The 115343-nt window shown below is 45.8% G+C and carries 105 protein-coding genes (2 of these 105 only partly in view); 64 read left to right on the forward strand and 41 right to left on the reverse strand.

The window, feature by feature from the left end; genetic code table 11:
• The 4 genes in view from maiA to hppD are tightly spaced (at most 54 nt apart) and all read right to left on the reverse strand, a layout consistent with a single transcriptional unit that may run on beyond the window.
• Positions 1–626, reverse strand: partial view of a maleylacetoacetate isomerase gene (maiA, locus tag OH460_RS01520; RefSeq protein WP_269994417.1) — the 5' portion only. It extends 64 nt beyond the left edge of the window; only the first 626 of its 690 coding nucleotides appear in the window; the start codon lies at positions 624–626; its stop codon lies off the left edge, out of view.
• Between the two features lie 54 nt (positions 627–680).
• Positions 681–1718, reverse strand: coding sequence for a fumarylacetoacetate hydrolase family protein (locus tag OH460_RS01525; protein WP_269994419.1), 1038 nt, complete (start codon positions 1716–1718; stop codon positions 681–683).
• Positions 1719–1730: 12 nt separating this feature from the next.
• Positions 1731–2861 carry a homogentisate 1,2-dioxygenase gene (locus tag OH460_RS01530; RefSeq protein WP_269994421.1) on the reverse strand — a complete coding sequence of 377 codons (1131 nt, stop codon included), beginning with the start codon at positions 2859–2861 and terminating at the stop codon, positions 1731–1733.
• A complete protein-coding gene (gene hppD / locus OH460_RS01535) occupies positions 2854–3927 on the reverse strand; it encodes a 4-hydroxyphenylpyruvate dioxygenase (RefSeq protein WP_269994423.1) in 1074 nt (357 codons plus the stop codon). Before hppD ends, OH460_RS01530 begins: the two co-directional genes overlap by 8 nt.
• A 103-nt stretch (positions 3928–4030) precedes the next feature.
• On the opposite strand from hppD, the gene OH460_RS01540 reads away from it, so the two are divergent.
• On the forward strand, positions 4031–4219 hold the full coding sequence (locus tag OH460_RS01540) for a hypothetical protein (protein ID WP_269994425.1): 189 nt from the start codon (positions 4031–4033) through the stop codon (positions 4217–4219).
• Positions 4220–4318: 99 nt separating this feature from the next.
• On the opposite strand, the gene OH460_RS01545 is transcribed toward OH460_RS01540, so the two are convergent.
• From OH460_RS01545 to OH460_RS01570, 6 genes are read right to left on the reverse strand one after another with little or no spacing between them, the layout of a single operon-like run.
• Positions 4319–4978 (reverse strand): HAD family hydrolase, encoded by a 660-nt coding sequence (locus OH460_RS01545; protein ID WP_269994427.1) that lies wholly within the window; start codon positions 4976–4978, stop codon positions 4319–4321.
• 1 nt (position 4979) lies between these two features.
• Positions 4980–5999 (reverse strand): ABC transporter ATP-binding protein, encoded by a 1020-nt coding sequence (locus OH460_RS01550; RefSeq protein WP_269994429.1) that lies wholly within the window; start codon positions 5997–5999, stop codon positions 4980–4982.
• Positions 5999–6784 carry an ABC transporter permease gene (locus OH460_RS01555; RefSeq protein ID WP_269994431.1) on the reverse strand — a complete coding sequence of 262 codons (786 nt, stop codon included), beginning with the start codon at positions 6782–6784 and terminating at the stop codon, positions 5999–6001. Before OH460_RS01555 ends, OH460_RS01550 begins: the two co-directional genes overlap by 1 nt.
• On the reverse strand, positions 6784–7677 hold the full coding sequence (locus tag OH460_RS01560) for an ABC transporter permease (RefSeq protein ID WP_061033993.1): 894 nt from the start codon (positions 7675–7677) through the stop codon (positions 6784–6786). Before OH460_RS01560 ends, OH460_RS01555 begins: the two co-directional genes overlap by 1 nt.
• Entirely contained in the window at positions 7674–8537 is an 864-nt protein-coding gene (locus OH460_RS01565; protein ID WP_061033992.1) for an alkaline phosphatase family protein, read from the reverse strand. Before OH460_RS01565 ends, OH460_RS01560 begins: the two co-directional genes overlap by 4 nt.
• A gap of 33 nt (positions 8538–8570) precedes the next feature.
• Positions 8571–9674, reverse strand: coding sequence for an ABC transporter substrate-binding protein (locus tag OH460_RS01570; RefSeq protein ID WP_269994436.1), 1104 nt, complete (start codon positions 9672–9674; stop codon positions 8571–8573).
• Positions 9675–9885: 211 nt separating this feature from the next.
• On the opposite strand from OH460_RS01570, the gene OH460_RS01575 reads away from it, so the two are divergent.
• The gene (locus tag OH460_RS01575; protein ID WP_269994438.1) at positions 9886–10614 is read left to right on the forward strand and encodes a UTRA domain-containing protein; all 729 of its coding nucleotides are present in this window, start codon (positions 9886–9888) and stop codon (positions 10612–10614) included.
• 98 nt (positions 10615–10712) lie between these two features.
• Here the strand turns inward: OH460_RS01575 and OH460_RS01580 are convergent, their stop codons facing one another.
• Complete coding sequence (locus tag OH460_RS01580; RefSeq protein WP_269994440.1) at positions 10713–13097, reverse strand: response regulator; 2385 nt, start codon at positions 13095–13097, stop codon at positions 10713–10715.
• A gap of 88 nt (positions 13098–13185) precedes the next feature.
• Between OH460_RS01580 and OH460_RS01585 the strand changes: the two genes are divergently transcribed.
• Positions 13186–13944, forward strand: coding sequence for a substrate-binding periplasmic protein (locus OH460_RS01585; protein ID WP_171730291.1), 759 nt, complete (start codon positions 13186–13188; stop codon positions 13942–13944).
• A 125-nt stretch (positions 13945–14069) separates the two neighbouring features.
• Here OH460_RS01585 and OH460_RS01590 read toward each other — a convergent pair whose 3' ends face one another.
• The gene (locus OH460_RS01590) at positions 14070–14630 is read right to left on the reverse strand and encodes an NADAR family protein (protein WP_269994444.1); all 561 of its coding nucleotides are present in this window, start codon (positions 14628–14630) and stop codon (positions 14070–14072) included.
• A 189-nt stretch (positions 14631–14819) separates the two neighbouring features.
• Positions 14820–15014, reverse strand: coding sequence for a PA3496 family putative envelope integrity protein (locus OH460_RS01595; RefSeq protein ID WP_004736928.1), 195 nt, complete (start codon positions 15012–15014; stop codon positions 14820–14822).
• Positions 15015–15376: 362 nt separating this feature from the next.
• On the opposite strand from OH460_RS01595, the gene OH460_RS01600 reads away from it, so the two are divergent.
• The 3 genes from OH460_RS01600 to OH460_RS01610 are packed head-to-tail and all read left to right on the forward strand — an operon-like array spanning position 15377 to position 17621.
• Positions 15377–16201: an ABC transporter ATP-binding protein gene (locus OH460_RS01600; RefSeq protein ID WP_004736926.1), complete on the forward strand. Its 825-nt coding sequence runs from the start codon at positions 15377–15379 to the stop codon at positions 16199–16201.
• Between the two features lie 8 nt (positions 16202–16209).
• Entirely contained in the window at positions 16210–17142 is a 933-nt protein-coding gene (locus OH460_RS01605) for an ATP-binding cassette domain-containing protein (protein WP_061033985.1), read from the forward strand.
• Complete coding sequence (locus OH460_RS01610) at positions 17139–17621, forward strand: transcriptional regulator (protein ID WP_269994451.1); 483 nt, start codon at positions 17139–17141, stop codon at positions 17619–17621. Before OH460_RS01605 ends, OH460_RS01610 begins: the two co-directional genes overlap by 4 nt.
• 379 nt (positions 17622–18000) lie before the next feature.
• Here OH460_RS01610 and OH460_RS01615 read toward each other — a convergent pair whose 3' ends face one another.
• Entirely contained in the window at positions 18001–19980 is a 1980-nt protein-coding gene (locus OH460_RS01615) for a replication initiator protein RctB domain-containing protein (protein WP_198778376.1), read from the reverse strand.
• A gap of 1281 nt (positions 19981–21261) precedes the next feature.
• Between OH460_RS01615 and OH460_RS01620 the strand changes: the two genes are divergently transcribed.
• The 4 genes from OH460_RS01620 to OH460_RS01635 all read left to right on the forward strand — a co-directional run bounded on the left by OH460_RS01620 (position 21262) and on the right by OH460_RS01635 (position 27769).
• Entirely contained in the window at positions 21262–22479 is a 1218-nt protein-coding gene (locus OH460_RS01620) for a ParA family protein (protein WP_008217969.1), read from the forward strand.
• Between the two features lie 5 nt (positions 22480–22484).
• Positions 22485–23459: a ParB/RepB/Spo0J family partition protein gene (locus tag OH460_RS01625; RefSeq protein ID WP_102425412.1), complete on the forward strand. Its 975-nt coding sequence runs from the start codon at positions 22485–22487 to the stop codon at positions 23457–23459.
• A gap of 92 nt (positions 23460–23551) precedes the next feature.
• Positions 23552–25687 (forward strand): GNAT family N-acetyltransferase, encoded by a 2136-nt coding sequence (locus OH460_RS01630; RefSeq protein ID WP_269994457.1) that lies wholly within the window; start codon positions 23552–23554, stop codon positions 25685–25687.
• A 411-nt stretch (positions 25688–26098) separates the two neighbouring features.
• Complete coding sequence (locus OH460_RS01635; protein ID WP_269994459.1) at positions 26099–27769, forward strand: DUF342 domain-containing protein; 1671 nt, start codon at positions 26099–26101, stop codon at positions 27767–27769.
• Positions 27770–27821: 52 nt separating this feature from the next.
• Here OH460_RS01635 and OH460_RS01640 read toward each other — a convergent pair whose 3' ends face one another.
• The 7 genes from OH460_RS01640 to OH460_RS01670 form a co-directional block, all read right to left on the reverse strand.
• Positions 27822–29570, reverse strand: a complete 1749-nt coding sequence (locus tag OH460_RS01640; RefSeq protein ID WP_269994461.1) for an SgrR family transcriptional regulator — start codon at positions 29568–29570, stop codon at positions 27822–27824.
• A gap of 158 nt (positions 29571–29728) precedes the next feature.
• The gene (locus OH460_RS01645; RefSeq protein WP_137407953.1) at positions 29729–31843 is read right to left on the reverse strand and encodes a type I secretion system permease/ATPase; all 2115 of its coding nucleotides are present in this window, start codon (positions 31841–31843) and stop codon (positions 29729–29731) included.
• Between the two features lie 18 nt (positions 31844–31861).
• The gene (locus OH460_RS01650) at positions 31862–33772 is read right to left on the reverse strand and encodes a bifunctional diguanylate cyclase/phosphodiesterase (RefSeq protein ID WP_269994466.1); all 1911 of its coding nucleotides are present in this window, start codon (positions 33770–33772) and stop codon (positions 31862–31864) included.
• A gap of 5 nt (positions 33773–33777) precedes the next feature.
• Entirely contained in the window at positions 33778–34446 is a 669-nt protein-coding gene (locus tag OH460_RS01655; protein ID WP_269994467.1) for a transglutaminase-like cysteine peptidase, read from the reverse strand.
• 59 nt (positions 34447–34505) lie between these two features.
• Positions 34506–35897, reverse strand: a complete 1392-nt coding sequence (locus OH460_RS01660; protein WP_008217986.1) for an HlyD family type I secretion periplasmic adaptor subunit — start codon at positions 35895–35897, stop codon at positions 34506–34508.
• A 112-nt stretch (positions 35898–36009) separates the two neighbouring features.
• Positions 36010–37323, reverse strand: a complete 1314-nt coding sequence (locus tag OH460_RS01665; protein WP_269994684.1) for a sigma-54-dependent transcriptional regulator — start codon at positions 37321–37323, stop codon at positions 36010–36012.
• A gap of 53 nt (positions 37324–37376) precedes the next feature.
• Positions 37377–39257 carry a sensor histidine kinase gene (locus OH460_RS01670; RefSeq protein ID WP_269994471.1) on the reverse strand — a complete coding sequence of 627 codons (1881 nt, stop codon included), beginning with the start codon at positions 39255–39257 and terminating at the stop codon, positions 37377–37379.
• 167 nt (positions 39258–39424) lie between these two features.
• Between OH460_RS01670 and pdxH the strand changes: the two genes are divergently transcribed.
• A complete protein-coding gene (gene pdxH / locus OH460_RS01675) occupies positions 39425–40060 on the forward strand; it encodes a pyridoxamine 5'-phosphate oxidase (RefSeq protein ID WP_269994473.1) in 636 nt (211 codons plus the stop codon).
• Between the two features lie 127 nt (positions 40061–40187).
• On the opposite strand, the gene OH460_RS01680 is transcribed toward pdxH, so the two are convergent.
• The 3 genes from OH460_RS01680 to OH460_RS01690 form a co-directional block, all read right to left on the reverse strand.
• The gene (locus OH460_RS01680) at positions 40188–40970 is read right to left on the reverse strand and encodes a helix-turn-helix transcriptional regulator (RefSeq protein ID WP_081090313.1); all 783 of its coding nucleotides are present in this window, start codon (positions 40968–40970) and stop codon (positions 40188–40190) included.
• A gap of 376 nt (positions 40971–41346) precedes the next feature.
• Positions 41347–43179: a formylglycine-generating enzyme family protein gene (locus OH460_RS01685; protein ID WP_269994477.1), complete on the reverse strand. Its 1833-nt coding sequence runs from the start codon at positions 43177–43179 to the stop codon at positions 41347–41349.
• A 204-nt stretch (positions 43180–43383) separates the two neighbouring features.
• The gene (locus tag OH460_RS01690; RefSeq protein ID WP_269994479.1) at positions 43384–44487 is read right to left on the reverse strand and encodes a PEGA domain-containing protein; all 1104 of its coding nucleotides are present in this window, start codon (positions 44485–44487) and stop codon (positions 43384–43386) included.
• A 483-nt stretch (positions 44488–44970) separates the two neighbouring features.
• Between OH460_RS01690 and OH460_RS01695 the strand changes: the two genes are divergently transcribed.
• From OH460_RS01695 to putP, 4 genes are all read left to right on the forward strand, one after another.
• Positions 44971–45795 (forward strand): helix-turn-helix domain-containing protein, encoded by an 825-nt coding sequence (locus tag OH460_RS01695; RefSeq protein ID WP_017071242.1) that lies wholly within the window; start codon positions 44971–44973, stop codon positions 45793–45795.
• 181 nt (positions 45796–45976) lie between these two features.
• Positions 45977–49114, forward strand: coding sequence for a bifunctional proline dehydrogenase/L-glutamate gamma-semialdehyde dehydrogenase PutA (gene putA, locus OH460_RS01700; RefSeq protein WP_269994482.1), 3138 nt, complete (start codon positions 45977–45979; stop codon positions 49112–49114).
• Positions 49115–49125: 11 nt separating this feature from the next.
• A complete protein-coding gene (locus OH460_RS01705) occupies positions 49126–49830 on the forward strand; it encodes a hypothetical protein (protein ID WP_004736898.1) in 705 nt (234 codons plus the stop codon).
• Between the two features lie 183 nt (positions 49831–50013).
• Positions 50014–51504 carry a sodium/proline symporter PutP gene (putP, locus tag OH460_RS01710; RefSeq protein ID WP_061032388.1) on the forward strand — a complete coding sequence of 497 codons (1491 nt, stop codon included), beginning with the start codon at positions 50014–50016 and terminating at the stop codon, positions 51502–51504.
• Between the two features lie 71 nt (positions 51505–51575).
• On the opposite strand, the gene OH460_RS01715 is transcribed toward putP, so the two are convergent.
• A complete protein-coding gene (locus tag OH460_RS01715; protein WP_269994483.1) occupies positions 51576–52097 on the reverse strand; it encodes a MerR family transcriptional regulator in 522 nt (173 codons plus the stop codon).
• Between the two features lie 474 nt (positions 52098–52571).
• On the opposite strand from OH460_RS01715, the gene OH460_RS01720 reads away from it, so the two are divergent.
• Positions 52572–52742 carry a hypothetical protein gene (locus OH460_RS01720; RefSeq protein ID WP_408683768.1) on the forward strand — a complete coding sequence of 57 codons (171 nt, stop codon included), beginning with the start codon at positions 52572–52574 and terminating at the stop codon, positions 52740–52742.
• A 61-nt stretch (positions 52743–52803) separates the two neighbouring features.
• Here the strand turns inward: OH460_RS01720 and OH460_RS01725 are convergent, their stop codons facing one another.
• Positions 52804–52974: a hypothetical protein gene (locus tag OH460_RS01725; protein WP_004736895.1), complete on the reverse strand. Its 171-nt coding sequence runs from the start codon at positions 52972–52974 to the stop codon at positions 52804–52806.
• Positions 52975–53252: 278 nt separating this feature from the next.
• Between OH460_RS01725 and OH460_RS01730 the strand changes: the two genes are divergently transcribed.
• Positions 53253–53741 (forward strand): Lrp/AsnC family transcriptional regulator, encoded by a 489-nt coding sequence (locus tag OH460_RS01730; RefSeq protein ID WP_061031933.1) that lies wholly within the window; start codon positions 53253–53255, stop codon positions 53739–53741.
• Positions 53742–53849: 108 nt separating this feature from the next.
• On the opposite strand, the gene OH460_RS01735 is transcribed toward OH460_RS01730, so the two are convergent.
• Positions 53850–54557: a DUF445 family protein gene (locus tag OH460_RS01735; protein ID WP_008218014.1), complete on the reverse strand. Its 708-nt coding sequence runs from the start codon at positions 54555–54557 to the stop codon at positions 53850–53852.
• A 288-nt stretch (positions 54558–54845) separates the two neighbouring features.
• Complete coding sequence (locus OH460_RS01740) at positions 54846–56696, reverse strand: ABC transporter ATP-binding protein (RefSeq protein ID WP_268663323.1); 1851 nt, start codon at positions 56694–56696, stop codon at positions 54846–54848.
• A gap of 588 nt (positions 56697–57284) precedes the next feature.
• Between OH460_RS01740 and OH460_RS01745 the strand changes: the two genes are divergently transcribed.
• The 4 genes from OH460_RS01745 (at position 57285) to OH460_RS01760 (ending at position 60495) form a co-directional block, all read left to right on the forward strand.
• Positions 57285–58259 carry an arginine deiminase-related protein gene (locus tag OH460_RS01745; protein WP_116871129.1) on the forward strand — a complete coding sequence of 325 codons (975 nt, stop codon included), beginning with the start codon at positions 57285–57287 and terminating at the stop codon, positions 58257–58259.
• A 146-nt stretch (positions 58260–58405) separates the two neighbouring features.
• Positions 58406–59239: a LysR family transcriptional regulator gene (locus tag OH460_RS01750; protein ID WP_269994494.1), complete on the forward strand. Its 834-nt coding sequence runs from the start codon at positions 58406–58408 to the stop codon at positions 59237–59239.
• Between the two features lie 166 nt (positions 59240–59405).
• Positions 59406–59573, forward strand: coding sequence for a hypothetical protein (locus OH460_RS01755; protein ID WP_269994495.1), 168 nt, complete (start codon positions 59406–59408; stop codon positions 59571–59573).
• 97 nt (positions 59574–59670) lie between these two features.
• Positions 59671–60495, forward strand: coding sequence for a hypothetical protein (locus tag OH460_RS01760; protein WP_269994496.1), 825 nt, complete (start codon positions 59671–59673; stop codon positions 60493–60495).
• Positions 60496–60631: 136 nt separating this feature from the next.
• On the opposite strand, the gene OH460_RS01765 is transcribed toward OH460_RS01760, so the two are convergent.
• The 7 genes from OH460_RS01765 to OH460_RS01795 all read right to left on the reverse strand — a co-directional run bounded on the left by OH460_RS01765 (position 60632) and on the right by OH460_RS01795 (position 65569).
• Positions 60632–61264: an esterase/lipase family protein gene (locus tag OH460_RS01765; protein WP_269994498.1), complete on the reverse strand. Its 633-nt coding sequence runs from the start codon at positions 61262–61264 to the stop codon at positions 60632–60634.
• Between the two features lie 211 nt (positions 61265–61475).
• Positions 61476–62615, reverse strand: a complete 1140-nt coding sequence (gene flhB, locus OH460_RS01770) for a flagellar biosynthesis protein FlhB (RefSeq protein WP_269994500.1) — start codon at positions 62613–62615, stop codon at positions 61476–61478.
• Positions 62608–63390, reverse strand: coding sequence for a flagellar biosynthetic protein FliR (gene fliR, locus OH460_RS01775; RefSeq protein WP_269994502.1), 783 nt, complete (start codon positions 63388–63390; stop codon positions 62608–62610). Before fliR ends, flhB begins: the two co-directional genes overlap by 8 nt.
• 2 nt (positions 63391–63392) lie before the next feature.
• The gene (gene fliQ, locus OH460_RS01780; protein WP_008218029.1) at positions 63393–63662 is read right to left on the reverse strand and encodes a flagellar biosynthesis protein FliQ; all 270 of its coding nucleotides are present in this window, start codon (positions 63660–63662) and stop codon (positions 63393–63395) included.
• Positions 63659–64399, reverse strand: a complete 741-nt coding sequence (fliP, locus tag OH460_RS01785; RefSeq protein WP_269994505.1) for a flagellar type III secretion system pore protein FliP — start codon at positions 64397–64399, stop codon at positions 63659–63661. The genes fliQ and fliP overlap by 4 nt, the downstream gene beginning before the upstream one ends.
• Positions 64400–64425: 26 nt before the next feature.
• On the reverse strand, positions 64426–64809 hold the full coding sequence (locus OH460_RS01790; protein WP_008218033.1) for a FliM/FliN family flagellar motor switch protein: 384 nt from the start codon (positions 64807–64809) through the stop codon (positions 64426–64428).
• Entirely contained in the window at positions 64802–65569 is a 768-nt protein-coding gene (locus tag OH460_RS01795; RefSeq protein ID WP_269994509.1) for a FliM/FliN family flagellar motor C-terminal domain-containing protein, read from the reverse strand. The genes OH460_RS01790 and OH460_RS01795 overlap by 8 nt, the downstream gene beginning before the upstream one ends.
• Positions 65570–65740: 171 nt before the next feature.
• Between OH460_RS01795 and OH460_RS01800 the strand changes: the two genes are divergently transcribed.
• From OH460_RS01800 to OH460_RS01895, 20 genes are all read left to right on the forward strand, one after another.
• Positions 65741–66088, forward strand: a complete 348-nt coding sequence (locus OH460_RS01800; RefSeq protein ID WP_008223413.1) for a flagellar basal body protein — start codon at positions 65741–65743, stop codon at positions 66086–66088.
• A gap of 20 nt (positions 66089–66108) precedes the next feature.
• Positions 66109–66537 (forward strand): flagellar basal body rod protein FlgC, encoded by a 429-nt coding sequence (flgC, locus tag OH460_RS01805; protein ID WP_008223411.1) that lies wholly within the window; start codon positions 66109–66111, stop codon positions 66535–66537.
• Positions 66538–66573: 36 nt separating this feature from the next.
• A complete protein-coding gene (locus OH460_RS01810; protein WP_269994513.1) occupies positions 66574–67242 on the forward strand; it encodes a flagellar hook capping FlgD N-terminal domain-containing protein in 669 nt (222 codons plus the stop codon).
• A 159-nt stretch (positions 67243–67401) separates the two neighbouring features.
• The gene (flgE, locus tag OH460_RS01815) at positions 67402–68628 is read left to right on the forward strand and encodes a flagellar hook protein FlgE (protein WP_269994515.1); all 1227 of its coding nucleotides are present in this window, start codon (positions 67402–67404) and stop codon (positions 68626–68628) included.
• A gap of 4 nt (positions 68629–68632) precedes the next feature.
• Entirely contained in the window at positions 68633–69367 is a 735-nt protein-coding gene (locus OH460_RS01820; protein WP_269994517.1) for a flagellar basal body rod protein FlgF, read from the forward strand.
• An 11-nt stretch (positions 69368–69378) separates the two neighbouring features.
• A complete protein-coding gene (gene flgG / locus OH460_RS01825; RefSeq protein WP_269994519.1) occupies positions 69379–70164 on the forward strand; it encodes a flagellar basal-body rod protein FlgG in 786 nt (261 codons plus the stop codon).
• Positions 70165–70298: 134 nt separating this feature from the next.
• Entirely contained in the window at positions 70299–70934 is a 636-nt protein-coding gene (gene flgH, locus OH460_RS01830; RefSeq protein WP_050413989.1) for a flagellar basal body L-ring protein FlgH, read from the forward strand.
• Complete coding sequence (locus tag OH460_RS01835; RefSeq protein WP_171730271.1) at positions 70934–72061, forward strand: flagellar basal body P-ring protein FlgI; 1128 nt, start codon at positions 70934–70936, stop codon at positions 72059–72061. The genes flgH and OH460_RS01835 overlap by 1 nt, the downstream gene beginning before the upstream one ends.
• Entirely contained in the window at positions 72061–72579 is a 519-nt protein-coding gene (locus tag OH460_RS01840; protein ID WP_269994523.1) for a rod-binding protein, read from the forward strand. The genes OH460_RS01835 and OH460_RS01840 overlap by 1 nt, the downstream gene beginning before the upstream one ends.
• Positions 72579–73958 (forward strand): flagellar hook-associated protein FlgK, encoded by a 1380-nt coding sequence (flgK, locus tag OH460_RS01845; RefSeq protein WP_269994527.1) that lies wholly within the window; start codon positions 72579–72581, stop codon positions 73956–73958. Before OH460_RS01840 ends, flgK begins: the two co-directional genes overlap by 1 nt.
• Before the next feature lie 10 nt (positions 73959–73968).
• Positions 73969–74853, forward strand: a complete 885-nt coding sequence (gene flgL, locus OH460_RS01850) for a flagellar hook-associated protein FlgL (RefSeq protein ID WP_269994529.1) — start codon at positions 73969–73971, stop codon at positions 74851–74853.
• A 98-nt stretch (positions 74854–74951) separates the two neighbouring features.
• Positions 74952–75749: an OmpA family protein gene (locus tag OH460_RS01855; RefSeq protein ID WP_269994531.1), complete on the forward strand. Its 798-nt coding sequence runs from the start codon at positions 74952–74954 to the stop codon at positions 75747–75749.
• Between the two features lie 29 nt (positions 75750–75778).
• Entirely contained in the window at positions 75779–76153 is a 375-nt protein-coding gene (locus OH460_RS01860; RefSeq protein WP_086968991.1) for a flagellar hook-basal body complex protein FliE, read from the forward strand.
• Between the two features lie 14 nt (positions 76154–76167).
• Entirely contained in the window at positions 76168–77841 is a 1674-nt protein-coding gene (gene fliF, locus OH460_RS01865) for a flagellar basal-body MS-ring/collar protein FliF (protein WP_269994534.1), read from the forward strand.
• 32 nt (positions 77842–77873) lie between these two features.
• Positions 77874–78878 (forward strand): FliG C-terminal domain-containing protein, encoded by a 1005-nt coding sequence (locus OH460_RS01870; RefSeq protein ID WP_102423986.1) that lies wholly within the window; start codon positions 77874–77876, stop codon positions 78876–78878.
• Positions 78879–78891: 13 nt separating this feature from the next.
• On the forward strand, positions 78892–79899 hold the full coding sequence (locus tag OH460_RS01875) for a hypothetical protein (RefSeq protein ID WP_061031953.1): 1008 nt from the start codon (positions 78892–78894) through the stop codon (positions 79897–79899).
• A 61-nt stretch (positions 79900–79960) separates the two neighbouring features.
• On the forward strand, positions 79961–80248 hold the full coding sequence (locus OH460_RS01880) for a flagellar biosynthesis anti-sigma factor FlgM (protein ID WP_008223385.1): 288 nt from the start codon (positions 79961–79963) through the stop codon (positions 80246–80248).
• Positions 80238–80657: a hypothetical protein gene (locus tag OH460_RS01885; RefSeq protein WP_269994540.1), complete on the forward strand. Its 420-nt coding sequence runs from the start codon at positions 80238–80240 to the stop codon at positions 80655–80657. Before OH460_RS01880 ends, OH460_RS01885 begins: the two co-directional genes overlap by 11 nt.
• Before the next feature lie 13 nt (positions 80658–80670).
• Complete coding sequence (flgA, locus tag OH460_RS01890; RefSeq protein WP_269994541.1) at positions 80671–81378, forward strand: flagellar basal body P-ring formation chaperone FlgA; 708 nt, start codon at positions 80671–80673, stop codon at positions 81376–81378.
• Positions 81379–81558: 180 nt separating this feature from the next.
• Positions 81559–82074 carry a glycine zipper 2TM domain-containing protein gene (locus tag OH460_RS01895; protein WP_171368036.1) on the forward strand — a complete coding sequence of 172 codons (516 nt, stop codon included), beginning with the start codon at positions 81559–81561 and terminating at the stop codon, positions 82072–82074.
• Between the two features lie 150 nt (positions 82075–82224).
• Here the strand turns inward: OH460_RS01895 and OH460_RS01900 are convergent, their stop codons facing one another.
• Complete coding sequence (locus tag OH460_RS01900) at positions 82225–84312, reverse strand: flagellar biosynthesis protein FlhA (protein ID WP_269994544.1); 2088 nt, start codon at positions 84310–84312, stop codon at positions 82225–82227.
• A 165-nt stretch (positions 84313–84477) separates the two neighbouring features.
• Between OH460_RS01900 and OH460_RS01905 the strand changes: the two genes are divergently transcribed.
• From OH460_RS01905 to OH460_RS01955, 11 genes are all read left to right on the forward strand, one after another.
• The gene (locus tag OH460_RS01905) at positions 84478–85590 is read left to right on the forward strand and encodes a flagellin N-terminal helical domain-containing protein (RefSeq protein WP_269994546.1); all 1113 of its coding nucleotides are present in this window, start codon (positions 84478–84480) and stop codon (positions 85588–85590) included.
• 93 nt (positions 85591–85683) lie between these two features.
• Positions 85684–87006, forward strand: a complete 1323-nt coding sequence (gene fliD / locus OH460_RS01910; RefSeq protein WP_269994549.1) for a flagellar filament capping protein FliD — start codon at positions 85684–85686, stop codon at positions 87004–87006.
• A 10-nt stretch (positions 87007–87016) separates the two neighbouring features.
• Positions 87017–87421: a flagellar export chaperone FliS gene (gene fliS, locus OH460_RS01915; protein ID WP_269994551.1), complete on the forward strand. Its 405-nt coding sequence runs from the start codon at positions 87017–87019 to the stop codon at positions 87419–87421.
• Positions 87405–87704 carry a hypothetical protein gene (locus OH460_RS01920; protein WP_269994553.1) on the forward strand — a complete coding sequence of 100 codons (300 nt, stop codon included), beginning with the start codon at positions 87405–87407 and terminating at the stop codon, positions 87702–87704. The genes fliS and OH460_RS01920 overlap by 17 nt, the downstream gene beginning before the upstream one ends.
• Positions 87705–87706: 2 nt before the next feature.
• Positions 87707–89005 (forward strand): flagellar hook-length control protein FliK, encoded by a 1299-nt coding sequence (locus OH460_RS01925; protein WP_269994555.1) that lies wholly within the window; start codon positions 87707–87709, stop codon positions 89003–89005.
• A 2-nt stretch (positions 89006–89007) separates the two neighbouring features.
• Positions 89008–89442, forward strand: coding sequence for a flagellar biosynthesis sigma factor (locus OH460_RS01930; protein WP_239916036.1), 435 nt, complete (start codon positions 89008–89010; stop codon positions 89440–89442).
• Positions 89443–89451: 9 nt separating this feature from the next.
• Complete coding sequence (locus OH460_RS01935) at positions 89452–90159, forward strand: sigma-70 family RNA polymerase sigma factor (protein WP_239916035.1); 708 nt, start codon at positions 89452–89454, stop codon at positions 90157–90159.
• The gene (gene motA, locus OH460_RS01940; protein ID WP_008216137.1) at positions 90147–91019 is read left to right on the forward strand and encodes a flagellar motor stator protein MotA; all 873 of its coding nucleotides are present in this window, start codon (positions 90147–90149) and stop codon (positions 91017–91019) included. Before OH460_RS01935 ends, motA begins: the two co-directional genes overlap by 13 nt.
• Before the next feature lie 10 nt (positions 91020–91029).
• Positions 91030–92004: an OmpA family protein gene (locus OH460_RS01945; RefSeq protein WP_269994562.1), complete on the forward strand. Its 975-nt coding sequence runs from the start codon at positions 91030–91032 to the stop codon at positions 92002–92004.
• Positions 91997–92287, forward strand: a complete 291-nt coding sequence (locus OH460_RS01950; protein WP_008216133.1) for a hypothetical protein — start codon at positions 91997–91999, stop codon at positions 92285–92287. Before OH460_RS01945 ends, OH460_RS01950 begins: the two co-directional genes overlap by 8 nt.
• Positions 92288–92418: 131 nt before the next feature.
• Positions 92419–93138 (forward strand): lytic transglycosylase domain-containing protein, encoded by a 720-nt coding sequence (locus OH460_RS01955; protein ID WP_269994565.1) that lies wholly within the window; start codon positions 92419–92421, stop codon positions 93136–93138.
• Between the two features lie 53 nt (positions 93139–93191).
• On the opposite strand, the gene OH460_RS01960 is transcribed toward OH460_RS01955, so the two are convergent.
• Entirely contained in the window at positions 93192–94820 is a 1629-nt protein-coding gene (locus tag OH460_RS01960) for a phosphoethanolamine transferase (RefSeq protein WP_269994567.1), read from the reverse strand.
• Between the two features lie 233 nt (positions 94821–95053).
• Positions 95054–95626 (reverse strand): porin family protein, encoded by a 573-nt coding sequence (locus OH460_RS01965; protein ID WP_019824554.1) that lies wholly within the window; start codon positions 95624–95626, stop codon positions 95054–95056.
• 188 nt (positions 95627–95814) lie between these two features.
• Between OH460_RS01965 and OH460_RS01970 the strand changes: the two genes are divergently transcribed.
• Entirely contained in the window at positions 95815–96354 is a 540-nt protein-coding gene (locus OH460_RS01970; RefSeq protein WP_269994571.1) for a hydrolase, read from the forward strand.
• Positions 96355–96407: 53 nt separating this feature from the next.
• A complete protein-coding gene (locus tag OH460_RS01975) occupies positions 96408–96950 on the forward strand; it encodes an AAA family ATPase (RefSeq protein WP_269994573.1) in 543 nt (180 codons plus the stop codon).
• A gap of 122 nt (positions 96951–97072) precedes the next feature.
• Here the strand turns inward: OH460_RS01975 and OH460_RS01980 are convergent, their stop codons facing one another.
• Both OH460_RS01980 and OH460_RS01985 read right to left on the reverse strand, forming a co-directional pair.
• Entirely contained in the window at positions 97073–97936 is an 864-nt protein-coding gene (locus OH460_RS01980) for a MurR/RpiR family transcriptional regulator (protein WP_061031971.1), read from the reverse strand.
• Between the two features lie 89 nt (positions 97937–98025).
• On the reverse strand, positions 98026–99300 hold the full coding sequence (locus OH460_RS01985; RefSeq protein ID WP_269994576.1) for an amino acid deaminase: 1275 nt from the start codon (positions 99298–99300) through the stop codon (positions 98026–98028).
• Between the two features lie 176 nt (positions 99301–99476).
• Here OH460_RS01985 and OH460_RS01990 point away from each other — a divergent pair, with 176 nt between their 5' ends.
• The 6 genes from OH460_RS01990 to OH460_RS02015 all read left to right on the forward strand — a co-directional run bounded on the left by OH460_RS01990 (position 99477) and on the right by OH460_RS02015 (position 107389).
• Complete coding sequence (locus tag OH460_RS01990; protein ID WP_269994578.1) at positions 99477–100910, forward strand: N-acyl-D-amino-acid deacylase family protein; 1434 nt, start codon at positions 99477–99479, stop codon at positions 100908–100910.
• Between the two features lie 84 nt (positions 100911–100994).
• Positions 100995–101387 (forward strand): RidA family protein, encoded by a 393-nt coding sequence (locus OH460_RS01995; protein ID WP_061016111.1) that lies wholly within the window; start codon positions 100995–100997, stop codon positions 101385–101387.
• Positions 101388–101593: 206 nt separating this feature from the next.
• Positions 101594–103108 (forward strand): sodium:solute symporter family protein, encoded by a 1515-nt coding sequence (locus OH460_RS02000; RefSeq protein ID WP_061031974.1) that lies wholly within the window; start codon positions 101594–101596, stop codon positions 103106–103108.
• A gap of 89 nt (positions 103109–103197) precedes the next feature.
• A complete protein-coding gene (locus tag OH460_RS02005; RefSeq protein WP_269994585.1) occupies positions 103198–104145 on the forward strand; it encodes a sugar kinase in 948 nt (315 codons plus the stop codon).
• A 20-nt stretch (positions 104146–104165) separates the two neighbouring features.
• Positions 104166–104795, forward strand: a complete 630-nt coding sequence (locus OH460_RS02010; RefSeq protein WP_269994587.1) for a bifunctional 4-hydroxy-2-oxoglutarate aldolase/2-dehydro-3-deoxy-phosphogluconate aldolase — start codon at positions 104166–104168, stop codon at positions 104793–104795.
• 143 nt (positions 104796–104938) lie between these two features.
• A complete protein-coding gene (locus OH460_RS02015; protein WP_269994589.1) occupies positions 104939–107389 on the forward strand; it encodes a family 20 glycosylhydrolase in 2451 nt (816 codons plus the stop codon).
• 126 nt (positions 107390–107515) lie between these two features.
• On the opposite strand, the gene OH460_RS02020 is transcribed toward OH460_RS02015, so the two are convergent.
• Positions 107516–109579 (reverse strand): ATP-binding protein, encoded by a 2064-nt coding sequence (locus OH460_RS02020; RefSeq protein WP_269994592.1) that lies wholly within the window; start codon positions 109577–109579, stop codon positions 107516–107518.
• Positions 109580–109785: 206 nt separating this feature from the next.
• Here OH460_RS02020 and OH460_RS02025 point away from each other — a divergent pair, with 206 nt between their 5' ends.
• The 4 genes from OH460_RS02025 to lhgO form a co-directional block, all read left to right on the forward strand.
• Complete coding sequence (locus OH460_RS02025; RefSeq protein WP_269994594.1) at positions 109786–111126, forward strand: sigma-54-dependent transcriptional regulator; 1341 nt, start codon at positions 109786–109788, stop codon at positions 111124–111126.
• Positions 111127–111447: 321 nt separating this feature from the next.
• A complete protein-coding gene (locus OH460_RS02030) occupies positions 111448–112461 on the forward strand; it encodes a TAXI family TRAP transporter solute-binding subunit (RefSeq protein WP_269994595.1) in 1014 nt (337 codons plus the stop codon).
• Positions 112462–112609: 148 nt separating this feature from the next.
• A complete protein-coding gene (locus OH460_RS02035) occupies positions 112610–114787 on the forward strand; it encodes a TRAP transporter permease (protein ID WP_269994597.1) in 2178 nt (725 codons plus the stop codon).
• A 26-nt stretch (positions 114788–114813) separates the two neighbouring features.
• Positions 114814–115343, forward strand: the 5' end (the start) of a protein-coding gene (gene lhgO / locus OH460_RS02040; protein ID WP_269994599.1) for an L-2-hydroxyglutarate oxidase. The gene runs 685 nt beyond the window's last position; only the first 530 of its 1215 coding nucleotides appear in the window; the start codon lies at positions 114814–114816; its stop codon lies off the right edge, out of view.

The raw sequence follows: 115343 nt of genomic DNA on the forward strand, positions 1-115343 counted from the left end.
TTACACGCTGCTACAATAGAGTTAATTAGTGGATAAGGCGACATATCAACGCCAAAACGCAGTGCATTGTAGACTTGCGGTACTAAGCAAATATCGACGATACAAGGCGAATCTGTGAGGCTATATACCGAGTCGCCATGCGCTTTTCTGCGCTTCGCCAGTTTCTCTTCTAATGCACGGAACCCTTGGCTCATCCAATAGTGAAGCCATTCCATTTTCGCTTCTTGTTCGCACGACAATTCTCGCTCCAAATACTGCAACACGCGCAGGTTATTGAGAGGGTGAATTTCCATCGCAATATCCTGAGCCATCGCCAACGCTTGATAGCGCAGTGGTGATTGCTCAGGGATCAACAAGGTATCTGGGTAGCTCTCACACAAATAGCTTTCGTCTAAGTATTGCAATATCGTCAGCGACTGATTGAGCTTAACTTCACCATCCACCAGCACTGGCACTAATTCACTGGCATTGAGCTCGCGATATTGTGGATCATGCTGCTCGCCGCCGTTACGCACCAAATGCACCGATTTCGACTCATAGCTAAGCTGCTTTAGGTTCAACCCAATACGCACTCGATAGGCTGCCGAAGAGCGCCAATAACCATAGAGTGTGATTTTCTTGTTCATAAAGAGCCCTCGTTCATAACGTGCCTCTCTGTGGTTTTACTCTTGTCATTGTAATTAGCGTGGTCGATATTGACTGACTTTTTGGTCAATCGCGCCAAAGATCGAGTCACCCGCTGCATCGAACATCTCTAGACGAATCGAGTCACCAAACGACATAAATTGAGTCGACGGCTTACCATCACGAATCGTCTCTATCATGCGTACTTCAGCAATGCAGGAGTAGCCCACTCCACCTTCCGAAATTGAGGTGCCGTGGTCAGTGCCTTGCTTGTTCGATACCGTGCCCGAACCTATGATCGCCCCTGCCGACAGTGGTCGAGTTTTCGCAGCATGCACAACCAACTCGGCAAAATTGAAAGTCATATCCACACCGGCATTTGGACAACCAAAAGGTGTGTCGTTGTAGGTTGAAGTCAGTGGCAGGTGCACTTTGCTCCCTTTCCACTGTTCACCCAGCTCATCGGGCGTAACAGCAACCGGAGAGAACGCCGAAGAAGGCTTAGACTGGAAGAAACCAAAGCCCTTAGCGAGCTCAGCCGGAATCAAACCACGCAGCGACACATCATTCACCAACATTAGCAGACGAATCGAATCATGCGCTTGCTTGGCGCTTGCTCCCATTGGCACATCTCCGGTAACAACCGCAACTTCACCCTCGAAATCGATACCCCATTCGTCACTGGAAAATTCAATGTTGTCACGTGGCCCAATAAAGGCATCTGAGCCGCCTTGATACATAAGCGGGTCAACCCAGAAGCTTTCTGGCATTTCAGCACCACGAGCCTTACGCACCAGCTCAACGTGGTTTACATACGCGCTGCCATCTGCCCATTGATAAGCGCGTGGCAGAGGCGATTCACAATATTGAGGCGCAAACACTTCACTGCCCGTCACATGGCCAGTGTTGAGCGAGGTGTATAACTCCTCTAGCAGAGGTGCAACGCTTTCCCAGTTATCCAGAGCGACTTGCATGGTTGGCGCCAGATGCATCGCGTGGAAAATCTCCGTCGCTGGCACACACTGTTTGAGGTCTCTACTCACGACCATCAATAGACCGTCGCGAGTACCATTTTTCTTGGTTGCTAATTTCATCCTTGTTGCCCCTTACTTCTCTTGCCAACTGTAGACATATTCTTTGTTCTCAACGCTATCGAGTTCGTCAGAGAACTGCAGTGCATGGCGGGTATCAATCATCACAGCCACTTCGTCGGTGAACTTTTTCTTATACGCTTGCCCAGCCTTAAAGGCTTTCGGGTGAGGTCCATGAGTGAAGCCCGCAGGGTGGAAAGTCACCATTCCCGCTTCAATATTATCGCGACTGAAGAAGTCTCCAGCGTGATAGAAAAGCACTTCGTCGTAATCATCATTGTTGTGGTAAAACGGCACTTTCAGCGCACCGGGGTCGCTCTCAATCGGGCGCGGCACAAAGGTACACACCACAAAGCCTTCGCCAACAAAGGTCGTGTGTGCAGACGGTGGCAAGTGGTAGCGATGTGACATCAGCGGTCTGATATCGCGCCAGTTCACTTTCACCACAGCCAAGTCACCATGCCAGCCAATCGCGTCTAAAGGATTGAACGGATAAGTGATCACGCTGACTTTGTCGTGGCGTTTTACCTGAACTTGAGTTTGATCTTCTGAATACTGAGCGCGGAATTGATCGTTGATCGATGGTATTTCAAGAACCGCTGGATCAAACACCGCGTGATTGCCGACCATGCCCTTCTCTGGCAAGGAATAAGCCGCGTCGGTGTTCTCAATCATCAAGATGAACATCGGCTCACTTGGCTCCAAGCGCCAATTGGTTGAGCGCGGGATCATCACGTAATCCCCTTCACTCACCTCTAAGTGACCATAGTCGCAATAGAGATCAGCCCTGCCTTGGTGAATGAACAGTAGCTCATCGCCATCGGAGTTACGTACCAAGAAATCCATCTTCTCATCCATACGCCATACACGGATTTTGCAGTCCGCGTTGTGCAAAAGATGAGGCACAGCCCAAGGGGTTATCTGGCTGGCTTTGTCCACCAGCGTAAAATCAAAAGCGCGAGGGCGTAAGTCGCCCTCCCACTCAGACCAACCTGTTGGCGCATGTTGGTGATGGAAGTGAGCGGCAGGGCCGAAGAAACCACTTCGGCCCGCCTCTCGCTCATAGATTGCCTCTTCGGGGAAGTCGGCATGCGCTTGTTTAGAACACACCCCCTCCCGATGAGGAAACGAGATCCATTTATGCATCGTCTAATACTCCTCGACGAATCTGGTCCTCTTCAATCGATTCAAACAGCGCCTTGAAGTTGCCTTCGCCAAAGCCTTCATTGCCTTTACGCTGAATGATTTCAAAGAACACAGGCCCAATAACCGTCTGTGTGAAAATTTGCAGCAAGATGCCGTCTTTAGTTGGTGCGCCATCAATCAGAACACGCAGTTCGCGTAGCAGATCGGTGTCTTCACCATGGCCTTTAACGCGCTCATCGACTTTCTCATAGTAAGTATCTGGAGTTGGCATAAAGTCCATGCCGCGATCACGCAGGGTTTTCACTGTTTTGTAGATGTCATCCGTAGCAAGCGCGATGTGTTGAATGCCTTCACCGTTGTATTCGCGGATGAACTCTTCAATTTGTGATTTATCATCTGAAGACTCATTGATAGGAATGCGGATTTTGCCGCATGGGGAGGTCATTGCGCGGCTCACAAGGCCTGTCAGCTTACCTTCGATATCAAAGTAACGAATCTCGCGAAAGTTACCGATACGCTCATAAAAACCAGACCACAGATCCATATTGCCTTGTTTCACGTTGTGCGTAAGGTGGTCGATCTCGTAGAGGCCTACATCAGCTTTTGCCATGCGCTCTTCCGCATCGTCATAGAATCGGAAATCAACATCATAGATGCTCTGCTTGCCGTAACGGTCTACGAAATAAAGCAAACTTTCACCAATACCGTAAATAGCTGGAATGCTCAGCTCCATTGGCCCGATTTCTGTCTTGTACTCTTCACCACCACCGCTAGACGCCCGCGTCATTGCCGTGGTTGCATCGTTAACACGAAACGCCATGCCACACACCGATGGGCCGTGAACTTTAGCGAACGCTTCAGCTTGGCTGTGTGGCTGTTCATTGACGATAAAGTTGATGTCACCTTGTCGATAAAGCCAAGCCTCTTTTGAACGGTGCTTAGCAATCTCGGCAAAACCAAGTGACACAAACAGCGCTTTAAGTTGCTCAATTCCCTTGTGGTCGACAGCTGTGTATTCAACAAACTCGAATCCATCCGTACCAAGCGGGTTGTATGACTCCACCATGAACTTTCTCCTTGTACCTATCGGTCTTGTGTTACGTTTTTTATGAAATGGTTGTGTGTTTTTTGTCCTTAATTAAATTTGGCTCACAAGCCGACAGATTGGAATGGATGGAGAGAAATGGGCAATCACGCTAAAAACCTGTCAAATTGTAAAATATTTGTTACACACAATCTCTAATAACAAGAAAGTTAGCGCTATCAAGGGATTGAAAGATGGTGGTTTGATTTACAACCAAGCAAGAGATGTTGTTAAGTTGTTACATCTGAGATTTTCAATGGAAAGTACAGACTAGATAATTCCATCAAATCTCATTCACTGGCAAACAAAAAGCCGCTGTAGTCAGCGGCTTGATAAGTTCTAAAACGAAGCTAATTCGAATATAGGATTCACGTTAATCCCAGTTTAAAATCGACCAATTCGGTTGATCGGCTAATGCTTTCAAACGCGGGCATGGATTCACTAGGTACGCAAAATCAGCGTGTTCACACAAAGGTAAGTCGTTGATTGAATCTGTATAAAAGTGAATGTCTGAATAGTTAGTTTCTTGATTGTCTAACCACTCTTTCAAACGGGTAACTTTACCTTCACGATAGCTTGGCACGCCTAATATTTGAGAAGTAAAACGGCCTTGGTTTTCGACCAAATCGATACCGAGTGCATTCTCAATACCAATCTTACGACCCACTGCTTCTACTAAAAAAGTGACGCTCGCCGAGATGATCAACATGTCGATATCATCACGCTCCAGCTGCTCTATCAATGGTTTCGACTGTTTGAACTGCTTAGGTAAAATATGCTGCTCAACACACTCTTCAACCAAGGCGGTAACTTGCTCAGTTGGTATGTCAACCAGTGGCTCCATAGCAAACGCAAGGTAGTCTTCCATGTTCAGCTTACCTTCCGAATACAAGCCCATTAAGCGCTGGTCTTCTTCAATAAAGTTCGATGCTGTAGCAATGCCCTTTTCAACCAAGAATTTATTCCAAAGCATCGCTGCATCAGCGTTGATCAGCGTTTCGTCCATATCGAATACATACAAAGGTTTGAACATCTTAGGCTCTCACAGGTTGAATTTCGTTCAGGTTAAACAGGAGTTCAAGTTGGCTGCCGTTTACCAATAGTCGTTCAGAAGAACGGTTAAGTAGGTCGACCGTTAGCTCGCACTCATCGACATCCACTTGGTAGCGAATCACGTTGCCCAACAGCTGGTGGTTACGAATGGTGCCGGTTTTTGGCGCAGAGATATGTTCGCCATATTGTCGGCCTTGCTCTTTAACGTAGATAGATTCAGGTCGAATCGCCACTTTCCACTCGGTTTCAATATTAAACAGCTGCTTAGCCTTGTTCGCTTGTACCAAGTTGTAGTGTCCCATGAACCCTGCCACAAACTCATTGGCTGGTTGAGTGTAGATCTCTTCAGGTGTTCCCGCTTGCACGATCTCGCCTTTATTCATCAAGAAGATACGGTCAGACATGATCATCGCTTCTTCTTGATCGTGAGTCACGAAGATCGTGGTCAGGTTCATCTCTTTTTGAATGTCTCGGATCTGTTGGCGCAGATGTTTACGAATCTTCGCATCCAGAGCTGAAAGTGGCTCATCGAGCAATAGAATACGCGGCTTGACCACCAAGGCTCTTGCCAAAGCCACACGCTGACGCTGACCGCCCGATAACTGATGCGGGTAGAACTTCTCTTTGCCCGTTAAATCCACCAGCCCAATCACTTTCGCGACTTCGCGCTTTATCTCGTCAGCGGCAAGCTTTTTCATCTTAAGGCCAAACGCAATGTTGCCCTCAACCGTCATATTCGGGAACAACGCATAAGATTGAAACACCATACCGATGCCACGCTCTTGCGGCACTTGGTGAGTGATCTCTTCACCATTCACCCAGATTTCGCCACCATCGACTGGATTTAGGCCTGCTAAGCTACGTAGCAACGTTGATTTACCGCAGCCACTCGGGCCAAGTAGCGTGATGAATTCACCTTTCTCGATGGAGAATTCAATGTCTTCAAATACTGTGTTGTCACCAAAACGCTTGGTGAGGTTTTTCGCATTTACATAGCTCATTATTTGGTTCCCTGGCTGAAACGACTTGCCAACCAAGTCAGTAAGAAAATAAATAGGAAGTACGTCATCACAAGGGCTGACGTGAAGTGACCACTGGTTTGACGCATGTTGTATAGGTAGATTTGCAGTGTCTCGTAACGTGTACCCACCAAGATGTTGGCAAACACAAACTCGCCCAACAGGAACGAGAACGACAAGAACAGCGACGCCATTAAGCCTTTCTTAAGATTTGGCAGAATAATCAACAAGAACGCCTTAGTAGTGCTTGCACCGAGCAGGTGAGCCGCGTCCATCAAGTCGTGCAGGTTGATTGCTTCAAAGCTGTTGGCAATTGCGCGATACATGAATGGCAACGCGATGGTGAAGTAAGTACCAATCAGAATCCATGGTGTACCTATCAGTGAGATTTCGCTATCGGCATACAGCTGAAGTAAGCCCACCGACGACACAACAGGCGGCACAGCAAATGGCAATAAGATGAGGATATTCATGACCTTGTCGAGTTTCGGGAAATAGTAAAACACCACGAAAATCGCAGGCAAAACCAACACCACACTCAGTGACAGCGCCGCCACACAGATAAACAGTGAACGGCCAAAGGCTTGTAAGAAGCGAGGATCCGTCAGCAGATTGATGTACCAATCCAGAGTAAAACCGTCAGGCAGGATTGTCGCGCCCCAACGTGAAGAGATCGAGTAGATGAAGGTCGCTAAGATCGGGAGCATCATGATGCCAACGATCGAATAGACCACGGTTTTATGAAAGTGAGTATTTACAGTATTCATTACTTTCTCTTCCCTGCGTAGCTTTTGCTGATCAGCCATTGGTTAATCACTGTGATGAAGGCCAGCATCGCCATCAGAATCACGGAGATCGCCGCAGCTAGATTAGGTTCTAGGAACAAATCGCCCGATACCAAGCTCGCGATTCGAATCGTAATCACGTTGTAGTTGCCCGAGGTCAGCGCATACACGCTCGCATACGCACCAATCGCATTAGCAATCAAGATGATGAATGTGCCAAATAAGGCCGGAGACAGCACAGGAAGCGCAACTTTGGTCCAGTATTGCCAGGTTTTCGCACCAAGCAGTGCTGAGGCGGCTTGCCAGTCATCACTAAGGGCATCAAACGCTGGATACAGCAACAACACCGCCAGTGGAATCTGGAAGTAGATGTAAATCGCCAGTAAGCCCCACTTGCCGTACAAGTCGAAGTCCCCCAGCAATCCGTACTGCTTGAGCAATAAGGTGATTGCACCGTTAGTGCCTAAGATGATGATGAAGGCGAACGACAAAGGTACGCCAGAGAAGTTGCTGCTCATGTTAGTGAAAGCAATCACCGCATCGCGGATTTTAGAATCAACGCGGCGCAATGAAGAAACGAGCAGAGTCGCAATCGCCAAGCCAACAATGCTCGACCAAATAGACAACCATAAACTGTTGCCAAAGGCCTGCATCATGAAAGCAGAGTCGAATATTTCAGAATAGTTTTCTAAGGAAAGCTCATCGTCGTAGAAGAAGCTGTTGATCAGCACCCAAACCATAGGTGCCAGCTGGAACAGATAGAAAAACAGTGCGAAAGGCGCAAGCCACAAAGCGGGCTTGAAGCGTTTGAACCAAGATTTGGTTTGAGGTTTAAGGGCAGAGCCATCGCTCTGCGTGATTACAGAACTGCTCATAGGGCCAACAATTCCTGAGTGTAAGATTTATCGTGTTCAAGGTTGAGTAGCTGACACACGCTGCCGCAAATATCAGTCTGTTTCACTGAACAGGCTTGGTGTGTGAACTTATCGCCAATCACAAAGAATGGCACTTCACGTTCTTCAGGCAGAATGCCACCGTGCGATAAGTCATTGTTCATGCCGTGGTCACTGGTGATGATCACCTGATAACCATCGTCAACCCATTTCTCAAGGTAGTTCGATAGGTAAATATCCGCGCCACGTGCACTATTGCGGTATTGGCGAGAGTCCAACCCGTGCTTGTGACCCATGTCGTCAATGTTCATTGGGTGGATCAGTAAGAAGTCCGGCTGATGAGTGACACGCAAGTGCTCAGCATCCAAGAACAAGGCTTCATCTGGGTAGTGGTCCCAATGGTAGAAACAACCGTGTTGAATGTTCATGGTTTCGTCGTTGGTAAATCGGTCACGGACAGCGTCAAATGGTGCTCGGTTATACAACTCGCTCACCCAGTGATATGCGGCTGCAGCCGTCACTTTGCCCTGCGATTTAGCCAAGCTAAAGATCGACTCGTGATTCGACAAACGCACGATTTGATTGTTAACGATGCCACTCTCAACGGGGCGGACTCCAGTTAAGATGCACTCATACAACGGACGTGACATGGACGGCAGCTCACACTGCATTGGGTAAAGCGTCGCGCGCAGCTTGTTTTTCTGCGTGCTCATGTTTAGCGAATCGCCTTGTTTTTCATGAAGATCACTCAGTTCTAGAAGACCGTTCAGGTAGCCCATGCAATCACGGGCTACCTGATAATTCAGTCCATCTAGAACAACAAGGATAACCTTATTGCTCATGGTCTATTCTCTGTTGCTTGTTTTGAATATGGATTACTGCTGGTGAATCAAGACGCTTTCTTGCCATTGGCGCGGCAGACGACGTGCTGATTTTTCCCATGCTGAGAAGTCAGTGACGGGATGAACGTTGCTGTATTGCTCGTTCGAGATCAGCTTGTCTTGTACTGATTGAGGTAGCGTCACGTTGCTACGGATTGGGCGCGCGTAACCTTGTGCTAGGTTGATCTGGCCTTGGTCGCTGAAGATGTATTCACGAGCTAGCTTCGCTGCATTCGGGTTCTTTGCGTATTTATTGATGATGGTGGTGTAACCAGAGATCACTGAACCATCTTGTGGAATATTTACAGTAAAGCGCTCACGGTCAATCTTGTCACGGTAGTTCAGTGCATTGAAATCCCACATGATCGCTACTTCCACTTCACCTTTTTCAAGGTTCGCAGTGCTTGGATCGGTGTAAGATAGGCGGCCTTGCTTCGCTAGCTCACCAAAGAATTTAATCGCAGGCTTTAGGTTCGACTCGTCACCGCCGTTAGCAAATGCAGCGGCGAGAATCGCGTTGTTTGCTTGCGCTGCTACGCCTACGTCACCAACAGTAACTTTGTAGTCGCCTTCTAGTAGGTCACTCCAAGATTTTGGTGCATCTTCAACAAGATTGTTGTTTGAGATGAACGAGATAGTGCCTGTGTAAGCCAGAGCCCAGTGACCATCTTTGTCTTTCGCCCAGTCTGGAATATCATTCCAAGTCGTTGGCTTGTATGGCTGAGTCACGTCTTTCTTCACCGCAACACGTGCAAAGGCGAAACCAACGTCACCGATATCTGCGGTTGCGTTTCTTTTCTCTGCTTCAAATTTCGAGATCTCTTGTGCCGAGCTCATGTCTGTATCCTGATGCTTCAAACCGTAGTTTGCTTTCAGATCAGCCCATGTGCCTTTCCAGTTTGCCCAACTGTCTGGCATACCCACACTGTAAACCGCACCCTCTTTTTGAGCGGCTTCAATCAGTGACTCAAGATCAGCATCCTTCGCCATCGCTGGCATTGAAAGTGTTGCCGTTATTAGCGTTGCGCCGATTAATTTTGCAGGTGAACCAATCAGTTTGGCTGGCGATACATTTGAACGGCTAAGCAAAGTTTTCATTGTCTCTATCCCTCTGGACTAGGTCAGTAAGTTCGTTTTGTATGCTATCGCCAGAGTGTGACGCTTTCGCGCAACTTATTTGACAGTTAGAGTGCATTTTCGTGGCAGTTATATTTCACTCGTATGACAGTAAGCCTTTGTTTACTGTCACATTCCTGTTAACTCCATGGTTTACCTTATTGAGCACACGAACTTATGGACTAGATCAGTAATGAGAACATTGGCAACAGCTCAATCAGGGACACAGCTAGGTAGAATTAAGGCGAGCATCAGAGAACAACTTCAATCAGGTATCTTCACCGAGGGACAAAAACTGCCATCCGAACGAGAGCTCAGCGAACTGTTTTCCACCACACGAATCACGCTCAAAGATGCATTGGTGTCGTTAGAAACTGAAGGTCTGATATACCGAGAGGAGCGCCGAGGCTGGTATGTGTCACCCGAACGTATTCGCTACAACCCATTGTCTCGCTCTCACTTTCATCAAATGATTCGCGAACAAGATCGCATTGCAGAAACACGACTGTTAAGCACTCGCACAGAGATGGCGGCAGGCGATTACGCCAAAGCATTAGAGATAGAGGAGATAACGCCAATACATGTGATTGAGCGATTACGCTTTATTGATGGCCGAGCGGTACTGTTCGTCGAAAACGTATTAAAAGCGCCCCTATTTGAAAAGATATTGTCGGAAAACCTCACCATGTCACTAACAGGTATTTATAGAGAGAAGTATGGCTATGAGACCAAACGTTCGCGCTTTGATGTCATTCCCACTTCAGCCCCAGCCTATGTCGCTAAGGCGTTAAACTTAGCTGAGGGCCAGCCAGTGTTAAAGATCTGCCGAGTGAACTACAAACAAGATGGTGAGTTGATGGACTGCGAACTAGAATACTGGCGACCAGACTCAGTAGTGATCCACATCGATAGCATTGGCTAGTGCCGCATCCGTTAAAAGGGTCACCCTACATATACAAAAACTCCGACGGATTAGGTCGGAGTTTTGGGTTCTAACGATGAGATTTTATGGCGCGCGGACTAAACAATCTTCTGCTCACTTTCGCCTGTTAGTTCGCTCTTATCAGACAAAAAACTCGCGACAATCTCTCTCAATTTACCTTGGTTCACGGGTTTAGGTAAAAACTCATCCATACCCACGTCAAAACATAAATGCTTATCTCTCTGCACCACGTTGGCTGTCAGAGCCACGATAGGAATATGTTTCGACGTCCCTTCCTCGAGCGCTCTAATTTGTTTCGTCGCTTCAAAACCATCAAGAACTGGCATCTGACAATCCATGAAGATCATCTGATACTCATTATGCTTAAACTTATCGACTCCGACTTTACCGTTGTCAGCAATGTCCACCTCAAAACCAAGCTTTTTGAGCATCATCTTGGCAACTTGCTGGTTCACTCTGGAGTCTTCTACCACCAAAACTTTACCGCCAAATAACGCGGTTTCAGGCTTAGACTCTTCAGCCTTGACGCTCTCTTTCGCCACCACCGCTGGTTTAGTGGTTGGTACAGGCTCATTGTCCTTAAACGCCACCTCCCCTCGATTTGGATAGGTAAAGGTCTCGGTTTCAGCTGTTCTCGCTAACACCTCACTGATGGTCCATTTAAGCTGGTTATCTTGATACGGGCGAGCAATGTAGGCAATAAAACCCACTTGCTTAGCATGCATTTCGTCTTGCTTTCGAGGGTCAGCAGAGATCATAACAAGCTTAGGGCAGGCTTTGCCGAGCCGCTCGATCAGGTTTCTTGCAAGCTGGAACCCGTCGATAGAAGGCATCACTTTGTCAATCAACACTATGTCGTAAGGTGAAGCGTTTTCGACAGACTCTGAAACGAGCTCTAACGCTTGGGTTGCGGTTTCACAGCATGTAGAGGACACACCAAACGATTGTAGCTGTGTCGATGTAATACGCATGTTCAGTTGGCTATCATCCACTAGCAACACCGATACCTTATTGAAATCGATATTGCTCTCGTCGATCTCCAAACACGGATCAAAGTCAGCTACAAAGTAAAACGTACTGCCCTTGCCTTCAATACTGGTTAGCTCAAGCTTGCTGCCCATTAAGGTCACAATCTTATCGCATATGGTCAAGCCCAACCCTGTACCACCGTAATTGCGCGTGGTGCTGCCATCAGCCTGCTGAAACTTATCAAATACCGATTTTTGTTTGTCTTCTGCGATACCAATACCGCTGTCAGCAACTTCAAATCGAACTCTCAACTTTTGCTCAGGCTCGATCACTTGCTCTAAACGAAGAGAAAGCGTCACATGACCTCGCTCGGTAAATTTAATAGCATTACCCACTAAGTTATTTAGGACTTGTCTTAATTGAGTACCGTCACCAATCACCATGGTTGGGATCTTAGGATCTATCGCTAGTTGGAATCGAAGCCCTTTTTGCTCAGCTTTCACTCTGAACGTCGACTCAACATCAGCCGCAATGCCCATCATTTTCATCGGTTCTTGTTGAAGCTCTAAACGTCCCGCTTCAATTTTCGAATAATCCAAGATGTCGTTAATAAGGTCCAGAAGAGTTAACGAAGAGGTATTGAGCATGTTGACGTACTCTTTTTGCTCTTTCGGCATATCCATTTCTGAAAGCAGAGACGAAAGTCCGATAATTCCATTCATTGGAGTGCGGATTTCGTGGCTCATGTTAGCCAAAAATTCACTCTTGTTGCGGTTAGCAACTTCAGCCGTCTCTTTGGCTTTAATCAACTCTTGATACTGTTGACGAATGCGTTCAATTGATTGGTTGTAGCTGTTTTCCAACGTCGATATTTCATCTTTATAAGTAGAGTCGGTTGGCGTTAAAAAACGTGGTTTATTGTCTTCAACTTGCTGCTCGTTTATCTGAGAGGACATGGTCATTAAGCGTTTGACAACCAAGCGATAAACAATGGCCAAAGAGACCAATGACAGCAAAAAGATTTTCACGGCTTCAAAAGCGAGTAGCAACAGTACTCGTTCTTCGAAGTCATTGAGGATCATACTTAAATCGGATTGCACCGTGAGGGTGGCCAGTGGGAAGTCTTTGCCCCCCATCTGATACACCATTTCCCATGACTGAGAATATGACTGCCCTGTCGTTGGGCTGCCAAGCTCTAAGATTTTTTCATCAGGGCTTTCGATAAGGAGGTAACTGACAGAAGGAAGGCGGGAGATGCCCTCTGCTTGCACAAACAACTGAGCACGATCTTCAACCCATAAACTTGACGTCAAACCAGAAAGGTAGCCTGCTTTAACCTGTTCGATCTGAGAACTAATAAAAGAAACTCGATTTTGGTACTCCACATACAGCCCCAGACCTGTCACTATAACTGTGAATAAGGTACTGATAGCAATGATGGCCCCGATCAACTGTCGAGAGAGTCCAATATAGCGTTTTCCTTTTTTCACCATATAAAAATTACCAATGTTGTTATCTTAGTAAACTACAATTACTCAACTAGTATAGTAGTAGTCATTCATCAAATAACTAGGGAAGGTTATGAAAAAACATCTTATCGTTGCATCCATAGTCAGTTTGTTTTCAAGCAGTTATGCTTTCTCAAGCGAACCTCTTCACTACTACATTATTGCGAGCCAAGCGCAACCTTTTCAGATAGAAACTGACGGGTCATCCCACAGAGGAATCGTTTCTGATATTGTTGAAGCAGTGTTTGACGATAGCCAGTACGAGATTAACTACCATACCTACCCTTTTAATCGAATGATTGACAAGCTAGATGCGAGAGAGAACCCAAATTGGGTAACTTACGGCAGCCCTAGCTGGGGGAACATCCAATCAGTCAACCTATCTGAAGAGCCAATTTACAATGTAAAACACGTATTGCTGAGTAGCGGTAAAAAGCCGTTCGAGTTCAATACGATTGACGATTTAGATGGCAAGGCTGTGGTATTGCTGGTGGGATTTGAATATCCAAACTTAGAGCCTTACATCCAACAAGGTAAGCTCAATGAGATCCGAGTAAAAGATTACACCGCAGCGTTTCGTGTCCTGAACCGAGCACCTGGTGATACTGTGTTTGTCGAAATGGAATCACGAATCAAATACAACCTCAACGAACAGAAGCTAAGCATTGATGATTACCAAATGCAGGATTTTGGTTCCATCATCAACAACTACCCTATTCATTTAGCTTTCGACCCAGAAATGGATCCTAAGCTCGAGACTTTTATTAACCAACGCCTAGACCAAATGAAAGACGATGGGCAGCTCGATGACATCGTCCAAAGTTACTTATAGTACTAGCGTCAATCTGTGGCTCGTTAGCGCACTCTAGCGACTTCGGATACCGGAACTACAGAAATACAAAAGGCCGCTCTGTTTTTAGCGCACAAGCTAACCAGAGCGGCCTTTTTAATGTGTGCTTAATGTGATGTGATCAAGTGCAGTTGTTGGGTACGAAGTTGTTGGCGTACTGCCATTAGAATCTCACCCAAATGGTTCTCACCACTTCCGTCTCCCCCATCCCCCCAAAAAGGGTCTTTATGTGAGTGCTCCTTGATCACTGAGTCACCAGTTCCCGTCAGGAACAGAGCAAATTGTGGGTTCTGTTTAAACTTTTCGGTGACAATGAAACGCATCACCTCAACACGAACATCGTACCAATCGTCTCGAACTTGGTCTTCATATTGGCGGCTTAATGAAAATGCTTCTGCGGGTGTGCAGGCTTCAAGAATCATGTTTCTAAGTGCTGGTGAAACAAACTTCATCGCCTGATAGTAATGTTCACTGGTTGCCCAAACTTGACCATCCACTTTGATAGGACAAGCTGCAAAATTAGACAAATATCCATTCGGATCTTCTGGTTCATAAAACAAGACTTCTTCAGCTTGAGCCACAGAATTCGACATAGCCTTCTCCTTACCAATGACATCGCATATTTTTGCTTTGCCTTTAAAATTAGTGGCGTCACATATTGCTGTCAAACAACTTAGTTCAAGAGTATGCCTTAAGCCTGTTTTTATACGTAGAAAGAGAGTTACAGAGAGGAGTAATACGATTGAATAGCGACCAAACAAAGTTAGGAAGCCAGCTTGAATGGGGTAGGCAGTAAATAAAGTAACTATAAATCAAAGGGTGGCACTGAGCCACCCTCTTAAATGCAATTGGGGATATTAGTGAATAAGACCCAGCTCCCTCGCTTCTTCCAGACTCAAACCGCTTTCTCTAATTTCTCTTAGAGCCTCGATACGACGACGAGCTTCAGCGGACTTCATTTTCTTTTCTGGTTTGAAAGATACTTCTTCTTCAGCATCCCACTTGTTTGCAATATTTGTCATTTCATCATGGTTGATAGAATTAATGGACATGTTTTCCTCCGAAAAGCACCATGTAATGGACAGGTAATCTGTAGCAAATGCTATTTCGCTTGTTAAGAAATTCTGCACTGAAATGTGATGATTCCGACGCTTCACAAAGCTAATTAATAAATGGCTCATTTAAACTTTGCCAAAGCCATTTTCTGCCATTACATTTAAAAGATTCCCCATAAGAAATGTGGTTTGATCCAACTCTCACTTTCCTCCCTCTCATTTCTTGTTTTACCCTGAAAATTCCTGAAATTCTCCAAGATAAATTTCGAGGCACTTCATTGTTTTTGCGCTGATCGCTTTCACTAAATCCAACACATGTTAATGATAATGGTTATCAATATCATAACTGAGTATCAATCATGTCTATGGAAAATCCAGATACACCGCTTCTTGAAGTGAAGAATCTATGCGTCGACTACATCACCGACGACGGTGACTTCAATGCCGTAAAGTCCGTCAGCTTTAGCATAGGGCAAGGAGAAATCTTTGGCCTGGCCGGCGAGTCAGGTTGTGGCAAGAGCACCATCGCATTTGCTATTAACCGACTTCACAAGCCGCCCGCATTCATCTCTGGCGGTCAAATACTTTTTGATGGACAAGACCTACTGAGACTATCTGACAGCCAGCTTAATACATTACGCTGGAGTGAGATCGCCATGGTGTTCCAGAGTGCCATGAACTCACTCAACCCTGTATTAACTATCGAAGAACAATTTGCTGACGTACTACGCCACCACAAAGGAATGAGTGATGAACAAGCCAAGGACCGCGCAGAAAAGCTGCTCGACCTAGTGAATATTCCTCGCCATCGCCTGACCGAATACCCTCATCAATTTAGCGGCGGTATGCGTCAACGATTAGTGATTGCGATTGCTCTCGCGCTCAATCCCAAACTGATCATCATGGATGAGCCAACTACGGCTTTGGATGTCGTCGTTCAACGAGAAATATTGCAACAAATACATCAACTCAGAGAAGAATTCGGCTTCTCAATCCTGTTTATCACCCACGATTTAGCCCTGATGAGCCAGCTGTGTGACCGCATTGCCATTATGCGTCATGGCAAGATAGTTGAAGTCAATCAAGCCTATGAGATTCGCAATAACCCTCAGCACTCCTACACCCAAAAGCTGTGGAGTTCATTCCCTAATATTCACGAACATGCTCACGCCACAGCGTGCTAGGAGCCTCAATGTCACAACCAATTATGCAAGTAAAAAACCTCGTTAAAGAGTTCACCGTAGGTGGTGGATTTGGCAAAGAGGAGATATTTAGAGCCCTACATGGCGTGAGTTTTGATTTATACCCAGGAAGAACGCTAGCACTCGTTGGCGAGTCAGGCTGCGGAAAGAGTACCTGTGCGAGGCTGATGACCAAAGTTTACCCACCGACAGAGGGCGAGATCCTTTTCAATGGCAAAGACATCTCAACCCTCAACAGCCGCAAAGACATCTTGGACTACCGCAGCCGAGTACAAATGGTGTTCCAAGACCCGTTTGGCTCGTTGAATCCGACACATACTATAGAGCACCACTTAACACGCCCTCTCAAGATTCATAAGCAAGTCGCCAACAAACAAGCGCTAGCAGAGCGCCTGGAAGAGTTATTAACGCTGGTGGAGTTACCCATTGAAACATTGGCTAAGTACCCTCACGAGCTCAGTGGAGGCCAAAGACAAAGGGTTAACCTAGCAAGAGCACTGGCTGTTGGCGCTGAGGTCATTCTTGCCGACGAGCCCACCTCCATGCTGGATGTTTCGATCCGACTTGGCGTACTTAACCTAATGCAAAGAATGAAGAAAGAGCTCGGGATTGGCTTTTTGTACATCACCCATGATCTCGCCACCGCACATTACATTGCAGAAGAGACAGCAGTTATGTACAAAGGACAGATCGTCGAATGGGGATCCACTCAGTCGATCTTGACCAATCCTCAACACCCATACACCAAGCTATTGATCTCTGCGGTGCCAGATCCTGATCTACCGTTTGGCGAACTCGTTAAAAATGAACCAAACTATTCAATAGACGCTGATCGTATTCGAGAGCAAAGCAGTGAAATACAGCATAACGTTAAGCAAGTTGCTGATAATCATTTTGTAAAACAATGGGATAATGTTGCATGAATGAACTAGACACTTGGTTAGAGCGGATCGGAGATTGGTACAAAGCCCGAAAGCATGATCAAGTGGAACGGTTAGAACCTTTGATCTTAACGCCTCCAGATGCACTCTGGGGGCCGTTGATCACGGATGAACAAAGCAAAGGAATCGCATGTTGGTTAGATGGATGCCTGAGAATCTTTACCTTCTATCGACAGCCGAACGAAAATGCACACCATCAAGAAAAGGCTTACCAATACCTAATGTTTGCTTACGGCAAGCTGCAAGCAGTGTCGTGTGACCCTAAAGCAGAGCCAGACTTGCAAGAGTGGTGTACTCAGCGGGTTCAGCACCTGTGTGTGCTGGCTCTAGAGTTTGCCAATCAGCAGCAGCAGCCGCACTGGCAAGCAGAATCAGAGAAGTTGATCGAGTCACATGTCCGCTTTATGGCCAGCCATCCCCGAAACGATGATCAAGGTAATGTAAAACATCAGATTCACTGATCACCGAGTTATTGATCTGATACTTTTTCATAAAAGTTTTCATCGGTAGCGATGAGTTGGATCCATGAAAGCATGATCTAGCCTTGATCATGCTTCGGTAAGGAATATCTTAAGCTGTTGATTTTTAATAGTTAGGCGGATTTTAGACAAAAAAAAGCGAGTCCCTTGGGGGAACTCGCAAAAATCTATTCAGTATGATGTAACAAAATATGAGCCAATCTATTAATCATAAGAAAGGACAAAAGGTTGTCTATTCGGGATAAATAATAATCAACCGAGTGCGCTACTTTGTCATCACTTTGTCAGCGTTAGGTGCGGTTCTTATCAACACCTAATGTGTTTCAAAGACCCATTCATAGCACTGAAAACTGGCACAGAATTAATGACCTATCGCCATTTCATCCAACGCTAGGAACACATTTTCATCCAAATGCCCTTCGTGAACTTGCTTACAGACCTTACGACGCACTGCTAAGCCTGAGATAAGACGTTCAATCGAAAGGTGGCGATTACTGTTACTATCGCGATCGTTATACAGCTCAATTAACTTACTTAGTGTTTCGTAAGGAATGATCTCATCCCCTACTCTCAGCCAATCAAGCTTCTCAATAAGCTCTGAACACTCTTCTTTGATTGAGGCATGTGAGTGCCCTGTCATGGCAGATAAAGCCGTTATACTGCGTTCTAGAGCCTCTGCAGAGGTATATTTAGAGAGCGTTATCATGATCTCATCAGCGTTAATCTCTACAGAGTGCTTACGTTGTTTAACGCGACGTCCTAACTTGCCTCTTGGTGATGGTGCTTTACGTTGGATTGGCTCGAACTCACCATCAATGATTTCAGACAGCTCTTCCAGCTTCTGCTTGGAAACCATTTCGTTACGAAGCGGGTTCGGTAGCGTCGGCGCCATATTACGTTTGCCGGCGTTAGTAGTTCGTGCTCTTGAGTAACGCAGTACTTCTTCCACGTTACACTTGATATCTACTTGATAATCCGTCGTTTTGCCTTTTTCGATCAACGCGGTGATCGTCAAGTGATAACCCCAAAGGTTAACCAGGAAGGTATCTTCATGATCCCCTACTTCGCCCAACTTTCTGAGTTCACGGATCAGATCCATCGAGAACCGACGCCAATCAATGTTACGCGCCAATTTCTGGTTGAGCTCACTGAGCAACATACAATCTGAATGACGACGTGCCATGCGGCTTCTAAAGTACGAATACATTTGGAAGACCAAGGTATGTTGCTTCAGAATTTCTGGCGGAAATAGGAAGAAATAATCACGCGTCAGCAGCTCTTCGTAGAACGAAGGTTCCCAAACCAAGATGTATAGGTTCGGTTTAATGCGAATTTCGCCGTCAGAGCCCTCTGTAGGCGCTTCTTCCGATGCGGTAATGGTTCTAGCTAAGAATCGGAAACGATCACTCTTAAAGCCTTCTGGCATGTTCTCACTAAGCCAGCGGCCTGTAAGCTCATGCAGTTGGAAATCAGTGAATTCAATACGATCAATACTGTCGCGGATCGAATCACGTGCTGGGCCGCTGTCTTTCTTGCCACGCAAAGACAAAATATCAGTGATGTAGAGTGGTGTTTTGTTCGGTGTGTGTTTCGCGTCTAGGTGGTAATCATCTTGGTGATGATCATGATATTGAACGGTGAGCGTGAATAACGCGAATAGCGTCATCAGATCGTCAACAGTCATGATATTTTTAGAAGATCGTGTCTCGATCACCGCTCGAGTGCCAGAGATCGAAACCATGGATTTCTGGTAGCTCTTACGAGTTCTAGGCGGCGCTAACGCTTGATCAATAATCCCCGCCCAATTGGTTGGCGAAACAATGAATTGATCCGCTTCATCTTTCATTGTTGGTGGGGTATTCAGTCCATGTTCATTCAGTAAGCGCTTGTTTACTTTGGTTTGAGCTAGGGCTTTAGAGCGCTTTTGCTTTTCATTTTGCTTCACGCTTTCTGTTACTAAGCTGGTGGCACCCAGTACCGATATCAATTGGTTTGGGTTCACAAAGCGATGCAACATGGTTTTACCAGCAAGGCCTTCTTCAAAGCGAACGGGGATTTGTTTGAACAATCCAATATTGACTGCTGCTCTCAGCCTTTGCTGTAAGGCCGCGCGAGTGACTTGGCCATCGGTTGATTCGATAATCTCAGTGGTGGAAACGTACCCGTCTTTGCTACTAAACCCACGAAGTGAAATTAGGTTAAGAAGCTCAACTATGCTTTTGGTGACACCTTTGAAGTGTTGATATTGTTCTATCCATTCAACGGCTGTTTCAGATACCTCAAATAAATGACCATCTTTGTGGCTTCGTGCCTTAATTAACAATTTCTCTTCTGGTTTCATTTTTGATCCGTATCACACTAACCGTAATTTCACTATAGTTCCTGAATGATAAAGAAAGAATGATCATAAATAAAGAGAATTTATTGGCTTTTAAATAACTGATCTTTTTGATTAATATGATCTTAAATGATTAAGTGATCTAATGATCTGGCTGTAAGTTTGCTTTTAAGTTGCTGAATTTAAACTGTTAAATAAAATTCGCTTGGAAAGCATGATCATAAGTTACTCGAAACGATGATCATAAAACAGAAGAAAGCATGATCACTGCGAGTCAGAACGATGATCATTAAGTCATTGTAAGCATGATCATTATTGATTCGAAAGCATGATCATTATGGTTATACAGCTTATCCACAGCCGATCTTTGTCTACTTTGCTTCGAAGTACTTATTTGCTGGCAATGTGGATATTTTTGATTATCAATGTATCGGAACGATGATCAAGTAAGTCGGTATTTTTATCGTTCCTACCCCCTTTCGTACAAAATCCACTCAATATTGATTACTCATTACTGATTTGGAGCTTCGGAAAGAGAACCCGTTAAATATAGGAAGCATGATCATGAAATTGTCATGTTTACGTATTCTCAGCTCGTGTCGATTGAATTCCCTAGTGTTTAAGCCTTATGAGCCTTGAATCCCCATTCCAAAAGCATTCGTCCGTAAGTTAGCCCTGAAAATATATGCTTCCGGAACGATATCTACTTGATCATTTTTCCGGAGATTGATCATTTGGAGCGCGCATTTTAGTGGATCAATATTGGGGACCATAAGCCTTGATCATGCTTCATAATATGCAGTTATCAATCCAAGTATATGTGATGAAACCCATGATCATTCTTCCGTCGTCGTCGGCGACACGATTGTTCGTTTGGCCAACTGACGACTAAATTGTAGGTCTACGAGTTATTTATCTAGCATCAATCAACTATGTTATTGAACGTGTATGTTCATCACCTATTTCACAATCAATATTCGAATACAAATCACATCTACCGTAATCTATGGTTGTATTTCAATCGTTCCGAAGGTTTTTCTTCATATTCGCATTTACATTGTAAATAAGTGATGCTGTAACATTTAAAATCTAAGGAGAAATTAGGCTCGTTATACACTATGAAAATGGTCAAATTTGTATTCGTTTTAGATACTATTTCATCAAACTGTAAAAATTCAGTCTATTTTATGTGATTTTACTCATAAATGTATGTTCATGTTTTTGTTGTTTTTATTGTTAATCGCTGTACAATTTATACTTAGTTAATCATTACGGAAACTGGCAATGAAAAGAGAACAAACGATTGATAAGCTCTATCAGCTAGCCGAACAAACTCAACAAGTTCAGGCTGACCGAATTGAGATTATTTTGGAAGAGCGAAGTGATGAGCATTTTCCGCCTATGTCTAAGGCTATGATGGAGACTCGTTCTGGTTTAACTCGTCGTAAATTGGATGAAGCTATCACTAAGCTTGAGGCGGAAGGCCATCAGTTTACGAAGAATAATGCCAACCATTACTCGATTTCATTGACCGAAGCTCACATGCTAATGGACGCGGCTGAAGTGCCAAAGTTCCACCAACGTAAACAGCATGCGGGCAATAAGCCATGGATTATCAACGTACAGAACCAAAAGGGTGGTACGGGTAAATCAATGACAGCGGTTCATTTAGCGGCATGTTTATCTTTGAATCTTGATAAGCGTTACCGCATCTGTCTGATCGATTTAGATCCACAAGGCTCACTGCGTTTGTTCCTAAACCCACAAATTAGTGGTGCTGAGCACGATAGCATTTATTCTGCTGTTGATATCATGCTGGACAACGTGCCTGAAGGCCAAGAGGTTGACCAAGAATTTCTGCGCAAAAATGTATTGTTGCCAACACAATATCCAAACCTAAAGACGATTTCTGCGTTCCCAGAAGATGCAATGTTTAATGCTGAAGCGTGGCAAAGCCTTTCTCAAGATCAGTCTTTAGACATTGTTCGTCTTTTAAAAGAGAAGCTTATCGATAAAATCGCGGACGATTTTGATGTGATTATGATTGATACTGGCCCTCACGTAGACCCGCTTGTATGGAACGCAATGTACGCGTCTAACGCACTGTTGATTCCATGTGCGGCGAAGCGTTTGGACTGGGCTTCAACGGTTAACTTCTTCCAGCACTTACCAACCGTCTACGAAATGTTCCCGGACGATTGGAAAGGGCTTGAGTTTGTTCGTCTGATGCCAACCATGTTTGAAGACGACAACAAGAAACAGGTATCAGTACTGACTGAAATGAACTACCTGTTGAATGACCAAGTCATGATGGCAACCATTCCAAGAAGCCGCGCATTCGAGACTTGCGCAGATACTTACAGCACGGTTTTCGACCTTACTGTGAGTGATTTTGAAGGTGGTAAGAAGACTCTGGCTGTCGCTCAAGACGCGGTACAAAAAAGTGCTCTAGAATTAGAGCGAGTATTACATAGCAACTGGCCTTCACTTAATCAGGGATAACAAGAATGGCAATTAAAACATCTGACTTAAATGCAAAGCTATTTGGTAAGGCGAACAAACGTCGTGTTGCTACGCCTCAAGAAGCGCAAACGGCTGCTAAAGAACAGGCTCAAGTGATTGAGCTTTCTGTTGCTGGCGAAGATTTAGTTTCATTTGAATTGGTTCGAATTCCTGCTTCTGAAGTAGCAACTCGCACCGTTGTTTTTGAAGAGAATGCTCGTGAGCAATCTTTCCTAAATGAACATGCTCTTTCTGATGTTCTTACAACATTGAAAGAACGCGGTCAGCAATATCCAGCAGTTGGTCGTAAAAACAAAGACGGTAAGATTGAAGTTCTTGATGGTAGCCGTCGTCGTATGTCGTGTATTTTGGCTGACAAAGAGTTCCTTATCTATGTTGCTGAAAACATTAACGGCGAACACGCTAAGTTCTTATCTGATGTTGCAAACGCTCATAAACCACTTTCTCTGTACGAGAAGGGGAAAGAGATGCAAGCGAAGCTTGATAAAGGCGAAGCTGAAGACCAAAAAGCGCTAGCAAAAATGTTCCAATGCAGTGAGGCGCTAGTAAGTGGTGCATTGAAAGCAGCCGCTTTACCACTGGAATTACTGCAAGCTTACCCAAATGTGAGTGATCTTGGTCGCCCAACAATTGTTAAACTGCATAAACAATTCAGCGGCCTGACTGACGACCAACAACAATCGCTACTGACTAAGTGTGATGCGTCTGAAGGCTTTGTGTGGCAGCGCAGCGAAGCACAAGGTGTAACTCGTTTAACTAAAGACGTAACGGAAACACTAGAAGGTTGGATTCTTGAACTGGCTCCTGCGCCAGCGAAAAAAGCATCACCTAAAGTTGAGCTTATCAAAGGTCGTGCTTCATACAGCCGCAAGGGCTCAAATCTAGCGCTAAACCTGAAGAAAGTTGACGATGCAACGATGCAAGAAATCCTAGCGTTCGTGCAATCGAAACTCGACTAAGTAAATTTCTTTCCAAACTTCTCTAAAGCCGCTTTATGCGGCTTTTTATTTGGCTGTGATAAACTGTGTTTAGATGAATCTGGACACAAATTATGACAAGCCTAACCAACACGTTTCTGCATACACTTTCCGATATCGCCCAACATAATGACCACCGTTACGGCGTGGTGTTTAATGGCAGTGCGACATGGCAAAATTCCGCTATCTCTACCTATCTAATTGGCGCAAACACACAAAGTGTTTTCCAAATCGGTGGCACTCCGTTTGAAGGGGTAATGCATGCACCAGTAAAGAAAGGTCAGCAACTTCTCGGTCGCGAATGCCAAGTGTTGGTGTGTGATTTTAGAGAGCAGTTTGATGCAAACGGTTTTAGCGCTGCGCTTGGCGCGTTAGTGGGAGGTGGATTATTGTTGGTGCTGCCACCAAACATAAAAGATCCTGAACACACCGAAGAATCGGCGTTTGGTGAATGTTGGCTCAAAACTCATTTTGATAAACTCATCTCAGTTTCCCAAAGCGATGAAGCGTCGGGATTGAAGTGCAGTTTTGATTCGCTTCCGCAAAAACGCATTGAAGCAACCCGTCTAAATCGATTTGAGCAGCAGAATATTGCTGTTGAGTCGGTCAAGAAAGTGGTGTCTGGTCATCGAAAGCGTCCTTTGATTTTAACTGCAGACAGAGGCCGTGGTAAAAGCTCGACGTTAGGTATTGCAGCAGCGCAGCTTTTGGCTGAACGTCCAGGATTCAAAATTGTTGTGACAGCTCCATCTGTTAAGGCCATTGAGCCTGTTTTTTCGCATGCGCAGCAAAGACTCGACGGTTGTGAAGTTCTTAATGCCACTCATGTTTGCTACCAAGGTGGCAGCCTTAGATTTGTCGCGCCAGACGAATTACTAAAATCCAAGCCTGATTGCGATCTGTTGTTGGTTGATGAAGCTGCGGCGATTCCCATTCCAATGTTGAAGTCTATGGTTGATAGTTATCACCGTATGGTTTTTTCAACCACGGTTCATGGCTATGAAGGGAGCGGTCGAGGTTTCGGAATCAAATTCGAAGCATGGCTTTCTAAGCATCGCCCAGGCCGGAAAGGATACAGACTTGAACAGCCTATCCGTTGGAATAATAACGACCCGCTTGAAGCTTGGTTGTTTGATTGTTTCTTACTTGGTGCAGCCTCATCAAATGATATGGCAGAGCGCAAGGTTGAAGTGCTTTCTAATGAGAAACTCAACTCACTAAGTTTGGTCGAGTTATCCAAGCAAGATTGTTTAGCTAACCCAAGTAAGCTCCATCAATGTTTCTCTCTGCTGGTTGATGCTCATTATCAAACATCTCCAAATGACCTGATACAGTTCCTAAGTAATCCTGCGATTCAATTGTACGCCGTGTGGCAGCAAGAAGAGTGTTTGGGTTGTATGTTGGTCACGCAAGAGGGTGGGTTAGAGAGTGAATTGATTTCCCAGATTCAAATTGGAAAACGCAGACCACAAGGTCATCTTGCTCCTGTGTTGTTAGCTAATCAACTCGGAGCCACACAAGCAGCAACGAGCCACTGTATCAGAGTGATGCGTATTGCTGTATCAACACGTCATCAAGGTTTTGGTATTGGCAGTTGGATGTTGGATAAGTTGTCGCAACACATCGAACAAGCCGACTACTTAGCGACGAGTTTCGGCGCGACCAGTGATTTGATTGCATTCTGGCGTAACAACGATTTTGCTCCAGTACATATTGGCCACCAGCGTGATCAGGCAAGTGGTTGTCACTCTGTGCTAATGGTTAAGCCTCTTAATGCCAATTCTGAAACTTGGGTCAGCCAACTTCTGCATCATTTTGAGCGCAGCTTTTGTTTTGTCGTTTCGGGTTCACTTGCCTCTCTTGAAGTCGATATGGTGCGTGCACTGCTGCCAACTTATTGTGAATCAATCTGCGAGCTTGAAGCCCAACTTATCAAGAACTATGTTGATGGAGGCAATAGTTACGACAGCATTGGCTACAGTGTGTTGAAGTTGGTGCTTATTAGTAATGCACGTCAAGCTCAGGTAGTCCCCCTCGATTCTACGAATATTGCTTATTCTTGCGTTTCTGATTTGTTGCTTGCTAAAGTCGTTCAACAGAAAGGGTGGGGGATCTGTGTTGAACAGTTTAACTTTATTGGGCGTAAGCAAGCAGAGGCTCAATTTCGAAAAGATGTCGAAGCCTTACTCGCTAATTTACAGTGTAAATAGCGACAGCCGATTTCAAACGAGATTTACAGTGTAAATTAGAAGGTTGAATTTACACTGTAAACTGCTTCTTACCTTCTTACCTTCTTACCTTCTTACCTTCTTACCTTCTTACCTTCTTACCTTCAAGCCACAAAGCCCATTTCCGATTTCATTGTCTCCGTTTCTTGTCGAGCTAAGGCAAGTCGCCACATTAGCGAAGCGTAAAACTCCAAATTACAACGTTCAGAGAATAACGCTTTGTATCGTTAAAGGTGAGGCAAATCATAAAATGGGTAAGTCTTAATTATGAGTCATCTTTGCAATAACGAAAGTAAGTGATGTGACGCTGATTATTATAATGTGACGATTCTAAGCTCAGATTGATTTATATAGACTGAATAACAACTGAGTCATTAGGGATACTCAATTCGAATGTGGGATAACATCGTTACACTGTCGGAAGATGAGCAACAAGTGATGGCACGTCTGCCGTCAGGATTTGTGGTCGACGCAAGCTTTGACAATAAGACACTGCCACCAGCCTTGGAAGCAATAGACGCATCAAGCTATTTTCTTTTCGAAGACGAAGTGCTGCGTTTTGTCTCTCTTGCTAAAGAAGGTAAAGGGGAAGCTTACGAAGGGGTTCTGATTGCTGAAGTTCGTGATGCCAGTGTAGAGGTGCAATTATCAGATGACGAGATGTTAGCGAGTCTTGTTGTCACAGGTCCATACCGCGGAAACCCACTGCGTGGTAGTGACATCATTCATTGCCTTGCTCAGGCCCATATCACGAAAGGGATTAACAAGTTAGCTCTAAGAAAAGTCTTGATGATGAGCAGTAAACTTAGGCCTGGTGAAAAGTTTACTCAACCTGTCGCCAAAGGTACTCAGCCGGTCAGGGGCAAGGACGCTAAGTTTGCAGCGCTTGTAGAAGACATTACACGCCAAGTTCTTAAGCCCCGTAGTAAAGACGAAGGCAAGATTGATATGCGGGATTTGGGAGAAACCATCACCGTTGGATTGAATGACCAACTGATGAAGCGTACTCCCGCGACCAAAGGCGTCGCTGGCTTTACGGTCCAAGGTCGAGTCATCCCACCAATCCCTGGACAAGACAGTTTAATCAAGCCTGGCAAAGGCACTTACATTTCTCCAGACGATCCCAATCTATTACTCGCTTCCCACCCAGGCTTACCCATCATTAAAGATCGAACCATCGAAGTGGATGACGCATTGTGTGTCAGTAATGTCGATGTCACGACTGGGCACGTAAAGTTTAAAGGTAATGTGTTTGTCTCTGGCAACATTGAACCAGGAATGGTTGTGAAAGCCACGGGCAGCATTACCGTCGGCGGCTTTATTGAATCGGCAGAAGTTCAGGCTCAAGGTGATATTAAAGTTGCGAAAGGTATTATCGGCCACACAACCAAAGAGGGAGAGCCGAAAAGCTGTAAGGTATTTAGCAAAGGCTCTATCACGGCAAGCTATGCCCAAAACGCCGAGCTACAAACGGCGAGCGATATTCGCCTTGGCGTACACAGTATGAGTAATGAAATTCGCTGTGGCAACAACCTTATCGTGATGGACTCTCTCAAGAAGCACGGCACACTCAGTGGCGGTGAAGCGAAAGTCGGTGGTAAGGTGGAGTGCGTTTTCTTGGGCGTTGAGGGGGATACTGCTACTAAGGTTCATGGTTTTGCTCGTTATGATGGATACCGACAGAAGATTGCTGAACTCAAGGAAATCTACAGACACGCGCAAGAACAGACTATGGACGTGATTCGCCAAGAGCTCGAGTTTAAGAAACTACCTAAAGCAGAGCGAAGCGAAGAACAAGCGTTACAAATAGAGCAGCAGCGCGAGAAGAACAATCACGCCATAGAAAGCACTAAACAAAAGTTGGATACTCTGGAAGTGGAATTTGAAACGAACCTTGCGGAGTGTACAGTCGAAGCACACGAAAAGGTTTATACACGAGTCACCGTGCAGTTTGGTGATGAAACTGTGACGACCAAGCGCACCCATGGGGGAAGCGTATTCTCCTTTAATCAATATGAGATTCAATGTTCCTTTAAGATGGAACAAGAAGACATTTCACTATAAAGGGCGTCAGTGTGCGGCGCCTCTATCAAAACATCCTCATCGCAACAGCTCTTTAATCAGAGGACCACACCGAACGAATATCCGGCCATCCCCAATTAGTGAGTGCGACATCTTCTAAGACACCTTGAAATCGTAATGTTTGCGTGTGATGAAACATTGGGGCTATCCAGTACTCACTGACTAACGTTGAGGCGATCGGTTCTAGCGCTGTTAGGTAATCTTCTAACGGAGTGCATGCTCGTAGGTTTTCTAATTGTTGATCAAGCCAGTTGGCATTTGTCTCTCCTAGAGTGTGGTACAGCACGTTATTACAGTAGAAGTTAGAAAACGCTGAAGCATGACGGTTATCGTCTAAATTGATATTCGTTAAGATCAGTGTCTCATCGAGTGTGCCGCTGTTCGCTTTTTCACTCAACTCCCGATAGGAGTACATCACCATTTCAACCACACAGTTGTGCTCGGCAAGTACTGAAGAAATAGCCCGAGCGCATCGGCGCAGCGCTGTGTAGTTGTATCCAGCAATGGTAATGGTTTTTGGTAGCGCGCTGAATTCACCAAATGGGCGTAAAACCGGGTTCCAAGAAGGCAATAAGTTGTTGGCAACGACACTGCCGTAATGGACCTTCTTTTTCTGGAATACTTCGAGTAGTCGCTGCGGTTGAATCAATTCCGTAATACAACAGCGTTGGGCACGTGTTAACGGATGCTTAGCATGATGGTTGAATAACGCGAACAAGCAGCCGTCTTCAGTGCGACTGTGTTGACTCGAGTGAGTCGCATTGGGCGTTTGTATTGAAACTTCAATACCGCTTGTCGTTTCAGATACTTGGATCGGTGCATTACTGGAAAGCGACGGGTTCTCCATTTTCTCGTCGTTGACGCTCCAAATCGTGACTAAGTCGACTAACACACGACACGAATAGTAGCCATCGAACGCTTGCAGTTTAAGTCTGTTTTTGTCGTGTTCGACCACTGTAAATGGGCCACTGCCAATCACTGCATTGTTGTTTGCAACATTAACTTGGTTTGCTGGCTGAATACCGTATTTGACACCAGACACAAGCCCTGCGAACCCTTGATCTGGTTTGCTTAGTGTAAATACCACTTTCAGTGGATGTGGGGCGCTGATGTCGCTGACATGCGCGAGCTCTTTTTGATAATAGGGAAGGGCACTGAGTTTAGCAAAGAGGCTCACAATGGTATCAGCGTCAATTGACTCGTCGTTGTGGAACGTAAGCCCGGGACGAAGGTGGAATGTCCATTGATAGCTCGCTTCGTCATAGCGCCAGTGGTGAGCGAGTTCTGGTTTGATAACGCCATTGTCATGGCTGGATACCAAGCAGCAATACACCTGACGCAAGAAGAAGCGCTCGCTACAGCGGTGTAATTGGTGTGGCACAATGCGTTCAAACATTCGCTTGTATGTGAGTTGGATACTGACACGGCCTTCCTGAACAGAAGCCCCTGAGGTGGTTTTCAGCAGGCGGCCAAACGTTGCTTCGTCTTCATCCACAATAGCCAAAGCTTTCTCATACTTGCCTTGTTGGATTCTCTCTAGAGCAAGGCTCTCTTTGAGTGCGCCTAATTCGATATTTAACAGTAGCGAAGATCGTTGGTTTCGACCGGCTTTAGGTAGCCAGGTTAACCACGCTAGCTCTTGCATTTGTGATAACAGGTTGCGAGCATGTCGAGGAGAAGTACACAGTAAATCAGCCACTTCCTGTACTGTGGTTTTCATTTCGCTGCCGACACCCATGGGTGCGATTCGCTGATAATACCTAAGCAGGTTGAGATTAGACACCAAGAGCCCTTTGTTAATGGATAGCCTGGTATTTTACTCAACTTAACTTCGAGAAAATAAGAAAATGTTCAGTTACTTTGTTCCCCTTTTGTCACGGTTTAAGGGAATAAAAAAGGGGAGCATTCGCTCCCCTTTGGTGATTGTGTTGATGACTGGCTTTAGCTAACTGCTCTGACGCGACCTTGTTTTAGATCGGACAGAACCTTCGCTTTCGGACCATCAGCTATTATGCTGCCTTTCTCCATTACGATGACTCGGTCTACAACGTCTAACATAGAGGTTTTATGAGTGATAAGGATCAGCGTTTCGCTTGGTAGCAGTTGGCTAAGCTGGTGCTTGATGTGCATTTCTGAACGGTTATCCATCGCACTGGTTGGCTCATCCATTAGCAACACCGGAGGGCGGCCTAAGAAAGCTCTGGCAATCGCAATTGACTGGCGTTGACCACCAGAAAGCAAACCACCACCTTCACCCACTTGGCGCTCTAGACCGGCAGGATCTTGCTGAGTAAAGGCTGTCACACCCGCACGGTTCGCTGCATCCATCACATCACGATCGTCCACCAAAGGGCGGCCTAGAGTAATGTTATCTCTGACTGAACCATAGAATAGGTTACTGTCTTGCGGTACACAGCCTATATTGCGTCGTACGTCGACATGGTGAAGTTGCTCCATATCGGTATCATCAATGCGTACATGGCCTTCTGTGGGCTTGTACAGGCCCATAATCAGGCGTTCTAGGGTTGTTTTACCTGAACCAATACGACCGATGATCGCCACCTTCTCGCCGGGTGCGATGGTCAGGCTGAGATCTCGCACTGAAGCGACGGGGGAATCAGGGTAGTGGAAAGTCACTTTATCTAGCGCAATATGACCTTGGATGATTGGTCGGTGAATGTAGCGCTTACCTTCCTCCTGCTCATCAGGCATCGACATCACTTGCTCAATCAGCGTCATTGAAGATTTGGCTTGGTTGTAACGTGTAGAAAGCAGCGACAATTGAACAAGAGGACCAATCGCACGGCCGCTCAACATAGTTGCAGCGATCAAACCACCCATTGTCAGTTCGCCTTCAGCAATTAGATACACACCAAAAATGATCATTCCTACATTGGTACTCTGCTGAACAAAGCCTGCGGTGTTTTGGATGCTGTCGGTAATACGGCGGCTTTTAATATTCCAGTTCGCCATGTGAGCAACGGCTTCTTCCCAGCGGAATTGGAACTGACTCTGTGCGCTGAATAGCTTAACGGTTTCTAGGCCCGCCAAACTCTCAATCAAGTTCGCATACTTCTGAGAGGCTAGGCGTGAACCTTCTTCAATGGTGCGACGCAATGGACCTTGAATCAGCAGCGCGTAGATGATCAGAATCACCACACCTGCCACTGGAACAAACACTAAATTGCCCGCCATTAGCCAGATTAAGGCAAGGAACATGAGCGCGAAAGGCAAGTCGATCAGAGAGCCGATCGTCGCCGAGGTAAAGAATTCTCGAATTGACTCAAACTCTTGCAAGTTCTTCGCGAAGGCACCAACTGAAGCTGGTTTTGCTTCCATACGAATGCCAAGTACCTTGCTGAACAATTTGGAGGAAATCAGGATATCGGACTTTTTCCCCGCAACGTCGATGAAGTAGCTACGCATCAACTTTAACAGTAGGTCGAACAGGAAGACTACGAAAATGCCGCTCGCTAATACCCACAAAGTTTCAAATGCAAGGTTAGGTACTACTTTGTCGTATACCAAACGCGTGAACATCGGTGCGGCAATCGCAAAAATATTGATAAGAATCGACGCAATTAACACATCACGATAGATGTTTTTCGATTCCCAAATGGTGCTCCAAAACCAGTGACCTTTGCGTGTTTTCAGAACTTCTGGTGAACGCTCGTCATAGCGGAACTGCTTTTTCACTAAGAAGTAGCGGCCAATGAACTGCTCTTTAAGTTCGGCAACAGGAATGATGATTGGCACCATTCCACTCTCAGCAGTGATGATTTCAGCTTCTTGTTTTTCAAGGTCGATGCTGTTGAGCACACACGCTTCGCCCTGCTTTAGCAATAATACCGCCGGCAAAATTAGGTGTGGGATGTTATCTAAGTCGGAACGGTTTTCTTTTGCCACTAGCCCCGCACGTTCTGCCGAACGTGGAAACAGGAAAGGGGTTAGCTTTCCGTCTGATAGTGGCAACCCATTGACCAACGCCTCAGGCGAGTTCGCTAATCCGTAATATCGGCTAACGTAGATCAATGAGTTCAATAGTGGATCTTGCATGCGATATAACCCTTACAACTATTTATCAACAATGAAGCCTTGGAATACTTCTACGTAGTTATCAGACAAGATATCTAACTGAGTCTGAGTTTCGATTCGAGATGCGATGGTGGTGACACCAAGGTTATGAGCCGTTCGTGAAATCGACGTGAGCGTGAATTTCTGCTTCTCATCGTCCAAGTTATGCGTGAACAGGTAATCTAGCTTCACGTAGCTAGGACGGTACTCGTTGATGTAGTCCAGTGATTGGAAGTTACGTCCGTAGTTATCGACACCAAACACAGCTTCAGCATTACGAATGGTGTTACACAATAGTGCTGTGTAGTGCGGAACGTTGATGAAACAGTTTTCTGGGATCTCAAAATGTAGCAGGTGAGCGACTGAAGCGTTTTGCTCAAGCGTTTTACCAATCCAACGGATAAAGCTTGGTTGAGAAATACTGCTTGGTGAGATATTGATTGCGATTGGGCTGGTCACCTCTTGTGCTGTTAGCTTCTCAATCATCTTCTCGATAACGTATTGGTCGAGAATGTGGCTCATTTCAAGCTGTTCTAGTGCGTATAGGTACTGGTTGGCACCGTAACGAATGCCATCTTTCTCAATCGCAGAGAACACCTCTTGGTGATAGGTTTTACCAAACGCGTTGTTCGCAGCTTGTAGGCGGAATGTCACAAGGTCATTGATGATCGCCTCTTCAACCAACATACGCCATTGTTGTTTACCCATTACTGCGCCATGGTCGTCAGCAGTGACGTAGCCGTAAGCGAGTTCACGGTTCGCTTTAGCACTAGACAGCGCGTTATCGACCAAAGACATGATTTCAGTGCTGGTTTTACGTTTGTTGCTGTACGTTACACCCAATGCAATGTGTGGATTTGCCATGCCTGTAGGATCTGAACCTAGGCTTTGAATACAGTTGACGATGCTGCCTGCGACTAGTTTAAGTTCGCTTTCATCAATGTTTGGCATAATGAAACCAAACTCGTCACTAGAAATACGTGCGATGGTGATGTCTGGTGATGAGATAGAAGCTTGCAGTTGTTCTGCTAGTTGATGAACTAACGCATCACCTTCTTGATAGCCTTTCTCGTCGTACTCTTCGCTGATAAATTCCGCTTTCAGTACTGCAAGACCACCTAAACTCGACTCTTCTAACCACTGATTTAATTGCGACATGTAGTAAGCGCGATTACCCAGCTGAGAAACCGGGTCAATGTACGCTCTTTCGCGCAGTTTCTGGGCTTCTTTTGCTTGGTTTTTAAAGGCTTGTTCAACTTGAGTCGACATGTGATTGATGCCATCAACCACCAAGATCAGATCTTTTGTTTTAGGACGTGTTAATGGCTCACCGAATTGGTTCTTAGCGATCTGATCCATTTTGGTGATGATCATCGATAGTGGGCGTAGTGCTCGCTTAAGGATCCATGAAATCGAGATCAAGCCGAGTAAGAAGATCACACCAAAGATGCTTAATAAGCGGGTAAAGGCTTGCCACAGTTGATCATAGGCCGGACCCGGATGGCTGACGATCTCTACCTCAGCAAGTTGCATCCAACCGCTGGTGATCACTCGGCGATCATGAACGGGGTCAAATAGGTTGAGATTGGTAAACCAATGGGGCACGCCCGAAGGTTTTACAGGGTATGAACGGATAATGTCTTCACCGCTGTCGAGAAAAATCAATCGTACGACCGAGTAAGAACTGCCATCAAACAGGGCGTTGATAACAGACTCTACCGATACCTTGTCCTTTTCTTCAAGGTAAGGGGCGAGAGCCAGTCCAACAGTATTAATGGTATTACTTACCTCAGAGCGTTGCTGCTCCTCTAAGTATCCACGAGTAGTATTGAATTCGATCATAAAGACTGACGTCATCAGTAATATGAACACCGCAACCATCCCGACCACAAGCTGTTTATATAAAGTCATTGTACCTACTCATCGTAATTGATAATGGGTTTGTTTAATTTTAGAGAGCGCTCACGGGAACGTAAGTCGTTCCATAAGCTCAATCTTGAAGATTTCCCTGCTAGTTTGCCGCTGCCTGCTGCTGACTTTATTAGCCAAAGGTTTTTACCGTTGAAACTGTAAATTGGTCGTAGGTCAGGGCGCTTAGAACCGCGCCTTATCTCAGGGTTTAAGTTGTCCAAAATTAGTGGCTCTGCACTCGGTGTGGAGTAGTAAGCCAACACCATGTGGAATTGGTTTAGCTCCAGTGCCTTTACGTACACTAATCGCAACTTCTTATCTGGAACGCCTAGCTCAAGCAGAGAGAAGTATTTCGCAATGGTGAAGTCTTCACAGTCACCTGCGTTACTGCCTAGAAACTCCAGCGGGGTCGCCCAGTAGTCGTTTTTTCCCCAGAGAATACTGTCGTCGACAAAGTACATCTGGTTGAAGAATTGGTTAACTGACCTAAGCTTCTCTTTCTCGCTTAAACCATCGTATGACGTCATATTTGAACGCCAAGTAGCCACGCGCTTTCCGGCTCTCTCACCGTAGGTTTGTGTGACCGCATCGATCCATCTTTGGTCGTTCTTATTGAGAGCGACAGAAGTAAAAGAGGTGAGGACGAGCAATAACAGCGATATTCGAGACTTCATGGCCTCAGCTCTTGCTGGTTTGCTATGTATTGAAAGGCGTTGTTAACCATCAAACGTCCTTACTCTTTCAATGCGTTATTTTGAGCACTGAGGATAGGTTTCAACATGTACTCAAGTACGGTTCTTTTACCCGTGATGATATCGACAGAGGCTGTCATACCAGGAATGATTGGCAGCTCTTCGTTTTGTCCAAAATTATGTTTCTCGGTACGTACACGCACGATGTAAAAGCTGTTGCCTTCTTCATCTTGTGTCGTATCGGCGCTGATGTGTTCCAACACACCTTCTAAGCCACCATATTTAGTGAAATCATAAGCACTGAACTTAACAATGGCGGTCAGTTCAGGGCGCAGGAATGCGATGTCTTGTGGGGCAATTTTTGCTTCAACCAGCAAGGAGTCTTCGGTCGGTACAATCTCAACGATGTCCATACCTGGCTGGATTACACCACCCACTGTATTGATACCTAACGTTTTAACGGTGCCGGTTACTGGAGAAACGACAACTGTACGGTTTACTCTGTCTTCGAGGCCAACCGCAGATTCAGTCAGTGCCGAGAGTTTATCTTGTGCTTGGTTGAGCTTTTCTTGCTGTTCAGAGCGGAAGTTGAGCGCCGCATCGATACGGCTGAGCATAGCTTCTTTGATTGCAGAGCGTAGCAGAGGGATTTTAAGCTCACTTGAGGTCATTTCTCGGCGAGTATCGTTGACTTGTCGTTGCAGCTTAAGCAATTCAATTCTTGGTACCACGCCTTCGTCGGCAAGCGGTTTGGTGATGTCCAGTTCTTGGCGAGCAAATTGGTAACTCTGCTTTAGGTTTCGCACACGCGCTTTGATCTCGACAAGGTCTTGTTGTTTCTGTTCAACTTGTTGATCAAAAACGGAAAGTTGGTTTTTAAGGTTGTTTAAATCTTGGCGGTACTCTGCTTTTTGACGATTGACCAGATCAGGTTGAACCTCGTAGAACTTAGGCGGGAAAGCGAGTTTTCCATAATCAAGAGTGACACTTTTCTTCCACTCTTTTTCGTTAAAGTCCTCGTTGATTACTACGCTGGTTAACGATGCGGAAAGCATCAATACGTTGGCGGTTAAGTTGGCAACTTGCTGCTCACGCTCACGGAAGTCAGAGCGGAATCGAGTGTCATCGATCAATAGCAGTTGTTGGCCTTTTTGAACCTGTTGACCCTCTTTAACCAAGATCTCTTTAACTAAACCACCTTCAAGGTTTTGCACGACTTGGATCTGCGAAGAGGGGATCACTTTGCCCTGCCCGACAGTAACTTTGTCGATCTCCGCCCAAGCGGACCACCCAATAGCAGCAATAAAGAACAGAACGATCATCCACAACATGATACGCGCACTGGTCGGCGTATTGAGTAGTAGTGCCGCGGTTTTATCGTCGACGTACTCAAGTTCGGTTTCGTTCAATTTGCTGAAATTCTTCTGGCTCATAACAGTCCTTGTTTGCTGAATAAAAGTGCAAGCCTATTGAGTGTATTCTTACTTTTGATAAATGTTAAGAAATTGCTCCTTTAAATATTTGAATTTATATATTTTTTAACTCTTATCTGTTTTTGAAATCTGTTTTGTCGAGTTGGTGCTTTCTTAGCTTGTCATAGAGGGTTTTCCTCGACACTTGCAGCTCTTGTTGTACGTCTTTTAAGCGCCCTTGATGGCGATGCAGTGCTTCTATCAAGAGGATTTGTTCAAAGCTGTCGGTACGTTGGCTTAATGACTGTTGTTGTTCTTCAATATTGACGTCTAGCGAACCGTCATCCGCTTGTTCTGGATTGTCTGCTTGATCTGACTCTTGATCGTCGAGTGCTGGTTGCTTCACCTGAGTTAGCACTCGCAGCTCGGCATGTTGACGAAGCTGACGGATATTTTCGCTCCAGTGCGTAGCTATCAAGCGTTGAATCTCTTTTTCTGTGATTACCGGCGGAGGCAGCTGATAACGACTTGCTGCACCTCGAGCAAAGTGTTTGAACAAAGACCCGATATCTTCCGTTCTTTGTGCTAATGGTAATAGATTAAATCGACGCAGCTCATTTGTAATTGTAGTCGGTACTACAGTAGTTGCGATAATGATACAAGTTGCATTGGTCTTGCATGAGTTTTCACGAAGTAGAGTCGGTTTTAGAGCCGCTAACCACTGCCATTGTTGTGAAGTTAATGCTTCTGTTTCATGAATATAGAGCGTTCCACCTTGATGCTTTTGGAATAATTGAAGCACGAATTGGTGAAATGTCGATTCGTCATTGCGCGGTAAATTAAATGCAGCAATCGGACAAAGCTCCGCTGTTGGTTGGCTGTGTAAATCGTGGGTGTACTGCGCAGTGATGCGTTTGCCAGTGCCTATGTCGCCAACAAACAGTAATAGCGGGTTCTGTTTACAATCTAAGGTGATTAATTCGCGGCGTAATGTCTGCATTGATTGAGACTGACCAATCAGTTTTGGGCCAACCTGATTCTGCATCGCGAGCTCTTTTCTAAGCAGGTTGTTTTCTTCAACCAAGGCGAGCTTATCTGCTGCTTTTCTTACTGCGGTAAGCAGGGCATCAACCACAAATGGTTTTTCTAGAAAATCATAAGCACCGGACTTCATCGCTGAAACGGCGGTTTGCACATCGCCGTGTCCAGTCAGTACGATGATTAGAAAATTCGGATTTTGACTCAACAGCTTTTGCGTAAATTGAATGCCATCCATCACTGGCATGTGAATATCGGTGATCACAATGCCTGCTTGCGTGATATTAATCTGCTTGAGAGCCTCAATCGCATTAGGAAAGCAGACAATGTCGATACCTTCAATGAGCATGGCTTGTTCTACTGAGTCGCGAATTGCGGGTTCATCATCGACAAAGTAGAGTTTAGGCATAGAGTGCAAGTGTTGAGTCCTTAATGTTGAAGAAAGCTATTAATAACAATCCTTTAGCCTTTGTTTTGGTACAGTGGAATATTCAGAGAGAATACCATGCCTGAAGGCTCGAGCTGGCTTGCGCTGATCGTGCCGTGATAGGCTTCAATGATTCGCTTCGATATCGAAAGTCCGAGCCCTAATCCTTCAGGCTTAGTGGTAAAAAACGGGTCGAACAAATGTTCCAGTTTGTCGCTGGCGATACCAATCCCGTTATCCCAAATGATCAGTTGGCAGGCATCATTATTAAGCTGCCACTCTACGCCGATTTGAGGAATGGTCGGTTGCTTCCCTTCTTGAGTTTCCGAGTCGTTTTGAAGTACTACTTGTTGTGTGGCTTGTTGCGAAAGCGCTTGTGTCGCATTGTGCATCAGGTTAACCAACACTTGCTCAAGCTCGGTTGGGTGAATCGCGATGTTAATGTCATCTGGCACGGTACTTAATCTTAGGGTGATGCCTTGTTTGATCATCAGCGCGCTGAGAATGCTGGTGGCATTGTTGATCGCTTGATGCAGATTCGCTACATGATGTTCTTGCTTGGTTACCTTACGCGTAAATACCTTAAGGCGTGCAATGATCTCGGTAATCGAGGTGTTTAGCGCGATCATTTTATCCAGATTACTTTTTACTAAGTCTGAACGTCCCATCTCAAGCAGCTTGACGCTGTTTTCGCTGTAGGTTCTAAGCGCAGCAAGTGGTTGATTAATTTCATGATTAATACTGGCTGACAGCTCACCCAGCACGGCTAACTTAGCGGTTTGCGTTAGCTCTTGCTCTGTCTGTTTTAACTTCAATTGAGACTCTTGATATTGAAAGAGTGTCTGTTGAAGTTGTTGATTGGATTGCTTCAGATATTGAGTTCGCTTATCCACGGTTTGCTCTAGGTTCTGATTGAGTTCAGTCAGTGCCACTTTCGTGAGGTAGGTTTGTCGCCACGACCAAGCAATCAGCATGACTAAGCTGTAAATCACAATGAAGATAACGTCGATCTGCAGCACCTTGAGCAGTTCAGATCTTGTGTCCTTGATAGCAACAACTTGGTACTGGTTGTCACTGATAACGGCAGGATATAGGTTAAAATTTCCAAGTTTAAATAACTGGTTTGCAGTAAGCGCTTTGCTTGCATCGGTTGTTTGGCTCGAAGAGTTAAACGCATCAATGATCGAAATTTTGTTTTGACCGTATTGACGTTGCGCTGCGATATCTTGCTGCTGTTGATCCGTTAATGGTAGCAATGAGTGATAAAGCCAAGGTGTCTGACTAGAGAGAAATACCACTTGGTTGGAATCAAGCACCACAATCTCAAATTCGTCGCTAGTTAGAATGTTTTCTAGGTTTTCTAAGCTTACTTTCACCGTGATGACGCCTACGATGTTATCGTCAATATAGAGTGGTGAAGATAAGAAATAGCCTCGTACATCAGAGCGAGCGCCGAGTGCGACATATTGGGTTTTATGGCCTTTTATTGCGGACGCAAAGTAGGGGCGAAACGCGAAGTTTTCGCCAACGAAAGTTCGAGGCTTTCGATAGTTACTTGAGGCAACCACTGTGCCGCTCGGATCGTGGATGTAGATGGTATCGGCTTGGCTTTGCCCCGACCATTCGAATAACAAGGTGTTGAGTTCAGCTGTGGAGATTTTGTCGGTCTTTGATGATTCGTCAAAGTAGGACAACAGGCGTGGATCGTGGCTGAGAAGATCTGGGATTTGCTTGAATTTATCCAACTCAGAGTCGATCTGTAGGTTGGCTTTGTTTGCTGCTTCGTTGAGTTGTTGTGTGACAACTTGCTCTTGGTATTGACCTGCCAAAAAGTGAGTAGCAGTTAGCCCTGCCGCTCCCAATATCAATGAGAAAAATACAAAAGGCGTGATCAGGTTAGACAGTTTTTTAGACACGAGAAACTCAAGTTACAATCAGTTTACATATAGACTATCAATATGACGGTTGGCGTACCGAGATCTCGTTAACACAGAGCACCTTCTATGAGACAAAACCAAGGCTTAGACTTGTGTTTCAAAGGATTACGGCGCAGAATCACAAAAAAATTAAAAGGAGCAACCAAATGGAACTGACAGACATTCGTCGTGAATACGCTCAGGGTGGATTGAGACGTAAAGACTTAGCCGCAGACCCAATTGAGCAATTTAACCTTTGGTTAGAGCAAGCGATTGAAGCTAAGTTGACGGATCCGACGGCAATGACAGTGGCGACGGTTGATGAAAATGGACAGCCATTCCAGCGCATTGTTTTGCTGAAGAATGTTGATAAAGATGGTTTCGTTTTTTACACCAACCTAGGTAGCCGCAAAGCGCAGCAACTTGAGCACAACAGCAAGATCAGTTTGCACTTCCCTTGGCATCCTTTAGAGCGACAAGTTCATGTTACTGGTACGGCTGAGAAGCTTACAGCGATGGAAAACATGAAGTACTTCTCGTCTCGTCCAAAAGAGAGCCAATTGGCAGCTATCGCAAGTAAGCAAAGTAGCCGTATCTCTGCACGTGGCATCTTAGAAGGCAAGTATCTAGAGCTTAAACAGAAGTTTGCGAAAGGCGAGATTCCGGTTCCTTCTTTCTGGGGTGGTTTCCGAGTGCGCGTCGATAGCATTGAATTTTGGCAAGGTGGTGAGCACCGTCTGCATGATCGCTTCTTGTTCTCACGCCAAGACAACAGCTGGGACATTGATCGCCTAGCGCCATAGTTTGAGTCTGTTGGACTCAGCAGTAAAGACAGTAAAATTAGGAAGATACCGTTGATCTTGTGTTCATCCACATCAACGGTATTTTTTTGTCTGTCTTTTTATCTCTATGGGCGCTGTGAGTCGTTAATCAGTCGCTGTGTAGAACCACTGAGATCTGTTTCTTGAGTAAGGTTTCAGGAATCACAGAGCCTAATCCTGAATCCAATGCATACTCGATTAACTGACTCTTACTACGTGCATCGAACTTTTGCTTTAGTCTAGCGACATGCCCCTCGACCGTCTTGATTGAGATGTTCAATGTCAATGCAATGTATTGAGGCTTCTTACCGAAAAGCAGTAAGAACAGTACCTCTGATTCACGTGAGGTCAGCTTCTTTTGCAGTTTAGACACACGCGGTGTTGAGCCTGCGATCGAAGCTTGATTGTCTTTGGCGCAAGTTGCCTGACATACCCAGTGACCCACCTCTAAAATCGCGGTATCAGTCAGCTCCTGTCCATAGAAGATAGTGCCTTGTACGTTGTCGTTGTCATCAAGCCAAGGCGTTTTGGTGAAGATATGCGCGTGCCAGCGTCCATCGGGGTAGGGGTGAATATCAAGGATTTTAAGCGTCGAGCGCGTTTCCATTACATGCTTGTCTTGCGCTCTAAAGTCTTGCGCGCATTCGATGGTTTGGCTCGGCATATCGAAGTCCGTCAAGCCGGTACAACTCTCGCCCGGCTTCAAACCGATCAATTGGTTGTAAGCGAGGTTTGCGTATACGAAAACAGAGTCAGTATCTTTACAGCCCCAGCAGCCTGGAAGTTGTTCGAATAAAGAACGATGTATGGGGTTTAGTGGTTCTGGCAAGGTTTTCTCTCGTGTGTTGCGATGTTGCAATGATATCAGTTTACTATTGCTCTGCAATGGCAATTACAGGTTGGAGTACGTGTAGAAAAGGCTGGGTGAGTTTTCGTTAATCAAAGTGCTGAATAACTGCGTGATTCACGGATGATAGGTCGGCGAACTGCGTGTTCAATAGGCAAAAAAAAGCCAGCCTGAAGAGGGGCTGGCCAAAGACAAGTTATGCCTTGTCGACATGTAGAAGATTTTCAGCTTAATTTACGAGGGTCAGGTAAATTAAGCTGAGGCATCAGTTAGATACCCAGAGTGACTTACTACTCTATCGACGAATTTACTCCTAGGCGTACCTATGCATAAGGGGGGAATTCCCCTATAAACACGATTCAATGCGATAAATGAGAGCCTAGAGTAAATATTTTAAAGTAATGGGCGAGCTATCGAGAGATTACAGCTCTCGTAACACTCTAAAGCCGAGGTAGTTGGCTGCTGTTGAAGGCGCAACGTATAGCTCGTTAAATGCTTTGGCCTCTTCAGGAGAGAAGCTCCACGCGCCACCTTTGGCTAGGCCCTTTTGAACGGTTGTCCACTCCCATACATTGCCGACCATGTCGTAGAAGCCCGTTGGTGTTGGCATGAATGATTTAACAGGAGACGTACTGACGTTTGACCAAGGTGTACCAGCCCAGCCTGTATTCGCTTTACCTGTGCGGAATTCATTACCCCACCAGAAGTTGGTTTCTTGGCCTGCTCTTGCTGCCGCTTCCCACTCTTGTGGTGTTGGCAAGCGATAGGTAAAGCCAGTGTTCTTGGATAACCAACGAGCGTAGGCCATCGCATCATTCTGACTGACACAAACTACTGGTGAGTTGTCTGCTTGCTTGAAGCCTGGTTTTTGCCAGTCGCTGTCGGCAACAGAGGTAATTTCAGCATTAGCGAAGGTATCGCAGGTATTCATTAGCTCTGCATCTGTTTGGTAGCCAGTGCTCTCTACAAACGCTCTAAAGTCTTGTACACGTGTCGGGGTTGCAGCTAAGGCAAACGGCTGTTTTATTGTCACTTGCTTGGCGCTGTTTTCACCCAGTAGGTAACGACCAGACCCCACAACGATCATTTCAGGGCTCTGAGTGCTATCTTTCATCGGGTCCGCAAACTTGGTGCCCACGTTTAACGTATTTTGCTTGGCTTGTAACACTGCTCTTAGGTTGTGATCGCGAGTTATTTTTAGCTCTTGGTGGAAAGAGATGTAACCTTCTTTCTCGATCGTCACCATGTGTGGGCCCGTTGGCAGCATGACTTCAACAGGGGTGCTGCCGTAGTTAACGCCGTTGATTAACACTTTGTCGTTGTACTGATTTGAGCGAACCACTAAGTTGACCCAAGCGACCTCTTTTTGTTGGTCGTTGGCTTGTTGATCGGTTTGCGTGAAACAGTTAGACGATTGAATACCAAGTAGGCGGCAAGGTGTGTTCTTATCCGGGCGAGTTTCTAGATTCGCAGCAATCACAGCTCTGTATCGGTTATCTTCTGAGAAACCAGAGGAAGTCACCTTGTGTTGTAGCACGTGGATATTCAGTGATGTCGATGCCAAGTGTTGTTTGACAGTTTTCGACTCTGTCGTGTTATCAACGAGGTTGTGCTGGAACTGTTTTACTGCTTTTTGAAGCGCTAGTGTTACCGTTTGATCAGCACATTGCGCCAATGTCATGTCGCTGCTGCAGCGGTTGGTAAAGCTGACCGTCTGCTCTTGTGTTTGGGTGATCTCGTTTCTGAGTCGATCGGCTCTTGCTCTTAGCTTGTCTTGCTCTAGCTGCGCGATGGCTGTTTCTGTCGCTCTTTTCTCGGCTTGGATAGCTTCAAGCTCCATAGCCAAACCTTGCTGCTTCTGTTCTGAGTCAGAAACCGCAAGTTTGCCTTCTTTCACGGTTTTCCATGCGTCTTGGAAGTGATTTTGAGCCGTCGAGATATCGAAGTCTGGCTCATCAATCATGCGCGTATAATCTTGCTCTAGGCTTGCTTTGGCCGCTGCAAGTTTTTGTTCTGCTTCTACAGAGAGTTTAGCAAGACGTGCCGTTTGCTGTGCTTGGTTATCGACTTGATTTTGTTTGTCCGCGACTTTCTTTTCGATAGCCGTTAACTCGGCGTGCTTTTCGAAAAGCGAACTTTCAAGATCAGTAACAGAGGCGGCCGTGATTGCTGGTGGTGTTGCTTCAGCGAAAACAGCAGGTGTCATTAAGCAGGGAGCAAGTGCAAATAATAGAGTGGGAAAACCTTGGCGCATGATGGGCTACTTCAATCGTAATTTAGGTTAATCGACTATTCTAAACGACAACGCCATTTCGTCTGTAGTTACTGTTTATAACGATAAAACAAGGTTATAACGACCGTAAAAGTTTATAACGATCAACAGTTTATAACTATCAACAAAATGGCGAGTGTTCATTCAGCTTTGTGAAATCGGTATGGCGATCTTCTACTGAGGGAATTAGCTTTCTTTGCTAGGAAGAAGCTTAACCCAGATAGTGTCGCTGCCGTTGATGGTAACTGTGCGGTTGTATGACTCGTAACCTTGCTTAGAGATAGTTACTTGATGACGACCGCTTGGTAGCGCTACCTCAAGAGGTGTGCTGCCATACTTAATACCGTTGATGGTCACAGAGTCGTTGTATTGGTCAGAACGCACGGTTACGTTTGCCCATTTCTTGTCGCTCTTTTTAACTGCAGCCGCATCGCTGCCAGTTAAACAGTAGCGTGTTGAAACGTTCAATAGGTTACATGCGGCAACCGCTTCAGGTTTTGCTTGCAGTTGAGCTTGCATCTGCATGAAGTAAGAGTTGTTGCCAGAGAAACCGCTCTTGATTGGCTGGCTGTCCTGAACGTGGATGTTCAGCTGAACGCCTTGCAAGTTCTGCTTCGCCAGAGTGCTTTCTGTGAGCTGCTCAAGTAACTGGCTCTTGAACGTTTGCACCGCTTTTTGGTTCGTTAGGTATTTACCCTGAGCAGTACACTCACCAAGGGTCATTGTGGATTCACATGTGGTGGTGTAGCTAGTTTCCAAAACTGCACTTTCACGCAGTTCTGTTGCGATACGTTTTACGCGAGCTTCAACTTTTGACTCTCTCAGGCTTGCCAGCTCATTGTTCATTCGAGCTTGCTTCTGTTTGATCTGAGAAAGGTGAATCTCACCCTCATTCATCGCTTGTTGATTGTCTAGCTGAGCCGATTGATTTTCTTTAACTGCAGCCCATGCATCTTGGTAGCTTTTTTGAAAGGAGACCAGGTCCGTTTCTGGGTCTTCAAGTAGACGACTGTACTGTTTGTCTAGTACAGACTTGGCTCTGTTACGTTTTGCCTTAAGTTCTTCACCTTCGCGCAACAACTTACTGTTTGTGTTTTGTAGTTGTTTTAGGTTCTCAGTCGCCGATACTTTGGTTACTGAAATACGCTCAATATCTGAGTTTTTCTCTGTTATTTTTGCATCGATGGCTGAAACGGGATCGACTTGATTCAGTTCTTCAGCTGATACCGATGCAGATACCCAAAGTGGGGATAGCGCAAGTAAAAGCGCTGAAATTCGAAAGTTAGTCATAGGTCCCTGCAACTTATAGATTGAAATTGGCTCATTGATAATGTGTCTGCTTTCTAGTTGTGAGTCACTAGTTATTAGCAATTAACACAGTATCCGTCTTTATACCGTTTTATTGTATTTCAATCTACTCAAATGCCGCGTTTCGGTACTTTGGATACACTTTTTATAAGTTTTATGCGAATTGTTTGAGCTATAGAAGCAAATTTTTCAGCGATGTTCTGATGATTGAATTCTCATTTATGAGTCATCTCGAGTTGGTTGGATAATGAGGTTGGAATTTATAAAAAAGTACTGGAAATATTGATTTTACATAGCCCGTAGTTTGTACACTCTTGATCATCTTTCCGGAGGCATGATCATGATGATCGCGATAATGATCTTTTCGTTCACGCGAGCAAATAACTCTCAAGAACATTTACAAATTCATCTTATGCGCATTTAAGAGTATTATTCTTAGTATGTTGACCCGAGTATTTGTCTGTCATGTCTAAACCTTTACCCTTTCCTAACCTAGACCTTTCTCCGCTAGGCCTTACTGGCCCTCGTCCTGCTGAGATCATCACTTTGCCATCGCATATGGATTGCCACGATCACCATTATTCTCAGGTGGTGATTGGTTTAAAAGGTCAGGCTGAATTTGAAGTCAGTGGTAAGGGGAATCTTGTCGGCCCTGGACAAGGTTGTGTGGTGACGGCGAGCTCTGATCATGCTTTCGGTGGTGTGGTCGGTCAGTCCGATATTTTGGTGCTTAACATGCCCGTGCCGAGTGATGACGACCCGCTGATGCTAGAGAAGATTAATCAGCTCGAGTCTTCGAACGTCTATTTCCAATTAGATGCGCAAATTCAAAAGCTTATTCATATGCTGGTACAAGAGATGCAGGCGAGTCCTGATGATCTGTTGTTAAGCCGAGCCTGCAATGACACGGTGATCGCCTTAATGCAAAGGCACATCTCGGCATTTGAAACGTCAGTTAAGGATTCGCGCTTCGATCTTGAAGCGCTTGATCGTTACATCGAGCAACATTTAGCAAGTAAGATTTCAGTCGCGCAACTTGCAGGTAGCGTGTTCTTAGGCGAAAGCCAATTCCATATGTTGTTTAAAGAGCAAATGGGCATTACTCCTCACCAGTATGTACTAGGTAAGCGAATCGACCGTGCTCGACGTCTTATTGAACAAGGGAATTTAAGCCTTGGTCAGGTCGCAGAACTTGCTGGATTCTCCGGTCAATCCTCTTTTACCCACACATTTTCACGCCTTCAAGGCATGTCACCATCTCAATACAAAAAGCAAATTTCTGTTAAATAGTGAAACGAAACGGCATATTATATTAAAGTTTCATATGTGACATTGTGTTTGTTTTGTTAATAAAGCGAGTTTTTAGCAAAAAACTCGGAGTTTTTGACAAGTATTCCTTATATACTCTAAATACACTGCAGCCATTGTAGAGATCCCGGGCTAATTCCGGGTGTGAGATTAAGGAAAACGCATGTTTACAGCTACTGATGTGTTAAAGCCAGAATTCAACGAGCAGTCGCTTGATGATCTATGGTCGCTTATCTCACCATTATATATGGTGGATGAAACCCAATGGCTAGAGCAACTTCTGCCACTAGCTACCCCTTCTGAGTCTGAAAAGCAGCAAATCACAGACAAAACGACTTCTTTGATCGAAGCTATCCGTGCGGATAAGACTTCTATCCAGATGATCGATGCACTGTTGCTTGAATACAGCTTAGATACTCAAGAGGGCATCTTGCTGATGTGTCTGGCGGAAGCCTTGATGCGTATTCCTGATTCAGCAACGGCTGATGCACTGATTCGCGACAAGCTAAGCGTTGCGGATTGGAAGTCTCACCTAAAGAATTCTGATTCGGTTTTTGTTAACGCTTCGACTTGGGGCTTAATGCTAACAGGCAAGGTGGTTGGACTTTCATCGAATGAGCAGAGTGCTGGACAAGCGGTTAACCGTTTAGTGAACAAGCTTTCTGAGCCGGTAATTCGTAAAGCGATGCACCAAGCGATGAAAGTGATGGGTCACCAATTTGTTCTTGGCCGCAGCATTGCTGAAGCGCAAAAGAACGGTAAGTCTATGCGCGACAAAGGCTTTACCTACTCTTACGACATGCTAGGTGAAGCGGCACTGACTACAGCTGACGCAAATAAGTACTTTAAAGATTACCTAATGGCGATTGAAGCCGTAGGTCGAGACACTTATGTCTCTTCAAAATCTAGCCCAGCGCCATCTGTGTCTATCAAGCTTTCTGCACTTCATCCTCGTTACGAAGTGGCGAACGAAGACCGCGTACTGACTGAGCTATGCGACACGCTAGAGCAGTTACTGCGCCGTGCGATTGAGCTTGATGTTGCGATCACGATTGATGCAGAAGAAGCGGATCGCCTAGAGCTTTCGCTTAAGTTATTCGAAAAACTGTACCGCAGCGAGCTAGTGAAAGGCTGGGGTAAGTTTGGTCTGGTTATTCAAGCGTATTCAAAGCGTGCGTTACCAGTTCTAGTTTGGCTAAACCGCCTAGCAAAAGAGCAGGGTGACTTAATCCCACTTCGCCTAGTTAAAGGTGCTTACTGGGATAGTGAGATCAAGTGGTCACAACAAGCAGGTTTCGATAACTACCCAGTTTACACTCGCAAAGAAGCGACAGATGTGGCCTACCTAGCGTGTGCGCGCTATCTATTGAGCCCAAGTGTTCGTGGCAATATCTTCCCGCAGTTTGCTAGCCACAATGCTCATACGGTTTCTGCTATTGCAGTGATGACAGACCATAAAGACTTTGAATTCCAACGCTTACACGGTATGGGTGATTCACTTTACAACCATGCAATGGAAGCTTACCAACAGTCGGTACGTATTTACGCGCCAGTTGGTAGCCATAAAGATCTACTGCCATACCTAGTACGTCGTCTGTTAGAGAATGGTGCAAACAGCTCGTTTGTACACCGTTTGGTTGATGCTCGTTGCCCTGTGGCAGAGCTGACACAGCACCCAGTCGATATGCTTTTGGCATTCGATACGTTGAACAACACTAAGATTCCTCTGCCGCCAGCGGTATTCCCTGAGCGTAAGAACTCATACGGTGTGAACATTGATATCGAAAGCGAAGCGCATCAGTTTGAAGAGCAAGTAAAAGGCTTTTTGAACAATCAATGGACTGCTGGACCTGTGATCAACGGCGAATCTCTTGCCGAAAGCATGATCAAGGCTGATCAGAATGTTGAACAAGTAACAGCACCTTACGATCGTCGTATTAACGTGGGTCAGGTGGCTTTTGCAAACCTTGATCATGTTTCCGCAGCGATCACTGGTGCAGACGCCGCATTTGCTGATTGGAATGCGACATCGGTTGAAACCAAAGCCGCAGCGCTTGAGAAGCTAGCTGATCTGATGGAAGAGAACCTGGCTGAGCTGGTGGCAATTTGTCATCAAGAAGCGGGTAAGACGATTCACGACAGCATTGATGAAGTACGTGAAGCGGTCGACTTCTGTCGTTACTACGCAAAACAAGCGAACAACCTACAAGGTTTTGAGCTAAAAGGCTTTGATGGTCTAACTCGAATCGCTTCGCGGCAAGGTCGTGGTGTATTCGTTTGTATCAGCCCTTGGAACTTCCCACTAGCGATCTTCCTTGGCCAAATTACAGCTGCACTAGTGGCGGGTAACACGGTTGTGGCGAAACCTGCAGAGCAAACAAGCTTGATTGCGGCTCGCGCGGTTGAACTGATGAACGAAGCGGGCTTCCCTGCTGGCACGATTCAACTTCTACCTGGTCGTGGTGCAGAGATCGGCAGTGCGCTAACTAGCCACGATGCGATTGCAGGCGTTGCCTTCACGGGGTCAACCCCAACTGCACAACGCATTAACGTGTCACTAGCAAGCCGCAACGCTAAACCAGTACCGTTTATCGCGGAAACCGGTGGTCAGAACGCGATGATTGTCGACAGTACTGCACTGCCTGAACAAGTGGTTCGTGATGTCATTCGTTCTGCCTTTGCTTCAGCAGGTCAACGTTGTTCTGCGCTACGTGTGCTTTACATTCAAGAAGACATTGCAGATCGAGTGATTGGACTAATTCACGGTGCGATGGATGAGCTAAGCGTTGGTATTCCACATCTTCATAAAACGGATGTGGGCCCAGTTATCGACCAAAACGCGAAGCAGAAGTTGATGATGCACCTAGAAAACATGACCAAGACCCAGAAGAAAGTGGCTCAACTTTCTCTAGGAGCGGATTGTGAACATGGTGACTTTGTTCCACCAAGTGCATTTGAAATCGATGACATCAGCTGTTTGAAAGAAGAGCAGTTTGGTCCTGTGCTGCATATCGTTCGCTTCAAAGCGAGTGAACTGGCGCAAGTGGTAGACCAAATTAACCAAACCGGTTTTGGCTTAACCATGGGCATCCACAGCCGTAACGAGACAACTTACCGTTGGATCGAAAAACACGTTCGTGTGGGTAACTGTTACATCAACCGTGACCAGGTCGGCGCTGTTGTTGGTGTGCAACCATTTGGTGGTCAAGGCTTGTCTGGTACTGGCCCTAAAGCGGGTGGTCCTCACTACCTATACCGCTTTACTGATGTTCATTTCTCTCAATCACAAGACAAGGCATAAGGAGCAGTATCATGGTTCATCAAGTGACAGGTTTTTCTGATGCTTTCTTGGCGTGGGAACAATGGAATCTTACCGATTTTGATCATAAGAGTGCTCAGGTACTTGCATTCAAATCAGAGATCGAAAGCCAATCTACGTCTTTGGCGGCAGTGGCAACTTATCACCTAGAGCAAGCGTCTGCGCTGCTTTCTGAGCAGCACCTAATGGCTGGCCCGACTGGTGAAACAAACGAGCTGTATGCTGCAGGACGTGGTGTGGCTTTGGTGATTGTTGATGATTGCCAAGACAAAGAGCCAGCACTGCAAACAGCAACCGCGATGATTACCGCAGCACTATTAGCGGGTAACAGCGTGCAATTGTGCAGTGATGACGTGCAATTCAACACCTTGATCGCTGATGCAGCGAAACAAGCGAATTTACCGACGAACTTGGTGCAGGTTGCTTCGTACGACGCGGCTCAACAGCTGCTGTCTTGCGATGTACGTAGCGCAGGTTACGTAGGTAACTCACAAACGGCTCAAGCTATCAATTTACAACTTGCTAAGCGTGACGGTGCCATCGTCAGTTTAGTAGCTGAAACGGATCTGACAGCAATGCATGTTGCTCACGATCCACACCTATCGCTGCGTTTCATTACCGAGCGTACGCGAACTATAAATATAACAGCCGTGGGCGGTAACGCGACCTTGCTCGAACTTGGAAGCGAAGCTCACTAACCTTCAGTAACATTGGCTCTAAGCACTTTTGTTTTCTCCATTGTTGGTTTCACCACCTTTGGTTTTAACTCATTGTGCCTTGGAGCCTCAATACCTAACTCAATGCACTCGCTTGCCTTTACGGTGAGTGTCTTGCATTGAATTAGGCATGGAAGGCTTTTTACAAATGAGGACTATCAAATGATAGAAAACAGTTTTGCAATAACGACGACGTTCATTGCGTATCTAATTATGATGCTGGCAATCGGTGTTATTGCTTACAAACGTACTTCTAGCTCAACAGACTACTTCCTTGGTGGTCGTTCGCTAGGCCCATGGCCTGCTGCACTTTCTGCTGGTGCATCAGACATGAGTGGTTGGCTACTACTTGGTCTACCGGGTTACGCTTACGCTGCTGGTTTTGAAGCATTCTGGCTTGCTGGTGGCCTGCTAGTTGGTACTTGGGCGAACTGGTTAATCAGTGCTAAGCGTCTGCGTACTTACAGCATTACGACAGAGTCACTGACACTACCTGAGTTCCTATCTCGTCGTTTCAATGATAATTCTAAGCTGATCCAAACAATTTCTGCTTTCTTTATCCTTTTATTCTTCCTTTTCTACACAAGTTCTGGCTTGGTAGCGGGTGGTAAATTGTTTGAAACGGTATTCGGTCTAGATTACACAACAGCGGTAATCATCGGCACAGTATGTGTGGTTTCTTACACGCTATTTGGTGGTTTCCTTGCGGTATCTTGGACGGATTTGGTTCAAGGTCTACTGATGTCTGCTGCGCTATTGATTGTACCAATTGCAGCGATGAACGGTGGTCTTGGTCAGCTATCGACTGATCTTCACAACATCAACCCAGAGCTTCTAACGCTATGGAATGATGCGAAAGGTGAACCGCTATCTGCTATCGCGATCATCTCGCTAGCGGCTTGGGGTCTTGGTTACTTCGGTCAGCCGCATATCCTTGCTCGTTTCAAAGCAACACGTACTAATAAAGACCTAGCAACAGCGCGTCGTATCGCGGTGGTATGGACTGCTCTGTCTATGGTTGGTGCAATGCTAGTGGGTCTGGTTGGTCTTATCTACGTGACTAACTCTGGCGCGCCTAAGCTAGACGATGGTGAGAAGATCTTCATGCTTCTTGTTAACGCGATGTTCCACCCAGTAATCGCAGGTATTCTACTGGCGGCTATCCTTGCGGCAATCATGAGTACTGCAGATTCACAACTTCTTGTATCTTCATCTGCAATGGCAGAAGACCTTTACAAGCAAGTACTTAAGAAAGATGCGACATCTGAAGAGATCGTTCGTGTGGGTCGCTTTGCGGTAATCATCATCTCTCTTATCGCGCTATTCCTAGCGATGACGCCAGACAGCTCTGTACTTGGGCTTGTGTCTTACGCTTGGGCTGGTTTTGGTGCGGCATTTGGCCCAGCTATCGTGATGAGCCTTTACTGGTCTCGTATGAACCGTAACGGCGCTCTAGCGGGTATCGTGGTTGGTGGTGTGACTATCGTACTTTGGAAGCAGTTCACTGGCGGTTGGTTCGACGTTTACGAAATCGTACCGGGAATCATTCTATCGACTCTATCTATCGTTATCGTGAGCCTAATTACTGGCGAGCCAGAAGACGAAGTGAAAGCGCAACACGCTGAGTTCGAGAAGAAGCTAGTAGAGCTAGACTAATTTACATTGTAAAAATACAAGCGAATTAGCAAAAGATATAAACAAAGAACAATAGAGTCACTTCGGTGGCTCTATTTTTTTGACCACTCTCTGATGCTCGCGACTTCTTGCTCATCGATATTCAAAGATTCCAAAAACTCTTGGTGAGCGGTAGGCTCCATCCTTTCAAACTGCTTGTGCCAGTTCTTCATATCCTTTTCGTCAAACCCAGCATTCTCCATCACCCGTACCCAGCGCTCTTTTGTCAGCATCTTCTGCTCTAGCAACTGAGGTTGTTCAAGCAACATCACAATCGCTTTCTGCTGTTGACGTAGGTTCTGAATTTCCTTTTCCAAGGCGTTGAACTGATTCACTAGTGTCTGCTCTTGTTTCACATCGTCTGTGCGATCAAGCAGAGCGCTTATCTCCTGGATAGATAAACCAAACGATCGGTAAGAGATAATGCTCTCTAACCGAGCTTGCTCTTTTTTTCCATACCAACGATATCCATTATCGGAGCGGCTGTGAGGTAAAAGCAGCCCGGCACGCTCGTAGTAGAGAATGGTGGTACGAGAGATGTTGTAGGCCTTGGCAATTTGAGTGACAGTGAGCATGTTCAACCTTATTGGTTGCGAGAGCGTGAACTAAACAGGCATGTTTATTGATAGCCGAGTATTCTAATCGCGTCGTATAAAGGTGTATAGGTGAGTAGTTTGGATTCGGCAATTTGAACAGCCTACGATATCGGTATTTTGTTACTGAGGTTCGACGTTTGTCGTACTTAAGATCGGGATGAAATCCGACGTGATCGAGCGGTTATGGGGTTTTACAATGTAAATTGAAGCGATCGGATCTTGCGTGAGAAGGGAAAGATCAACTTACTCAATGGCGTGTGATGTCAAAAAATGAAACAGAAAAGTGGCGAATTTTTGAACTTGGCGCTCACTTTTGTTATTAGCTCGGTGAATTGTGGAACCGAATTGGACATGATGTGTCAATTGTCAGTAACCACTTAAGACCTATAGGACAAAGGTATGCCTGATCTCTATTGCAAAGGATGTAAAAAAACAACACTACATAAGTCTATAATGAAACGTTGTGAATCAGAGCCTGAGACAACCTCTGGCCGTATGTTGCAATGGACGTCAAAGCTATTTAGTGGCAACTTATATTACGATATGGAAACGCAGCACTTTTGTCGCACATGCAACTGCCGTTGTGAAACGGGAAGTGCAGTTCCTCAAGTTGGCTTAGCTTAGCTGATGGTAAGTGCTTACTAACCGATATCAAAAAAACCTCCGTTTGGGAGGTTTTTGTCATTTAAGCTGCTTTAAGCGCGATCTCGCTGTTAATGGCATTGCCATCAATTTTTACTTCCCATCCATAGTTTGAGTATTCATTAGCGAGTGCTTGAGCTACATCTTTTGACACTGTTACGTGTGTCCATGAGCCGATACCGTAGGGTTTATATGCGAGTTCTTGTGTTTTCATAATAGAGTCATCCTTTCTCTTTGATAATTCTATTATTCACTTTGCCATATATCCTTTCTTTCGTTTCTGGCTCAACTTATTTGTTTATCGGGTCATTTCTATAATAATTTGTTAATAGCCAGAGTTTGATTTATAACGATTGTTATCTATTTGTATGAATTTATATTTGGTGTGAATGTGGCTTGTATGTTTAGTTTTTAAATGTGTGAGCGGGGTTTTCTTCGATTGCTCTTGGTATGGAATATACTGAGCCGAATTTAGAATGTTTAAGGAATGTTATGTCTCAGCATCAGCTTGATCGTATCGATAAAGAGATACTAAGAATTCTGCATATGAAAGGGCGCTTGCCTGTGGTTGAGTTGGCCAAGCAGGTTAACCTAACGACCTCTCCTTGCTCTGATAGATTGAAGCGATTAGAAAAAGAGGGTTACATCACGGGTTACCACGCAGAGCTGTGTTCCGAGAAGTTGGGGCTCGATGTTCAAGTGTTTATCCATATTCGCTTGGATCAGACCAGCTTTTCGATTTTTGATAAGTTTGCTCAAGCTGTAGAAATGATGCCAGAGGTGGAAGAGTGTTATTCGTTGTCGGGAGACTTTGACACCATGATCAAGGTTCGAGTGAAAGACATGAAAGCTTATCAAGCATTTATGGCCACCAAGTTAGGTACCTTGCCAGGTGTGATTCAGACGCGCAGTGAAGTGGTGATTGAAGAGCATAAAAAGGGCTTTGGTGTGAACCCTGAACTGTTAGCGACTTTAAATTAGTGCCCTCCTGGCTTGAGCCAGTTGTGATAGATATAAAAAATGGAAGCTAATGAGCTTCCATTTTTTGTTGAGTGTCAGATAAAAAGTAATCCGATAAACTTGTCCGGCTTACAACGTAATTGCCGCAGAGATTAAGCCAATCACACCACCGAATACACCACCCCAAACGACTAGCCAGCCAAGGTGCTTCTTGATCATGGTTTGAACCATCTCTTTTACCAGCTTCGGTGTCAGTTCATTCAATCGCTGATCGATGATCGCTTCGATGTTCTCTTTGATTTCGTCCATCATCGCTGGTGATTCCAGTTCTTCCTTGATGGCATTTTTCACTGAATCACTCTTGCTGATTTCGATAACCGATTCTTGCATCTTCTCAACAAATGGCGCTTTCATTGGCTCTAATGCTTCCGTACCACCAAACATTGCTAGCATGCCGCCAAACTGTGAGTTCTCGATAACGTTAACCAGTGAATCGAACGCAGGATTGAAATCGATTTTCTTAATCACAGGCTCTAGGTTAAGTGATTGACCACCGCTCATTTCGCTGCTTAGGAAGCGGTCGATGTTACTTTCAGTAAAGAACTGCTCCATCATCAGTTGCTTGATGGCTGCTTTGAACTCTTCAAAGCGCGCTGGAATGACGCCAGAACCGTATAGGCCGGGTACTTTCTCGAACAACATGTGAATCGCAAGCCAGTTGGTGATGGCACCAGAAAAGGCGAATAGGCCCGCGTAAAGTAGGTATTGATTTGCTGTTGCATAGCCGCCAGCAAGCAGTGCTAACGCGATGACGTTAGTTAAGACACTTTTGTTCATGGTCGATCTCTAGAAAGAATATTGCGCGCATTTTAAGAAAAAAACGCCAAGAAAAAAACAAAAGGATCGATGAAGTTGAAGGAGCTAGTGGGAAAGATCGCTGAACTACGGACATAAGAAAGGCTAGCCTCCCCCCGAAGTCTAGCCTTATTCCAGAACGCGCAAGCGAAGCCGTCTTGGTTTGTTAAAGTCATTATATAATTACGACATAACATTCTGCCATGTGTAATTTGCCGCTATTTAGTAAATTGGTGTGAAATACGCCGCACTTTTAAAATAGCACACAAATTAATCGTTGCTAGCTTGCTCAAGATCATCGGCTATGAAGCCACCAGTCTGGTGATTCCACAACTGCGCATAGATACCATTTTGGTTAATCAGATCTTGGTGCGTGCCTTCTTCAACGATATTACCTTCATCCAAAACGATCAGGCGATCCATTGCTGCAATGGTGGATAGGCGGTGTGCAATTGCGATAACCGTCTTACCTTCCATTAGCTCAATTAAGCTCTCTTGGATTGCAGCCTCTACCTCTGAATCTAGAGCTGAAGTCGCTTCATCAAGAACCAACAGTGGTGCATTTTTCAGAAGTACACGTGAAATCGCCACACGTTGGCGCTGACCACCAGAAAGCTTAACACCACGCTCGCCCACTTGAGCATCGTAACCAATGTTGCCAAACGGGTCGGTTAGGGTTTCGATAAACTCATGCGCGTGCGCTTGCTTGGTTGCGGCATATACCTCTTCATCTGTTGCTTCCGGACGACCGTAAAGAATGTTGTCTTTGATCGAACGGTGAAGCAGTGAAGTGTCTTGTGTCACCATACCAATATTGCTGCGCAGTGAGTCTTGAGTAACGCTTGAGATCTCTTGATCATCAATCAAGATACGGCCGCTTTCGACATCATGAAAACGCAGTAACAAGTTAACCAATGTCGATTTACCAGCGCCAGAACGCCCAACCAAGCCTACTTTTTCACCTGGTTTGATGTTTAGGTTTAGCTTATTGATAACCCCTTTGTTCTCACCGTAGTTGAAGCTCACGTTTTCGAAGTTGATGCCGCCTTGTGGAACCTTAAGTGGCTGTGCGTCTTCCTTATCTTCGATAGCGATCGGCTTCGACATGGTCTTAATGCCATCAATCACGGTACCTAGGTTTTCAAACAGGCCTCCGATTTCCCACATGATCCATTTTGACATGCCGTTAATACGTAGAGCCAAACTCACCGCAATCGCAATGGCACCCACAGTGATTGCGTTATCGAGCCATAGGTAGATAGAGATACCCGCGATGCTGAATACCAGTAGGTAGTTAGCGAATTCCACACAGATGTTGAAGCCAGTAACAAGGCGCATCTGGCGATACACGGTATCTAGGAAGCCTTCCATGCCTTCTTCAGCGTATTCGGTTTCACGTTTACTGTGTGAAAACAGTTTTACTGTCGCGATGTTGGTGTAGCTATCAACAATTCGACCCGTCATCAATGAACGAGCATCCGCTTGTTCGGAAGAAACATCTTTTAGCTTTGGCACGAAGTGCAGTTGAATACCGATGTAAACGAATAGCCAAATTAGCATTGGAGCCATTAAGCGCCAATCCGACTCGGCAAGCATGAACAGCATCGCGGTGAAGTAAACCGTTACGTAAACAAACACATCAACCATCTTGGTCACGGTTTCACGTACTGCGAGCGATGTTTGCATTACTTTGGTGGCAACACGTCCGGCAAAGTCATCTTGATAGAAAGATAAGCTTTGTTTTAACAGATAGCGGTGTGCTAACCAGCGAATCGACATCGGATAGTTGCCGAGCAAGGTTTGATGAAGCAACAGTGAGTACACACTGATTAAGATTGGCATCACGACCAACAGCAGCACACCAAGGCCCATAAGAGTAGACTTGTTGTCAGCTAAGAAGGTTTCTGGGTTACTTGTTGATAGCCAGTCAACCAGTTGTCCCATGTAACCAAATAGCGCCACTTCGATGATCGCAATCGTCATGCTCATGATACCGAGCAAGATCAGTGGCTTTTCAAAACCTCGTGTGTAGTGGCGGCAAAATGCCAGTATTCCAGTAGGAGGCTGTATCGGCTCTCCCTTTGGAAAGGCTTCAGTAAAGCCTTCAAACTTTTTGTACATAGATTTCCCTTTATAAACTCGTGTCTCTATAAGCAGCGGCATCGTCGTGCAGCTTTGTTTTTATAGTCTCTATTTAAAATTTACAGTCTTAGTTTGAAATTTCATGAGCGCCCATGCGTTCTTATAAGCATTAAATCCTTCGATGGAGTTTGGTTTTCACTCTGGCTTAAACACTTGGCTCTAGAGCTTGGTTTAACACCGTGTTTTAGTGATCGCGAAAGGTCCAAAACGTATTGTGTATGACGCTTATTTTAGATTGGTTCAGATGGGAAGAGTTAAGCTTATTTCAAACGTAATTGATTGTTATGCAACGGTGATAATCCTAACGCTAAATGGATTAAATTGTAACCTAAACCCGCGGTAACACAGAAAAGACCGTTCGGATATTTATTCAGCAAATTCTCTAATTGATATGCAAACTGTTGGTTCTTTCTGATGTGCTGTTATCTTGCAGTAAAAATTACGGTTTAAACTGGGTTTGGCAGTAAATGTTTGGGATAAATATTCAAATCATTATTCTTTTCAGTGAATCTTGTCGTAACAACTTGTTTACAATTCTGAGGTAAATAAAAGATAGGGACGGTTGAAATGTTAAACCTACACAAAAAATCACTTCACATTACTAATGTTCAAAACGCCAATTGCGTTGTTATGGTGCCGCCAAAAGAATTTCGATTTAACGAAGAAACGGCACAAGATAATGAGTTTCAAAACAGAGTTAACCTCACTGAAGCTGAGGTTAAGTTAGAAACTATGGCCGAATTTAAGGCGATGGTGGCTTCATTACGTAAAGAGGGTGTGCAAGTTGTAGAGTTTGATTACCCAGAGCTTGGTGTGGAAACGCCAGATGCGGTATTCCCTAACAACTGGTTCAGCACTTGTAGCGATGGCAGCTTGTTCACGTTCCCAATGGCCTGTGAAAACCGTCAGAATGAAGTGAAACCAAATGCGCTTATTGAAGCACTAGAGGCGTCGGGTCGTATAGTTAACCACACTGAGTCGCTAGAGTCTTATATCGCGCAAGGCTCTTATCTAGAGAGCACGGGTGTAATGGTGATTGACCATATTAACAAGACCATCTATGCCGCGCTTTCTCAACGTTGTGATCGTGAAGTGTTAGAAGATTACGCAAAGCGCATTGGTTATTCACGCGTGGTTTCGTTTCAAACGGCATTGCCATCTGGTCAACCGATCTACCATACCAATGTAATGATGGCGATTGGTGATAACTTCTGCGTGATCTGTGATGAAGTGATCCCTGAATTTGAGCGCCGTTTTGTGGTTAAGTCACTCGCGAAAGATAAACAGGTTATCTCTATCTCAATCGATCAGATGAATCGCTTCTGTGGCAATATCCTGCAGCTTGAAACCGTGAATGGCGACAAGGTGATCGCGATGTCTCAATCGGCTTACGACGCGTTCTCTCCAACTCAACTCGCACAACTTTCGACACACGGTAAGTTACTACCATTTAACGTGAAAACGATCGAGGACATTGGTGGTGGTTCGGTTCGTTGTATGCTCGGTGAAGTGTTCCTACCAACACGAGTGAATCGTTTGTAGGTCTGCTTTCGACATTTCTGTTTAAGTTATTCAATACCACTCTTTGTCAAAGGGTGGTATTTTTGTTTTAGGGTGTAACCTCTTCCCCAAACACTTAAAAGAGTCACCAAACGGCGGCTCGACTTAACGACTAACGGCTGGAATGTATGGACTTAAATCTCATTATCCCTTTCTTACGTGTTTACGAACTCAACAGTATTACTCAGGCTGCTGACGTTCTCGACGTTACCCAGCCAGCCATGTCTGCGAGCATCAAACGCTTAGAACAACAGCTGGGTAAAGCGTTGTTTGTTCGTCATGGTCGCAGGCTTGAACCCACATCTGATGCTCACGCCCTTGCTGAACACTTTAAAGAGATAGAACACAGGCTTGAGTTAGCGCTGGATAAACCCAGAGAGTTCACCGTCTATGCTCCCGAACACATCGTGATTCAGCTGCCAGTGATTGAAGGGGTGAAGTTGATTGAAAACCCGTTGTCTGAGTATCTTGTTCTTGACCACTTACGTCACGATAAGATCGACATGGCGATTGAGTCCCGCTTTAAGCAAGAAAAAGAGCTGGCATTTGTGTATGAACATATTCAGGAGGTAGACCTTGTTTACGTTTGCCGTCAAGACCATCCAACAATCGGAGATTCAGTTACGTTAGAAGAGTTTTACGATCTTGAACACGTGACGCTGACTTACACGGTGCGTGAGGTCTCTGGGATTGAGAAGCTCGCCAAAATGAATCTGCCGAGGAAGATTGTTAAACAGGTGACGAGCCCTAGCTCGATGTTGTTATGTGTTCGAAACTCCAATGCTATCTGTGCAACGAATGATAACGACCCATTGATCGAACAGCTTGGGTTGAAGATAATTCGGGTGCCTTTCCCCATTGATCCGATTCAGCTTGATCTGGTTTATCACAAGAAATATGCAAATAATCAAAGTCATGCAGCCATTCGTGCTCAGCTTCATCAGTCTCTGAGAAACGTTTAGCTCCCTTTCAGCTAGCTTTATATTGAATCATCTACCTTTCTGCCGCTACATAAACTGTGTTTATGTAGAGCATTAATTGGCGCTACTACTTCCTCTCAATATTTCTAATTACAGTAATCGCATCACCGTTATTGGTAAAAATTAGAAATTCAACGAGGAAATGGTAATGAAAAAGACAACCTTAGCTTTATTGGTGGCCGCGACTTCATTTGGTACGGTTGCAGCAACGCCTTCTGATAACTGGGGTTTCACGCTTCGAGTTTACCTACCTGACGTAGCCGATGTACAAGATTGGGAAGCAAACATGCCTGACATTAAGCCACTCAACATCTAGTCGTGACTTGTTCAAAGTAATTTCCTGCTCACGGATGAGTATTTCAAATCTCAGTGAAACGCGTGTATCAGCCACGCGCCCAACCAAGGACTCATCCATGAAAATCGATTTAGATACATTTGTGCCGCGCACATTAGCGGTAGGCATTGTTACAGCTCTAATTTGTGTTCCTTCTGTCGCCAAAGCAGAAGACTCTGTCCAAGACATGAGTGACCCACTGGCTGTTTACACTCAGGCCGGTGCAGGCTACAGCGATAAAGGACTGAACTTAAAGTTTGGTCAAACCTACGATACGGGTTCAGACACCACGATGGGGATGAACGTTTTAGAAGTGAAAGGGATCGCCGGTGATGCTATTGGCTTCCGTGATAACGATAAAGCTAAATTCGGCAGTGTCGATGATTCAATAGACTCGGTACGTTTCCGCAACTTTACTGTTGACCTAACCAATGGTCGAGGCGCTCAAGTTGATTTGAACTACAACTTCGATACTAACCAAGGTTCTGCCTCGTATAGCTTCATTCAAGCGCTACCAAAGTTTGGCCCTGTGAACTTATATCCTCTAGCAGGAGCAGGTATTGCTGCAGGTGAGCCTCTAACTGATAAGTCTCGCTCTGATGCCGATGAGCTACATGACCGTTACGACATGCATGGCACATTTTATGTCGCGGGTATGTACGCGAAAATAGAAATTACCGACAAGATCTGGCTGAACTATAACCCGATGTACATGGGAACTATTAGTGGCTCAGATACCTACAAAAATGGTGCGTTCTACGGTGACGATTCGATCATGACTCACGAGTTTGCAGCGTCATACCAAATCAACCCACGCCTCAATGTTCGCTACTTTGCCAACTGGAATGAAGAAGTTGATTTCGAAGATGGCGATCACCGCATAGAGTTTAACTATCAGTTCTAAGTTTAGTTTTAAAAGGAGACCCTCTGTATTTCACTGTTGAAGAGATACAGAGGGTTTAAAGTAACGGGAGCTGCTTTGGTTTTTGGGTAGATTTAATTCCAGAATCGAGTCGCTAGATAACGTGTGAACGAGCTTGTTATTGAGCTGCTAGGAATGCCTTGAAGTGAATGAATTCAATGGAGCGCTGCACCACCTCTTTCGAATACACTAGCGCGGTGTGGTTGAGGTTGAGTGCACAGGTATCCGTAGCACCCTTTAGGTTTGCGTCTTCAAGAGTGACCGTACCATCGCCATGATTTTTTCCTAATACGATTCGCCCTACACCCGCATCATAAGTACCTGTAATCACACCAATTGGCACATCATTATCGTAGTCACCAAGCCCATCGTTGAGGATGTGCTTGGTCGAACCAAAAATGAACCCAAGACCATGATTAGAAAGCGTTTTAGCTATGGTTGCCCCATTGTGTGGTGTGCCCGCTGTAATAATGCAGGTGTCAGCGAAGTGTGGTTGGTAGAATTTAAAGTAATGACGAATCAGTAAGCCACCGAGTGAGTGACCAAAGAAATAGACCTTATCGTGTTCATCAAAGCGTGCATTTACGAAGCGATTTAGACGTTTTGCTGCGGATGGAAAGCGCAGTGAGTTGTAGGCGAACTTATGGGTGGTAAAGCCGTGTTTCTTAAAATTTCTATCTAGATATTGCATGATCAACGCAGGCATATACAGGCCATGAATTAAAACTATGTGTTTGTTTTTATTATTCATTATTACCCTCCGTCTGATGGTGTTTCCAGTATATGGAGTCGCAATTCTAAACTCAATAAAACTTGCTACGAATGGGACACGATAGACAGAGCTCGAGACAAGGCTGTGGTAAATCACCCAACTGCTAGCAATAACCTTCAAAGTCGTTTTGAGCAAGCTCAATCAGTGACGTTAACGACAACTTGGGTGTTTCACTCGGTGAAGTAGCGATCTAATCGGTCGGGTCGGACCAAGATTTAGGGATGTTGAATTGAGGCAAGCTGGTGGGTTTGTTTCTTTCGCCTTTGCGCCATGCTTTTAGCTGATTCACATAAGTGAGAATGTGCGCTATCGCGACAAAGAGTTGGTTTGGAACCATCTGGTCTATTTGAGTGGTGTTGTAGATCGCCCTAGTGAGTGCAGGGCTCTCGACGACTTCAACTTCGTGTTTAGCTGCAAGCTCTCTGATGTACAACGCTACATCATCTTGGCCTTTCGCGACAACAAACGGTGCTTCAGCTTGGCTCAAGTCATAGATTAGGGCAATGGCGTAACGGGTTGGATTGGTTAATACAACACTCGCTTTTGGCACTCGTTCATTGGCACTTCTCTTGGCATTTTGAGTCTGTATCTGACGGATACGAGCTTTCACTTCAGGTCGCCCTTCTTGTTCTTTGTGTTCATCTTTGACCTCTTGCTTGGTCATTTTCATCTGCTTTGTAAATTCATGTCGTTGATAAGGGAAATCAAACAAGCCAAACAGCAAGACGATTAACAGAAGGTAGCCCAAGTACTCAATGGTGATGGTCGCGACCGAAAGCACCACGGTATCAAAGTGGGCGCTGACGAGGTTGGTGATCACTGAGATGTAGCTCGATATTACCCAATACAGCAGAGTAAAGAAAAGAGAGACCTTAATAACGTTCTTGAAAAGTTCGACGATCGATTGGGAGGAAAAGATACGTTTCAACCCCTTGAGTGGACTTATCTTTTCCCATTTGGGTATCAGCAAAGCTGGGCTGAATATCCACCCTCCAAGTAGCGTCGAGCCGACGATTGCGGCAATCATTTGATAAATCAATAGCGGGAAAAATAGCGTGATCATCGAAAAAAGCGCGGTGCCTACTAACTCGACGATAGCCATTGGCTGGCTGACCGTTTGGCTATCAAACTGAAAGCTTACAAGAAACAGTTCAATGAAGGTCTGCTTAATCATGTCAACATTCAACACGTAGTAAGCGACGACGCTGATGAGGGTTATGGAAGAAACGAACTCTTTAGCGCGCGGTACTTGACCCTCTCGCCTAGCTTTAGCGAGCTTATGTTGACTGGGTTGTTCGCTCTTGTCTCCGGAATCTTGATGATCAGACATTAGGCAGCCTCAGCATATAGTGCAGGTGCTGGTTCAACTCTAATACCAGATCAAAATAGTGATCGCCGATACCGGTTAGGGACGCCATTAATGCGAATAAGCCAAGTAGCATGGTCATTGGGAAACCAAGTGCAAAGACATTAAGAGACGGTGCCGCTTTGTTCATTAGACCAAACGTAATATTACTTAGTAGCATGACGACGATAGCTGGCACCGCTACCAACAAACCGGTCGCAAACATCCAAGACACCATTTTTAAGACGTATTCAATGCTGTTGAAAGGGAAAGGTGAATTGAGAGGCCAATACTCAAAGCTCTCTTTGAACACAAGTAGCACCACTAAGTGTCCATCCAAAGAGAGGAAAAGCAGCATGGAAGTGATGAACATGATCCTGCCAATGATGGCAATACTGACTCCGTTGGCAGGGTCGTTCATCACAGCCATAGCTAATCCCATTTGCATGGAAATGGCCTGACCCGCAATCGAAAAAATGGTGAAAAATATCATCACCGCAAAACCAATTAAAAAACCAAAGATGAGCTGGTAAAAAGAGAACAGTAGGGTGTCGATGCTGAAAGGGTTAAATGGAGGGACCTCCTTCACCAAGGGGGCGAGAAGCAGAGAAAAAATAAAAGCAAACAGCAGCTTGACTCTTACCGGAATCGCTTTATCGCCAAAAAATGGTGCGATCAGAAAAAGCCCAGTAAACCGAACAAAAGGCCACCAAAGTACCCCTAGCCATTGGGTGATATCAGTGAAGCTTATTTGCATCATGGCTAGCCAACCTTGCTTGGTATCGTATTGAAGATAAACAAGAATAGGTCGTTGATCTCTTGTAAAAGCCAGTGACCCGCAAGAATGATGCATAGCAGAGTCACGAGCAGCCTAGGAAGGAAGCTAAGGGTTTGTTCATTGACTTGAGTGACTGCTTGGAAAATCGCTACTACCAAACCCACGACCAGGCTAGGCACGATAAGAACCGACACCATAAGAATGATCAGCCAGATTGCTTGGCTTACCAGAGTGACGGCTTCTTCCGGGCTCATCCACTTATCCAGAAACTGTTGGCTAAACTACCTATGAGTAAGCCCCAACCATCGACGATGACAAATACCAGCAGTTTAAAAGGCAGAGAGACAATTAAGGGCGACAACATCATCATCCCCATCGACATCAGGACAGACGCCACCACTAAGTCGATGACAAGAAAGGGCAAAAACAACATAAAGCCGATTTGGAAGGCGGCCTTTAGCTCACTCAGCAGATAGGCCGGCAGTAAAACTAAGAAGGGAATATCCTGATCTGACTCTATGGAGGCTTCTCCTGCTATCTTGGAGACTTGTTCGAGTGCCTTGCGTTGTGTTTGGTCGAGCATGTAGCGACGGAGTGGTTTTTCTGCGGTGGCTAACGCTTCCATCAAGGTCACTTCGTCGTTTGAGTATGGAATGTAAGCGGTATCGTAAATCTTGGTCCAAACTGGCCTCATGATCAGTAAGGTGAAAATCAGTGCTATCCCCACAAGCACCTGATTTGGTGGTGTTTGTTGCAGGCCGAGTGCTTGTCTTAAAATGGCTAATACAATAACGATTCGCGTGAAACTGGTACACATAATCACAAAGGCTGGAACGAAGCTCAGCAATGTCATCAAGATCAGAATCTGCAATTTAATGCTGTATTCGGTGCCGTCAGATGTGGTGGTTTCGCTGAGAATCGTCAACCCTTCTGCGTGCGATGTGCCCGCAAATAAGGCTAAAGCTAGCGTGAAGAATATTGGTTTAGACATCGTATTCTTTACGTTACTCAAAGGCGTTACTTACTTGGTTTCTTGATGATGCTCAGTAATCTCACACCATACTGACCATTCTTGGAGACGATCTCTCCGGTACCAAACGCGGTGCCATTGATTTTGATATCAACAGGGTCTCCTTCATGTTTTTCCAGCATCACAACACTGCCTGCCTTTAAGTTCAGTAGCTCGTCTAATATCAATGTCTTGCGTGCAACCTCAACGGTGATGTCGACAGGAATACTCTTGAGCAGAGAGATGTTACTGACGTGCTCTTTGTCGGCACCAAGGTCGATGTCGTCGGCAAGATCATCCAGATCTAAATCATCAAGATCTGGTAATTCATCATGCAGGTTTAGGTCGCTCATTGAGCTGTCAATGTTGCGTGTCTCTTTGTCGTTAGCCATCGATTTCGACTCCCAGTTCAGAGTTTATGGATTGAAGTTTGCCAAAAAAAGTTGGGTGCCCGTTGACCTTGACTGTTAGGTTTTTGCATAGGGTCATGGGCATAAAATCTCCGGGTTTCAGCTGAGAAAGCTCATGCAGTGTGCATTGCTTGTGAAGCATGACGCACCCTAATTCGACGGGTTGGTATCGCAGGTTGTCGAGTATCTCTTCCCGATCAAATGTTTCGTTACTTTCCATCATGTCGCGCAGCTTTTTCACATACTTGTTGTCGATCATGAAGGTCACATCGAGTTGCTGGTCGTCAAACTCAAACGTAATGGTGACGCCAATGTCAGAGGGCTGATGGTCGGTGTGCTCAATGGCGTAATGATTGGCATCGGCAGTCAGCGCGTTGGTGATCGCCATGGTGAACTTTTGAAAAAGCCTTAGGTGGGTTTGGGTTAGCGCAATATCGGGGTTGCTACGCTTAGATTTTTTGAGTGGTAATGGGTTGTTGAGGTGCTTGTGTAGCAGAATATCGGCAGCTTGGGGTGAAATAAAGAAAAAAACATGTCCAAATTCCTCAATATGAAGAACGGTTTTGATGCTGTTTGCTGGTGGTCGGCGCGTTTCTGAAAACGTGGCTTTGACGTGACGGCCCGCAAAGTTAAATTTAAAAATATCAATAATTTCTGTTGAGAAATGGCTTGAATGTCTTAACAGAAACTTACGCATTTTTATGCTCGGATTGCCGAATTCAGTCAGTGATAATTTCTTCATGTCAAGTACCAGTGGTTGGTTTTTGCGGTCATTCTCAAATTTGACACGCTAATTAATCCTAACTATAGGTTAAAGCAATCTCATTTCAACTTCGGTTGCGAGAGAAAATATAAAAAGATAAAGGCCTACTTCTGATAAGGATTAAGGCCAAACAACGACGAGGCTAGGGCAATGATTCACTTAGACGATGCACTTGGGGTACACCCCAAAATGGTGCAGTTTCGTTTGGACAGAGCGGCAGTATTGAGCTCCAATATTGCTAACGTGGATACGCCTAATTACAAAGCGATGGATCTCAGATTTGAGGCGGTACTCAGTGGTATTGGTCACTCAAAAGACTGGTACATAGGTACGGCGGCTCAATATCGGATTCCTGTGCAAAGAACACGAGATGGCAACACTGTTGAGCTAGAAAACGAGCAAGCTAGGTTCGCGAAAAATGTGATGGATTATCATCAGAGCCTTGCGTTTTTGCAGTCTAAAATCAACGGGATAAAGTCTGCCATCAAAGGACAATAAGTGAATTAGGTAGGGACATCATGGCATTCTTAGGTATCTACGAGACGGCAGGCTCAGCGATGAGTGCACAGACCGTCAGGCTTAATACTATCTCCAGTAATTTGGCGAATGCCGATTCCGTATCTGGTGACCCATCACAAGTCTATAAACCGTTGAAACCGATTTTCTCGGCGGTCTATAACCATTTCAATGCACAGCAAACTCAACAGCAAGGTGTGGTGCCGATTCGCATTGCCGATGTTGTGGAAGTCTCTTCAATGATGGAAGGGCGTTATGAGCCCAACAATCCTCTCTCCAATGACGAAGGGTATGTTTATTACTCTGGCATTAATGTCGTTAACGAAATGGCTGACATGATCTCGGCTACTCGTAGTTTTGAAGCCAGCGTAGAAGTGCTCGGCAACGTAAAGTCGATGCAACAATCATTGATGGGGCTTTGGCGCAGTTAACCCAACTGCTGCCAATGACACCCGAGGAACGACACCATGACAACGATATCCGGTGCTGCGCAGGTCAATAATATTGAGTCTGCGTCAACGATGACCCCTCAAGATAATCCGAACAGTGCGAGTGCATTAAAGAATGAGTTCATTACTTTGATGGTGGCTCAGATTGAAAATCAGGATCCACTTAACCCAACTGATGGCACGGAATATGTCGCACAGTTGGCGCAGTTCTCTCAGGTTGAAAGTACGGAAAACCTGGTTCAACTGACGCAAAATAATTCGACAATGCTCGATAACTTACAAGTGCTTAGCACCGCCGCATTGATTGATAAAACGGTGACGGTAAAAAGTGATCGTTTGTCTGCATCGGGTGTTGAGCAGCATACGGGGTACATTGAGTTACAGGCGCCATCGAATACCGTGATGCTCGAGCTAGTCGATTCGCTTGGCAACGTTAAGTCGATGAACCTTGGTCCGAACAGCGCAGGGCGAGTGGATTACACATTAGATGCGCAAGCCATGGGGCTAACCGGTGAGTATCAGATGCGTATCAAATTGGACAGTGGACAAGTTTACCAGCCATCGATTTATCTGCATGGCCAGGTGGAACATGTAACGACACCTTTGATAGGTGGCAGCAGTCACTTGCAGGTTAAAGGGGTTGGCATGGTCGCGTTTTATGACGTGGCTGCCTTCTCAAATGAGTAAGGCTTTTAATTAGTTAGATAACTTTCGCTACATTTTCGGCTTTGCCGGTTTTTGGTTTGTATTTTTTAGTTCTTTTAAGTAAGTAAGATGGCGGCTGTCGTTCTCCGCTGATGTTCGAATCTACGGAGATAGCCTCTTTAGCGTGAAGAGGAAGACATTATGAGTTTTAGTATTGCACTGAGCGGGCTAAATGCCTCGAACTCAGAGCTGAACACCATTTCCAATAATATTGCTAACGTTTCTACGACGGGCTTTAAAGAGTCGAGAACCGAGTTTGCTTCCGTTTATAGCGGTAGTGAAGCTGGCGGCGTTGAAGTGGTTGGGGTTTCGCAAAACTTTGAAAAAAGTGGAACGGTTACAGGTACAGGGCGATCTCTGGATATGGCATTAAGTGGCAATGGCTTCTTCGTGCTTGAAGACAGTAAAGGGCAAACTCTCTATACCCGCTCTGGTATTTTCAACATGAACGCTGATGGGGTGATAACTGCGAACAGTGGTGCGGCTCTGCAAGGTTACTCGGTTGATGGTAATAACAATTTATTGCTCGGCTCGGTAGGCACGGTGCAGATAAGTACTGCATCATTGCAGGCTAGGGAAACAGATGCCATTGAGTTTGTTGCCAATTTAGATGCCAGAGAGCAGGTTCCCGCCAGCGCATTCGACTACAGTGATTCTTCCACCTACAACCACTCTTATACCACCCCAGTTTATGACTCTTTGGGTAACCCTCATACGGTGAGCCAGTACTTTGTTAAAGGTGCGTCTAATGACTGGGATGTTCACATCTTGGTTGATGGTAAAGCGATTGATGGGGCTGACGCCTTGGTACCCGCCGCTTCGCCAACCGCGACGGATACCGCAAACTTTACCTTTAATGCCGATGGCACCATCTCATCGGGTGGTAACTACTCGGTCAGTTTCGACCCTGCCAATGGGGCAAACAGTGTCACTGTGAACATCGATCTATCCGCAGTCACCCAGTTTGGTAGTGACTTCGTTGTTTCCAAAAATAGCCCAAATGGCTACACCTCTGGTGATTATGCCAGTGTGCGAATGGAAAACGATGGCCGTATATTTGCGACCTACACCAACGGCCAATCTCAATTGCAAGGTCAGGTGGTGCTTGCCGACTTTGCTTCTCCTCAAAACATGATCAAAACCAGTGATACCGCTTGGTTGCAAAGCTTCAGTTCCGGTACGCCAGTTCTTGGTACCGCGGGCAGTGGGGTATTCGGTGATTTGACTTCTGGTGCACTCGAAGGTTCTAACGTCGATCTGACGTCTGAATTGGTGGCCTTGATGACGGCTCAGCGTAACTATCAAGCCAATACCAAGTCGATATCGACATCGGATCAACTGACGCAAGCCTTGTTCAACGTGGTGTAGCGCTATGAATCCTATTCTTTTTAGTGCAGCGAAAGGTGCTGAGCGAACCATGCTCGCTCAGCACGTTCGCGCAAATAATCTGTCACATGCGGACACCGTAGGCTTTAAAGCCTTAATGGAGCACTCAACACCGATGCGTCTTGAGGGCTCAGGCTTTCTGACTTCCGTCACTTCCAGAACCAACTCTTCGATCAATAACTTTGCTCAGGGTGAAGATATACGTACTGAGCGCCCACTGGATGTCGCCATTAATGGTGACGGCTTTATTACGCTCGAAGGGCTAGAAGGTGAACCAGCCGAGCTCTATACGCGGGCAGGCAATTTTCGATTGGATGGCAATGGTCAACTCTACCTTGGCGAGCGCCGAGTGATGTCGACCGAAGGCCCAATGGTGTTGCCAGACTTTGAGTTTGTGTCGGTGAGTTCGAATGGATTGGTGTCGATCACCCCGATTGGAGGTGAAGCGTCGCTAGAGGTTGGCGCCATCAAGCTGGTTAAGCCTGAGAATGAACAAATGACCATGCATGCCAGTGGTCATTTTGTTCCGAAAGGCGGGCAAGCATTGGCTGAAGATTTTACCGTTCAGGTTCGTTCTGGTTATTTAGAAGCGAGTAATGTCTCCAGTTTAGAAGAGCTGGTTAGCATTATGTCGCTGACTCGACAATACGAAATGCAAATTGAAGTGATGGCATCTGCAGATGAAATCGCTCAGATAGGCAATAAGCTTCTCAAAGCTTAAGGAAGGGAATTATGCACAGTGCCTTATGGATATCCAAAACAGGGATGGCCGCACAAGATGCAAAAATGACGGCTATTTCGAACAACCTTGCCAATATCAATACGGTGGGTTTCAAGCGTGACCGCGTGGTGTTCGAAGATCTTTTTTATAGCGTCGATAAACAAGCGGGTACCGAAACCACAGAGCTTAATGAACACCCAACGGGGATTCAGCTCGGTAATGGTGTTCGAGTGGTCGGCACCGAAAAAGTGTTTACTCAAGGGAATATCCAGAATACCAACCAACAATTTGATCTGGCGATTTTAGGTGATGGCTTCTTTCAGATTGAGAACTCAGACGGAGAGCTGCTCTATACCCGAAATGGACAGTTTCAAACCAACTCTGATGGCCAGCTAGTTAATACGCAAGGTTACCCTCTGATCCCTGAAGTCGTCATTCCTCAAGAGGCGACTCTGGTCAGTATTACTGCTGATGGCGTGGTCAGTGCCACGATACCGGGCCAAGTCAATCCTGAAGACCTAGGGCAAATCACCATAGTGAAATTCATGAACCCTGCAGGGCTCTCTGCTCAAGGGGGAAACTTATTTATTGAAACGGAAGGCTCGGGTGAAGCGGTCGAGCTCGTCGCAGGAACAGAAGGTTCAGGTCAGTTAAAACAAGGGGCACTTGAAGGATCGAACGTACAGGTGGTGGAAGAAATGGTTGATATGATCGCCACCCAACGCGCTTATGAGATGAGCGCCAAGATGGTCAGCGCAGCCGATGAGATGCTGCAGTACATCGCGCAGCAATCATAGCTCTTGCTTTAACGAGCGAATAACGATGGTTGCTAGGGAGATCTGACATGGAAAAGCCAATTAAGCCAAGGTTGGGTAAGCCGCATGCAATCGGTGCGATTTATTATCTCGCCGTAGTTACCTTGCTGGTGGTGATGGTGGCGGGTTGTGCTGGTCGCCAAGACGATTTTATTCCACCATCGCCAAATGATGAAGCGTATGCACCGCCCGAGCTGGACTATCAAGTGACCAGAGTCAGCAAAGGTAGCCTCTATACGGGAACGACTTCGATGACCTTGTTCCAAGATCGAAGAGCGTACCGTGTGGGCGATATTTTAACGGTGTTGTTGGATGAAAAAACAGAGTCAGATAAGAGTGCTTCAACCCAATATGGCAAAGATTCCAGCGCTAACATCACCGCGCCTACATTGGGCAACAAGACCTTTGAAGACGTGAGCGCTTCTGTTGATGCCACGCGAGATTTTGATGGCGCAGCTGCCTCGAAACAAGGTAACAGCTTATCGGGTTCTATTACTGTCACCGTGTACAACGTCTTGCCCAATGGTGTGCTTAGAGTAAGAGGAGAGAAGTGGCTCAAGCTTAACCAAGGAGATGAATACATTCGTCTGACTGGCAATGTACGGGTCGATGATATTCAGGCAGACAACACACTCTCTTCCCAGCGAATTGCCGATGCAAGAATTACTTATGCTGGCCGCGGCTCGTTTGCTGATACCAACACTGCTGGTTGGTTGACACAGTTCTTCAATTCGCCATGGATGCCATTCTAATGAGTGCCCTAATTCGCTTCTACTTAACCTCATTGGCGCTGCCTTGGTGTTTGCTTGGGTTTATCTCTTCGGCAGATGCGGCACGACCAATTGCAGAAGTCGCCGAGGTGTATGGCGATAGACAAAACCAACTTATTGGCTATGGGTTAGTTGTGGGTTTGGACGGGTCTGGCGATAAATCGCAAGTGAAGTTCACGCAACAATCGGTAGTTAACATGATCAAACAATTTGGGGTGCAACTGGATGATTCCACTAACCCTAAGCTGAAAAATGTCGCTGCCGTTAGTGTCACAGCCATGGTGGAACCTCACCAAGGTGCAGGTCAAACCCTGACTGTGACGGTGTCTTCATTGGGGGATGCAAAAAGCTTGCGCGGAGGCACCTTATTGCTCACTCCACTACGAGGTATTGATGGCGAAGTGTACGCCATAGCACAAGGCAGTCTTGTGGTTGGTGGCTTCAATGCCACTGGTGAAAACGGAACCAGCATTACAAGAAACACTCCGACCGTCGGGCGTATTCCCAATGGTGCGACCTTAGAACGTGAGGTATCGACCGGTGCTGATTTAGAGCCAACGATACGCTTGCAGCTCAAACAACCGAATTACGAAACCGCGCTTAATGTTTCCAAAGCCATTAATAAGATGTTTGGTGGTCAGGTAGCGAAAGCGCTCAATAAAGGTCAGATCCAAGTCTCTGCCCCGCTTGATAGCGAAGACCGAGTGATGTTCGTTGCCATGATTCAAGAGCTTGAGGTTGAAGAGGGCCGCCGATTGCCTAAGGTGGTGTTCAACTCTCGCACCGGAACAGTGGTGATCAGCCAGAATGTGACGGTGTCTGAAGCGGCGGTCAGCCAAGGTGGGATCACCGTGACAATACTGGAATCTCAATCTGTTTCTCAGCCCGGTGGTGCTTTCAATACTGCTGGGGAAACCGCAATTATTCAGAACTCACAAGTGAGTGTGGATGAGGAAGATGGGACCACTATGATTTGGCCGAGAGGGACCAATCTGCAAGAGATCGTTGATGCGATTAACAACATTGGAGCGACGCCGGAAGCGCTGATGCAGATCTTGCAGGCACTCGATGAGGTGGGTGCCATTAACGGGGACTTGGTGGTGATTTAATGACGAATCTAACGGCTGTGACTCACGCGGCGCTTGAACCAATATCAAGTCATTATGCGGCGCCAATACTGGATAGCCCCAAAATGGCGGCGTCGGTCAAACAGGCTGAATATTCACAGCCATTTGAAAGATTAATGATGGACAGAGCGCCTGAAACAGGACACATGGCGAAAGCCAGCTCTGGTTCGAGCCAAGCAATGACCAACTTTTACTTGGACAACAACGTGCTTGCTAAATTAAAGCATGACAATTCTGCTTCAGGATTATTGGCGGCTTCACAGCAGTTTGAGGCGTTGTTTTTACAACAAATGCTGACCCGAATGCGCTCTGCCAGCCAAGCGCTTAGTGACAAAGATAATCCGTTGTCGATGAAATCAGACGATATGTTTCAGGGCATGCTAGATGCTCAACTTGCACAGCGAATCAGCCGTCAATCGTCGTTCGGATTAGCCGAGATGATTTTTAAACAGTTGTCATCACAAGTTATGGGCCGACCTTTTGATAAGGAGAATCAGTAATGGGCATGACCAACATCGGGTTAAGTGGCGCGCTCGCCAACCGGGTAGCGCTCAATACGACGGCGCAAAATACCGCTAATGTGAATACTCTGGGGTATAGCCGTCAAATAGTGACCATGGAAGCCAGTTTATCGGGCAATGCCGTAAATGGTATTAATTTAGGATCTGGTGTTGAGGTGAGCGATATCCTGCGGATTGCCGATCAATCGTCTATCAATCGACTAAGAGAAGCGACGGAATCTGCCCAATTTAGCCAGAGCTACTTCAATGGCCTCTCCAATTTGGAAAACTTATTGGGGGCGGATGGGCTGAGCCTGACACAGGGAATGAACGGATTTTTTGCTGCCATTGATGAGGCCAGTGTGACCCCCGAAAGTGTTGCTTTTCGCCAGCAAGTACTGACCAATGCTAACGCTTTGGCGCAACAGTTTAACTCTGTATCTGCCCAGTTGGGCCAGCAAGAAGCCGCGCAAAGTGAGCGCTATGGTGCTCTGGTTACCCATGTGAATAGTCAATTAGAAAGCATCGCTTCTCTAAATCAAAAGCTCCAAGAAGATGCGCTGCTAGGCAAGAACGTTGGTGGTTTACAAGATGCGATGGATAAACACCTCAATGAACTCTCTAAGTCTCTCGATGTTCAGGTGATCTACACCAATGGCGGCGTCGAACTTTCTACACCAAACGGCCAACCTCTAGTGATTGGTGGTTATGCCGCATCGTTTGCGCGAGATCTATCCAGTGGCGACCCTTACAGCACGGATTTGAACATCACCTTTCAGTCAATGACAACGCCTGTTGATGCTTCACTAGGTGGAGAGTTAGGAGCGCTCGAAGCACTAAAAACGAATCAATATGAACCCATCAAAACACTGCTAGCGGATCTTGCCAAAGGCTTGGCCGATGGCGTGAATACAGCATTGAACTCTGGGTTTGATCTCAATGGCGCGGCGGGTCAGAACTTGTTTACCTACACCCCAGGCAGTGAAGCTTTATCGTTGGCGATAGATCCTAGCCTCACGGCACAAGACTTAGCCTTTTCATCGAGTGCAACGCTTGCCGGAAACGGCGATGTGTTGAAAGACTTATCGATGCTGTCACAAACACCATTAACCAACGGCTCAGTGGCGGGAGAAACACCCTACAGCGCTTACTCAGGGCTACTCGGTGATATCGGTATTTTCACTCGTCAGGCGCAGAGCGAAGCAACGGCAGCTCAAGTCAGCATGGAAGACGCGCAAGTGGCAAGAGACAGTGTCAGTGCGGTTAATTCCGATGAAGAGGCGGCCAACATGCTGCTCTATCTCAACGCTTATGAGGCCAATATGAAAATCATTAGCACGGCTAATCAGATGTTCCAGACCTTGCTAAGAGCATTCTAGGAGAAAAGTGATGCGTGTAACGGACTCCCAATTTAACGCGGTGATGCAGCGTTCATTAATGGACAACAATATCCGATTGAACAAAGTGTTTGAGCAAATGTCGACTGGGCTGAGGATCAATCATTTATCCGACGACCCGATAGCCGCTGTGCGCCTTGAGGGATTAAAAAAGACGGTCTCTGATAATCAGCAGTACCAGCGAAATATCGAAAATGTGCAGTCACAACTGACGCGCTACGAGACTAACGTCAACACGCTTGAGTCGCTCTCCCAACAAGTGAATGAACTGCTTCTACAAGGGAAAAACGGCACTCTTGATTCGGAAAGTCGGGCGGGAATCGTGCTCGAACTCAAGTCACTTAAAACGGAAATGTTGAACACTCTGAACCAAGCCAATGAGGGCAGTTATCTCTTTTCCGGTACCGATATCAGCACCCCTGCGATCGATACTGTACCGCCTTATACCTTAAACCCCAATTCAGATTATCGCGAAACTAAGGTGGGTGATAATCAGTACGTGCCGAGTAACCTAACCATCACCGACACCATAGGTAGCAGTGCAATTTTTACTGATTTAGACAATGCGATAGCAGAGTTGGAGTTAGCAACCGGGGGATTCACAACGGCTTTGGATAACGCGCTCACTACCAACCAAGCACTTCATCAAAACTTGTTGGTTTCATTAACCGACATCGGGAGTCAATACAACGCATTAGAAAGGTTGAAAGAGACCAGTATCGATATGGTGTTCTTTGCTGAAACGGTTCGCTCTGAGCTAGAGGAGCTGGATTATGCCGAGGCATCCGTTGAACTTAACCAAGGCATGATCGCGCTCGAAGCTACACAAAAGACCTTTGCGCGTGTTGCCGGAATCTCACTGTTTGACCTGTTATGAATAAGTACTTTAGGGCAAGCGCTAGCTTAGACATTTCTTCTGCTTTTCGACGTCGATTTGGCAAGGTGCTGAGCGCATGTTTAATAAGCTGGGGAGTAATGTCGTCTCCGGCTTCGGCACAGCGCTATATCGTTCCCTTCGATAGCGTCGAGTGGCAGTTCACGGAATCTGTCGATATGTGTGAACTGAACTCTTTCGATCCTCATACTGGCTTTTCAGTGCAATTCATCTTGCTGGCAGCAAGCCCGATGAAAGTCAGAGTGGAAAAGCGAGGTGTGCGCTCACTGCCGACCTCAACGTCATTCAATACGACTGAGCCGGTATGGGGAACGTCTCGGTCTTACACCACAACCACCATTGAAAGAGTCAACAAGCAAGGGGCGGCGCTGGTGACTGACGATGGCGCCACCTTGATGCTGGATGATATGGCGAGTGGCGCTTGGTTTAACGTCAATGCGATGGACTTTGATGTCTATTTCCCAACCACCAACTTTAAGCCTGCTTTAGAGCAATTTAATGAATGTCGTTATGGCTTGCCGCCTGTTAATTTCCAACATGCGCGTCGAGTCGAACTGCGCTTTCAACAGGGCGCGGTGGATCTCACTGAAGGGCAGAAGCGCACCATCAACGACATCAGCACCTTGGTCAAACGAGATTCGAGAATCATTAAAATTCTGATTGATGGTTACACCGATAATTCCGGTGATTCCGTCGCTAATTTGCAACTTTCAAAGCAGCGAGGATCCGACGTTGCGCAGTGGTTTATGGGCAATGGTGTGTCAAAGCAAATGATTGAGATACGTGGTCACGGTGACCGTTATCCAAAGTACGACAACACGACTCAACAAGGCCGGGATAAGAATCGTCGTGTAGAGATTCGGTTAGTGAGCAAGTGATGCAACCGCGAGGGTAAACAATGGAAAAGATGACTGCAGTCCAGATGCAACAAGCCATGTTAGGGAAGATAGAGCAGCAACAAGAGGTTGCCAGCAATCCGTTCTCTAACCAAGCCGTCACGGGAGCCATGGTGAGGGGCATTACGCATGACAATCACACGGTAAATCCGGTATCGGACAATTCACTGGCGTTTAGCAATACCTTGAAAAGTGTGCTCGATACAGTGGATAGATACCAGTCTCATGCATCTGAAAAAATCACCGCTGTTGAGTTAGGAAAAAGTGATGATTTATTGGGGGCGACGGTCGCATCTCAGAAAGCCCAGCTCTCATTCAATGCATTAATGCAAGTGCGCAACAAGATGGTGTCTAACTTCCAAGACATCATAAAAATGCCAATTTAGGCTAGGGATCAGCGATGGCAGGAGAAGCAGAAACTCAACCCGCGTTGACCAACAACATGGGAGCCGCCAAAGAGAAGCTCACGGAGGCCTCTGGCTGGCTCACCATGTTTTGGCAGAGTTCACAGCGCAACGTCATTATCATCACTATTTTTGCGACGATCACAGCGGCGATCATCGTGATTATGTTGTGGACGTCATCGGAAAGGTTTAGACCCCTCTATAGTAAATCGGCAAACTTCGATTCTAGCCAAGTGCTGCATATGTTGGACGAGGAATCAATACGTTACCAGCTGAGTCAGGACGATGGACAAATACTGGTGCCTGAAGGTGATGTCGCCAAGATCCGGATGATATTGGCGTCGAAAGGCTTAAAAGAACAATTGCCGAGTGGTTTTGATTCACTGGATAGCTCAAAGAGCCTTGGCGAAAGTCAGTTTATGGAAAATGCTCGTTATCGCCATGCTCTAGAGGGTGAGCTAGCACGCAGTATTACTACCATGAGTGCCGTGAGTTTGGCTCGTGTTCATTTAGCGATACCCAAAGAAAGCTTGTTTATGCGTGATGACGCTGAGCAGCCGAGAGCCTCTGTGATTGTGCATATTATCAATGGGATGGACCTTAAGCCGACGCAGGTTGAGTCAATCATTAACTTGGTGTCTGGTGCGGTGATAGGGCTTAAATCGGAACACGTGCGAGTGGTCGATCAACACGGTCGTTTGTTATCGAATGATGCGACAGTTGGGGACATTACCGTGACAACTGGCAAGCAATCTGATTACAAGCGCAACCTTGAAAAAAACTTGGTTGCTCAAGCGACGGACATGCTGACTCCGATTCTCGGTGCGGCTAATTTTCGAGTGCAAATTGCCAGTGATATTGATTTCTCTAAGGTGGAAGAAACAGAAGAGATCTACGCCGATCCCGTGGTGCGAAAAGAGACCTTACTGAGTGACATGAACGAGTCGTCGATGGCGCTCGGGATCCCGGGGGCATTGAGTAACACCCCCCCCGTGACCGATGGAGAGCCTCAACCAGAGCCCAACGCCAAGGTTAATCGAAGTGAAACATCGCGTGATTATGCGGTGAGCGGCAAGGTTCGCCATACTCAGCACCAGCAAGGTGTATTGCAAACCCTATCAGTCTCTATTGTGGTCAACGATTTAGCGAACCCCAATCAAACTTGGACACCTGAAGAGCTTACTAATGTTGAGAATGTGGTTCGTTCGGCCATCGGTTTTAATACTGAGCGCGGCGACAGCATTCACATCACTCACTTCCCTTTTGTGATTGCGAGTATTCCAGAGCAAGCTCCGATAGCTTGGTTTGAGAACACGCATATCATGCAGCCTCTTAAATATCTGCTAGGTGTGATGCTCAGTGGCTTGATGATCATGGTGGTGCTGCGACCTCTCGCTCAATACCTCACTAAGTCAGCGGAGCAAGAAGAGCTGGAAGCGGAAAGCATGGAATACGATGACGTGATAACCAAAGAGGAGCGTGCCGCTGATGCTGCATTGCAATCCAAACTGGATTCCTTAGGTATTGATGCAACCGGTATTAAAGCGCTCGATGACAACCTGCCATCTGCAGATAGCCCACTCGAAGTTCAAATTAAACACCTCAAGCTAATCGCAAAAGAGGATCCGAATAGGGTAGCTGAAATTTTACGTACTTGGATACAAGCATAACGAACCAAATAAAAGTCAGTAGGAGAAGGTGCATGGATGGCAAACAAACCTATCAATCAGTGGATGGCGTCGCGATGTTGGTGCTAACGATGGGAGAAGACATCGGTTCTGAGGTACTGAAAGGCTTCACCCATGAAGAGATAAAACAGATCACGCACGCCATGAGCAAGATGAAGGACATTAAAGCCAAGGATGCCTTGGTCTCTTTGTCGGGCTTTTTTGATGATTTTCGTAAGCACTCCGGGATTCTCGGCGGAACACGACAATACATCACCAATGTGTTGGAAAAGACGTTAAACGGTAATTTGGCGAGAGACCTTGTATCGGAGATTTATGGTGACGAGATCCGTTCACATGCTGAGAAGCTGGCGTGGATTCCCCCGGAGCTCTTGGTTAATGACCTAAAAAAAGAGCACATCAACCTGCAAGCGTTGTTGATTGCCCACCTCCCTTTGGAATACAGCGGCCGTGTGATGGATGAATATGAGGAAGAAGAGTGCCACGCGTTAATATTGCAAATATCTAAGACGCAGGTTCTCACGTCGGGTCTGATGGAGACGCTCAAAGACCTTATCGATCGCTGTAAAATCAATTATCACAGTGGCGGGTCTGCTAGCTTGCAAGGTTCGAAAGTGGTCGCGAACCTCATCAATCGTTATTCCGGTGACAAAAGCAATTTATTCCAATTCCTTCATGATCAAGACGCTGAAGCCGCAGAGCTGGTGGAAGAGGCTATGTTTGATTTCTTCACCCTATTCAATCAAGACCTAGAGACCATCAACCTGATTAACGAAAGAGTCAGCCTAGAGCAATGGGCTTATGCTCTGAAAGGTACCAATAAAGATTGCCGCCTTTACATCATTAACTCTATGCCACAACGGGTATCGACAGAGCTTAAAGAGAATCTGGTGCGCATTGGTGCGGTGCCAGTCAGTCAGGTTGAGCAAGCACGCAAAGATATCATTGAAATCGTCAAACAAATGCAATCGGAAGAGATCATCAAGCTGAACTTTGCTAATGAGCCAAGGTTGACCTAATTGGAGAGGCAGTATGAAACTCACGGGTATTACGCAGCGCAAGAATCAGGTGAATCCGACAACGACAGGGAAGATCAAGAAGCCAGAAAAGCTGACCAGCAACAAGCCGAATAATGCACTCATTAGACAGCAAATGGTGCAAATGAACTTGCAAGAAAGACCTAAGCTGATTGCTGAAGTCGCAGACTCTCACAAAATGTACAGCAGGCTCATGATGGCTGGGGAAGTGCTACGAACCGTGGCGAGTGAATTGATTAAGCTGCGCCAATTAGCAGAGCTGAATCAATACAGCCCAGAGCAAGCTAACCACATCGATGTGATTAAGAAAAAATTGGTGTTTTGGAGCCAGAAAAGATTGTTTGGTGACTATGTGGTGGACTCAAGCTTTGCACCGATTCAAGGCGATAACCCTTTTATCGAATTTACGATTCCGGGGCTCGACTTACAGCGAGAGCGGTTTCGTGATGAGGTTGTCTCTCTGTACATCAATAACCGCTTGATACCGTTAGCGTTTGAACGCTCTGAAGACAGAGAGGTATTGTTAGAACAATTCAAGATGATGTTTGCTTATGCGCATTTGCAGCTCAGAATTAATGCACAACAAGAGTTCGTGATCGGCATTCGAGACCAACAATGGCGTTTATGGGATGGGCAGGTCTTCGTTTCCGGGCAAGGTGGTCGGTACGCTGCAGGACCACCGATTGCGGTGCAGGTTCAAGCTCGCTATCCAGTGTTGGACGACATCAGTCGCTTGTTGGTTAATGAACCGGGCTCGAATCAACAAATCGATGCCTTGCTTGAACGGGTCAATAAACTGTATTTGGCATTATCGAAAATGTTGAAAATGAAAAGGCAAAAAGCTGATCAGCTTATCGCGTTTTGTTCACACCCTGAGTTGCACAAATTAGGCAGTTTTAAACATCAGTTAGTGAGTAACCCAGAGCTGTCGCTGAAGTCAATTCATCGCGGCTTTAGTGGGCCAACCAGAGACAATGTAATCAAACTATTGAGAAAAAGGTGAAACAGAGACGAAATACTGCCGTTATAGTTAATTAGTAGTGCAGCAAAATGGGTAGGCAGAGATGAGTCAAATTAAGGTCGACAATGTAAAACACGTTGTGCCTCATACTCAGGTAGATGTGGTTCAAAACAAAAAGACAGAGCCGGATCAAAAAGCGAAGGTGAAGCCGATTAACCTCTCTCAACATGAGGTGGAGTTGCTCGATAACACCAAGAGCCTTTTTGACGGTGTTGAAGATATCGATACGGCTAAAGTCGAGCAGATTAAAGCGCAAATTTCCGCGGGAGAGTTAGTGTTTGATATGGATGAACTAGCGAAAGTCATTACGAGATTGGATCATGGAACGTAGAAGCGACCTGATTGGTTACATTACTTATGGTCAACATGTGTTGGCTTTGTCAGGCGAGTTGTCCGCACGTCTAGATGACATCCGTGTGGCGATATTAAACCGCGAGTATCAGAAGCTGGAATCGCTCAATCAAGCGATCACATCACTGACTCAACGGCTAGCAGACGCTGACGATAAGCGATTTGCTCTGGCCAAGCGACTGGGGTGTGAAGACAGACAGTACGCAAAAAGTATGCAGGCTCGGCTCAAAGGAAAAGCACTACAACGTATTCAAACTTTGGATACGGAAATCGAGCTGACCATCAAGCAGTGCAAAACTAAGTTGGCGCGCCAAGGCAGTGTCATGGTGATGCAGCATCAAGCAATGGAAGAGGCGCTTGGTAAGCATCAATTAAGGGTCAATGTTTAGGTTGAGGCGGTGTATGGCTAAGTTATTAAAACTAGCTAGCACATGCCTGTTGGCCCTTGGTTGTGTGACCAAGGTGAGTGCAGAAGTCGGCAACATTACTCTTGAACAACAACTTTCTACTCAAATCCAATCGCTGATTGAACAAACCATTCGTTACCGTTACCCCCAACAGTACCAATTGGATATTCAGATCCGCTTTTCTCGAGCCATTCATCAGTTACCACAGTGTAGCGAGTCGGTTGAAGTCACTCATAGAAGTAAAATCAAGCTTGGCAAACAAAAGTGGAACGTGCGCTGTGAGTCTGAGAGGTGGACTCTTTCAGCAACCTCAACGTCGACAATAACCGTCTGGACTGCGACAGCCAATAAGGCGCTTAAGAAAGGCCAAAGACTGACGCATGATGATATTGCGATTGAACCGATCAAACTCTACAAAGATCAAAAAGTGTTCTTCAAGGCTAGTGAAATCGCTGGCAGCAAAATCAAACGCTCATTGAACAAGGGAGATTTGTTGACTACTTCTTCCATGTATTTGGATTATGACGTTGAAAAGGGGCACGCTGTGGATGTGGTTTTTCAATCGAAAAGTATCCGTTTAGAAACGTTAGGAATGGCGTTGGAAAGTGGGCTGGTAGGCGATACGGTCTCAGTTAAGAACCAACAATCTGGAAAGTTGTTACGCGGAGTAGTCATTGAAAAAAATAGAGTTCGAGTATTCTAAATCCTCCCGTAATCTACGTTTGTATAGTAAATCACCACGCCATGATAATAATTTTACAGTGTGATTATCTGGCTCTGACTCTTCACCAGACAATGACATAGAATTCATTCACCGCTGAAATATCACTAATTTTAATCCTTATTATGCCCTCCGATACAAAAACATAATTAAGGAAAGACAATGAAAATCAAAGCAGTGGTAATGGCAGCAACAACCGTGGTGACACTCTCAGCGTGTAAAGAGGAAGCTTCTGCCCCTACTCTTGCCAACATTACGTTAGTTGAAGCCGTCACTAAATCGGTCAAAACGCCTCATCAGGTTTGCCACAATGTGCTGGTTACTCGACAAGCTGAGGTGAAAGACGAAGCCAAGATTATAGGCACGATCGGCGGCGCTGCTGCTGGGGCTGCTTTGGGCAACCAAGTTGGAGGTGGCTCAGGAAAAACCATCGCAACAGCCGTTGGCACGGTAGCAGGTGCAATGACAGGGCGTAAGATTCAAGATAACGCACAGAAAAACGATACAATAACGACCACCGAGCAACGCTGCAGCACCGAATACACCACATCGACACAAGTTGATGGATACGATGTGACTTACGAAATCGGCGGTGCCTCAACGACCGTACGTTTGGCTAAAAAGCCAACCACAAACACTTTCCCGATCGTCTCTGGTCAGGTTGTCTTGCCCCAATAGGATGAATAGATTCCCGCCTGTTGAATGGAGAACTCATCTTTCGTCAGCGTGTTTTACCATTCATTGGCTTAGCGGGAAGGTAAATGGATACAGAAGTTCATCAATAGGCTTTCTTGAGCTTGGATGGGCTTCTTTCTTGCCTCTTATGACTTATTCCACATCCCCCAATACGTTCAACCCATACTCATTTGGGATCTCGTTGTAACTCAGCACAATCAGCTCTTTGGCAAAGGCTTTTGCTAACTTGGCGATCATTGGGCGTGTCGTGGGCGGCACAACTATGACTGGCGGCAGATTTTGGCTCTGCATGGTTTGTACTATGGTCGGCATGCGATTTTGGAACTTTTGCAAGATAGTCGGTTCAACAGGAATCGAGTCGAGAGGAATATTGGGATCGCTTTGCTGGCTCAAAGAGATCGCGCCTTTCAATTCACCTTCTAAGGTTGCTCCAATAATGAAAGCATGGATGGTCTTGCTGTTTGGTGAGATCAAATTGACGATGGTTCGTTTTAACGCGACCCGAATATTTGAGGACAGCAAGATTGGGTCTTTTATGGTGTCGACGCTTTCAATAATGGTATTAGCGATGGTCCTTACGTTAATGATAGGCACTTGTTGAGCCAGTAACTGACGGATGACCTGCATTTGTAGGTTCGGGCTAATGACGTTTGCTAGGTTCTCTGCAAGCTCAGGATGCTGCATAGCAAGTCGTTGGTTGAGGGCTTTTACATCATCGTAATTGAAGATGTTGTCTAGGTGTTCGCTGCATACTTTGCTGACGTGGGTCGCGATAACATCATGTACTTCAATGACCTGAAATCCATGGTTGATCGCCTTGGTTTTGTCGCCTTTTTTAATCCATAGGGCTGGAAGCTGATAGGCAGGGTCGATACCAACAATGCCATCCAGGTCTGGGTGGTCAATATGGTTGCCGACTGCCATCGCTTTATCGGCATACACCTCACCACGCTCAATCTCATCACCATCAATGCTAATGGCGTACTCAGAAGGCTTGAGTGAAAGGTTGTCGGTGATCACCACTTCTGGCATCACAAAGCCTATTTGTTCACTGAGTGTTTTTCGGCTACCACGGATGCTTTTAATCAAATTGCCGCCCTTTTGTGAGCTCGCCAAAGGAACCAGCTTGAAGCCTAACGACAAAGCGATCACATCGACGTTGGGAATAATGCTCCAATCGATGGTGTTTTCTTGGTGGGGCTGAGGAAGCGTATCTAAATCGGGGCTGGTATCGGGTGTCACATGCTGAAATTTCGATTGTCTCCAGCCGACGAACGCTAGCAAGACGGCAAAGGTATAAAAGGCTAAGTGTGGCATGTTTGGCACGCTACCGATAACAAACATAACCCCTGCTGCCATGTATAAGTTGTTCGGTGACGCAAGTAACTGCCTTTTCACCGTCTGCGCCATGTCGTTATCGTTGTCACTGATTCTCGTCACTATGATAGCGGCAGAGGTGGCCAGTAACAGCGATGGAATTTGTGCAACTAGACCATCACCAATCGTTAGTAGGGCATAGGTTTGAAAAGCCGCTTCTGCGCTGAGGTTGTGCTCAAAAATGCCTATCAGCACCCCACCTATTAAGTTGATGAATAGAATCAATAGCCCCGCAATCGCATCACCACGAACAAACTTACTGGCACCGTCCATTGCTCCATAGAACTCAGCTTCTTCTCCTACTTCTAAGCGTCGAGTTTTCGCTTCTTTCTGATCGATTGCGCCTGCATTTAAGTCGGCATCAATGGCCATCTGTTTCCCTGGTAGGGCATCCAGAGTAAAGCGAGCAGATACTTCGGAGATCCGTTCGCCCCCTTTGGTGATAACCACAAAGTTAATGATCATCAAGATCACGAACACTACGATACCGACAACGTAGCTCCCGCCGATAACCACTTCACCGAAAGATTGAATGACCTTACCTGCGGCGTCTCCGCCATTGTGACCTTCGAGCAGAACAATACGGGTAGAGGCGACGTTAAGAGTTAATCGAAGCAAGGTTGCGACAAGTAATAGTGATGGAAATATAGAGAAATCAAGCACTCGCGAAACGGTGCTGCTGACCAGTAAGACAACAATGGCAAGCATGATGTTAAAGGTAAAAAACGCATCCAATAGAATAGGTGGCAGCGGCAAAATCACCATCGCCAAGATCATGAGCAACACAATTGGAATTGTTAGCCTTGCAGCCACTGCATTAAATACGTGTCTCATAACAACCATTATTATGAATATTGTTGATTAATATACTAGGATATTTTTACGCACTTCTCATTTTTGAGTCTTGCTATTTTTAAATTTAGTGATCTTTTTTCGAAAAATATGAAATGAAAATTTTCCTCTGTCGTTAACAGTTAGTGAACAGCAAACACAGATGGGGAACATCAGATGGCTATATCAGTACATACAAATTACGCAAGCTTAGTGACTCAAAATACATTGCAGTCGACCAACAATGCGTTAACCAAATCAATGGAAAAACTGTCTACCGGCTTTCGAATTAACTCAGCTGCGGATGACGCAGCGGGTTTGCAAATTGCTAACAGATTAAATCTTCAAAGCCGAGGCTTGAATGTCGCAATGCGAAATTCACAAGATGCAATCTCTATGATGCAAACGGCAGAAGGTGCTCTGGATGAGATGACCAATATTGCATACAGAATGAATGATCTAGCTACACAAGCTGCCAACGGTACAAACACTTTTGCAGATCGAAGTGCGATGCAGTCGGAGTTTGAACAACTTGCTGGGGAACTTGGAAACATCTTTGAAAATACCAATTTTGGTGGTCGTTCCTTGTTTGCAGGGACCGATCCAAGTTCATTCTCTTCAGGAGCGGTCTCTTTTCAAATTGGTTCAACAGCGACAGAAACGTTGAGTGTGGATCTTTCTTCAAATGCAGATGCTATCGGTCAAGCCCTTGATGCATTTGGCTGGGGGAATCAAGCATTAGCGCAACTTGATGCCAACGTTGTTGCTGAAAGTGGTGGTGGTGATCTCGCAGGAACATATAGCAGCTATTCAGATTTACTTAGTCAAGCTGAAGCTGGAACGGGTAGTGCAGTTGCTGATTTAGCGCTCGCGGATGCCTGGGATGAAACTACGACGACAAATGGTGCGGCTTTTGGTGGTTTCACTGCATCCAACTATGGCGGAACAGCGCCTACTGCGGGTACAACTCTATCTAGTGTTTATGCCGCTTCTTCAATCGCCACGCAGTCGAGTGCTGGTGGGCAAATAACGAGTCAAGCCGGTTTTATTAGTGAGTTAGGCAGTACTCGTGCACAGTTTGGTGCGAACATTAATCGATTGGATCACACCATTACCAATTTAGGCAATATGACTGAAAACTTGGATGCATCTAAAGGTCGAATCATGGATACCGATTTTGCCTCTGAGTCTGGAATGATGAGCAAACAGCAAATGCTCATGCAATCAGGTGCTTCTATGCTGAGTGCATCGAAAATGGTGCCGCAGTTGGCGATGAGCTTATTGGGCTAGTTTGAGCAGTAATTATTTACGCAGTAACGGCTATAGATAGCCGACCACTAGGAGGGTAGAGCTGTACCTCCTATAGAATTAAGGGGAGGGGTTATGAACGTTGACGCGGTTCAGTTAGCCAGCAATTTTGCCAGTTTAGATGTGCAGCCATTTGAGTTTCGTTATAACCAAAAGCTGTCGATGATCGTTTCTAAAACATCCGCTATCGGTAAAGTTAAAACGGCCCTTCAATCTCTCGAAAACAAGATCTATGAATTCACGAAATCGGGCTCAAGTCTCACTCAAACGTCAACCTCGACATCGAGTGATGACTATTTCTCTCTCTCCGTCGACTCTGGTGTGAATGACATCAACTTAGATGTTTTTGTGCAACAGATGGCTTCCAATCATCAAGTGGTTTTTGATGCTAATTCAGTTGATTCAAATGATGTGATGGCGTCGGGGGGCGTATTTTCTGTCACTCAAGACGGCGTTACTACAGACATCAATATTATGGATGCAGACACTGACGTAAGCGGTGATGTCACGTACAGCGAGTTTGTCAGTTACTTTAATGATCAATTTGACGGTTCTATTCAAGCTACTCTCGTTAAGTCGCAAGGGGCGATGAAAGTACTGTTTGGTTCTGAAAATGAAGGTGCTGATGCTGCTTTTACTTTGTCTGCAGATGCAGCAAGCGGTTGGGACACAGTTGTCGCGACAGCAAGCGCTGCACCTATGCAAACCGCCCAAGATGCGGTGATCGCACTCGGTGGTGAGTTTGGCACTCAACTTACTAACTCAAGTAATACCTTTGAATCGCTCATTGATGGGGTCGACCTTACGCTGACTAAGGCGAACAACGCCGGAGATTCAGCAACAAAGATTGAAATAGGTGATGATCTTTCTGCCACGGTGGCCTCCTTACAAGAGTTTGTCGATGCTTATAACAGCGCCGTTACCGAGATCACTAACCTAACTGCCTCTGGTAATGAGGATGAGGCAAGGGGAGTGTTGGCCTCAGATAGCGCAGTGCGCAGTATTGAAAACCAATTGGCTAGCGTTATTCGTGATGATTACAACGGTACTCGATTGTTTGAGTTAGGGCTCGAAATCGACCGTGATGGCAAGCTCAGCCTGGACTCCAGCAAATTTGAAAGTGCGGCAGCGACGGTCGATTTTGAAACGCTATTTACCGGAAGTGGTGGAGTTTTTGAAGCATTTGAAAGCAAACTTGAAACCTATATCGACTTTTCCAATGGCTCCCTGAATCGACGAATAGATACGCTCGACAATGAAAAGAGCCGCATTAATGACGCCTTAGCGGCGCTCGACACTCGCTATGAGACTTACTACAACCGTTACTTGTCTCAGTTTACTCAATTGAATTCACTCAGTAGCCAATTGGATTCGGTATCGGGACTTTTCACGATTTAAGGAGCTACACATGCTTTTAGGGAAACAGCAGCAAGCCAATTATGCCAATGTTCAAGTGACGGCGAATGCTTCAGTGTCGTCGAGCTTTGAATTGATTTGTATGTTACATGAGCGACTGATTCAAGAGTTGGAAAGTGTCAAGTTTTCAATTGAAACCAAAGACTTGGAGCTCAAATCCAAAGCGACACAAAAATCGATTGATATCTTAGTCGGGCTTGATGCGTCTATGGATTTATCGACCGGGGAAGAACTTATCCAAAACATACACGCCTTGTATGAGCATGCCATAGCGACTGTATTTGAGGCGTCAAAAGAGATGAATACTGAGCTGATTGTTAAGTTGATTGGCGTCGTGACCGATCTCAAAGAGGGCTGGGAAGGTGCCATGGAGTGGCTTGATGAAGCCCAGTCCTAAACAGCTAGGACGCCTTGTCAGTAAGTTAGAGGATGCAGCAAATCGTAAAAAATTTGCAGAGATCGCGAAGCTTAATCTGCTAGTGAAAAAGGTGCTTGTAGCCGTTGAACAGTCGCACCCTGACTATGTTGTTATCGTTAGGCGACTTAAGTTGGTTCATGAGCAATGCCGAATCTTGGTGAACCATGAACAAGCCATATTAAAACAGCAGCTTAGTAACAATATCAGTCTACGTGAACGTGACAAAGCTTATGCTCAGACACAGGTCCGAGCGGGAGAGTAATTATGGAATTGCAAGCACAAACGTCGTCTTATCGGGGCAGTCTGGATGTACTGTCGACGGCAAGTTCTTCGGTGAAAAGTAACACCGCGAGTACGTTATCGGCGCCTCAAGCCTTTGACCACTTAGCTTCTGACCCTTTCGCTTCTGAAGGATTGACTTCAGAACTGGGCGAGATACGTATGACGCCGCTTGCACAGTCTTTTCAGTCGCTATTTTCGGTACTCGATCAGGTGAGTTCGTCTATGTCTGTAAGCTCTCCCAATCCTATTTCTCTGACCAACAGTATCACTTCTGAAGGCATGGTTGGTTTTTCTCATTCGATACTTTCTTACTCACAACTATCTAATCCTGATTTATTGAATCCTGAGCTTGATAGCACTGACTCTCACTTACCTCTAGCTCAATTGGAATCAGCAGTGCAAGGGTTGAACCTAAGTGATAGAGCGGCGGTGCAGTCGCTCGATTCGCCACAAGAGCTTGTGCTTCAGCCACAGATTCAACCACCGCAGTTAAGTGCGATTGCTCGTTTTGTTACCCAGCAGTTGGAATTGATGAATCAAAGACGGGGAGCGGGTTTTGAATTCGGTTCAACGAGCAGCGCTTTATTGTCTTCTAAGGGCGTGGAATATTCAGGGATTGATTGGCAAGCGAGCACGCCTTCATTTGTTGGTCACACGCCCAATAGTTACACCTCCTCTGAGCTTGCTTTGTCGTCTAATCATCAGATGGCCAGCTCAATGTTCAACGCCACTCCTGCAAGCCTCAAATTAGGAGCTATTTCCAACACACCGCTGTTAACGGGGCTGCCCCTAGTTGAAGCGGTTAATACTACCAGTGATAGTAGCCATGTTAGGGCGATGGCCCCGATGGTAGAGGCGACCAAAGAGCTTAGTTTAGAGAGCCAAAGGCAGATACATCAAGTCTTGAGAGACAAGATCCAGCTTCAGTTCGATACGTTAAATCAGGCGGCTCGAATTCGTTTTGATCCACCTGAGTTAGGCAAGGTCGAGATGTACATTCGCATGGACGGTGACAAAGTTAACATCCAAATGAGTGCGTCATCGGCGCTAACTAGAGAAGCCATCTTGGCGACATCGGAGCGTTTGCGACACGAATTGACCTCGCAAAACTCCGAGTTGTCTGAGGTAAATATCGTTCTCGACCAGCCGACTCATCGCCAGCCTGAGTCGAAGCAACAAAATCAGCTCTTAGAGCAAGAACGTCTGTCCTCCAGTGATGATCACGCGCAAGAGCAACCAGAGTATGTTTTGGAATACCAAGCATACATAGCGAGGGTCTGAACATGATTAAAGTATTTATCACCTTTGCTTTAACCCTTGCTCTATGTGTGACAGGTTTTTGGTTTTATCAAACCAATCAACTGAATATGGCTGTCTTGAGTTCATGGTTAACCCCAAGTGAGCCAGAGCCGGTTCCAACACAACAGATCGAGGTTCAGCTAGAAAATGTGCTGGTGCCGATTAATTTAGGTAACCGACAAAGCCTGTTGCTACTGGATGTCTCTATGTTTACGCCAGAGAGGAACAGTGGTTACGTGCACGAGCAACTGAGCCGAATCAAAAATCGAATCATCAAAAAATTCAGTGTGAAGGAGGCGTCTTACTTCTATAACAAGCAGTTTATCTATGTCATTCAAGACGATTTAAAAGACGATTTGGACGAGCTACCAAGCTTGCAAGTGGGTGATGTGCTTGTGACGAAAGCGGTATTTCAATAGGTCGTCACCATGTTAATGCAGCCTAAATATCAACACACTCAAACCGATGACCAAGCAACGCTACAAGAGCTTGAGAAGCTGGTATTACAGCAAAACATTAAGTTGATTAATGGTTTGCTGTATCAATATCGCTATGCGGTGGATGAGGGCACGTTTGAAGATCTTAAACAGACCGCCATGATGACCTTAGTGATTGAATTGAGAAAGTTTGATCATGTGGCTAATGATGATTTTCGGCGTGCCGTTGCGGTGCGTATTCGTGGTGAATTGATCGATGAGTTGCGTCGACGTGACTACATGGAGCGTGATAAACGCCAACTGGTTAACCGCATCAAACATGCGGAGCGACAGTTACTCCAGCAGCTCGGGAGGGAGCCAACCAGTAATGAAGTCTGCCGACACTTAGGAGTTGAAGCGGGAGATTACCAGCAAGCCATGACTCTCGTGGATGTGTTTGATGATATCGAGTTGGAGTCGGTGGTAACCGCTGTGCCCGAAACCGACAAAGAAGTGCTGTTTAACGAGGTGAAACAGGTGTTGAACTCGCTCCCTGCAATGGAACAGCGGATTTTGTATCTGGTTTATGTGAAGAGCTTGAGCACCAAAGAGACGGCGTTAGTCCTTGATATCAATGAGATTAAGGTGCATCGACTCAAGCATCGAGGCTTAGACATTCTCAAAAGCAGAATTAAGGAGAGTGATGTATGCAAAAGTTAATCGGCATTGTTGTCGTATTAAGTGTGATTTTTGGTGGCTTCATTTTCCTTGGTGGTAAGTTTGAGTTCATCTTTAAGCTGTCAGAGATCATCATTATTTTTGGTGCAGCCTTCGCTAGCTTGCTGATGTCTACGACCTCTTCAACCCTTAAATTGATGGTGCAACAGGTTGGTATTGCGTTTCGCTCTACTCCTTACAATAAGGACTATTATCAGCAGTTACTTTCATTGATGTTTGAGCTGATCAACACCGCGAGAGTGAAGAACATTAAAGCGTTGGATATTCATGTGGAGAACCCGGAATCGAGCAAGATTTTCGCGAAGTATCCTCGAATTACCAAAGACGCGTTAACCACACAATTCATTATCGATTCATTTCGTCAGGTGATTACGGGCAAGCAATCTCAGCATTTACTCGAGGCGTTTCTTGAAGAAGAAATTGAACATCTAGAAGACGAATACACTAAGCCGTCAGAGAAACTGCATGCTACTGCTGAGGCGATGCCAGGGCTAGGGATCTTAGCGGCGGTGATGGGGATAATCCTCACGATGCAGGGGTTAGATGGTGAGATAAGCGAAATTGGTAAGAACATTGCTGGTGCATTGGTGGGTACATTCACTGGCGTTTTTGGTTGTTACTGTGTGTTAGGCCCGATGTCGAGCAGCATTAAAGATGTGTCTGAGAATCAGCTAGCGCCTTTGTTGTGTGTTAAGTCGATATTGTCCGCTTATGCGCAAGGGCAGTCGGCTCACATGTGTGCCAATGCCGGCCGAAAAAATATCGAGACGCGCTACAAGCCATCATTTGTTGAACTTGAGAAAGCGGTTGAAGTATTAAGACAGCAGCCGTCATCAAGTTAAGGATACGATGATGCAGCAACCTCAAATCATTATTCAGAAAAAAGGCCGCCGTAAGCGCAATGAACTGCAACATGGTGGTTGGAAGGTCGCAATGGCGGATCTAATGATTTCGTTGATGTGCCTCTTCTTGGTGCTATGGATTTTGCAGGTCGTGGATGTTGATGATCAGAAAAAGCTCCTCAATTACTTTGCTTACGGCAACGACCCAATCATGCACTTAGGTACTAGTGAAAGTGGCGGTAATTCAATTAACCCGTTGCCACTGCCTCATGTCGCGACCTCCCACTATGATGCCGATCTTCATCGGATTAACGACACCTCAGTATTGCAAGGTGAGTTCAACAGTCAGCAGGAGCTTGAACTGCTGGCACAACGTATAACCCAAGAGCTTTCCGGTATTGATGCACTTGGCAGTGTCAGTGTTTTTGTTACGCCACAGGGCGCTAAATTGGTGATTGCGGATTCAGACAAAGGGCCGATGTTTTTCCGAGGTGGCGCGAAAGTGACGCCTTTTTATCAGGATCTGTTACTCAACCTCGCAGGCTTACTCGAGAATATTGAAAATAAGATGATCATTACTGGTCATACGGACGCCAGTCGCTACAAAGGAAGCCGTATGACGAACTGGGAGCTATCAAGCAATAGAGCAAACAGCGCACGTTACTATTTGAATAAAGGAGGGCTGCAAGAGCGGCATATTTTCCAAGTGACTGGAATGAGTGATACCGCTCCAGTCGATTATGAGAACACGAAGTCTGGCATTAATCGTCGTATCGAACTCTATATATTAACGGCGAATACGTTGGCGCAATTAAACAAGGTCTACAAGTCTTTTGCGATTGGCAGCGCTAATGGTAATGGCTCTTCGCCACTTGCTCAGCATGAGTTAGATAAGGTGTTGCCCGACAGTAAGAGAAGGGCCGTTAGACAAGCGGAGTTGAACCAACCAGTCACCTCTTTTGAAGTGCTAAGCCGATATGACTGAATCACTCAACGTCATGTTTAACACACGTAAGTGCCTAGCTTGGCTAGTGCTGATTGATTACATCTTAATTGGATATTATGTCTATTTAGCGACAAGTTTGCTGTATTTCGATGTTTTTGTCGTAGGTTTGTTGATTGCTATCTACAATATTTTGTTGGTGATGTTTATTGTGCAACAGCCACAAGGTTTTATCTCTCTCGAGAAAGATAAGCACTTAGTCATTCCCATCTGTTTCGCAGTATTTTTGGGTTGTACCATCGTGGTATTAACCTTTTTTTGGTAAGTCTTTGATTGAACAGAGCATCTGTGTGCTTTTAAGGTTGAAAGTTGGCTGTTAACACGGATAAAGAACAGCTAACACGGCCAAAGAACAGTTAACACGCATAAAAAACAATACGATGATGGAGTGATGTTTTGGCTAAAAGTTTGAGCGCTCAACTTCTCGTACACTGGTTATTTAGGCTGGTGGTGTTCCTTATGTGTCTTCAAGTTTCTTCCAGTTATGCGCAAAGTCGTCCGTCCCATAATGCTATCCAGCCCCATATCAACACGCTTAAACCATATCAAAGCCAAATATTGAAAAAGCTAGAAGAGTTCGACCCACTAGTTAACGAAATCTTTAGGCAGCTTGCTGAGCGGTCACTCCCTGATAGCTTGGTTTTGGTACCTATGCTTGAGTCGTCGTACAACGCCAATGCGGTATCTCCCGCTAAAGCGGCAGGTTTATGGCAGTTGATGCCAGCCACTGCTGAAAGGTTTGGTTTGACGGTTAATGACAGGCAAGATCAAAGGTTTGAGATTGAACCCAGCACTCATGCGGCGATGCAGTATCTCGATTTTTTGTACCGCAAGTTTGATGGAGATATTAACCTCACTCTTGCGGCATATAATGCTGGAGAAGGGCGAGTGCAACGGGCCGTCAAAAAGGCGAGCAGTCGGCAGTTTTCCGATTTACGATTACCTAAAGAGACCGTTGACTATGTACATCGTTTTTACGCTTTGCTGGTGTTAGTGGACGTCACTTCACTCAAACAAAATTCGGTTGCGCCAATGTGGCTATTTGCCAACGACAGTCACTGGCAAAACGCGCCTTTGGTTGACTTAAACCCCTTACCACCCTTGGTTTCGTTGTGATGGTTAGTGAATACGAGAATCACTCTTTGGAATTAAAAGTACACAAGCCTCTTTTAAAACGAGCGGCACGGAGCAAAGATATCTTGGTTCTCCCGATACTCAGAGGTTTGTACGTCCATTAAGCCAAGTAGGGAGTCAAACAAGTTATCGTGTGAAAAACTCTGCTCCTTCCCTGCCTTTCTTAAGCAAGTCTGGCTTATCCCTTTTTGCTCGGCAAAGCCATCAGACATCCATACGATCATTGGGACATGGGTTTGTTCTTTTGGAGCGAGAGAATAAGGCATGCCATGTAAGTAGACGCCATTTTCTCCCAATGACTCGCCGTGATCGGACACGTACATCAACGCCACGTTGTATTTGTCGGTCAGTTTCTCTAGTTTTTGCATCGCCTGTGAGAGGAAGAAATCCGTGTACAAGATGGTGTTGTCGTAGGTATTGACCACTTCTTCTTTGGTACAGTTTTCAATATCGGCGCGAGCACAGTCTGGGGTGAATTTCTTATGTTCTTCTGGATAGCGTTCAAAGTAAGTCGGGCCATGAGAACCAGAAATATGGTAGAAAATGATGCTATCTTGCTTAAGATCTTGAGTATCTTGCTCAAAGTTCTCTAACATCGCTGTGTCGTAGCATACGTCTTTATTGCACAAAGGGTCGCTATCTTTGGCGACGAGAGTCATCTCTTTGATTCGATGTGCAACGGCCTTGTCTCCACCATCGTGCTCTCGCCAGATTGAGTGAATACCGGCTCGGTTCATGATGTCGACCACGTTATCTTGGTTGTAGGCTTTATCACGGTCGTAGTTACTACGGTTCATGTTAGAGAACATGCAGGGTACAGATACGGCGGTGGCGGTTCCACACGACTGAACATCAGAGAAAAATATCGGGTTGTAAGGTTTGGTGTGAGCGTTCGTTTCTTTCTCATAGCCATGATATTGGTAGTTATATACACGCGCGGTTTCGCCAAGCACAAACACCAGTAACGTCGGTTTGGTTGCTGCTTTGGCTTGCGGTGTTTGCTTCGCATCTAATCCTAGCTCTTGGTAGGGGATAGGCTCTTTGATGTAGGTGTTATTGATGTACTTTACCGTCGATGCTACATACTCGGTCGGGATGATCATCTTTTTGATGTGCGAGTTATTGCGACCAATCGAGACATAATCTTTGTAAAACAGCCCTGCGATGATGGCTATCACGATCAAAGATGAAAGAAGCCCGATTGCTTTCCATACTAGGAAGTCTTTCCACGATTCTTTTTCTAATTTCGCGAACAAAAGGACGAGAGATGGAATACCACCCATGAGTACCAGCCATAGCACGGAGTGCGCGCTTACATAACTGGCTGCTTCACCGCTATTGGTTTCGAAGACGTTTTCTATCATCCCATAGTCTACATAGATGCCGTAACTGAACATGCTGTAGCTGACGAGGGTTGAGGTGATGAGCAAGAAGATAAAGAATGGCTTGGAGAACATCGGCCAGTTGAAGACTTGGAAGATGAAGTTGAACGCTGCGAGGAAGAAGATTGGAATGGATAGAACAAACCAGAGGCTCTCAGATTTTGAGGACTGAACAATACTAAATAGTTCTTGGGAGAGCGGTATGTTGATAATCAGCAGGTAATATACCGCCAATACAAAGGGCAGTTTGTTTATCGACATATTTACACTTGGTAGATTCACTATGCTTGTCTCCTGCGCCTCTTATCTCTTTATTTTAGCCTCGCTATCAAGAAAGCTCTAATATCAATCTATACAGCTCAAATCGACGATGATGAGCGATAAACTGGCTAAAGTGAAATGACGCGTTTGGGGCAGTAGAAACGAAAAATTCACTTTACTGAGTGACCTTCATGACAAGGTGGAACAGCAAAGTGAATTATTTACGTTAGGTTGTTCTACGTAGGCTCGCTACATTAGAAGTTGTATGAACCACCTAGGCTAACACTGCTGAATGCCAGTGTCTTATCTTCGGTTTTGAATGGACCGTAGTAGTTTTCTACGCTTACAGCATCAGCTTGTGAAATTAGGCGTAGTGTTAGGTTTTCGATTGGCGTGTATTCAACACCCAGACCGAAGTGGAAACCTGTACCGCTGTCATCAGCGTAACCAGCGCTCTTGTTTGCGTTTAGGTCAACAGAACTTAAACCAGCCAATACGAACGGACGAATCGTGTTGTCGAACGTGTAACCTAGGTTTGCTGATACAGAAACAGACGTTGGAGACATTTTTTCTGTACCTTTTTTGTAGTCTGCGTAGTCGTTGTAGCCAAGCTCAACACCTACGATACGGTTGAACTGGTAGCCGCCGTATAGGTTGTAACCCATGCCGTCTGAGTCTAGGTTGCCTTGACCGTCTGTATCAGAATCTTGGTACACACCAAGGCCGCCACCGATGTACGCACCACCGTCAGTGCCTGCTGCTAATGCAGGAAGAGAAACCGCGCCGATTAAACCCAGAGCTAATGCTGATTTCGCGAATTTGTTCATTGTTCTTACTCACTCTTTAATGTCATGTAGTATCAATTATTTTTGTTTTCGGCCTTTCGACCGTTGGTGAGTATTATTCCGTAGTCTTATACGTATTACTGTATGGCTTTGTAAGCTAAATCGTTACATAGTAGAAAACATACCCATTAGATTGCTTAGTGAGTTAGGTTGCCAAAAAAGGGATACACATGCTAATGAGACAAAATACAGGCTTGGTGGTTGTGGATGTTCAGGGCAAGCTCGCACGCCTTGTTGATGAGAGTGAGACACTTATTTCTAACTGTGGGAAGCTGATTAAGGGCGCGCAGGTTTTGGGGCTGCCCATCATTTACTTGGAGCAGAATCCAGATAAATTGGGAGTAACAGTCAGCGAACTGAATGACTTATTGAGTGAGGTTGAGCCAGTAACTAAATTCACGTTCAACGCGTGTGATGAGCCCAAGTTTGTTGAGGCGGTGCAAGCCAAGGATGTGGCTACGTGGTTGGTGTGTGGGATTGAGGCTCATATTTGCGTGTATCAAACGGCAATGGGGTTGTTGGATCTTGGCTACAAGGTTGAGGTAGTTAGCGACTGTATTAGTTCTCGAACGGCGCTTAATAAGGATCTAGCTATTTGCCGAATGCGAGAGTCGGGCATTCAAATCACTGGGTTAGAAATGAGCTTATACGAGCTTGTGAAAGATTGCCGCGCACCAGAATTTAAGTCCATTCTGTCCTTGATTCGTTAACTTGGTTTTCGTTAAGGTCCAATTCGTTAATTCCCCCCTTTGAAGAGGTTCATTTGAATAACCTAATTGTATTTACTGGTGGCCCGGGCTCAGGCAAAACCTCGGTCATCGACGCTTTGAAAAGCCAAGGCTATCGCTGCGCACCAGAGGTTGGGCGTAAAGTGATTAAGCACCAAGTTGAGCAACAAGGGAGTGCCTTACCATGGTTAGACAAAGTGGCTTTTCGTGATGAGATGGTGCGAGAAGAATTAGCCAATTACCAAGCATTTGAGGCAAGTGATCAACTTGTTTTCTTTGATAGAAGCATCGTAGATTCATACGGTTACAGCTTGTTAGAAACGTTGCTTATTCCAGAATCCTTGCTAAATAGCTGTAATGAGCTCGCATACAACGCCAAGGTTTTTATCTTCCCGCCATGGGAGGCGATTTTCGTCAATGACCACGAGCGTAAACAAGACTTTGAAGAGGCGGTCGCCACCTATGAAAAGATGGTGGAAGCCTATACCCGATTTGACTATCAGCTGCTGGAAGTGCCGAAAAGCTCTGTTGAAGAACGCGTCGAGTTCATTTTAAATTCCATTAATTCAACTAATTGATTTCATTAAAAACCCGAACTAAAAAAGCCCCGCCGTATCGACTCGAACGAGTGAATACTGTGGGGCTTTTTAATTCAGATTCTATTTTGATTTAGCTGCGACAAGCTTGGTTTCGGTAACGTTTAATCACCGAGAGGTTGTCGGTCGCCACCACCTCGGTAGGAGTCTAAAGCAACCTTCAAGCGGCGCAGTTTATCGCGCGAGCGGTTCTTGTGATTGACTGCCATGCCCATTGAAAGTACATCCACTAACGCTAGCATTGCGTAGCGAGATGCCGATGGTTTGTAGATGAAATCAGTTTCCATGTGCTTAATTGGCAGAACAATATTGGCAATCTTTGCCAGTGGCGTGTCTTGCGGAGTAATTGCGATGATCTTAAGCCCGTATTGCTTCGCCAGTTCGGCGGTTTCGGTGATCACTGGCGTAAAGCCTGTCGCGGAAATCATCACCATCACATCGTTGGAATCTGCCGTGGCAGCAACCATGCGTGACATTAAACCATCGTTGTACGACACCACTGGGTAACCCAAGCGGAACAGGCGGTGTTGCAGTTCTTGAGAGGCGATGGTTGAGCCGCCACCCATGCCAATTGCAATGATCTGTCTGGCGTTATGCAGCCAGTTTACTGCAGTTTCAACATCTTGCTCTTTGAATAGAGTGCGGTTGATGTCTAGGCTCTGCTTGATTGACTCGTAGATACCTTGATAGCCAGTTTGGTTAACCGGTTCGAGAATAAAGCGCTGGCCAACCGTTAGGGTTTGAGCAAGCTTGATCTTCATATCACGAACGTTGTTACAGCCAATCGCCTTAGCAAAACGGGTAATGGTAGCTTCACTCACTTGCGCGTTTTCAGCGAGTTCTGTAATGCTGGCTTTGGCGGCAAAATCAATGTCATCCATGATCAGCTTGGCGACTTTTTTCTCGGCATCACGAAGAGCGGGAAAACGCTCGGTTATTTGTGAAATGATATCTACTTCTAAACTCAAGAATCCTGATCCTTTGTTGATGGGGCTAAGCCTTAGCCCCGTTAGTATATCTGAATGCTTCGCTGATTCTAGCTTATTGAAAAATCGAGCTAGAAGCAGGTCTCTACCCAGTTTGTTACCTGATAGTCGTCATCGCTGATAGCAATGTAACGCCACTTATCGAAAGTCAAACACGGGTGTGAGGTTGAGAACGCAATCATGTCGCCCACTTCAATCTCAGCAGAACCGTCCGTTTCAACAAAGGTATGCTGATCCATCACTGCAGTAGCGGTCAGACCTTTCACAGATATAGCTTCACCATTGCGATATCCGCGTTCAGCAATAGGTAATCCAGCATCAAAGGCCACATCACGCTTCCCTAGCCCGATCACCAGTTTGGTTGGCTCTGGACGAGAGATAACATACGCCCACACCTCAAGTGCCGATTCTAAGTCACCACCCAGTTCACACGCGTAGCCTTGGTTTACTTGCGCTCGTTGCAATACCTTACTTTGAGCATCTAGGTAGATCCCAGTATCGTGAATGGCATAGCAACCTGGGCGGATGATCGCCAAGTAATCGGTTAGGTTCGCCAAGCACTCTGCCACCACATCATACCAAGCCGATCCCGCGCCAGTGATGATTGGCTGTCCTGTGATCAGTCCATCTGATGCAAGGCTTTCGACAGAGCTTAGTGCCTGGTTTAAGAAGGTGCGAATGTCTTGCTCGGCATTGTCACCATGAATCACACCCTCATACACCTCAATACCCGCTAGCGAAAGCGCAGGCGTATCTTGGATGGTTTGCGCCAGCTCTAAAACTTCTTGAGGAGAACGACAACCACAACGACCACCCGGAACACCAAACTCAATCAGCACTTTTAGCGTCTGTTTTTTGTTGGCGAAATATTGGTTGAGTTGCTGCACGTTGACTGATGAATCCACACAACAATAGAAATCAACGTCGAACTCACTAATAAGCTGTTCAACGATCGCCATGTTGGTTTTACCTACCAATTGGTTAGCCATGATGATTCTTTTTGCGCCTGCCATTGCTGCAATTTCTGCTTGTGCAGGTGTTGCAACGGTAATTCCCCAAGCGCCATTTTCTAGCTGTTGGCGAAAGAAATCAGGCGTCATCGATGTTTTGCCGTGTGGCGACAATTTAACCTGATGATGATCGGCGAATGATTGCATCCAATTCAGATTATTGGTCAACGCTGATTGCTTGATAATTGCTACCGGAAGCGAAATGTCTTCATCGACCAGTCGATAAACGCCGTTCTCAGTTTGTGATACTGCTCTCCCTTTTTGGCCTCTTTCAGTCAAGACGAAACAATCTTTTTGATACTTTATAACATCTTTTTTTGCAGGGTTATGTTTCATTGCTGATTCCTAACATGATTTAAGTGTTTGTTATTTAATGTTTAAATCTATCTAATGTTTGTTTTGTGATAGAAACTATCACACAAATTAAAATATTATGTGTGTTTTGTCACTGAAAATAATCGGCTGGATTTCTAATATAGCTCCATCAACAGAGTGGATTGAGAGAGTGAGAAATGTTGTTCGATACGATAATTAAAAATGTAGAGGTGTTCGATGGCACCGGCGAACAATCGTTTTGTGCCGATGTAGCAATCCGAGATGGAAAAATCGCCGAAATTGGCATAATCGATCATGAAGATTGCAGCCAGTTGGTTGAGGGAGCAGGCTTAGCATTAGCTCCTGGATTCATCGATGTACACACACACGACGATACCAATGTTATTCGTTACCCAGACTGCCTACCAAAGATCAGCCAAGGTGTGACAACCGTGATTGTTGGTAACTGCGGCATCAGTGCATCACCTACAGTTTTGGCTGGCGACCCACCAGATCCAATGAACCTTTTAGGCGCGCAGGCTGATTTCAAATACCCAACCTTTGCCGCGTATGCACAAGCAGTGGAGCAAGCGCAACCAGCGGTGAACGTAGCAGCGTTAGTTGGCCACACCACACTGCGTAACCAAGTGATGGACGACCTACAACGCACCGCAAGCGAAGAAGAAATTGCAGCAATGCAAAGCAACCTTGATTTAGCGATGGAGCAGGGTGCATTGGGCTTGAGTTCTGGTTTGGCTTACGCAAGTGCTAAGCAAGCCAACGCGAATGAGGTGATGCAGTTAGCCAAAGTGCTGTCTAGCCATGGCGGCATCTATACCACGCATATGCGTACCGAATTCGAAGAGATCTTAAGCGCGATGGAAGAGGCGTTTGAGACAGGCCAATACGCGAAAGTACCGGTTGTTATCTCTCACCTTAAATGTGCAGGTGCAGGCAACTGGGGCAGAACTGTTGAAGTACTTGATTTGATGGATAAGGTTTCAGAGCACCAAGATGTGTCTTGCGACTGTTACCCATATTCAGCGAGCTCTTCGACGTTAGATTTAAAACAGGTGACGGACGATTTCGATATCTTCATCACTTGGTCTGAAGCAAAACCAGAGCATGCAGGTAAAACCCTTAAGCAGATTGCTGATGAGATGAAATTGCCGTTGATGGACGCAGCAAAAGCGCTTCAACCAGCCGGTGCGGTTTACCACTGCATGGATGAGAACGACGTAAAGCGCGTTTTGAAATACAAGCTGACCATGGTTGGTTCAGACGGCTTGCCGAATGACCCGCATCCACATCCAAGATTGTGGGGCACCTTCCCGAAAGTCTTAGGCCACTACTGCCGAGATGAAAAACTGTTCGCGCTGCCAGAAGCGATTCACAAAATGACCGGAATGTCTGCGAAGCGCTACAACCTCGCGGGAAGAGGTGAGATTCGCCAAGATGCATTTGCAGATTTAGTTTTATTTAATCCAAAGAATATTAAAGACACAGCAACATTTGAAAATCCTATTTCAGTTGCAGAAGGAATTGAGAGTGTCTTTGTTAATGGTGAGTTAACTTACCAAAAAGGAATTGTACAAAATAATCGTTCGGGCGTTTTTATTTATCGTAATTAACGAATATAAAGAACTGAAATTATTTTATTTAAATTAAGTTTATTGGAATAACCAATATTATATATTTACATCTGGAGTTAAAAAATGACTATTAAACGTTACGGTGTTGAAGGTGGTACAGGTACAGGTGGACAACATTTACCATTTGCACGTGCAACGGAAGCGGGTGGTTTCCTATATGTTTCTGGCCAGACACCAATGACTGACGGTGAAGTGGTTGAAGGCGGTATTGTTGACCAGTCTCGCCTAGCGATTCAAAACTGTGTCGATATCATGACTGAAGCGGGCTACGGCCTAGAAGACGTAGTACACGTAAAGGTTGTACTTACAGATTCTCGTTACTTCCAATCTTTTAATAAGGTATTCAAAGAGTTCTTTGGTGCTAACCCACCAGCCCGTATCTGCATGGTTTGTGACCTAGTCGTAGACGTGAAAGTTGAAGTAGATGTGACTTGCTACCGCGCTGACCGCGTTTAGTTATAACCTAATCACAATAACCTACTTAGAGAGTATTAGGGCGTAGTTATCCCTGTTATTATTCCTTAATACTCTCACCCTACATTTATAAAAATTACTTTAATTAAAATATACAAAATAAATGAAGTAATTATATGAAATATAAAATGAATGAATCATAAATAAAAGTTCAGGAATGAGCTTAATATTTCACTGAGAGGTGTCAAATGAACAGCACTCTTTTTCTTACAGGCTTCGGCGTGTACGTATGTTTTTTAATTTGGTTAGGCTGGTTTGTCTCGCGTAATCAAAAATCTGGCGAAGATTTCTTATTAGGCGGCCGTGGCCTGCCACTATTTTTAGTACTTGGTACAACGGTCGCGACGATGGTCGGCACGGGTTCAAGTATGGGTGCGGTTGGCTTCGGCTACGCAAATGGCTGGGCTGGTGCTCTGTACGGAATTGGCGGTGCTGTTGGCATCCTATTGCTTGCGTTATGGTTTGCTCCGGTCCGTAAGCTGAACTTCATGACAATGAGTGAAGAGCTCGCGTATTACGTGGGTGCTAACCGAATCGTGAAAAACGTGGTTGGCCTACTTATCTTCATCGCGTCAATTGGTTGGTTAGGTGCGCACATTCTAGGTGGCGGTATGTACCTAGCGTGGATTGCAGACATCGACCTGAACCTTGCGAAGATCATTATTGCTGCGGCATTCACTATCTACGTGGTGATCGGTGGTTACACAGCGGTTGTATGGACCGATACCATTCAAGCTATCATCCTTTTTGCTGGCTTCATCTTGATGGCGGTGATGTCTGTGAACCACATTGGTGGCATGGATAACCTTTACGCTGCGATGGACCCTGCTGCTACGAGCTTTTTAGCAATCGATAAACTAGGCATTCTGCCCGCTGTTTCTCTGGCTGTGGTTATCGGTGTTGGTGTACTGGCGACGCCTTCATTCCGCCAACGCATATACTCTGGTAAAGACGTTTCAACTATCCGTCGTTCATTCGTGGCGTCTGGTGTGTTGTACCTTTTCTTCTCTATCATTCCAGCAATCATTGGTATGGCAGCGCACGCTATTGACCCAACGCTGGATAACCCGAACTTCTCGTTCCCTTACATTGCAGCGACGGTACTTCCAGTTGGCGTTGGCATGATTGTTCTTATCGCTGGCCTATCTGCAACTATGTCGAGCGCAAGCTCAGATGCGATTGCGGGTGTATCTATTCTGCTGCGTGACGTGTATGTGATGTTCACAGGCCGCGTACCAAACAAAGAATCAATGATGAACTACTCTCGTTTAGCTTTGGTTGTGGTGATTGGTTTTGCACTGCTATTCGCACTGACGTCAAACGACATCATTGGCTACATCACTAAGATGATTTCAACGGTTATGTCGGGCATGTTCGTGTGCGGTATGTTGGGTAAATTCTGGAAACGCTACAACTGGCAAGGTGCTCTTGCAACGCTAGCGGGTGCTTCTGTGGCTTCATTTGTAGTAATGCTAAACGCTGACTACACAGCATTCTGGGGCAACCCTGTTATCCCATCATGCTTGTTCGCTCTAGCAGCAGGTGTGGCAGTGAGCCTAGTGACTCCGGCTAACCAAGTAACACCAGAAATGGCAAAAGCGATTCTTGATGACGAGCGTGCCCTGATGGAGATGGAAATGTCTGATACTGGCGTACTTGAAGAAGAAGCAGCACCTCAACGTCCTGCAAATCAAACAAGCTAAACCTAGTCTCCACAACTGGTTTGCTTAATTCAGGCCCTGCTTAGTGGCAGGGCCTTTTCCCCATATATCTATCTATTTTAGGATCGGCTATGCCTGCATCTTCTAACTTCAATATCGCTTTCTTTGGCGAATGTATGGTCGAAATCAGCGGCTCCCCATTAACCAAAAAGTTTGGCGGTGACACGCTAAATACTGCGCTTTACCTTTCTCGCTTAACTCAAAATAAAAACCTATTAGTGCATTACGCGACAGGTCTTGGTGGCGATGAACTGTCTCAAAATATGATTGATAGCTGGCAGTTAGAAGGTATTCAAACCAATTTCGTAGAGCGCATTGCGAATAAGCTTCCTGGTCTCTACATGGTCGAAACCGATGAGACTGGTGAACGACACTTTCATTACTGGCGCAACGACGCGGCAGTCAAATCTTACTTTCAAACTGACGACCTGAATAAGCTTGAAATCGCGCTGACAGAGAAACAAATCGATGCGGTTTACATCAGCGGTATCAGCATCGCGATTTTAGATGACACCTCACGTGAACGCCTGTTGAAAGCCATTGGCGTGTTCTCAAACCAAGGCGGTAAGGTGATTTTTGACAACAACTATCGCCCGCAACTTTGGACGACTGAACAAGCACAATATTGGTATGCCAAGTTACTGCCATTGGTAGACATCGCGTTGATTACTGAAGACGACGACTTGCTGGTTTGGGGTAACTCCGAGAGCGTTCAACAGCGTTGCCTGCGCTTGGGTTGCCAAGAGATCGTTATCAAGCGTGGTTGTGAACCATGCAAAATCGTTCAAGTTGAACAGGGAGATGTTGTTGAGAGCTATGTATCCGCGACTCGTGTTTCTAACGTGGTCGACACCTGCGCAGCGGGTGACTCCTTTGCGGCGGGCTACTTAGCAGCACGCTTAACGGGTGAAAGTGCACCAGAAGCAGCAGCGCTGGGTCATCAGTTAGCATCTACCGTTATTCAATATTCAGGCGCGATCATCCCGGTAAGCGCCATGAATCACTTAATTAAAAAATAGAAAAATAAAGCGAACTTATTATGTCTCAAGAAATGATCAACACACTTAAGCAATTCAAAGTTATCCCTGTTATCCAAATCAACAAGGCGGAACATGCGATTCCACTAGCAAAAGTGTTAGTAGAAAACGGCCTGCCAGTGGCAGAAGTGACGTTCCGTACTGAAGCGGCAGCAGATTCAATTCGTGCGATGCGTGATGCTTACCCAGAGATGTGCATCGGTGCTGGCACAGTATTGACACCAGAGCAGATCGACCTTGCAAAAGAAGCGGGCAGTGAGTTTATCGTTGCACCTGGCCTGAACCCAAACACGGTTAAGCGCTGTCAAGAGATCGGTATGCCAATCGTTCCCGGCGTAAACAACCCAAGCCAAGTAGAGCAAGCGCTTGAACTTGGTCTTAACTTCTTGAAGTTCTTCCCTGCCGAAGCGTCTGGCGGCATCAACATGGTGAAATCTTTGCTCGCGCCTTACGTTGATGTGTCGCTAATGCCAACGGGCGGTATCGGCAAGCACAACGTCAATGACTACTTAGCCGTTGATCGCGTGGTGTGCTGTGGTGGCACGTGGATGGTTTCTCCAAAGATGATCGAGAACGAACAGTGGGATGAGATTGCTGTATTGGTTCGTGAAGCCGTTGAGTTAGTTAGCTAGTCATAAGTTTGTGAGCTCATTCGTTTTAAAAAAGGCGTTAGGCTTTTGATCTCACGATAAACAACAGCAGTGGCTGATGGTTCTGTTTTGTGAATCGCCTCCGATAAACCAAACAGAACCGCTCTTATATAGGAAAATTAATAATGAAAAAAACTATATTGTCTCTATTGATTTCAGGTTCAGTAGTATCCCCAATGGCGTTAGCAATGGCTCCGAATACCGATCTTAACTTAATGCCGTACCCACAAACGGTTGAACTACAAGCAGGGCAAGTAAAGGTCGACGGTAACTTCAAGGTTTACATCAAAGGCTTTAATTCTGATCGTGTTGAGTATACGGCGAAACGCTTTGTCGACCGTTTGGTACGCCAAACCGGTATCCCGATTCTGAATTGGCAGGTTGATAGCGCAGACCAAGCAAACCTGATCATTGATATCGACGCGGCACCAAAGTCTGAAATTCAGAATATCGACTCTGAAGAGTCTTATAAGATTACCACTCAGGGTGAACAAATCACGTTGAGCGCACCAAGCCCTTACGGCGCTATTCACGGTATCGAAACCCTTTTACAGCTGGTTGAAACAACAGCGACTGGCTACCACATTCCTGCCGTTACAATCGTCGATGAACCTCGCTTCCGCTGGCGTGGTGTCTCTTACGATACCTCGCGTCACTTTATTGAATTTGATGTGTTGATTCGTCAGTTAGATGCGATGGCTTCTGCGAAAATGAACGTGTTCCATTGGCACTTCTGGGACGACCAAGGTATCCGCATTCAAACGGAATCTTGGCCGCGTCTATGGTCAGAAACCACCGATGGTGATTACTACACTAAAGACCAAGTTCGTTACCTAGTCGAGTACGCTCGTAACCTTGGTATTCGTGTGATTCCAGAAGTCTCGCTGCCGGGGCACTCTTCTGCTGTAGCGCACGCTTACCCACGCTTGATGTCGGGTGGCGAAGGTCAAAGCTATGACCAAGAGCGTGGCTGGGGTGTTTTTGAGCCATTGATGGACCCTCTAAACCCAGAGCTTTATGAAATGCTGGGTGATGTGTTTGATGAAGTGACCGAGTTGTTCCCAGATGAGTACTTCCACATTGGTGGCGATGAGCCTAATTACTCTCAATGGATCAACAGCGAAAAGCATCAGAAATTCATCGAGGAGAACGGCATTGATGGCGAGCGCGGTTTGCAGTCTTACCTCAACGTAAAAGTTGAGAAGATGCTGGAAGAGCGCGGCAAGAAGATGACGGGTTGGGATGAGATTTGGCATAAAGATCTGCCAACTTCTATCGTGATTCAAAGCTGGCAAGGTCATGACAGTATTGGTCGTGCGGCGAAAGAGGGTTACCCGGGTATCCTGTCTACCGGCTATTACCTAGACCAGCCTCAGCCTACGAGTTACCACTATCGCAATGACCCAATGCCAACGGGTATCACGGTTGATGATAAGCTTCACAGCGGCGAGAAGTTCGTGACGTATCAATGGGAGAAGCCACGCTCAAAAGGCGGCCCGCGTAAGGGAACGCTGACCATCATTGAAGCGAAAGACGGTACGTTCCGCGCGTTCAGTGATTACAACGGCAAGTCTCGTGAAGAGATTTACGTCCTTGATTATGTGCCGGGCAAAACCTTTGTCGGTCACTTCGATAACTTCATGTCTTACACTGAGTTCAACCTGAACCTAAATCCAAATGGATTCTCAGAGGGCAGCTACCAATTGATTGGTAACGTACGCTGGCCAACCACAGGTGAAGTGATTGCAAGTAGCGATATCGAAGGCAGTGTCATCCCTGAGCCTAATGGTGGTTACCCTGCTGAGCTTACCGACAAAGAAAAAGAGTTGATTCTGGGCGGTGAGATTACGATATGGCTTGAGAACAAAGACAGCCTTACGGTCGAAAACTACCTATGGCCTCGTAGTTACGCGATCGCAGAACGTTTCTGGTCGGATGCTGAACTGACTGACGAACGCAGCATGTATAAGCGTATGAAAGCGATGGACACATGGTCTGAAGTTTCGGTTGGTCTGCGTCACCATGCGGATGCAGACATGTTGCTAAAGCGTATTGCTAGAGGTCAAGATATCCAAGATCTTCGTATCCTTTCAAAGTACACCGAGCCAGCACAATACTATGCTCGTAACTGGGAGAAGTGGAACTCTACTGAGCCTAAAGGCACTTTGTACAGTCAATACGAGCGCTTAAACCGCTTTGTTGATGCGTTGCCAGTAGAAAGCTACGCGGTGTATGAGATGCAAGATTTAGTTAACGAAGTCGCGACAGGTAATCAACAGGCATTGGAGCAACTTACAGAGCATTATCAGCAAGCAAAATCGGCTGCACTAGCGGCGGAAACTATCTTTGCTGCCAATGTCTCTTCGGTAGAGACTGTGGTGGTTGCAGAGAAAACTGTCGAAGTTGCCGATCTGGCGCTAACCTTGATTGCTAAAGCGAAAGCGGGTGAGCAAGTTCGAGAAGCAGACGCGAATGCCTACCAAGCTATCCTATCTGATGCTGCGAAGATCTACGATGAATCGATCATTGCGATTGTTCGTCCAACGGAGTTACTGCTTAAGCAGTTGAGTAAGTAAGCAGTTGAGTAAGTAAGCATGAGATAACAAGTCGCACGCCAATAAATTCTTCAAACCGCCCTCTATGGGTGGTTTTTTTGTTCCTGAATTCAAATAGAGTATGTGTCTAAAGCATGATGTAAGCAATTACTCACTATCGGCACTCTTAAGCGTTAGCGTGAAGGTCATGCCTTGTTCTGGGTTGTTCTTGGCAATCAAATAGCCTTGCATATCGCGTACATTGTTGGCGGTGATGGCGAGCCCGAGTCCGAGGCCTTCGCCCATTTTTTTGTTGGTGTGGAAGGGTTCGAAAATGGTTTCTAGTTGGTCTTCAGATACGCCACAACCGTTATCTTGAACCTTGATGATGACACGCTCTTGCTCGGTATGAGCACTGATAACAATGGTCGCTGGTTTCTGGTTTTGTGTAGCATCGATGGCATTGCTTAAGAGATTACCAAGTACTTGTCTAAGTCGCGCTTCTTCTCCCATCACCATTGAAATATTAGAGGCGACACGAACACGAATATCGATACGTTCTAACTCGGCTTGGTGAATGCGTAGGGTTTCTTGAAGTGCGTCTGTCAGTGACACCGGATAAGGTTTTTCCAATCTTTGAAAGGCGAAGGACTTCAGTTGGCTAGTCATGTTGGCCATTCTGTCGATGAGACTCATCACCAGGTCCATGTTCGCTTTCAACATCTTAGTCTCGCCTCTTTCCATCAGTAACTGGTTACTTGAAAGCAGGGTTTTTAGGCCAGTAAGCGGTTGATTGAGCTCATGAGTAATCGCACTCGACATACGGCCCAATGCGGCTAGCTTGCTTGATTCGACTAACTCTTGCTGCGCATCTTTTAGGTCTTGAGTTCGCTCTTCGACGCGCAGTTGAAGTGTTTTATTGGCTTCCTGTACCGCAATCTCTGCTTTCTTACGTTTACTGATATCAATCACAGTACACAGGTAATAGGTTGTGGCATGCCAAGGAAAAGGGCTAATGGAGAACAACACCGGGAAGTAGCTGCCGTCGCTGCGTCTTGCCATGGTTTCTACGCTGGTGATCTCGGCCAGCTCTTGGTGTTGCTCTAGATTTTTTAATAGCTGTAGCGTAGTTGAGTTCGGGTTACCGGCTTCAAAAAGTTTCCACGCTTTGATATTGCTGATCATCGAATCGGATAGGCAGAAGTAGTTTTTCGCCATCAGATTAATGTCGTGGATGTGACCGTGTTTATCGATCAGCACAAGTCCAACGTGTGTCTTGTTGATCATTCCAGACAATCGTTTTTCAGACTCTTCAATCAGCTTTTGGATTCGTAGGTTGCTGAGTTTTTTCTGGCGTCTTTGGTAGAGAATTATCAGCAATAGCATGATGAAAAGACAGCCCACCGCGACGCTCCAACTTATCCAGTTAGTGGTTTGATTGAGGCTAGTTAAGGGGGTGAGGTAGGTTAAACGCCAATTAAGATCATCTAATTTGATTGACTGAATCAGGTAATCCTTGCCTTGCAGTCGCCAAACGCGAATATGGGTTTGGTCGTATAATTCGCGTTTGGTGGCAGTAGGCTGAGAATTGAAGGTGTCGTTAAACCAATCCGCACTGAGTTTGTGGTCGCTTGAGAGAAAAAATTGTTCGCGAGGGTTCTGAAACAGGACGGCTTCTCCATCGGCAAACCATTGATCAGTCAGTAGCGATAAATCAATTTGCACCGCAACAATGCCAACCACATCAGAGGCTCGATAAACGGGCGCGGCAATAAAGTAGTCTGGGGTGACGCCTTTGTTTTTGGTCACGACCGAAATCGCCCCACCTTGCTGGTGGATTTTAGACACAATCGTGTTGGCGTTCTTTTTACTCAGCTTGCTCCTCTCAACACTAGAAACCAGTAAATCGCCCCTATCGGAGAGTAAATACCAGCCTTTAGTATTCGCCGCTTTGTCTAATTGAATGAGCTGTTTTTTGATGCGTTTTTCAAGGCGGTCTCCACCATCGATAAAGCGAACCGTGGTTTCGTCGTTGGTGACTAGGTAGGGCAGATAATAGAAACGTTTTAGTGTTCGCCTTGCTTCAGCGATGTAGCCAAGGAAGCGCTGCTCAGCATAACGTTGCGCTTGTTCAAGTTTCCACTGGCTGATTCCGTTTTTGGTTGTGACCTGCACTAAGCCAATAATTAAACAGGCAAATAGAAATAACCAATATCGATTGTTATTCATCATTCTTGATTAAATCCCTTTTAAATTAGTGGTTTAAGGCTGTGTTGTGTTTGCTTTTTGAGCAGGTGGAGAGTGAAACAAGTTGAAGCTAACAAACATCATAAAACTGTTAAAGAGGTGTTACTCAAAGTGGGAGCTAGCTCCTTTTCGTCCGCTCGGTTTTTGAATACCGTGGGCGGCATATTTGGTTCAAGTGTTAGGAACAGACCATGCAACGTATAGCTTTGATTGAAGATGATGCGATTGTGCGTCAAGCAACCAGCCAATGGTTACAGTTAGCCGGCTTTGATGTCACTGCGTTTGAGGTTGGGCAAGATGCGTTAAGTGCAGTAAAACAAGGCGATTTTCACACCATCATTAGTGATGTGCGTTTGCCCGATATAGATGGGGTAGAGCTGCTTGGACGTTTTAAAAGTTTGGTGCCAGAAGTCCCTGTTATTTTGATCACCGGCCATGGTGATGTTGATATGGCGGTAAAGGCTTTACATCAAGGCGCCTATGATTTCATCGAGAAGCCATTTGATCCTGAACGCCTTTCCCAAACTGTCTCTGAAGCGGTCGAGAAGTATCAAAGCAGCCAAGACAGAGTTAACCGCCAAAGCTACTTAAATAACCTAAAAGGTATTGAGCAGGTTCTGATTGGTCGCAGCAAGGTGATGTGCGAACTGCGCGAACAGATACAGAAGGTGGCTTCTATAGATACTAATGTGATCATCTACGGTGAAACTGGCTGTGGCAAAGAGTTGGTCGCTTCTTGCTTGCATGAGTTTAGTGAGCGTAAAAGATACCCTTTTGTGCCGCTCAATTGTGGTGCCATTCCAGAGAACTTGTTTGAAAGCGAACTATTTGGACATGAGGCTGGAGCGTTTACCGGAGCGGCTAAACGACGCATTGGTAAGCTTGAATTTGCTGATAAAGGCACGGTTTTCCTTGATGAAATCGAGAGCATGCCGTTGTCTATGCAGGTCAAAGTGTTACGCACCTTACAAGATAATGTGGTTGAACGCGTGGGTGGCAACCAGCAGCAACATGTTGATTTGAGGGTAGTATCTGCCTCGAAATGTGACTTGTTGAATCACCCAGACTTTCGCCAAGATCTGTTCTATCGCTTGAACGTTGCCCAGCTGCACTTGCCACCGCTTAGTGAGCGTGAAGATGACGCTTTGATCCTTTTTGAACACTTTACCCAAGAAGCGAATAGCGAAACTCGAGTGGCCAGTGAAGCCGATCGCCATGCACTATTGTCGTATTCGTGGCCGGGCAATGTACGTGAACTGCGCAACGTTGCGATTCGTTTTGCGCTGGATGAAAGTTTAACGGTGGGAGACATATTGGCGTGTCGTCCTAACTCAGTAACGGAATCTGCGACAGCGGGTATTCCTCTGGCGGTTCAGGTGCAGAGCTTTGAGCGAAAAGTCATTCATGATGCGTTAGTGCGTTATCAAGGGCGCATTAATGACGTGATGCAAGATTTGGATTTACCTCGTCGAACATTGAACCAAAAAATGGTGCGTTATGCGCTGAATCGCAGTGATTATGTCGATTCTTAGTGATCAATCTGACTGTAATGCTTATTGAAGATTAGTAAGCAATAAATGGCTCACTCTGTATTTGTGATTTTATGAATACCGGTCACATTTGATAACTAAAGTGTGATGTGACTGGCTTCATATAGATGTTAATGCCCATTTTGAATGAGCAAAAAATGGCTCATGATATCTGCATCGAATAAGCAATAATCCGCCTATCACTATTGATTTTTTTATTTAAACTCAATTAAATCAATAGCTTAATTTTTGGCATTGTGCTTGCTATCTAGCAGTTGTTGTTAACAAAACTATAACGTGAATAACTCTACATGGAGAGTAACAATGAAATACAACAAGCTAGTTAAAACTTTAGCAATCGCAATGGCATCTATTGGCCTTATCAGCAACGCCTCCGCTCAAGAAGAGCGCAGCTACATCTTAGCAACAGCTTCAACTGGGGGGACTTACTACCCAGTAGGCGTAGCGTTGGCGACATTGAGTAAAGTTAAGCTTGCGCCGAAGCAGCACTTTTCTTTGGCGGCTATCAGCTCTGCCGGGTCGGGTGAGAACGTCAAACTATTGAATGAGAACGAAGCCCAGTTTGCTATCTTGCAAGGTTTGTACGGTGCATGGGCTTGGCAAGGTTTAGGGCCATACGAGAAGTCGGGCAGTCAAACCCAACTGCGTTCAGTCTCTATGCTGTGGCAAAACGTAGAGCACTTTATTGTTCGCTCAGACCTGACTCAAACAGGCACCATGAGCGACTTAGAGAATCTTAATGGTAAGAAATTCTCCATCGGCAAGAAAAACTCAGGTACAGAAAATTCAGGTCGTCAGATCATGCAGGGCCTATCGGTGAACCCAGAACAATTTAAACTTGCCTTTATGGGTTACGGCGGTAGCGCGAGTGCATTACAAAACGGCACCATTGACGGCATGAACACCCCAGCGGGTGTGCCTGTGGGCGCGGTAACTCAAGCGTTTGCAGCGCTGGGTGAAGACATTCAAATTCTGTCGTTTACCGATGAACAGATCAAACAAGCGAATGGCGATTACAACATCTGGACCAAGTACGAGATCCCTGCCAACACCTACCCAGGTGTTGATAAGCCGATCACCACAATCGCTCAACCTAACTTCCTAGCGGTTCGTGAAGATATCTCAGAAGAAGATGTCTACCAGCTAACCAAAGCTATCTATGAAAACCTACCTTTCTTACAAGGTATCCACAAAGCAACCAAAGCCATGGCGCTGGAGAAAGGGATTGCAGGTCTTCCTGTTCCACTTCATCCGGGCGCAGCACGTTATTACAAAGAAGTGGGCATCGAGCTTCCTTCTGAGCTGATCGTCAACTAATGGCTTTCGTCGGCTAACTGTTTTAGTCGACCCCCCATCTTTAATGGCTTAACCGCTAGGTGCACGTTCACGTTGTGAATGGGTTCGTGCACCTGCTTATTTTATGGATTTTCTCTGCGCATTTTGTTGTGGAGAGCAGGAGTTTTCTATGAGCGATTCGCTGCAGCAGGAACTGAAAAAATTTGAATTGCCGACCCGAACGGATTTTCCTTGGGTGGGTAAAGCGATAACAACTATGGGAGTGATCCTCTCCCTATTACACATTTGGTTTAATACTTTATCTACCTTGCCTGAGCTTTGGATTTCAGCGACTCACTTTGCTGGTTTCGCGATCATTTGTGCGCTTTGGTATCCCGCTCATATCTCGCTGAAAAAGAGTAAAGTAGCTCTAGCGGTTGATATCGGGATCGCCTTGGCAGCTCTCGCTTGCCTTATCTACATTCCCTTTGCAGAAGATGCCCTTTATGAACGAGGCGTGAAGTTCATCGCCAGTGACTGGTTCTTCTCTATCTTGGCGATTACCATCGTTATTGAGCTGATTCGTCGTACCATGGGTTGGTTTATTCCAGTACTCATTCTAGTGTGTTTGAGCTACGTGGTGCTTTGGGGGCAATGGACCAGTGGCATCTTCCACTTTCCTGGTTTGAGCCTTGAGACACTGCTTTACCGAAGCTTTTATTCATCGGAAGGGATGTTCGGTTCTATCTCTAGAATCAGCTGGACCTTCGTGTTCATGTTTATCCTATTTGGTGCTTTCTTAGTACGCTCGGGCGTCGGTGACTACATTATTGATGTGTCTCGTGCGGCGGCGGGCAAAGTGATTGGTGGCCCAGGCTTTATTGCGGTGATTGGTTCTGGTTTGATGGGCTCGGTGTCTGGTTCTAGCGTGGCCAATACGGTGTCGACGGGCGTTATCAGTATTCCCCTGATGCAAAAAGCGGGTTTCCCTTCACGCTTTGCTGCTGGTGTGGAAGCAGCTGCATCAACGGGTGGTCAGTTGATGCCACCAGTGATGGGCGCAGGTGCTTTTATCATGGCGTCTTACACGCAGATCCCTTATGTCGACATCATTGCGGTTTCTTTCTTGCCTGCGCTTATTTACTTCTTATCAGTGGCGTTTTTCGTGCGTATTGAAGCGAAGCGTAGCGGTGTACAAAAAGTCTCTTCGGGTTGTGAGCCTCTATTAAAAGTACTCTTGTCCGGTTGGCATAACCTTATCCCACTTGCGGTGCTGGTCACTCTGTTGGTACAAGGCTTTACACCGACATACGCTGCGGGTATCTCAATCATCTCGGTCGTTGTCGCTTCGTGGTTCTCTAAAAATCATAAAATGGGACCAAAGGCGATCATCGAAGCGCTTTCTCAAGGCGCAAAAAACATGGCGACCACTGCGGTATTGTTGGTGGGCATTGGCCTCGTTATCAACGTGATCAGCACCACGGGCATTGGTAACACCTTCTCATTGATGATCAACAGCTGGGCCAATGGCGACTTGTTGGTGATGATAGCCTTAATCGCACTGGCATCTTTGATTCTCGGTATGGGCCTGCCAGTAACCGCGGCTTACATTGTGTTGGGTACTCTGTCCGCTCCAGCCTTGTACAAGTTGATTGCTGAAAGCCAGTTGCTTGACCTGTTGGTTTCGGGTCAGTTACCTGAACAGGCGAAAGCGATTTTCATGTTGGCAGCGCCAGAAAAACTAGAACTGCTTAATGCCCCTATGGCTTTGGAAACCGCAAAAGAGCTAATAGCGTTAGTGCCCGCTGACTTTGTGGAAACGCTGCTTGAGCAAAGCTTGGGCTTGGAAGCGATCAGCCTTGCTCTGCTCTCTGCACACTTGATTATTTTCTGGCTATCGCAAGACAGCAACGTGACGCCACCGGTTTGTTTAACCGCATTTGCAGCCGCGACCATTGCTAAAACGCCGCCAATGAGAACGGGCTTAATGGCATGGAAGATCGCTAAAGGCTTGTACTTGGTACCACTACTTATCGCTTACACCAATTTGGTAAGTTGGGATGTGACCTCGGTTTTAGTGACTGGCGGCTTTGCTATTATTGGCACTTATGCGTTTGTTGTAGCGATTGAAGGTTATCTAGAGAGCGAAATCAATCTTGTGCTGCGCGCGGTATTGATTGCCTTAGGTGTGGCTTTGGTTTGGCCTGATGTGTCAATCGTGATTCGTTTGGTAGGTGTGGCACTGTTTGTTGCTATCTTCATCTACAGCGGTCGTAAGTACGATATCAATCAAGTGAAAAAGCAGTCGGATGAAGAGCAAAAGTCTTTGTCTCAAACCGAGCCTGACACTGTCGCTTCTTCCCTATAATTTAAAGGACTGAATGTAGGAACATTATGAACTCAATATACGACTATATTATCGTTGGTGGCGGCATTGTTGGCGTGTCGACGGCATGGCAACTTCAACAAGCTCACCCTGATAAAAGTATCCTTTTAGTCGAAAAGGAGCGTGGCTTTGCGCAGCATCAAACGGGTCACAACAGTGGTGTGATTCACGCTGGTGTTTACTATGCTCCGGGTAGTTTAAAGGCGGATTTTTGTAAGCGTGGCGTTGAGCGCACTATCGCCTTTTGTCTCCAACATGATATCCCCGTTGAAAACTGCGGTAAGTTGTTGGTCGCGACCAACGAACAAGAAGTCGAGCGCATGAACGCGCTCTATCAGCGTTGCCATGATAACGATATTGATGTCGATTTGTTGGACCAAGCGCAGCTCAAACTGGCCGAGCCAAACATCACGGGCTTGGGCGCGATTTATGTCAAAACCACCAGTATCGTCGACTACAAAAAAGTCACCGAAGTGATGGCTCAAGAGTTTGTTGAAGCGGGTGGGGAGTTGAGCTTGGGCACAGAAGTTATATTGGC

The organism is Vibrio sp. Makdt (assembly GCF_027587015.1).
Lineage (GTDB): Bacteria > Pseudomonadota > Gammaproteobacteria > Enterobacterales > Vibrionaceae > Vibrio > Vibrio chagasii_B.

What these genes read in the sequence shown, in the direction of transcription:
- OH460_RS01970 (WP_269994571.1), top strand. Translation starts at nt 95,815, where the DNA reads ATGCTAATGAGACAAAATACAGGCTTGGTGGTTGTGGATGTTCAGGGC.
- fliQ (WP_008218029.1), bottom strand. Translation starts at nt 63,662, where the DNA reads ATGAGCCCGGAAGAAGCCGTCACTCTGGTAAGCCAAGCAATCTGGCTG.
- OH460_RS02020 (WP_269994592.1), bottom strand. Translation starts at nt 109,579, where the DNA reads ATGATGAATAACAATCGATATTGGTTATTTCTATTTGCCTGTTTAATT.
- OH460_RS01705 (WP_004736898.1), top strand. Translation starts at nt 49,126, where the DNA reads ATGGTTCATCAAGTGACAGGTTTTTCTGATGCTTTCTTGGCGTGGGAA.
- OH460_RS01990 (WP_269994578.1), top strand. Translation starts at nt 99,477, where the DNA reads ATGTTGTTCGATACGATAATTAAAAATGTAGAGGTGTTCGATGGCACC.
- OH460_RS01525 (WP_269994419.1), bottom strand. Translation starts at nt 1,718, where the DNA reads ATGAAATTAGCAACCAAGAAAAATGGTACTCGCGACGGTCTATTGATG.
- OH460_RS01685 (WP_269994477.1), bottom strand. Translation starts at nt 43,179, where the DNA reads ATGCGCCAAGGTTTTCCCACTCTATTATTTGCACTTGCTCCCTGCTTA.
- OH460_RS01925 (WP_269994555.1), top strand. Translation starts at nt 87,707, where the DNA reads ATGGAATTGCAAGCACAAACGTCGTCTTATCGGGGCAGTCTGGATGTA.
- OH460_RS01795 (WP_269994509.1), bottom strand. Translation starts at nt 65,569, where the DNA reads ATGAAGAAATTATCACTGACTGAATTCGGCAATCCGAGCATAAAAATG.
- OH460_RS02025 (WP_269994594.1), top strand. Translation starts at nt 109,786, where the DNA reads ATGCAACGTATAGCTTTGATTGAAGATGATGCGATTGTGCGTCAAGCA.
- OH460_RS01760 (WP_269994496.1), top strand. Translation starts at nt 59,671, where the DNA reads ATGAAAATCGATTTAGATACATTTGTGCCGCGCACATTAGCGGTAGGC.
- OH460_RS01725 (WP_004736895.1), bottom strand. Translation starts at nt 52,974, where the DNA reads ATGAAAACACAAGAACTCGCATATAAACCCTACGGTATCGGCTCATGG.
- OH460_RS01735 (WP_008218014.1), bottom strand. Translation starts at nt 54,557, where the DNA reads ATGAACAAAAGTGTCTTAACTAACGTCATCGCGTTAGCACTGCTTGCT.
- OH460_RS01995 (WP_061016111.1), top strand. Translation starts at nt 100,995, where the DNA reads ATGACTATTAAACGTTACGGTGTTGAAGGTGGTACAGGTACAGGTGGA.
- OH460_RS01905 (WP_269994546.1), top strand. Translation starts at nt 84,478, where the DNA reads ATGGCTATATCAGTACATACAAATTACGCAAGCTTAGTGACTCAAAAT.
- OH460_RS01610 (WP_269994451.1), top strand. Translation starts at nt 17,139, where the DNA reads ATGAATGAACTAGACACTTGGTTAGAGCGGATCGGAGATTGGTACAAA.
- OH460_RS01530 (WP_269994421.1), bottom strand. Translation starts at nt 2,861, where the DNA reads ATGCATAAATGGATCTCGTTTCCTCATCGGGAGGGGGTGTGTTCTAAA.
- OH460_RS01575 (WP_269994438.1), top strand. Translation starts at nt 9,886, where the DNA reads ATGAGAACATTGGCAACAGCTCAATCAGGGACACAGCTAGGTAGAATT.
- OH460_RS01740 (WP_268663323.1), bottom strand. Translation starts at nt 56,696, where the DNA reads ATGTACAAAAAGTTTGAAGGCTTTACTGAAGCCTTTCCAAAGGGAGAG.
- OH460_RS01660 (WP_008217986.1), bottom strand. Translation starts at nt 35,897, where the DNA reads ATGAGCCAGAAGAATTTCAGCAAATTGAACGAAACCGAACTTGAGTAC.
- OH460_RS01835 (WP_171730271.1), top strand. Translation starts at nt 70,934, where the DNA reads ATGAGTGCCCTAATTCGCTTCTACTTAACCTCATTGGCGCTGCCTTGG.
- flgH (WP_050413989.1), top strand. Translation starts at nt 70,299, where the DNA reads ATGGTGGCGGGTTGTGCTGGTCGCCAAGACGATTTTATTCCACCATCG.
- OH460_RS01950 (WP_008216133.1), top strand. Translation starts at nt 91,997, where the DNA reads ATGACTGAATCACTCAACGTCATGTTTAACACACGTAAGTGCCTAGCT.
- OH460_RS01560 (WP_061033993.1), bottom strand. Translation starts at nt 7,677, where the DNA reads ATGAGCAGTTCTGTAATCACGCAGAGCGATGGCTCTGCCCTTAAACCT.
- OH460_RS02015 (WP_269994589.1), top strand. Translation starts at nt 104,939, where the DNA reads ATGAAAAAAACTATATTGTCTCTATTGATTTCAGGTTCAGTAGTATCC.
- OH460_RS01880 (WP_008223385.1), top strand. Translation starts at nt 79,961, where the DNA reads ATGAGTCAAATTAAGGTCGACAATGTAAAACACGTTGTGCCTCATACT.
- OH460_RS01655 (WP_269994467.1), bottom strand. Translation starts at nt 34,446, where the DNA reads ATGAAGTCTCGAATATCGCTGTTATTGCTCGTCCTCACCTCTTTTACT.
- fliR (WP_269994502.1), bottom strand. Translation starts at nt 63,390, where the DNA reads ATGATGCAAATAAGCTTCACTGATATCACCCAATGGCTAGGGGTACTT.
- OH460_RS01605 (WP_061033985.1), top strand. Translation starts at nt 16,210, where the DNA reads ATGTCACAACCAATTATGCAAGTAAAAAACCTCGTTAAAGAGTTCACC.
- hppD (WP_269994423.1), bottom strand. Translation starts at nt 3,927, where the DNA reads ATGGTGGAGTCATACAACCCGCTTGGTACGGATGGATTCGAGTTTGTT.
- OH460_RS01540 (WP_269994425.1), top strand. Translation starts at nt 4,031, where the DNA reads ATGGATGGAGAGAAATGGGCAATCACGCTAAAAACCTGTCAAATTGTA.
- OH460_RS01550 (WP_269994429.1), bottom strand. Translation starts at nt 5,999, where the DNA reads ATGAGCTATGTAAATGCGAAAAACCTCACCAAGCGTTTTGGTGACAAC.
- OH460_RS01860 (WP_086968991.1), top strand. Translation starts at nt 75,779, where the DNA reads ATGACTGCAGTCCAGATGCAACAAGCCATGTTAGGGAAGATAGAGCAG.
- flgC (WP_008223411.1), top strand. Translation starts at nt 66,109, where the DNA reads ATGGCATTCTTAGGTATCTACGAGACGGCAGGCTCAGCGATGAGTGCA.
- flgE (WP_269994515.1), top strand. Translation starts at nt 67,402, where the DNA reads ATGAGTTTTAGTATTGCACTGAGCGGGCTAAATGCCTCGAACTCAGAG.
- OH460_RS01565 (WP_061033992.1), bottom strand. Translation starts at nt 8,537, where the DNA reads ATGAGCAATAAGGTTATCCTTGTTGTTCTAGATGGACTGAATTATCAG.
- OH460_RS01720 (WP_408683768.1), top strand. Translation starts at nt 52,572, where the DNA reads ATGAAACGTTGTGAATCAGAGCCTGAGACAACCTCTGGCCGTATGTTG.
- OH460_RS01750 (WP_269994494.1), top strand. Translation starts at nt 58,406, where the DNA reads ATGGACTTAAATCTCATTATCCCTTTCTTACGTGTTTACGAACTCAAC.
- OH460_RS02035 (WP_269994597.1), top strand. Translation starts at nt 112,610, where the DNA reads ATGAGCGATTCGCTGCAGCAGGAACTGAAAAAATTTGAATTGCCGACC.
- flhB (WP_269994500.1), bottom strand. Translation starts at nt 62,615, where the DNA reads ATGTCTGATCATCAAGATTCCGGAGACAAGAGCGAACAACCCAGTCAA.
- pdxH (WP_269994473.1), top strand. Translation starts at nt 39,425, where the DNA reads ATGGAACTGACAGACATTCGTCGTGAATACGCTCAGGGTGGATTGAGA.
- OH460_RS01920 (WP_269994553.1), top strand. Translation starts at nt 87,405, where the DNA reads ATGAAGCCCAGTCCTAAACAGCTAGGACGCCTTGTCAGTAAGTTAGAG.
- OH460_RS01745 (WP_116871129.1), top strand. Translation starts at nt 57,285, where the DNA reads ATGTTAAACCTACACAAAAAATCACTTCACATTACTAATGTTCAAAAC.
- OH460_RS01615 (WP_198778376.1), bottom strand. Translation starts at nt 19,980, where the DNA reads ATGAAACCAGAAGAGAAATTGTTAATTAAGGCACGAAGCCACAAAGAT.
- OH460_RS01635 (WP_269994459.1), top strand. Translation starts at nt 26,099, where the DNA reads ATGTGGGATAACATCGTTACACTGTCGGAAGATGAGCAACAAGTGATG.
- flgL (WP_269994529.1), top strand. Translation starts at nt 73,969, where the DNA reads ATGCGTGTAACGGACTCCCAATTTAACGCGGTGATGCAGCGTTCATTA.
- fliS (WP_269994551.1), top strand. Translation starts at nt 87,017, where the DNA reads ATGCTTTTAGGGAAACAGCAGCAAGCCAATTATGCCAATGTTCAAGTG.
- OH460_RS01885 (WP_269994540.1), top strand. Translation starts at nt 80,238, where the DNA reads ATGGAACGTAGAAGCGACCTGATTGGTTACATTACTTATGGTCAACAT.
- motA (WP_008216137.1), top strand. Translation starts at nt 90,147, where the DNA reads ATGCAAAAGTTAATCGGCATTGTTGTCGTATTAAGTGTGATTTTTGGT.
- OH460_RS01965 (WP_019824554.1), bottom strand. Translation starts at nt 95,626, where the DNA reads ATGAACAAATTCGCGAAATCAGCATTAGCTCTGGGTTTAATCGGCGCG.
- OH460_RS01875 (WP_061031953.1), top strand. Translation starts at nt 78,892, where the DNA reads ATGAAACTCACGGGTATTACGCAGCGCAAGAATCAGGTGAATCCGACA.
- OH460_RS01625 (WP_102425412.1), top strand. Translation starts at nt 22,485, where the DNA reads ATGGCAATTAAAACATCTGACTTAAATGCAAAGCTATTTGGTAAGGCG.
- OH460_RS02005 (WP_269994585.1), top strand. Translation starts at nt 103,198, where the DNA reads ATGCCTGCATCTTCTAACTTCAATATCGCTTTCTTTGGCGAATGTATG.
- OH460_RS01895 (WP_171368036.1), top strand. Translation starts at nt 81,559, where the DNA reads ATGAAAATCAAAGCAGTGGTAATGGCAGCAACAACCGTGGTGACACTC.
- OH460_RS01900 (WP_269994544.1), bottom strand. Translation starts at nt 84,312, where the DNA reads ATGGTTGTTATGAGACACGTATTTAATGCAGTGGCTGCAAGGCTAACA.
- OH460_RS02000 (WP_061031974.1), top strand. Translation starts at nt 101,594, where the DNA reads ATGAACAGCACTCTTTTTCTTACAGGCTTCGGCGTGTACGTATGTTTT.
- OH460_RS01645 (WP_137407953.1), bottom strand. Translation starts at nt 31,843, where the DNA reads ATGCAAGATCCACTATTGAACTCATTGATCTACGTTAGCCGATATTAC.
- OH460_RS01820 (WP_269994517.1), top strand. Translation starts at nt 68,633, where the DNA reads ATGAATCCTATTCTTTTTAGTGCAGCGAAAGGTGCTGAGCGAACCATG.
- OH460_RS01855 (WP_269994531.1), top strand. Translation starts at nt 74,952, where the DNA reads ATGTCGTCTCCGGCTTCGGCACAGCGCTATATCGTTCCCTTCGATAGC.
- OH460_RS01715 (WP_269994483.1), bottom strand. Translation starts at nt 52,097, where the DNA reads ATGCTCACTGTCACTCAAATTGCCAAGGCCTACAACATCTCTCGTACC.
- fliF (WP_269994534.1), top strand. Translation starts at nt 76,168, where the DNA reads ATGGCAGGAGAAGCAGAAACTCAACCCGCGTTGACCAACAACATGGGA.
- OH460_RS01690 (WP_269994479.1), bottom strand. Translation starts at nt 44,487, where the DNA reads ATGACTAACTTTCGAATTTCAGCGCTTTTACTTGCGCTATCCCCACTT.
- OH460_RS01620 (WP_008217969.1), top strand. Translation starts at nt 21,262, where the DNA reads ATGAAAAGAGAACAAACGATTGATAAGCTCTATCAGCTAGCCGAACAA.
- OH460_RS01595 (WP_004736928.1), bottom strand. Translation starts at nt 15,014, where the DNA reads ATGTCCATTAATTCTATCAACCATGATGAAATGACAAATATTGCAAAC.
- flgG (WP_269994519.1), top strand. Translation starts at nt 69,379, where the DNA reads ATGCACAGTGCCTTATGGATATCCAAAACAGGGATGGCCGCACAAGAT.
- OH460_RS01555 (WP_269994431.1), bottom strand. Translation starts at nt 6,784, where the DNA reads ATGAATACTGTAAATACTCACTTTCATAAAACCGTGGTCTATTCGATC.
- OH460_RS01755 (WP_269994495.1), top strand. Translation starts at nt 59,406, where the DNA reads ATGAAAAAGACAACCTTAGCTTTATTGGTGGCCGCGACTTCATTTGGT.
- OH460_RS01570 (WP_269994436.1), bottom strand. Translation starts at nt 9,674, where the DNA reads ATGAAAACTTTGCTTAGCCGTTCAAATGTATCGCCAGCCAAACTGATT.
- OH460_RS01790 (WP_008218033.1), bottom strand. Translation starts at nt 64,809, where the DNA reads ATGGCTAACGACAAAGAGACACGCAACATTGACAGCTCAATGAGCGAC.
- OH460_RS01810 (WP_269994513.1), top strand. Translation starts at nt 66,574, where the DNA reads ATGACAACGATATCCGGTGCTGCGCAGGTCAATAATATTGAGTCTGCG.
- OH460_RS01985 (WP_269994576.1), bottom strand. Translation starts at nt 99,300, where the DNA reads ATGAAACATAACCCTGCAAAAAAAGATGTTATAAAGTATCAAAAAGAT.
- flgA (WP_269994541.1), top strand. Translation starts at nt 80,671, where the DNA reads ATGGCTAAGTTATTAAAACTAGCTAGCACATGCCTGTTGGCCCTTGGT.
- OH460_RS01935 (WP_239916035.1), top strand. Translation starts at nt 89,452, where the DNA reads ATGTTAATGCAGCCTAAATATCAACACACTCAAACCGATGACCAAGCA.
- OH460_RS01730 (WP_061031933.1), top strand. Translation starts at nt 53,253, where the DNA reads ATGTCTCAGCATCAGCTTGATCGTATCGATAAAGAGATACTAAGAATT.
- OH460_RS01585 (WP_171730291.1), top strand. Translation starts at nt 13,186, where the DNA reads ATGAAAAAACATCTTATCGTTGCATCCATAGTCAGTTTGTTTTCAAGC.
- OH460_RS01930 (WP_239916036.1), top strand. Translation starts at nt 89,008, where the DNA reads ATGATTAAAGTATTTATCACCTTTGCTTTAACCCTTGCTCTATGTGTG.
- OH460_RS01945 (WP_269994562.1), top strand. Translation starts at nt 91,030, where the DNA reads ATGCAGCAACCTCAAATCATTATTCAGAAAAAAGGCCGCCGTAAGCGC.
- OH460_RS01630 (WP_269994457.1), top strand. Translation starts at nt 23,552, where the DNA reads ATGACAAGCCTAACCAACACGTTTCTGCATACACTTTCCGATATCGCC.
- fliP (WP_269994505.1), bottom strand. Translation starts at nt 64,399, where the DNA reads ATGTCTAAACCAATATTCTTCACGCTAGCTTTAGCCTTATTTGCGGGC.
- OH460_RS01695 (WP_017071242.1), top strand. Translation starts at nt 44,971, where the DNA reads ATGTCTAAACCTTTACCCTTTCCTAACCTAGACCTTTCTCCGCTAGGC.
- OH460_RS01840 (WP_269994523.1), top strand. Translation starts at nt 72,061, where the DNA reads ATGACGAATCTAACGGCTGTGACTCACGCGGCGCTTGAACCAATATCA.
- OH460_RS01580 (WP_269994440.1), bottom strand. Translation starts at nt 13,097, where the DNA reads ATGGTGAAAAAAGGAAAACGCTATATTGGACTCTCTCGACAGTTGATC.
- OH460_RS01870 (WP_102423986.1), top strand. Translation starts at nt 77,874, where the DNA reads ATGGATGGCAAACAAACCTATCAATCAGTGGATGGCGTCGCGATGTTG.
- putA (WP_269994482.1), top strand. Translation starts at nt 45,977, where the DNA reads ATGTTTACAGCTACTGATGTGTTAAAGCCAGAATTCAACGAGCAGTCG.
- OH460_RS01650 (WP_269994466.1), bottom strand. Translation starts at nt 33,772, where the DNA reads ATGACTTTATATAAACAGCTTGTGGTCGGGATGGTTGCGGTGTTCATA.
- OH460_RS01800 (WP_008223413.1), top strand. Translation starts at nt 65,741, where the DNA reads ATGATTCACTTAGACGATGCACTTGGGGTACACCCCAAAATGGTGCAG.
- OH460_RS01765 (WP_269994498.1), bottom strand. Translation starts at nt 61,264, where the DNA reads ATGAATAATAAAAACAAACACATAGTTTTAATTCATGGCCTGTATATG.
- OH460_RS01545 (WP_269994427.1), bottom strand. Translation starts at nt 4,978, where the DNA reads ATGTTCAAACCTTTGTATGTATTCGATATGGACGAAACGCTGATCAAC.
- OH460_RS02030 (WP_269994595.1), top strand. Translation starts at nt 111,448, where the DNA reads ATGAAATACAACAAGCTAGTTAAAACTTTAGCAATCGCAATGGCATCT.
- OH460_RS01665 (WP_269994684.1), bottom strand. Translation starts at nt 37,323, where the DNA reads ATGCCTAAACTCTACTTTGTCGATGATGAACCCGCAATTCGCGACTCA.
- OH460_RS02010 (WP_269994587.1), top strand. Translation starts at nt 104,166, where the DNA reads ATGTCTCAAGAAATGATCAACACACTTAAGCAATTCAAAGTTATCCCT.
- fliD (WP_269994549.1), top strand. Translation starts at nt 85,684, where the DNA reads ATGAACGTTGACGCGGTTCAGTTAGCCAGCAATTTTGCCAGTTTAGAT.
- flgK (WP_269994527.1), top strand. Translation starts at nt 72,579, where the DNA reads ATGGGCATGACCAACATCGGGTTAAGTGGCGCGCTCGCCAACCGGGTA.
- OH460_RS01600 (WP_004736926.1), top strand. Translation starts at nt 15,377, where the DNA reads ATGTCTATGGAAAATCCAGATACACCGCTTCTTGAAGTGAAGAATCTA.